The 114,139-nt window shown below is 63.9% G+C and carries 101 protein-coding genes (2 of these 101 running past the window's edge); 64 read left to right on the top strand and 37 right to left on the bottom strand.

The window, feature by feature from the left end:
* The 3 genes in view from E6B08_RS14260 to E6B08_RS14250 are tightly spaced (each overlapping or abutting the next) and all read right to left on the bottom strand, a layout consistent with a single transcriptional unit that may run on beyond the window.
* Positions 1-1,338, bottom strand: partial view of an intermembrane transport protein PqiB gene (locus E6B08_RS14260; RefSeq protein ID WP_136914614.1) — the 5' portion only. The gene continues 303 nt to the left of window position 1, outside the view; only the first 1,338 of its 1,641 coding nucleotides appear in the window; its start codon is at positions 1,336-1,338; its stop codon lies off the left edge, out of view.
* The gene (locus E6B08_RS14255; protein WP_136914613.1) at positions 1,322-1,966 is read right to left on the bottom strand and encodes a paraquat-inducible protein A; all 645 of its coding nucleotides are present in this window, start codon (positions 1,964-1,966) and stop codon (positions 1,322-1,324) included. The genes E6B08_RS14260 and E6B08_RS14255 overlap by 17 nt, the downstream gene beginning before the upstream one ends.
* Complete coding sequence (locus E6B08_RS14250; protein ID WP_136914612.1) at positions 1,963-2,559, bottom strand: paraquat-inducible protein A; 597 nt, start codon at positions 2,557-2,559, stop codon at positions 1,963-1,965. The genes E6B08_RS14255 and E6B08_RS14250 overlap by 4 nt, the downstream gene beginning before the upstream one ends.
* A 264-nt stretch (positions 2,560-2,823) precedes the next feature.
* On the opposite strand from E6B08_RS14250, the gene E6B08_RS14245 reads away from it, so the two are divergent.
* Positions 2,824-3,492 (top strand): DUF3313 domain-containing protein, encoded by a 669-nt coding sequence (locus E6B08_RS14245; RefSeq protein WP_136914611.1) that lies wholly within the window; start codon positions 2,824-2,826, stop codon positions 3,490-3,492.
* 163 nt (positions 3,493-3,655) lie between these two features.
* Here the strand turns inward: E6B08_RS14245 and E6B08_RS14240 are convergent, their stop codons facing one another.
* The 3 genes from E6B08_RS14240 to E6B08_RS14230 form a co-directional block, all read right to left on the bottom strand.
* Complete coding sequence (locus tag E6B08_RS14240; RefSeq protein WP_136914610.1) at positions 3,656-4,636, bottom strand: AraC family transcriptional regulator; 981 nt, start codon at positions 4,634-4,636, stop codon at positions 3,656-3,658.
* 1 nt (position 4,637) lies between these two features.
* The gene (locus E6B08_RS14235; RefSeq protein ID WP_136914609.1) at positions 4,638-5,666 is read right to left on the bottom strand and encodes an AraC family transcriptional regulator; all 1,029 of its coding nucleotides are present in this window, start codon (positions 5,664-5,666) and stop codon (positions 4,638-4,640) included.
* Positions 5,667-5,893: 227 nt separating this feature from the next.
* Entirely contained in the window at positions 5,894-7,144 is a 1,251-nt protein-coding gene (locus E6B08_RS14230) for an OprD family porin (RefSeq protein ID WP_136914608.1), read from the bottom strand.
* A 346-nt stretch (positions 7,145-7,490) separates the two neighbouring features.
* Here E6B08_RS14230 and antA point away from each other — a divergent pair, with 346 nt between their 5' ends.
* The 14 genes from antA to E6B08_RS14160 all read left to right on the top strand — a co-directional run bounded on the left by antA (position 7,491) and on the right by E6B08_RS14160 (position 20,956).
* Complete coding sequence (antA, locus tag E6B08_RS14225; RefSeq protein WP_136914607.1) at positions 7,491-8,894, top strand: anthranilate 1,2-dioxygenase large subunit; 1,404 nt, start codon at positions 7,491-7,493, stop codon at positions 8,892-8,894.
* A gap of 2 nt (positions 8,895-8,896) precedes the next feature.
* Complete coding sequence (gene antB, locus E6B08_RS14220; RefSeq protein ID WP_136914606.1) at positions 8,897-9,388, top strand: anthranilate 1,2-dioxygenase small subunit; 492 nt, start codon at positions 8,897-8,899, stop codon at positions 9,386-9,388.
* A gap of 18 nt (positions 9,389-9,406) precedes the next feature.
* Positions 9,407-10,429 carry an anthranilate 1,2-dioxygenase electron transfer component AntC gene (antC, locus tag E6B08_RS14215; protein ID WP_136914605.1) on the top strand — a complete coding sequence of 341 codons (1,023 nt, stop codon included), beginning with the start codon at positions 9,407-9,409 and terminating at the stop codon, positions 10,427-10,429.
* Between the two features lie 75 nt (positions 10,430-10,504).
* On the top strand, positions 10,505-11,665 hold the full coding sequence (locus tag E6B08_RS14210; protein WP_136914604.1) for an ABC transporter substrate-binding protein: 1,161 nt from the start codon (positions 10,505-10,507) through the stop codon (positions 11,663-11,665).
* Between the two features lie 61 nt (positions 11,666-11,726).
* Entirely contained in the window at positions 11,727-12,638 is a 912-nt protein-coding gene (locus tag E6B08_RS14205) for a branched-chain amino acid ABC transporter permease (RefSeq protein ID WP_136914603.1), read from the top strand.
* Between the two features lie 10 nt (positions 12,639-12,648).
* On the top strand, positions 12,649-13,665 hold the full coding sequence (locus E6B08_RS14200; protein WP_136914602.1) for a branched-chain amino acid ABC transporter permease: 1,017 nt from the start codon (positions 12,649-12,651) through the stop codon (positions 13,663-13,665).
* Positions 13,662-14,411 (top strand): ABC transporter ATP-binding protein, encoded by a 750-nt coding sequence (locus E6B08_RS14195; RefSeq protein ID WP_136914601.1) that lies wholly within the window; start codon positions 13,662-13,664, stop codon positions 14,409-14,411. Before E6B08_RS14200 ends, E6B08_RS14195 begins: the two co-directional genes overlap by 4 nt.
* Entirely contained in the window at positions 14,404-15,090 is a 687-nt protein-coding gene (locus E6B08_RS14190; protein WP_136914600.1) for an ABC transporter ATP-binding protein, read from the top strand. Before E6B08_RS14195 ends, E6B08_RS14190 begins: the two co-directional genes overlap by 8 nt.
* A 398-nt stretch (positions 15,091-15,488) precedes the next feature.
* The gene (locus E6B08_RS14185) at positions 15,489-16,433 is read left to right on the top strand and encodes a PDR/VanB family oxidoreductase (protein ID WP_136914599.1); all 945 of its coding nucleotides are present in this window, start codon (positions 15,489-15,491) and stop codon (positions 16,431-16,433) included.
* Between the two features lie 16 nt (positions 16,434-16,449).
* Positions 16,450-17,781: an aromatic ring-hydroxylating dioxygenase subunit alpha gene (locus E6B08_RS14180; RefSeq protein ID WP_136914598.1), complete on the top strand. Its 1,332-nt coding sequence runs from the start codon at positions 16,450-16,452 to the stop codon at positions 17,779-17,781.
* Positions 17,771-18,304 carry an aromatic-ring-hydroxylating dioxygenase subunit beta gene (locus E6B08_RS14175; protein ID WP_136914597.1) on the top strand — a complete coding sequence of 178 codons (534 nt, stop codon included), beginning with the start codon at positions 17,771-17,773 and terminating at the stop codon, positions 18,302-18,304. Before E6B08_RS14180 ends, E6B08_RS14175 begins: the two co-directional genes overlap by 11 nt.
* A complete protein-coding gene (locus E6B08_RS14170) occupies positions 18,304-18,903 on the top strand; it encodes a cysteine hydrolase (RefSeq protein ID WP_136914596.1) in 600 nt (199 codons plus the stop codon). The genes E6B08_RS14175 and E6B08_RS14170 overlap by 1 nt, the downstream gene beginning before the upstream one ends.
* Positions 18,900-19,694, top strand: a complete 795-nt coding sequence (locus tag E6B08_RS14165) for an SDR family oxidoreductase (protein ID WP_136914595.1) — start codon at positions 18,900-18,902, stop codon at positions 19,692-19,694. Before E6B08_RS14170 ends, E6B08_RS14165 begins: the two co-directional genes overlap by 4 nt.
* 26 nt (positions 19,695-19,720) lie before the next feature.
* Positions 19,721-20,956 (top strand): dienelactone hydrolase family protein, encoded by a 1,236-nt coding sequence (locus E6B08_RS14160; protein ID WP_136914594.1) that lies wholly within the window; start codon positions 19,721-19,723, stop codon positions 20,954-20,956.
* 34 nt (positions 20,957-20,990) lie between these two features.
* On the opposite strand, the gene E6B08_RS14155 is transcribed toward E6B08_RS14160, so the two are convergent.
* Positions 20,991-21,293 carry a ribbon-helix-helix domain-containing protein gene (locus tag E6B08_RS14155; RefSeq protein WP_136914593.1) on the bottom strand — a complete coding sequence of 101 codons (303 nt, stop codon included), beginning with the start codon at positions 21,291-21,293 and terminating at the stop codon, positions 20,991-20,993.
* Positions 21,294-21,478: 185 nt separating this feature from the next.
* Between E6B08_RS14155 and E6B08_RS14150 the strand changes: the two genes are divergently transcribed.
* From E6B08_RS14150 to E6B08_RS14130, 5 genes are all read left to right on the top strand, one after another.
* Positions 21,479-21,871 carry a VOC family protein gene (locus E6B08_RS14150; protein ID WP_136914592.1) on the top strand — a complete coding sequence of 131 codons (393 nt, stop codon included), beginning with the start codon at positions 21,479-21,481 and terminating at the stop codon, positions 21,869-21,871.
* A gap of 67 nt (positions 21,872-21,938) precedes the next feature.
* Entirely contained in the window at positions 21,939-22,499 is a 561-nt protein-coding gene (locus E6B08_RS14145) for a gluconate 2-dehydrogenase subunit 3 family protein (protein WP_136914591.1), read from the top strand.
* A gap of 10 nt (positions 22,500-22,509) precedes the next feature.
* Complete coding sequence (locus tag E6B08_RS14140) at positions 22,510-24,078, top strand: GMC family oxidoreductase (RefSeq protein ID WP_136914590.1); 1,569 nt, start codon at positions 22,510-22,512, stop codon at positions 24,076-24,078.
* Positions 24,079-24,428: 350 nt separating this feature from the next.
* On the top strand, positions 24,429-25,295 hold the full coding sequence (gene dapA / locus E6B08_RS14135) for a 4-hydroxy-tetrahydrodipicolinate synthase (RefSeq protein WP_136914589.1): 867 nt from the start codon (positions 24,429-24,431) through the stop codon (positions 25,293-25,295).
* Between the two features lie 73 nt (positions 25,296-25,368).
* Positions 25,369-25,914: a hypothetical protein gene (locus E6B08_RS14130; protein ID WP_136914588.1), complete on the top strand. Its 546-nt coding sequence runs from the start codon at positions 25,369-25,371 to the stop codon at positions 25,912-25,914.
* Positions 25,915-25,970: 56 nt separating this feature from the next.
* Here the strand turns inward: E6B08_RS14130 and E6B08_RS14125 are convergent, their stop codons facing one another.
* Both E6B08_RS14125 and E6B08_RS31150 read right to left on the bottom strand, forming a co-directional pair.
* Complete coding sequence (locus E6B08_RS14125; protein ID WP_136917402.1) at positions 25,971-26,606, bottom strand: hypothetical protein; 636 nt, start codon at positions 26,604-26,606, stop codon at positions 25,971-25,973.
* Between the two features lie 110 nt (positions 26,607-26,716).
* A complete protein-coding gene (locus tag E6B08_RS31150; RefSeq protein WP_136914587.1) occupies positions 26,717-27,049 on the bottom strand; it encodes a hypothetical protein in 333 nt (110 codons plus the stop codon).
* Positions 27,050-27,638: 589 nt separating this feature from the next.
* Here E6B08_RS31150 and E6B08_RS30850 point away from each other — a divergent pair.
* A complete protein-coding gene (locus E6B08_RS30850; RefSeq protein WP_192938665.1) occupies positions 27,639-27,812 on the top strand; it encodes a hypothetical protein in 174 nt (57 codons plus the stop codon).
* Between the two features lie 17 nt (positions 27,813-27,829).
* On the opposite strand, the gene E6B08_RS14115 is transcribed toward E6B08_RS30850, so the two are convergent.
* A complete protein-coding gene (locus tag E6B08_RS14115; protein WP_136914586.1) occupies positions 27,830-29,875 on the bottom strand; it encodes a hybrid sensor histidine kinase/response regulator in 2,046 nt (681 codons plus the stop codon).
* 52 nt (positions 29,876-29,927) lie between these two features.
* Positions 29,928-31,808, bottom strand: coding sequence for a sigma 54-interacting transcriptional regulator (locus E6B08_RS14110; RefSeq protein ID WP_136914585.1), 1,881 nt, complete (start codon positions 31,806-31,808; stop codon positions 29,928-29,930).
* A gap of 203 nt (positions 31,809-32,011) precedes the next feature.
* Here E6B08_RS14110 and cynS point away from each other — a divergent pair, with 203 nt between their 5' ends.
* The 8 genes from cynS to E6B08_RS14070 all read left to right on the top strand — a co-directional run bounded on the left by cynS (position 32,012) and on the right by E6B08_RS14070 (position 40,706).
* Positions 32,012-32,452, top strand: a complete 441-nt coding sequence (cynS, locus tag E6B08_RS14105) for a cyanase (protein WP_136914584.1) — start codon at positions 32,012-32,014, stop codon at positions 32,450-32,452.
* A 68-nt stretch (positions 32,453-32,520) separates the two neighbouring features.
* Positions 32,521-33,339 carry a formate/nitrite transporter family protein gene (locus tag E6B08_RS14100; RefSeq protein ID WP_136914583.1) on the top strand — a complete coding sequence of 273 codons (819 nt, stop codon included), beginning with the start codon at positions 32,521-32,523 and terminating at the stop codon, positions 33,337-33,339.
* A 302-nt stretch (positions 33,340-33,641) separates the two neighbouring features.
* Positions 33,642-34,865 carry an SfnB family sulfur acquisition oxidoreductase gene (locus E6B08_RS14095; RefSeq protein WP_136914582.1) on the top strand — a complete coding sequence of 408 codons (1,224 nt, stop codon included), beginning with the start codon at positions 33,642-33,644 and terminating at the stop codon, positions 34,863-34,865.
* A gap of 9 nt (positions 34,866-34,874) precedes the next feature.
* A complete protein-coding gene (locus E6B08_RS14090; RefSeq protein WP_136914581.1) occupies positions 34,875-36,248 on the top strand; it encodes an LLM class flavin-dependent oxidoreductase in 1,374 nt (457 codons plus the stop codon).
* Positions 36,245-36,910: a methionine ABC transporter permease gene (locus E6B08_RS14085; RefSeq protein WP_136914580.1), complete on the top strand. Its 666-nt coding sequence runs from the start codon at positions 36,245-36,247 to the stop codon at positions 36,908-36,910. Before E6B08_RS14090 ends, E6B08_RS14085 begins: the two co-directional genes overlap by 4 nt.
* Before the next feature lie 23 nt (positions 36,911-36,933).
* Positions 36,934-37,713: a MetQ/NlpA family ABC transporter substrate-binding protein gene (locus E6B08_RS14080; RefSeq protein ID WP_136914579.1), complete on the top strand. Its 780-nt coding sequence runs from the start codon at positions 36,934-36,936 to the stop codon at positions 37,711-37,713.
* A 2-nt stretch (positions 37,714-37,715) separates the two neighbouring features.
* Positions 37,716-38,735, top strand: a complete 1,020-nt coding sequence (locus tag E6B08_RS14075; RefSeq protein ID WP_136914578.1) for a methionine ABC transporter ATP-binding protein — start codon at positions 37,716-37,718, stop codon at positions 38,733-38,735.
* A 117-nt stretch (positions 38,736-38,852) separates the two neighbouring features.
* Positions 38,853-40,706: an ABC transporter ATP-binding protein gene (locus E6B08_RS14070; protein WP_136914577.1), complete on the top strand. Its 1,854-nt coding sequence runs from the start codon at positions 38,853-38,855 to the stop codon at positions 40,704-40,706.
* A gap of 57 nt (positions 40,707-40,763) precedes the next feature.
* On the opposite strand, the gene E6B08_RS14065 is transcribed toward E6B08_RS14070, so the two are convergent.
* Together E6B08_RS14065 and E6B08_RS14060 are read right to left on the bottom strand one after the other, a co-directional pair.
* Complete coding sequence (locus E6B08_RS14065; protein WP_136914576.1) at positions 40,764-42,065, bottom strand: cation:dicarboxylate symporter family transporter; 1,302 nt, start codon at positions 42,063-42,065, stop codon at positions 40,764-40,766.
* A 67-nt stretch (positions 42,066-42,132) separates the two neighbouring features.
* Positions 42,133-43,488, bottom strand: a complete 1,356-nt coding sequence (locus tag E6B08_RS14060) for a class-II fumarase/aspartase family protein (protein WP_136914575.1) — start codon at positions 43,486-43,488, stop codon at positions 42,133-42,135.
* A 119-nt stretch (positions 43,489-43,607) separates the two neighbouring features.
* Between E6B08_RS14060 and E6B08_RS14055 the strand changes: the two genes are divergently transcribed.
* Positions 43,608-44,345: a GntR family transcriptional regulator gene (locus tag E6B08_RS14055; protein WP_136914574.1), complete on the top strand. Its 738-nt coding sequence runs from the start codon at positions 43,608-43,610 to the stop codon at positions 44,343-44,345.
* A 50-nt stretch (positions 44,346-44,395) separates the two neighbouring features.
* Here the strand turns inward: E6B08_RS14055 and E6B08_RS14050 are convergent, their stop codons facing one another.
* Positions 44,396-47,884 carry an indolepyruvate ferredoxin oxidoreductase family protein gene (locus tag E6B08_RS14050; RefSeq protein ID WP_238349357.1) on the bottom strand — a complete coding sequence of 1,163 codons (3,489 nt, stop codon included), beginning with the start codon at positions 47,882-47,884 and terminating at the stop codon, positions 44,396-44,398.
* 186 nt (positions 47,885-48,070) lie between these two features.
* On the opposite strand from E6B08_RS14050, the gene E6B08_RS14045 reads away from it, so the two are divergent.
* Positions 48,071-48,982, top strand: coding sequence for a LysR substrate-binding domain-containing protein (locus E6B08_RS14045; protein ID WP_136914572.1), 912 nt, complete (start codon positions 48,071-48,073; stop codon positions 48,980-48,982).
* On the opposite strand, the gene E6B08_RS14040 is transcribed toward E6B08_RS14045, so the two are convergent.
* A complete protein-coding gene (locus E6B08_RS14040) occupies positions 48,977-49,894 on the bottom strand; it encodes a LysR substrate-binding domain-containing protein (RefSeq protein WP_136914571.1) in 918 nt (305 codons plus the stop codon). The two genes, E6B08_RS14045 and E6B08_RS14040, sit on opposite strands and share 6 nt — an antisense overlap.
* 95 nt (positions 49,895-49,989) lie before the next feature.
* Here E6B08_RS14040 and E6B08_RS14035 point away from each other — a divergent pair, with 95 nt between their 5' ends.
* The 3 genes from E6B08_RS14035 to E6B08_RS14025 all read left to right on the top strand — a co-directional run bounded on the left by E6B08_RS14035 (position 49,990) and on the right by E6B08_RS14025 (position 53,802).
* Complete coding sequence (locus tag E6B08_RS14035) at positions 49,990-51,954, top strand: aconitase family protein (protein ID WP_136914570.1); 1,965 nt, start codon at positions 49,990-49,992, stop codon at positions 51,952-51,954.
* Positions 51,951-52,421, top strand: a complete 471-nt coding sequence (rraA, locus tag E6B08_RS14030) for a ribonuclease E activity regulator RraA (RefSeq protein WP_136914569.1) — start codon at positions 51,951-51,953, stop codon at positions 52,419-52,421. Before E6B08_RS14035 ends, rraA begins: the two co-directional genes overlap by 4 nt.
* A 64-nt stretch (positions 52,422-52,485) precedes the next feature.
* Positions 52,486-53,802 (top strand): MFS transporter, encoded by a 1,317-nt coding sequence (locus E6B08_RS14025; RefSeq protein ID WP_136914568.1) that lies wholly within the window; start codon positions 52,486-52,488, stop codon positions 53,800-53,802.
* Positions 53,803-53,819: 17 nt separating this feature from the next.
* Here E6B08_RS14025 and E6B08_RS14020 read toward each other — a convergent pair whose 3' ends face one another.
* Positions 53,820-54,698 (bottom strand): LysR family transcriptional regulator, encoded by an 879-nt coding sequence (locus E6B08_RS14020; RefSeq protein ID WP_136914567.1) that lies wholly within the window; start codon positions 54,696-54,698, stop codon positions 53,820-53,822.
* A 131-nt stretch (positions 54,699-54,829) separates the two neighbouring features.
* Between E6B08_RS14020 and E6B08_RS14015 the strand changes: the two genes are divergently transcribed.
* Together E6B08_RS14015 and E6B08_RS14010 are read left to right on the top strand one after the other, a co-directional pair.
* Positions 54,830-55,567: an AzlC family ABC transporter permease gene (locus tag E6B08_RS14015; RefSeq protein WP_136914566.1), complete on the top strand. Its 738-nt coding sequence runs from the start codon at positions 54,830-54,832 to the stop codon at positions 55,565-55,567.
* Positions 55,564-55,890: an AzlD domain-containing protein gene (locus tag E6B08_RS14010; RefSeq protein WP_136914565.1), complete on the top strand. Its 327-nt coding sequence runs from the start codon at positions 55,564-55,566 to the stop codon at positions 55,888-55,890. The genes E6B08_RS14015 and E6B08_RS14010 overlap by 4 nt, the downstream gene beginning before the upstream one ends.
* A gap of 61 nt (positions 55,891-55,951) precedes the next feature.
* Here the strand turns inward: E6B08_RS14010 and E6B08_RS14005 are convergent, their stop codons facing one another.
* The 3 genes from E6B08_RS14005 to E6B08_RS13995 form a co-directional block, all read right to left on the bottom strand.
* On the bottom strand, positions 55,952-56,329 hold the full coding sequence (locus E6B08_RS14005) for a VOC family protein (RefSeq protein ID WP_136914564.1): 378 nt from the start codon (positions 56,327-56,329) through the stop codon (positions 55,952-55,954).
* 29 nt (positions 56,330-56,358) lie between these two features.
* Entirely contained in the window at positions 56,359-57,405 is a 1,047-nt protein-coding gene (locus E6B08_RS14000; RefSeq protein WP_238349334.1) for a DNA-binding protein, read from the bottom strand.
* 107 nt (positions 57,406-57,512) lie between these two features.
* Positions 57,513-57,911, bottom strand: coding sequence for a nuclear transport factor 2 family protein (locus tag E6B08_RS13995; protein WP_136914563.1), 399 nt, complete (start codon positions 57,909-57,911; stop codon positions 57,513-57,515).
* A 184-nt stretch (positions 57,912-58,095) separates the two neighbouring features.
* Between E6B08_RS13995 and E6B08_RS13990 the strand changes: the two genes are divergently transcribed.
* From E6B08_RS13990 to E6B08_RS13975, 4 genes are read left to right on the top strand one after another with little or no spacing between them, the layout of a single operon-like run.
* Positions 58,096-59,268: an ABC transporter substrate-binding protein gene (locus tag E6B08_RS13990; protein WP_136914562.1), complete on the top strand. Its 1,173-nt coding sequence runs from the start codon at positions 58,096-58,098 to the stop codon at positions 59,266-59,268.
* Between the two features lie 15 nt (positions 59,269-59,283).
* Entirely contained in the window at positions 59,284-60,153 is an 870-nt protein-coding gene (locus E6B08_RS13985) for a branched-chain amino acid ABC transporter permease (RefSeq protein ID WP_136914561.1), read from the top strand.
* Entirely contained in the window at positions 60,150-62,636 is a 2,487-nt protein-coding gene (locus E6B08_RS13980) for an ATP-binding cassette domain-containing protein (RefSeq protein WP_136914560.1), read from the top strand. Before E6B08_RS13985 ends, E6B08_RS13980 begins: the two co-directional genes overlap by 4 nt.
* Entirely contained in the window at positions 62,633-63,880 is a 1,248-nt protein-coding gene (locus E6B08_RS13975; RefSeq protein WP_136914559.1) for an amidohydrolase family protein, read from the top strand. Before E6B08_RS13980 ends, E6B08_RS13975 begins: the two co-directional genes overlap by 4 nt.
* Here the strand turns inward: E6B08_RS13975 and E6B08_RS13970 are convergent.
* A complete protein-coding gene (locus E6B08_RS13970) occupies positions 63,849-64,544 on the bottom strand; it encodes a GntR family transcriptional regulator (protein ID WP_136914558.1) in 696 nt (231 codons plus the stop codon). The two genes, E6B08_RS13975 and E6B08_RS13970, sit on opposite strands and share 32 nt — an antisense overlap.
* A 74-nt stretch (positions 64,545-64,618) precedes the next feature.
* On the bottom strand, positions 64,619-66,178 hold the full coding sequence (locus tag E6B08_RS13965; protein WP_238349333.1) for a gamma-glutamyltransferase family protein: 1,560 nt from the start codon (positions 66,176-66,178) through the stop codon (positions 64,619-64,621).
* Between the two features lie 208 nt (positions 66,179-66,386).
* On the opposite strand from E6B08_RS13965, the gene E6B08_RS13960 reads away from it, so the two are divergent.
* The 4 genes from E6B08_RS13960 to E6B08_RS13945 are packed head-to-tail and all read left to right on the top strand — an operon-like array spanning position 66,387 to position 71,113.
* Positions 66,387-67,778: an amino acid permease gene (locus E6B08_RS13960; protein WP_136914557.1), complete on the top strand. Its 1,392-nt coding sequence runs from the start codon at positions 66,387-66,389 to the stop codon at positions 67,776-67,778.
* Positions 67,779-67,829: 51 nt separating this feature from the next.
* Positions 67,830-69,212 carry an NAD(P)/FAD-dependent oxidoreductase gene (locus tag E6B08_RS13955; RefSeq protein WP_136914556.1) on the top strand — a complete coding sequence of 461 codons (1,383 nt, stop codon included), beginning with the start codon at positions 67,830-67,832 and terminating at the stop codon, positions 69,210-69,212.
* A gap of 14 nt (positions 69,213-69,226) precedes the next feature.
* Positions 69,227-69,577: a cupin domain-containing protein gene (locus E6B08_RS13950; protein WP_136914555.1), complete on the top strand. Its 351-nt coding sequence runs from the start codon at positions 69,227-69,229 to the stop codon at positions 69,575-69,577.
* A 24-nt stretch (positions 69,578-69,601) separates the two neighbouring features.
* Positions 69,602-71,113: a CoA-acylating methylmalonate-semialdehyde dehydrogenase gene (locus E6B08_RS13945; protein ID WP_136914554.1), complete on the top strand. Its 1,512-nt coding sequence runs from the start codon at positions 69,602-69,604 to the stop codon at positions 71,111-71,113.
* A gap of 484 nt (positions 71,114-71,597) precedes the next feature.
* On the opposite strand, the gene E6B08_RS13930 is transcribed toward E6B08_RS13945, so the two are convergent.
* Positions 71,598-73,040, bottom strand: coding sequence for a PucR family transcriptional regulator (locus tag E6B08_RS13930; RefSeq protein WP_136914553.1), 1,443 nt, complete (start codon positions 73,038-73,040; stop codon positions 71,598-71,600).
* A 123-nt stretch (positions 73,041-73,163) separates the two neighbouring features.
* Between E6B08_RS13930 and E6B08_RS13925 the strand changes: the two genes are divergently transcribed.
* The 3 genes from E6B08_RS13925 (at position 73,164) to E6B08_RS13915 (ending at position 76,242) form a co-directional block, all read left to right on the top strand.
* The gene (locus E6B08_RS13925) at positions 73,164-74,105 is read left to right on the top strand and encodes a site-specific integrase (protein ID WP_192938664.1); all 942 of its coding nucleotides are present in this window, start codon (positions 73,164-73,166) and stop codon (positions 74,103-74,105) included.
* 197 nt (positions 74,106-74,302) lie between these two features.
* Positions 74,303-75,490 (top strand): MFS transporter, encoded by a 1,188-nt coding sequence (locus tag E6B08_RS13920; RefSeq protein ID WP_192938663.1) that lies wholly within the window; start codon positions 74,303-74,305, stop codon positions 75,488-75,490.
* A gap of 182 nt (positions 75,491-75,672) precedes the next feature.
* Positions 75,673-76,242 (top strand): TetR/AcrR family transcriptional regulator, encoded by a 570-nt coding sequence (locus E6B08_RS13915; RefSeq protein WP_238349332.1) that lies wholly within the window; start codon positions 75,673-75,675, stop codon positions 76,240-76,242.
* Positions 76,243-76,272: 30 nt separating this feature from the next.
* Here the strand turns inward: E6B08_RS13915 and E6B08_RS13910 are convergent, their stop codons facing one another.
* Both E6B08_RS13910 and E6B08_RS13905 read right to left on the bottom strand, forming a co-directional pair.
* Positions 76,273-78,960, bottom strand: a complete 2,688-nt coding sequence (locus E6B08_RS13910; RefSeq protein ID WP_136914550.1) for a beta-glucosidase — start codon at positions 78,958-78,960, stop codon at positions 76,273-76,275.
* Positions 78,957-79,196 carry a hypothetical protein gene (locus tag E6B08_RS13905; RefSeq protein WP_136914549.1) on the bottom strand — a complete coding sequence of 80 codons (240 nt, stop codon included), beginning with the start codon at positions 79,194-79,196 and terminating at the stop codon, positions 78,957-78,959. Before E6B08_RS13905 ends, E6B08_RS13910 begins: the two co-directional genes overlap by 4 nt.
* 487 nt (positions 79,197-79,683) lie before the next feature.
* Here E6B08_RS13905 and gspE point away from each other — a divergent pair, with 487 nt between their 5' ends.
* The 11 genes from gspE to gspD are packed head-to-tail and all read left to right on the top strand — an operon-like array spanning position 79,684 to position 89,468.
* Positions 79,684-81,372, top strand: a complete 1,689-nt coding sequence (gene gspE / locus E6B08_RS13900; RefSeq protein WP_136914548.1) for a type II secretion system ATPase GspE — start codon at positions 79,684-79,686, stop codon at positions 81,370-81,372.
* A gap of 1 nt (position 81,373) precedes the next feature.
* On the top strand, positions 81,374-82,573 hold the full coding sequence (locus tag E6B08_RS13895; protein WP_136914547.1) for a type II secretion system F family protein: 1,200 nt from the start codon (positions 81,374-81,376) through the stop codon (positions 82,571-82,573).
* A 10-nt stretch (positions 82,574-82,583) separates the two neighbouring features.
* A complete protein-coding gene (gene gspG / locus E6B08_RS13890; RefSeq protein WP_136914546.1) occupies positions 82,584-83,006 on the top strand; it encodes a type II secretion system major pseudopilin GspG in 423 nt (140 codons plus the stop codon).
* 2 nt (positions 83,007-83,008) lie between these two features.
* The gene (locus E6B08_RS13885; RefSeq protein ID WP_136914545.1) at positions 83,009-83,443 is read left to right on the top strand and encodes a GspH/FimT family pseudopilin; all 435 of its coding nucleotides are present in this window, start codon (positions 83,009-83,011) and stop codon (positions 83,441-83,443) included.
* Positions 83,440-83,802, top strand: coding sequence for a type II secretion system protein (locus E6B08_RS13880; RefSeq protein WP_136914544.1), 363 nt, complete (start codon positions 83,440-83,442; stop codon positions 83,800-83,802). Before E6B08_RS13885 ends, E6B08_RS13880 begins: the two co-directional genes overlap by 4 nt.
* Positions 83,799-84,404, top strand: coding sequence for a prepilin-type N-terminal cleavage/methylation domain-containing protein (locus tag E6B08_RS13875; RefSeq protein ID WP_136914543.1), 606 nt, complete (start codon positions 83,799-83,801; stop codon positions 84,402-84,404). Before E6B08_RS13880 ends, E6B08_RS13875 begins: the two co-directional genes overlap by 4 nt.
* Positions 84,401-85,117, top strand: a complete 717-nt coding sequence (locus E6B08_RS13870) for a general secretion pathway protein GspK (protein ID WP_136914542.1) — start codon at positions 84,401-84,403, stop codon at positions 85,115-85,117. Before E6B08_RS13875 ends, E6B08_RS13870 begins: the two co-directional genes overlap by 4 nt.
* Entirely contained in the window at positions 85,114-86,154 is a 1,041-nt protein-coding gene (locus E6B08_RS13865) for a PilN domain-containing protein (RefSeq protein WP_136914541.1), read from the top strand. The genes E6B08_RS13870 and E6B08_RS13865 overlap by 4 nt, the downstream gene beginning before the upstream one ends.
* Positions 86,135-86,740: a type II secretion system protein GspM gene (gene gspM, locus E6B08_RS13860; protein WP_136914540.1), complete on the top strand. Its 606-nt coding sequence runs from the start codon at positions 86,135-86,137 to the stop codon at positions 86,738-86,740. Before E6B08_RS13865 ends, gspM begins: the two co-directional genes overlap by 20 nt.
* Positions 86,737-87,249: a general secretion pathway protein GspN gene (locus E6B08_RS13855; protein WP_136914539.1), complete on the top strand. Its 513-nt coding sequence runs from the start codon at positions 86,737-86,739 to the stop codon at positions 87,247-87,249. Before gspM ends, E6B08_RS13855 begins: the two co-directional genes overlap by 4 nt.
* Complete coding sequence (gspD, locus tag E6B08_RS13850; protein ID WP_136914538.1) at positions 87,246-89,468, top strand: type II secretion system secretin GspD; 2,223 nt, start codon at positions 87,246-87,248, stop codon at positions 89,466-89,468. Before E6B08_RS13855 ends, gspD begins: the two co-directional genes overlap by 4 nt.
* 25 nt (positions 89,469-89,493) lie before the next feature.
* Here gspD and E6B08_RS13845 read toward each other — a convergent pair whose 3' ends face one another.
* On the bottom strand, positions 89,494-90,222 hold the full coding sequence (locus tag E6B08_RS13845; protein ID WP_136914537.1) for an SDR family oxidoreductase: 729 nt from the start codon (positions 90,220-90,222) through the stop codon (positions 89,494-89,496).
* A gap of 141 nt (positions 90,223-90,363) precedes the next feature.
* Positions 90,364-91,362: a LacI family DNA-binding transcriptional regulator gene (locus tag E6B08_RS13840; RefSeq protein ID WP_136914536.1), complete on the bottom strand. Its 999-nt coding sequence runs from the start codon at positions 91,360-91,362 to the stop codon at positions 90,364-90,366.
* 267 nt (positions 91,363-91,629) lie between these two features.
* On the opposite strand from E6B08_RS13840, the gene E6B08_RS13835 reads away from it, so the two are divergent.
* The 3 genes from E6B08_RS13835 to E6B08_RS13825 all read left to right on the top strand — a co-directional run bounded on the left by E6B08_RS13835 (position 91,630) and on the right by E6B08_RS13825 (position 95,251).
* Positions 91,630-93,234 (top strand): FGGY-family carbohydrate kinase, encoded by a 1,605-nt coding sequence (locus E6B08_RS13835; RefSeq protein ID WP_136914535.1) that lies wholly within the window; start codon positions 91,630-91,632, stop codon positions 93,232-93,234.
* A gap of 70 nt (positions 93,235-93,304) precedes the next feature.
* The gene (locus E6B08_RS13830; protein WP_136914534.1) at positions 93,305-94,156 is read left to right on the top strand and encodes a LysR family transcriptional regulator; all 852 of its coding nucleotides are present in this window, start codon (positions 93,305-93,307) and stop codon (positions 94,154-94,156) included.
* A 99-nt stretch (positions 94,157-94,255) separates the two neighbouring features.
* Entirely contained in the window at positions 94,256-95,251 is a 996-nt protein-coding gene (locus tag E6B08_RS13825; protein WP_136914533.1) for an aldo/keto reductase, read from the top strand.
* 24 nt (positions 95,252-95,275) lie between these two features.
* On the opposite strand, the gene E6B08_RS13820 is transcribed toward E6B08_RS13825, so the two are convergent.
* The 4 genes from E6B08_RS13820 to E6B08_RS13805 are packed head-to-tail and all read right to left on the bottom strand — an operon-like array spanning position 95,276 to position 99,527.
* Positions 95,276-96,619 carry an MFS transporter gene (locus tag E6B08_RS13820; protein WP_136914532.1) on the bottom strand — a complete coding sequence of 448 codons (1,344 nt, stop codon included), beginning with the start codon at positions 96,617-96,619 and terminating at the stop codon, positions 95,276-95,278.
* A 36-nt stretch (positions 96,620-96,655) separates the two neighbouring features.
* Entirely contained in the window at positions 96,656-96,985 is a 330-nt protein-coding gene (locus tag E6B08_RS13815) for an NIPSNAP family protein (protein ID WP_136914531.1), read from the bottom strand.
* Positions 96,985-98,703 (bottom strand): FAD-dependent oxidoreductase, encoded by a 1,719-nt coding sequence (locus E6B08_RS13810; protein ID WP_136914530.1) that lies wholly within the window; start codon positions 98,701-98,703, stop codon positions 96,985-96,987. Before E6B08_RS13810 ends, E6B08_RS13815 begins: the two co-directional genes overlap by 1 nt.
* Complete coding sequence (locus E6B08_RS13805; protein WP_136914529.1) at positions 98,700-99,527, bottom strand: SDR family NAD(P)-dependent oxidoreductase; 828 nt, start codon at positions 99,525-99,527, stop codon at positions 98,700-98,702. The genes E6B08_RS13810 and E6B08_RS13805 overlap by 4 nt, the downstream gene beginning before the upstream one ends.
* A gap of 177 nt (positions 99,528-99,704) precedes the next feature.
* Here E6B08_RS13805 and E6B08_RS13800 point away from each other — a divergent pair, with 177 nt between their 5' ends.
* Positions 99,705-100,592 carry a helix-turn-helix domain-containing protein gene (locus E6B08_RS13800; protein WP_136914528.1) on the top strand — a complete coding sequence of 296 codons (888 nt, stop codon included), beginning with the start codon at positions 99,705-99,707 and terminating at the stop codon, positions 100,590-100,592.
* Positions 100,593-100,608: 16 nt separating this feature from the next.
* On the opposite strand, the gene E6B08_RS13795 is transcribed toward E6B08_RS13800, so the two are convergent.
* The 7 genes from E6B08_RS13795 to E6B08_RS13765 all read right to left on the bottom strand — a co-directional run bounded on the left by E6B08_RS13795 (position 100,609) and on the right by E6B08_RS13765 (position 109,822).
* The gene (locus tag E6B08_RS13795) at positions 100,609-101,667 is read right to left on the bottom strand and encodes a lipocalin-like domain-containing protein (protein WP_136914527.1); all 1,059 of its coding nucleotides are present in this window, start codon (positions 101,665-101,667) and stop codon (positions 100,609-100,611) included.
* Positions 101,657-104,116, bottom strand: coding sequence for an ABC transporter permease (locus tag E6B08_RS13790; RefSeq protein WP_136914526.1), 2,460 nt, complete (start codon positions 104,114-104,116; stop codon positions 101,657-101,659). The genes E6B08_RS13795 and E6B08_RS13790 overlap by 11 nt, the downstream gene beginning before the upstream one ends.
* Positions 104,116-104,772: an ABC transporter ATP-binding protein gene (locus tag E6B08_RS13785; protein WP_136914525.1), complete on the bottom strand. Its 657-nt coding sequence runs from the start codon at positions 104,770-104,772 to the stop codon at positions 104,116-104,118. Before E6B08_RS13785 ends, E6B08_RS13790 begins: the two co-directional genes overlap by 1 nt.
* Before the next feature lie 138 nt (positions 104,773-104,910).
* Positions 104,911-105,717 carry an IclR family transcriptional regulator gene (locus E6B08_RS13780; RefSeq protein ID WP_136914524.1) on the bottom strand — a complete coding sequence of 269 codons (807 nt, stop codon included), beginning with the start codon at positions 105,715-105,717 and terminating at the stop codon, positions 104,911-104,913.
* A 67-nt stretch (positions 105,718-105,784) separates the two neighbouring features.
* Positions 105,785-107,242 carry an amidase gene (locus E6B08_RS13775; RefSeq protein ID WP_136914523.1) on the bottom strand — a complete coding sequence of 486 codons (1,458 nt, stop codon included), beginning with the start codon at positions 107,240-107,242 and terminating at the stop codon, positions 105,785-105,787.
* Positions 107,239-108,549 (bottom strand): citrate-proton symporter, encoded by a 1,311-nt coding sequence (locus E6B08_RS13770; RefSeq protein ID WP_136914522.1) that lies wholly within the window; start codon positions 108,547-108,549, stop codon positions 107,239-107,241. Before E6B08_RS13770 ends, E6B08_RS13775 begins: the two co-directional genes overlap by 4 nt.
* Before the next feature lie 97 nt (positions 108,550-108,646).
* Positions 108,647-109,822, bottom strand: coding sequence for a M20 aminoacylase family protein (locus tag E6B08_RS13765; RefSeq protein WP_136914521.1), 1,176 nt, complete (start codon positions 109,820-109,822; stop codon positions 108,647-108,649).
* Positions 109,823-110,099: 277 nt separating this feature from the next.
* Here E6B08_RS13765 and uvrA point away from each other — a divergent pair, with 277 nt between their 5' ends.
* Both uvrA and E6B08_RS13755 read left to right on the top strand, forming a co-directional pair.
* Entirely contained in the window at positions 110,100-112,616 is a 2,517-nt protein-coding gene (gene uvrA / locus E6B08_RS13760; RefSeq protein ID WP_136914520.1) for an excinuclease ABC subunit UvrA, read from the top strand.
* A gap of 501 nt (positions 112,617-113,117) precedes the next feature.
* Positions 113,118-114,139: the 5' portion of an L-lactate permease gene (locus tag E6B08_RS13755; RefSeq protein ID WP_136914519.1), read on the top strand. It continues 736 nt past the right edge of the window; the window shows 1,022 of its 1,758 coding nt (coding positions 1-1,022); its start codon is at positions 113,118-113,120; its stop codon lies beyond the right edge, outside the window.

The raw sequence follows: 114,139 nt of genomic DNA, 5'->3' as shown, positions 1-114,139 counted from the left end.
CAGCGGCAGCTTGCCGATGCGTTCGACCACATGCTGCAGTTGTTCCTGCAGTTTCTCGAGGCTGCCCGGCAGCGTGGGGATCACGATGGGGTTGGCCGTGGCGTCGAACGCGACCTTGGGCGCGTCGGGATAGAAATCGAGCGAGACGAACATCTGTCCGGTGATCAGGTTGCCGCTGCGGGCCTGAGCCCGCAAGCCATGCTCGACGAAGGTGCCGATCAGCCGTCTGGCGCCTTCCATGTCGCCCTCTTTGTGCTTGAACACGCCCAGCATCTTCTGGTGCACCGGCCCCAGCCGTTGTGGGTAGATCACCGCATCGACCACCACCGGAAAGCTTTGCTTGACCGGATCGTAGTCCAGCTTGATCGACGTGACCCTGCCGAATTCCACGCCTTTGAACTCTACCGGCGCGCCTACCGACAAACCGCGCATGGCCTGGTCGAAGCGCAGTTGCAGGTATTGCGCCGGGCCACTGGGCGGAGCCAGGGCCGTCTCCCGGTCGCCAAACAGCTGGAACTGGGCGTTGTCGGCCGCGGCCTGGGCCTCGGGAGCGAAGTCCGGCGCACCGAACGCCAAGCGCCCCACGAGGATGGACGACAATGACTCGGTGTCGACCTTGAGGCCGTTGGCGCCGATCTGCATGTCGATGCCGCTGGCATTCCAGAAACGCGTGTCGGTGGTGACGAACGCGTCGAACGGCGCCTGCACGAAGATGCCGATATCCACGCCCGAACCATCTTTCTTGAGGGAAAACGACACCACCTCCCCGACTGGAATCTTGCGGTAGTAGATGGATGAGCCGATATCCAGCGAGCCCAGATCGGAAGCGCCGAGCACGAAATGCTTGCCCTTCTCACCATAGGTGATCGGCGGCGGCAACTCGAGGCCCTTGAAGTTCTTTTCCGGCGCCTTGGACTCGCCGGCATCGGCACCGATGAAACTGCCCGACAGCAACGTATCGACCCCGGAGATGCCGCCCGCTCCAATACGCGGGCGCACTACCCAGAAGCGCGCGCCCTTGGTGGCGAAGGAACGGGCGTCGTCGGAGAGCTGCACCTTGGCGACCACACCCGTGCGGTCGTCCGCCAGGTCCACCGAGGTGACCTCGCCGATCACCACGCTGCGGTACTTGACTTGGGTCTTGTGCGCCACCAGGCCTTCGCCGGAATTGAAGAAAATCGAGATGACCGGGCCTTCCTGCATCCAGTTGCGCACGACCAGCGATGCCCCCACCAGGATCGCCAGGATCGGCACGATCCACACCAATGACACGTTCCAGCGCCGGGTGCGCACCTGCGCCTGCCCCGCCAATGCGCGCTTCTCAGTCTCCTGCACCATCCGTGCGGCCCCCTTGGTTGTCGTGGCGATCCCAGATCAGGCGTGGGTCGAAGCTATTGGCCGAGAACATGGTCAGCACCACGACCATGCCGAAAAACAGGATGCCCTCGCGCGGCTCGATGGTGCCCAACCCGCGCAACTGCACCAGTGCGGCCACCAGGGCCACCACCATCACGTCGAGCATCGACCAGTAGCCGATCAGCTCGACGAAGCGAAACAGTTGTGAACGCTGCCGGCGTGCCCAGGCGGAGCGGCGCCCTGCGGTAAACAGCAACAGCCCGAGGGAAAAGAACTTGATGGCCGGCACGCCCATGCTGGCGATGAAGATGATCAGCGCGATATCCCAGGCTCCGGCCTCCCAGAACTCGATCACACCCCCGCCAATGGTGCTGTCGCTACCACTGCCGAGCATCTCGGTGTGCATCACCGGCAACAGGTTGGCTGGCACGTAGAACACCAGCGCAGCCAGCAAGAACGCCCAGCCGCGGCTGATGGCGTTGGCCTTGCGCCGGTGGATGGGCGCGCCGCAGCGTGTGCAGGTGTGCGCGTCGCTGTGCAGGTCGCAGGCTTGCCCGCAACCGTGGCACAGGCACAAGCCTGCTTCGTCGGCACGCACCGGCGTACTCATACCTGCTCCCACAAGTCACGGATGTCGCGACCGGCGATGTAGATGATCAACATGCTCAAGGCTGCCAATGCCAGCAGGCCGATACCGGGAATGACTTCGAGCAACCCCGCCAGCTTGATCACCGCGACCATCGCCCCCAACAGGCACACCTCGAGCATGCTCCAGGGACGCAGGGCTTCCAGGCCACGCATGCAGGTGGCGAAGCCAGGCGCGCGTTGCCCGGCAAGGGCAAAGCTGAGCAGCCAGCACAACAGGCCGATTTGCAGGAGGGGGGCAAGGATGATGGCCAGCGCCATGACCAGGGCAATGAAGGTGATGCTGCCGCTACTGAGGATCTGCACCGAGTCCCACAACGTTGCCGAGTTGGACAGCCCCTGCATGCTGATGGTCATGACGGGATAGAAGTTTGCGAATATCAGCAATACGCCACCGGTGACACTAAGTGCCAGTCGCTGCTGAATCGTTAAATTGCAATGGCGATACAAAACCCCGCCGCACTGCGGACAAAGTGCGCGCTGATGGCGGCCAAGTGAAGTGCGCTGGTAAAGCGTGTCGCAGTATTCGCAGATGATCAGGTCACTGGTTTGGCCCATGTGCTTTCCCCTTGGATAGCCATGCTCCAGCCGTACGCAAGCCGTCACGCCACCCGCTCGGGCTACGGATGCACAGTTCCGGCATTGCGGTTGCAATTTTGATGTTTGCGCCTAGCGTGATTACGAGCACAAGACTAGACGTAAAAACTGTATGGCGCTGTAGGTGTCCGCAATAGCCCAGCTTGTCAAATCGCCTGGTACGGGTGGCGGTGCTAGCTGTGTGTCTAAAACAGTGCAGTTGGATGTCCGAAGGAGAATCAGAACATGAAACTCAAGTCATTCGCTGTAACGCTGTGCGTTTCCTCCATGTTGCTCTCAGGGTGTGCGAGCAAGTACGTCGAGTCGGATCAATATTCCGGATTTCTCAAGAACTACAGCCTGCTGAAAGAGGAGAAATCTCCCAGCGGTGCGCCGGTGATGCGTTGGATCAAGCCTGGCATAGACGCCAACCGCTACACCAGCGTCTACATCGAGCCCAGCCAGCTCTATCCCAAGCCGCAGCCGACCGAGAAGATTCCGCAAAGTACCCTGACGGGCATCACCCAGTCTTATGACCAGGCGTTGAAGAACCAATTCTCCAAGGCATTGCCCCTGGCCAATGGCCCAGGCCCGAACGTGCTGATCGTGCGCCCGGCCATTACGGCGGTGAGTGCCGAGACCAAGGGCCTGAGGCCTTACGAGGTGATTCCCATCGCGCTGATTGCAGCCGGTGTGAGTACCGCCACGGGCATTCGTGACCAGGACACCAGTATCGCCACCGAGGCGGCCTTCCTCGATGGCGGCAACAACCAGGTGGTGGCGCAAGTGGTGCGCAAAGGTGCCGGCGCCGAGCTGGAAAACGCTTCCCAGGTGATGCAGGCCAAGGATGCCCGGGCTGTGCTCGATGGCTGGGCGCAGGATATGGTCAAGTCGTTCCAGGCGCTGAAGAAGTGACCTGATCACGCGACTTGAGGATGCGGGGGCTGCGCTGCAGCCCTTTCGCGACACAAGGCCGCTCCCACAATGTGGCCGGGATCGGCGCTATTGCTGTAGGCGCGGGCTTGTCCGGGCGCCGAACCGCCGCGAACACGGGCGCATCCCGTGCCAGACGCCTTGGCTAACCTATTCCGCGCGTCTGGCGCGGCAACTCGCCGAAACGCTGTCGGTAGTAGGCGGCGAATCGTCCGATATGGGCAAAGCCATATTCCAAGGCTACTTCTGTGACACTGGCAGCAGGGTTGCCAAGCAGATGATCCCGCGCCGCATCCAGACGCAGGCTGCGCAGGCGGTCCATCGGGCTTTGGGCATACTCGCGCTGACACAAGGTATTCAGACTGCGAATGCTCATACCCGCCTCGCTCGCCAGTTGCGGCAAGCTGATGCTCTGGTTCAGATAACCGCGCATGCACGCGTCGAGGCGCTCCAGGTTGCGCGCAGGCTGGCGTGTCTCACCACCGGCGTCGGGCTCGCTCGTGCAGTGGCTGAGGAGAAACAGCGGCAAACTTTGCTCCAGGTGCTGCAGCCAAGGCGACAGCGGCACCGCCTGCTCACCACGTGGCAAATGCTCCAGCAACTCGCTGACCAAGCGCAGCCAGCGCACGGCCAATGGCCGTTGTAGCCGGCTCAAGGCTGGCAACCCCGCTCCCGGGTCCATATGCGCCTGGCACGTCTCGACCAGCGCACGCGGCAGTTTGAGAATCAATTGCTCGCAACCCGCCTCCCACAGCACCCGCGCATCCTCGCGCGGAGCCAACACGGCCGCGTCGCCAGGGCTCACGCAATGGCTGATGCCGTCGCACTGCAATGTGGCATTGCCCTGCAAGGGCATCTGCACCAGGACGAAATCCTCGAAAGGTTGCGGACGAATCTCAACCTGGCCGCCATACCGCAGCGCATACAGCTCGCAACTGGCGACCTGGCCTCGGTGCAAGGTGACATCCACCCTGCCATCGGGCCAATCCAGTTCATGGTCGACCAGCGCTTCGCCCAAACGCTGCTGCACTGCCTGGGCGGAACAGCTGCTGAAACCCGGTTGGTTGAACAACGCCGAGAGATCGAGACCCAGGCGATTGGCGGTGTTGCCGTGCAGGCCGTTCATCTCACAACGACCGATTACGGCGGGCTTCGTTGCGCTGCAAGGTCGCGCTGGGCGCCTCGTTGAACAGCTTGCGGTATTCGCTGGCGAATCGCCCAAGGTGCGAGAACCCCCAGCCCATCGCAATCACCGAGATATTGCGCTGTGAGGCATCCTCGAGGATTTCCTGGCGCACGGCAGCGAGCCGGTATTTCTTCAGGTACGCCATGGGCGACAAACCGAAATACTTGCGAAAACCTTCGAACAGCTTGAACCGCGAGACCCCAGCGGCGTGTTCTATGTCTTCCAGGTGCATCTCTTCACGGGCGTTGGCCTCGATGTAATTCTTGGCCCGCACCAGGTAATACGGCAACTTGCTGCTCGTCTGCTCGCGTAGCTCGGTGCTGTAGTTGTTGGGCTGTGACAGAATCAGCCCCTTGATAAGGGCGGTCTCCACGTCGCGGCTGAACGCCACATGCTCGAACAGGCCATGCCCGCGCTCCAGTTCCTCGACGTAATAGCGCGCCATGCGCCACCACGAGGCCGAGGCGCCCTCCACGGCATCCATTACCGGATCGAATACCAGTGGCACGTCCAGTGGGCGCTGCAACATCGACTCCAGGGTCTGGCGCATGGCCATGCGGGTGATCACCACCGAGACCTTGTGGCAGTCACCGGTCATGCTCAGGGTCTGGGTTTCGTAGGGTGTGACGATCAGCCCCTGGTCGCGGTCGGACCGCAGGCGCTGGCCATTCTTGACCAGTTCCTGCTCGCCACGCAGTGGCAGGCTCAGGCTGTAGCAATTGAGGTGTTCGGCATCCTCGACACCGATGGTCACGTCGGTGCCGTATTCCATGCGCCCCAGGGTGGTGGACATGGATTTGAAGACGTTGGCGCTGTGGTGAAAATGAATGCGGTTCGGCTGGCGAGTCTGCAACTCGTGTGGCCCGCAAATACCGGCCATCCAGTCCCGCGCACCGGCGAGGTCGTAGCGATCTATTCGAATATCTCTGAACGTAACTATGTTCGGGTGGTTCGTGCTCGGTTGGTTCATGAAATGCACCCACGGCTAGGGATATCGGCGCGCTCTTCGGCGCGTTTGCTCATTAACCAAGCAAGGGCTATGCCCGGCACACCGAGCACTGGGCATATTCGGATTTTCTGGCTAGCAATGAACGATTAAGTGGATATCGGACGCGCCCATTGCCGGCGTATGGCCCTCGAACAACCCTGGCCCGCCTGATTGCAGCGCCAGGTGATGTTCGATTTCGGGGCAGAGCGTTACCAGAATTTCCAGGTGTACAGGGTGACCAGCCGGTTCTCGACCCAGTCGTTACCATGGCTGAACTTGGCCACCACATTACCCGCCTCGAATCCCAACCCTTGCAAAGGCCCACTTTGCACCACATAGGACAAGATCAGGTTGCGCTCGCTTTCGGCAGCTTCGCTCAAGGTGTCACCGCGATCGATCGAGGTGCCCTTGAGGTAACGGGTCATGAACTTCAGACCCGGAATACCCATGCCGGCAAAATCGTAGTCGTAGCGCGCCTGCCAGGACTTCTCGTTGGGCTTGATGAACGCCACGCGTGACCAGTTCACCAGGTAGGGTTGTGGCACGTAGCCGCCCAGGGTGGGGAAATTACTGTCGCCGAGCATGCGCTGGTAGCCCACGCCGAACGCGTGAGCGCCCTTCCTCAAGGTGGTCATGATGCCGTAGGAACGGTTGTCGATGTCGCCATACAGGGCATCGCCGTCCCCGTTGTTGTTGAAGTAGCGCAAATCGGTCTTGAGCCCATAGCCCGCGCCCAGGTCGGTCAGGTTGGTCACGCCCAGGTAGTGCTGCTGGTAGATGTCCTCGACTTGCGCGTAGTAGTAGCTGCCGGTCCAGGCCTTGTTGAAGACGTAGCTGCCGCCCGCAAGGTTCATCCCGTCGCTGCCGCGCACCACGCCGGAGCCAGTCTGCAGGTAGAGCTTCTCGTAGTTGGACGAGTTACGCGTGCCGAACTCGGTGAGGCGCCCGGCATGCAGGGTCAGGCCGTCGATTTCCCTGGACTCGAGCAAGCCGCCGCGATAGGTGGTGGTCAACTGACGGGAATCATCGATCACCACCACAGGCAGGATCGGCCGTAGTTCACCGATTTTCAGCTCGGTCTTGGAGTAGCGCATCTTGAAGGTCAGGCCACCTCGCCCATAGTCATCGGGCTGGGCCTGGCGGCTGACGCTATAGGGGATGATGGTGTCGTCACCGCGCCCGCCTCCGCCATCCAGGCGAATCGCATATTGCACGTTGGCATCCACGCCGAATTGCAGCGGGCCATCGCTATAGCCAGAGGCGAAACGCAAATCGAAACCCTGGGTCCAGCTACCGACCCGCGAACGCGCCGGGTTGTCGCCCTTGAAGTCGCGGTCGATGTAGAAGTTGCGCAGTCCCAGCGCCAAGTTGCTGTCATCGACGATATCGGCTTGCGCCAACAGCGGCGCACACAGGCCAATGGTTTGAACACCCCTCACCCACCAAGTTCGTTGCAACATGTCGTTCTTCCCCAGGCCGCACGCAACACGGCATTTTTATTTGGACGGCCGCAAGGCCGTTATGCAAAGGGCAGTCGTCGTTAGCGTTTGAAAAACACTCTGTCGGTGTCTGGGGACGAATTAAGCGGCAAGCGGGCCGGTAGCGGCTATCCCGTTAGTTGAAGACAAATAGCCAAATGCTCAGCCACGAACGGCAGGTATTTCCGGGTTTGCAGGGCTCGGCAAAACATCTGGAGAAATGTCGCCGATTTTCTGGATGCTATTCACTTATTAAGCGGATAGACCCTGCGCCAGGCGTGCTCATTTAATGGATGCATGAATTAGCCCGATGGCCGAGGACTGCACCATGAGTCAAACGAGAAGCGTTGAACAGTGGAAACAATTTGTTGAAAGTTGCCTGGACTTTCGGCCGCAGGACGGTGTTTACCGGATCGCCCGCGACATGTTCACCGAGCCGGACCTCTTTGACCTGGAAATGGAACTGATTTTCGAGAAGAACTGGATCTACGCCTGCCACGAGAGCGAAATCGCCAACAACCACGACTTCCTGACGATGCGCGCCGGACGTCAGCCGCTGATCATCACCCGAGATGGCGAAGGCAAGCTCAACGCCCTGATCAACGCCTGCCAGCACCGCGGTACCACCCTGACGCGTGTCGGCAAGGGCAACCAGTCCACCTTCACCTGCCCGTTCCACGCCTGGTGCTACAAGAGCGATGGCCGCCTGGTGAAGGTCAAGGCACCCGGCGAATACCCGGAAGGCTTCGACAAGGCCACCCGCGGGCTGAAGAAGGCCCGCATCGAAAGCTACAAGGGGTTCGTCTTCGTCAGCCTCGACGTGGGTGGCAGCGATACCCTGGAAGATTTCCTCGGCGATGCCAAGGTGTTCTTCGACATGATGGTGGCGCAATCCCCCACCGGCCAGCTCGAAGTACTGCCCGGCAAGAGCGCCTACACCTACGACGGTAACTGGAAGCTGCAGAACGAGAACGGACTGGACGGTTATCACGTCAGTACCGTGCATTACAACTACGTCGCCACCGTGCAGCATCGTCAGCAGGTCAATGCCGAAAAAGGCCTGGCCGCCAGCGACACCCTGGACTACAGCAAGCTCGGGGCCGGCGACAAGGAAACCGACGACGGCTGGTTCGCCTTCCACAACGGCCACAGCGTGCTGTTCAGCGACATGCCCAACCCGGCGGTCCGCCCCGGCTACGCCACCATCATGCCGCGTCTGGTCGAGGAACATGGCCAGGGCAAGGCCCAATGGATGATGCACCGCCTGCGCAACCTGAACATCTATCCGAGCATGTTCTTCCTCGACCAGATCAGCTCGCAGTTGCGGATCATTCGTCCGCTGGCCTGGAACAAGACCGAGATCAACAGCTTCTGCTTGGGGGTGGTCGGCGAATCGGACGCCGATCGTGAGAACCGCATCCGCCAGTTCGAAGACTTCTTCAACGTATCCGGGCTCGGCACGCCAGACGACCTGGTGGAGTTCCGCGAAGCCCAGCGCGGCTTCCAGGCGCGCCTGGAGCGCTGGAGCGATATTTCCCGCGGTGAAGGCAAGTGGGTCGAGGGCGCTACGCCCAATAGCGAGACCATCGGTATCCGCCCGGCCCTGACCGGCACCGAATTCACCCACGAAGGCCTCTACGTCAACCAGCACGCCAACTGGCAACGGTTCCTGCTCGAAGGCCTGGCCCGCAAGGCGAACGAGCAGCAATCGCTCAAGCTCAAGGAAGTGTGACCATGAATGCGCAACTGCAATACCGCGTCGAACAATTCCTCTACCGCAACGCCGAGGCCTGTGACAACCAGGATTGGGACACCTACCTCTCGATGTTCAGCGAGGACAGCGAGTTCCACCTGCCGCAGTGGGATTCCGAGCATGTGTACACCACCGATCCCAAGAAAGGCATGTCGTTGATCTACTACGCCAACCGCGGAGGCCTGGAAGACCGCGTGTTCCGCATCCGCACCGGCAAGGCCGCCTCGACCATTCCGATGCCGCGTACCGTGCATTTGCTGAACAACGTGCGCATCGCGCCACTGGCCAATGACGAGCTGGAGGTGCGGGTCAACTGGCACACGCTGTTCTACCGCATGCAGACCAGCGACCAGTTCTACGGCCTGGCCACCTACCGCCTGCGCCCGGACGGCGACAGCTGGAAGATCGCCCGCAAGCACGTGGTGCTGCTAAACGACCGGATCAACTCCGTGCTCGACTTCTACCACCTCTGATTCCTGCGGAACACGACCATGCCACACAAAGTCGCCTTCAGTTTTGCCGACGGCAAGACGCTGTTCTGCCAGGTGCAGAACAACGAGATCCTGCTCGACGCAGCCTTGCGCAGCGGCATCAAGATACCGCTGGACTGCCGCGAAGGCGTCTGCGCCACTTGCCAGGGCCGTTGCGAGTCGGGCCAATACACCCAGGACTACGTGGACGACGAAGCGCTGTCGGCGCAAGACCTGGCCGAGCGCAAGGTGCTGACCTGCCAGACCCGCGTGCAGTCGGACGCTGCCTTCTATTTCGACTTCGACTCCAGCCTCTGTGGCAGCGCCGGCCCGGCCAATTTGCAAGGCACGGTCAGCCAGGTACAGCAGGTGTCGCCGACCACCGCCATCCTCCACGTCGAGACTGGTGCGGTCGGCGCCGCGCTGGACTACCTGCCCGGCCAGTACGCACGCCTGAAGGTGCCGGGCACCGAGCACCGGCGCTCGTACTCCTTCGCCAGTGCACCCGGTAGCAGCCAGTTGCAGTTCCTCATCCGTTTGCTGCCCAGCGGCGTGATGAGCGACTACATGCGCCAGCGCTGCGAGGTGGGAGATGTCATCGAGCTGGAAGCACCGCTGGGTGCGTTCTACCTGCGCCATGTCGACCGGCCATTGCTGATGATCGCTGGCGGCACCGGGCTGTCGGCATTTCTCGGCATGCTCGACGAGATCGCCGAACAGGGCGGTTGCGGCCACCCCGTGCACCTGTACTACGGCGTGCGCAACGCCGCCGACCTGTGCGAACTGGCGCGTATCGAGGCCTATGCCCAGCGCGTACCTGGCTTTCGCTTTACCCCGGTGGTCAGCGAACCCGGCGGCGATTGGCCGGGCAAATCCGGCTACATCGCCGAGCACCTGGACGTCGCGGCGCTGCGCGATCAGCCCTTCGATGTGTACCTGTGCGGCCCACCACCGATGGTCGAGTCGATCAAGACCTGGCGCAGCGACAACGGCCTGGAACACAGCCGCCTGTACCTGGAGAAGTTCACCGAAAGCAACAGCTGAACCGATAACAACAACACTTCGGCCCGCCCGAGTACCGCAACGCTGCCCTCCTCGACCTACTGCAAAGGCCGCATCATGAAAAACCTGATATTGCGTGCATGTCTGGCAACTACCCTCTGCGCGGCTGCTGCCGCCCAGGCCGTGGAGCCTGTCCGGATCGGTTTCATCACTACCTTGTCCACGCCTGCCGGTTACCTGGGCGAAGATTCCCGCGATGGCTTTGAGCTGGCGATCGACCAGGAAGGCGGCAAACTGGGCGGCGTGCCGGTGCAACTGATCGTCGAGGACGACGGGCTGCAACCGGCCAAGGCCAAGCAGATCGCCGACCGGATGAGCCTGGACGGCGTTTCGCTGTACACCGGGGTGATTTTCTCCAACGTACTCGCGGCGGTGATCAATACCGCGACCAAGGACGGCTTCTACGTCAGCATCAACACCGCCCCTTCGACGCTGGCTGGCGAAAAATGCATGGCCAACTACTTCGTCGGCTCCTACCAGAACGACACCCCGCACGAGATGGCTGGCGTCGCCGCCAACGAGCTGGGCTACAAGAAGATGGTCATCCTCGCCCCCAACTACCAGGGCGGTCGTGATGCGTTGGCAGGCTTCAAGCGCACCTACAAGGGCGAGGTCACCGAGATCTACACCAAGCTCAACCAGCTGGATTTCTCGGTAGAGCTGGCACGGATCCGTTCGCTGGCACCTGACGCGATCTTCCAGTTCCACCCAGGTGGCGGTGGCATCAACTTCGCCAAGCAATACGGCAGTTCCGGGCTGTCGGCGACGATTCCGATGGTGGTACCGGTGTTCTCGATGGACGAGCGCATGCTCGCAGCCACCGGCGAAGTGGCCAAGGGCACCAATATCGTCACCCTGTGGAACCCGCAATCGAGCAATCCGGCCAACCAGGCCTTCGTCAAGGCATTCACCGAGAAATACAAGCGCCAACCCACGGTGTACGCGGCCCAGAGCTACGACACCGCGCGCCTCATAGGGGCGGCGCTGAACACCACCCAGGGCAACCTCAAGGATGTGCCGGCATTCCGCACGGCGATGCACAACGTCAAGTTCGACTCGATCCGCGGCAACTTCAGCTTCGCCCAGAACCAGCACCCGGTGATCGATTGGTACCTGTTGCAGGTACAGACCGGCGCCGACGGCACGTTGCAGGAAGTGCCGATCAAGACCTTGGCCAGTCACCACGTCGACAGCTACGCGGCGCTTTGCAAGCTCTGATCCGCTGCTGACGCTGCTCGCCCTGCAGCCCGCTGCAGGGCGCGCTCATGAGGAACGCCATATGTTATTGCTCGAACAGATTCTCAACGGGTTGCAGTACAGCGCGCTGCTGTTTCTGCTGGCCTCCGGGTTGACCCTGATTTTCGGCATCATGGGAGTGATCAATCTCGCCCACGGTGCTTTCTACATGGTCGGCGCCTTCTGCGCCGCGTACACCGCCATGAGCACCGGATCGTTCTGGCTCGGCGGCCTGGCAGCCGTGCTCGGCGCCGCCTGCTACGGAGCGCTGATCGAGACCTCGATCATGCGCAGGCTGTACAAGCGCGACCACCTGGATCAGGTGCTGGCGACCCTGGCGGTAGTGTTCTTCAGCAACGAACTGCTGACCGTGCTGTTCGGCCGCAGCCCGCCGGCGATGCCGACGCCGCAGTGGTATTCGAGCTTCGTCCAGGTGTTGCCTGGATTGATGTATCCGGTCAGCCGCCTGCTGTTCATCGCCGCCGGCATCGTCGTGGCCATCGGCATGTGGTGGCTGATCAGCCGTACCCGCCTCGGCATGCTGATACGCGCCGGCGCTGACGATCATGAAATGGTCGGTGCGCTGGGGGTGAACATCGCCCGGTTGTATACCTTGGTGTTCGTTTTCGGCTGCGTACTCTGCGGGCTCGCCGGGTTCATGGCGGCGCCGCTGCTGTCGGTGGAGATCGGCATGGGCGAGAAGATCCTGATCACTACCTTCGTGGTCATCGTGGTCGGCGGTGTCGGCTCGGTACGCGGTGCACTGGTCGGTGCCCTGCTGATCGGCATGGTCGACAGCCTGGGGCGCGCCTACATCCCCCCGTTGCTCGACCAGCTGCTGCCCAGCGAGAGCAGCGGCACCGTAAGCGCCGGCCTGGTGTCCGCCAGTGCCTACATCGTCATGGCCGTGGTGCTGCTGCTACGCCCGCGCGGCCTGCTGCCGGCCCGAGCCTGAGGAGAACCGCATGTCACCACGTCTTGTCATCGACCTGGCTTGCCTGGCGATCTTCGCCCTGGTGCCGTTACTGGCCAACTGGCTGAACGAGCCCTACCTGGTCAGCTTCTTCACCCGCCTGGCGATCTACGGCATGGCCGCGATCAGCCTCGACCTGTTGATCGGCTATGGCGCCATGGTCAGCTTCGGCCATGCCGCGTTCTTCGGCCTGGGCGGCTACATCGTCGGCATCGTCGCCTTCCACACCTCCCAGGCCATGCCGCTGTGGGGTTGGGCGGGGAGCAACGATGCGCTGGTGGTGTGGCCACTGGCGCTGCTGATCTGCGCCCTGTTCTCGCTGGTAGTGGGTTACCTGTCGCTGCGCACCACCGGCGTGCAGTTCATCATGATCACCCTGGCCTTTGGGCAGATGCTTTATTTCGTGCTCAGTTCGCTGTCGTTGTATGGCGGCGACGACGGCATCCTGCTCGGCGAGCGCAATACCCTGGGTGCCCTGAACCTGTCCGACGCCAACCATTTCTACTACCTGTGCAGTGCGTTGTTGCTGGGCTGGCTGCTAATGTGCCGACGCCTGGTGAACTCCCGCTTCGGCTTCGTGTTGCGCGGTCTCAAGCAGAGCGAGCGGCGTACCGTGAGCCTTGGCCTCAAACCATTGCGCTATCGCCTGACCGCATTCGTCATCGCCGGCACCGGTGGTGGCCTTGCGGGCATTCTCTGGGCCAACTATGCACTGTTCATCAGCCCGGACATGGGCGCCTGGCAAAAGTCCGGCGAGCTGATGGCCATGGTCATCCTGGGTGGTGTCGGCACCCTCCTCGGCCCTGTACTCGGCGCCGCGACCTACCTGGGCCTGGAACAGGTGCTCAGCCAATGGACCGAGCACTGGATGCTGATCTTCGGGCCACTGCTGTTGCTGGTGGTGCTGTTCGGCAAGCAAGGGGTATATGGCCTGCTGCTGGGGATGTTGCGGCGCAAGCGCAAGGCCAAGCCAGCGTTGGTGGTGGCGAGTGCGGAGGTTCAACCATGAGCGGACAACTGTCGATACGCCAGCTGCACAAGGCCTTCGGCGCTGTGAAGGCGACCAACGATGCCAGTCTGGAACTGGCCAGCGGTGAATTGCACGCGATCATTGGCCCCAACGGTGCAGGCAAATCCACCTTGATTGCGCAGATCGCCGGCGAAATCTTCCCTGACCAGGGTCAGATCCACCTGCAAGGCCGCGACATCACCCAGGTTCCGGCCTGGGAACGCCCACGGCTTGGGTTGGCCCGGGCCTTCCAGGTCAGCCAGCTGTACACCGAGTTCAGCCTGCTGGAGAACGTCGGCTTGGCCATCGCTGCGCGTGAAGGGCAAGCGTTTGGCATGTGGCAACCGCTGGCCCGTGATCGACGCCTGCTGGAGCCTGCGCTGCAATACCTGCGGCAGGTCGGCCTGCAGGACCGGGCGCAGGATCTGGTCAGCGAACTGTCGCACGGCGAGCGGCGCCAACTGGAGATTGCCCTGGCTTTGGCCCAGGAAGCATCGGTGCTGTTGCTCGACGAACCGATGGCCGGGATGGGGGCCGAGGAGTCGGCACGCATGACCGAGCTGCTGCACGGCCTAAAGGGTCGCTATTCGATCCTACTGGTGGAGCACGACATGGACGCGGTATTTGCCCTGGCCGACCGCATCACTGTGCTGGTGTACGGCCAGACGGTGCTGACCGGCACGGTCGAGCAGGTGCGCAACGATCCGCAGGTGCGGGCCGCCTATTTGGGAGAAGAACATGCTTGAAGTGCAGGGATTGGTGGCCGGCTACGGGTTGAGCCAGGTGCTGTTCGACATGCACCTGAGTATCGAGCAAGGCCAGGTGGTATCGCTGATCGGCCGCAACGGCATGGGCAAGACCACCACGGTCAAGTCGATCATGGGCCTGATCAAGCCCAGCGCCGGCAGTATTCGCATTCATGGCACCGAAATGCTCGGCGCCGCGCCCTATCGTATCGCCAAGGCGGGCCTGGGCCTGGTGCCGGAGGGGCGCCGCGCCTTTGGCAGCCTGAGCGTACGCGAAAACCTGCTGGCCACCGCCAGCAAGGGCAAATGGGACCTGCCGCGGGTGTACCAGCTGTTTCCGCGGTTGCAGGAGCGCCAGGATCAGCTGTCGCGCACGTTGTCCGGGGGCGAGCAGCAGATGCTGGTGGTGGGCCGTGCCCTGCTGACCAACCCCAATCTGCTGATTCTCGATGAAGCGACCGAGGGACTGGCGCCGATCATTCGTGAGCAGATCTGGCATTGCCTGGCGGCACTCAAGGCCGAAGGCGAGACGATCCTGGTGATCGACAAGAATCTGAAGGAAATGGCGCGGGTAGTGGATCGGCATCACATCATCGAGAAGGGGCGCCAGGTTTGGCAGGGGACGCCTGGGGAGTTGGCGGCGCGAGCGGATTTGTCACAGCGGTATTTGGGGGTTTGAGAGGGGTACGCTTGGGTTTTGCAGCGGCCTTGAGATCGAGCGCCGCCCGCGCGGCGCATCGCGACGCAAGGCCGCTCCCACATTTGTTTGTCTGTCAGGCCATGGTTGTTCGCCTTTGGCGGCAACACAGATATCGCGCCGGGCCCATCAGGCTGACAACCATGGCCTATCAGACATGATTGGCCCGAAACAGATGTGGGAGCGGCCTTGCGTCGCGATGCGCCGCGCGGGCGGCGCTCGATCTCATGGGCGCTGAAAACATCAGCGCCGAGCCCCTCGCAGCACCACTGCCCTCCTCAAACAATCTCGCCAATTCCGGCTACAACTTTGCCATTCGCGGCTATTTTCCCCCCACCCCCCGCTCATAAAGTGGCTACGTACTCACACAGGAACTACGTATGCCCAGGCTCTCTCTCAAGGTGCATCAGGTCGAGGCGCTGACCCCTAGAATCCGACGCCTGCTGCTGGTGAGCAACCAACCCCAATCCTTGCCAACCTTCACCGCCGGCGCCCACCTGGAACTGCACCTCCCCGGTGAACGCCCGCAGCGCCGCGCCTACTCGCTGGTCAATTTACCGAATAGCGAGCATTACGAGATCGCCGTGCAACTCGAAGAAACCAGCACCGGAGGTTCACGCTGGGTGCACTCACTCAAGCCCGGCGACTCGCTCACCGCCGAACTGCCGCTGAACCACTTCCCCTTGTGCGACAGCGCCGACCACGTGCTGTTGATCGCTGGCGGCATCGGCATCACCCCCATGCTCGGAATGGCCCGCGCCCTGCAAGCTGAAGGCAAGCCTTTCACCCTGCACTACGCCGGGCGCGATGCCGCGCACATGGCCTATCTCGAAGAAGCCCGCCGCTACCCCGACATGCATTGCTGGATCAGCGGCGGCGACCCACAGCGGCGCTTCCCCGCCGCCCAGGTGCTCGCCCACCCACGCCCGGGCCTGCACCTGTACATCTGCGGCCCGGCGGCGATGCTCAGCAGCGTGCTGGCGTGCGCCCGGGAATGTGGCTGGGCCGAAGACCACCTGCATTTCGAGCTGTTCAACGGTGCCCTGAAAGAAGCCGGCGACCACGCCTTCGAGGTGCGCCTGCAGGAGACCGGCGTGAGCCTGCAGGTCGCCGCCGGGCAAAGCGTACTCGACGCCATGCTCGCCGCCGGCCTCGACCCGATGTTCGATTGCCGCCGCGGTGACTGCGGCGTGTGCGTGGCCCAGGTGCTCGAAGGCGATGCCGACCACCGGGATATCTGCCTGTCCCCGCGCGATCGTGCCGCGGGCAGCTTCTGTACCTGCGTTTCTCGTGCCAGCGGCCCGCTGCTGGTGCTCGACCTGTAACCGCCGAGGAAAAACCGTGATCCCTACCAATGAGCAAATCGCTGCCTTGGTCCGCGAGGACAGCGTGCATAAAAGCGTCTACACCGACCCGGTCCTGTTCAAGCTGGAGATGGAGCGAATCTACGGCTATGCCTGGATCTACGTCGGCCACGAAAGCCAGGTCAAGCAGCCTGGCGACTACCACACCACGCGCATCGGCGACCAGGACGTGGTGATGGTTCGCGGTGCCGATCGCCAGGTCAACGTGCTCTACAACCGCTGCCCGCACAAAGGCGCCAAGCTGGTCGCCGACGGTGACGGCAGCGTCGGCAAGTTCTTCCGCTGCCCTTACCACGCCTGGACCTTCAAGCTCGACGGCCAGCACTTGTCGGCACCGCTGAAAAGCGGCTTCGAAGGCACCTGCTACGACCCCAAGCATGCCGACTTCTCGATGGTGAGCCTGGCGCGGGTCGAGAGCTACCGTGGTTTCGTGTTCGCCAGCCAAGCCGCGCATGGTCCGGATCTCAAGCGTTTCCTGGGTGGTGTGATCACCTCCATCGACAACCTCTGCGACCGTTCTCCGGTCGGCGAAGTGGAAGTGGCCGGCGGCATCTTCCGGGTCCAGCAGCGCTCCAACTGGAAGGTGTTCTACGAAAACCTGCACGACACCATGCATGCCCGCGTCACCCACGAATCGTCGGTCGATGCCGCCCGCGACGAAGCCCAGGCCATAGGCGAGATGCCGTTCGAGTTGCTGATCATGGACGGTAACGGCGAGCCCTATGATTTCTGGGAGAAGCTCGAGTTGCGTGCCTACCACAACGGCCACGGCTACATGGAGGCGATCTTCGACCCGGCGGCGGCCGAGCGGGACGAAGTGTCCCGTGCGCATTTCGATTGCCTCAGCCAGGCCTACGGCGAGGGTCGTGCTCGCGAAATCCTCGGCATGAACCGCCACAACACGGTGATCTACGGCAGCGGCTCGCCGCACACGGTGTTCATGCAGTTTCGCGTGATCCGTCCGCTGGCGGTGGACCAGACCCTGGTCGAGATCCAGACCTTCCGCTGCAAGGGCGCCCCGGACGCGGTGTTCGACCGTGCCCTGACCTACGCCAACGTGATCAACTCGCCATCCTCGAACGTGATGCCCGACGACGTCGAGGTCTATGCCCGTTGCCAGGAAGGCAACATGACCCGCGGCGGCGACTGGATCAGCATGCACCGCTACGTCGGCACCGACCTGGCCCTGGAGGACGGCGCCGTCTCTACCAACGGCACCAGCGAGCTGCCGATGCGCAACCAGTTCGCTGCCTGGAAGCACTTCATGACCGCCACCCTGATCGCCAAGGAGAGCACCCATGCTGCTTGACCGCCAGATCGACGTCGACACCCGCTCGCTCACCCCCGCTAACGTGCCCAGCGAAACCCTGCGCCAACTGGAGCAGTTCTTCTATCGCGAAGCACGCCTGCTCGATGAGCGGCGCTTCTGGGAGTGGGACCAGCTGTTCACCGAGACCGGCATGTACTGGGTGCCGCAAAAGCACGAGCAGGACAACCCGTTCGACCACATATCGCTGTTCTGGGAAAACCGCATGCTGCGCGAAGTGCGCATCCGCCGGGTGGAGAACGCACGCAACTGGTCGCAGCAACCGCAGACGCAAACTGCCCACCTGGTCGGCAACGTCATGGTCGAAGGCCTGGACGCCCAAGGCCTGCTGGTGGTCAGCGCAACGTTCCAGGTCAGCGAATGGCGCCTGCAACAGCGCCAGCTGGCCGGGCGCTACACCTACAAGCTGGCGGCCCAGGATAACGGCAGCTGGAAGATCCAGCTCAAACGGGTGGACCTGATCAACTGCAACGACGTGTTCGCCAACCTCGAGGTGTTCGTCTGATGCCTGCGCCCGTGGTCATTGCCCTGCATTACCAGAACGATGTGCTGCACCCGGACGGCAAGATCCGCGTCGGCCTGGGCGCCGAGGACAGCGCCCGCAGCAGCTTGCTGGACGCTGCCGGGCGGCTGCTCGGTGGTGCTCGGGCACGGCGCTGGCCGATCATCCATGTGCGGGTGGCGTTCCGCCCGGATTACGCCGACCTGCTGCAGAACGCACCGATCCTGCGCAACGTGGCGGCCATTGGCGCGGTGCAGGAAGGCAGCTGGGGCGCCGAGTTCTTCAGCGACCTGGCGCCGCTGGCCAACAGTGACGAATTGAGCGTCACCCACCAGCGCATCAATGCCTTCTACGGCTCGCCCCTGGAGCAGCTGGTACACAAGTTCCGCGCCCAGCGCCTGCTGATCGCCGGGGTTGCCACTCACTCGGTAGTGGAAAGCACGGTGCGCCATGCAGTGGACTGCGGCTTCGAGGTCACCGTGGCCGCCGATGCCTGCGCCTGCGCCGATGCCGCCGCCCACACCGCTTCGCTGGCCAGCATGGCGTTGATCGCACGTGTCTGCGACGTCGACCAGGCCTTGCAATGGGAGGATGCCGCATGATGCTCGAAGGCAAGGTGGCGATCGTCACCGGCAGTACCCAGGGGCTCGGCCTGGATATCGCGCACCAGCTGCTCGCGGCTGGCGCGCAGGTCATGCTGGTGGGACGCAACGCCGCCAATGGCCAGGCATTGGCCGACGCGATGGGCGAGCACTGTGCGTTCAGCGAATGCGACGTAGAGCGCGACGAGGACATCCAGCGCTGCATCGAAGCGACCCTGATGCGCTTCGGTCGTGTCGATATCCTGGTCAACAACGCCTGCCTGTACGCCGACCAGGGCCTGGCTTCGACCCGCGCGCAGTGGTTGCAGACGCTGAACGTGAACCTGGTGTCGGCAGCGATCTTCACCCAGCAGGTGGCGCCGCACTTGCCGGCCAACGGCGTGGTGGTCAACATCGGCAGCACTGGCGGCAAGTTTGGCGCCGCCGGACGCGCCCTGTACCCTGCGTCCAAGGCGGGCATCCTGCAGTTGACCAAGAACCTCGCGGTGGCCCTGGCGCCAAGCGGCATCCGCGTGCTCAGCGTGTCGCCGGCCTGGACCTGGTCGCCCAGCGTGGCAGCGTTCAGCGGCAACGATCCCGCCCTCGCCGACCGCGTCGGCGCGCCCTTCCACCCGTTGGGCCGGGTCGGCCGTGGCGAAGAGGTCGGCAGTGTGGTGGCCTTCCTGTGCTCGCCGGGGGCCAGTTGGATGACTGGCATCGACGTGCCGGTGGATGGCGGTTTCTCCATCCTCGGGCCCGACCGGGGCGTGTCTCCACGGGTGTGGTTCGAACAATACCGCGACAGCCAATAATTCTTACAATCGATGAGGTAGCAGCAATGGGCAGGACGATTCAGATACAGGCACCGGACAGCAGCGCAACCTTCAGCGGTTATCTCGCGGTGCCGGCCAGTGGCAAGGGCCCTGGCGTGGTGATCGGCCAGGAAATCTTCGGGGTCAATGCCAACATGCGCGCAGTGGCCGATTTCTACGCCGAGGAAGGCTACGTGGCACTGGTGCCCGACCTGTTCTGGCGCCTGCAAGCAGGCCTCGAACTCGGCTACACCGAGGCCGATTTCAAGGTTGCCATCGACCTGTTCCAGCGCCTGGACGTCGACCTCGCGGTGCAGGATATCGACGCAAGTTTCGCCGCCCTGCGTGCCCTGCCGGAAGTACAGGGCGAGCGCCAGGGCTATGTCGGCTTCTGCATGGGCGGCAAGCTCGCCTGGCTGACCGCCACCCGCACCCAGGCCGCCTGTTCGGTGGGCTATTACGGCATGGGCATCGAGCACTTGCTCCACGAGGCGGAAGATCTCAAGGGGCGTTTCGTGTTGCACATGGCCGAGAACGACGCCTACTGCGACGCCTCGGCGCGGGCTCAACTGACCGAGCACCTGGCCGGCAACGACAAGGTCGAGCTGTACCTCTACCCGGGCGCCGACCACGCCTTCGCCCGTGCTGGCAGCGAACACTTCGACAAGTCGGCCTCGCTGATGGCCCACGAACGCAGCATCGCCGCACTCAAGCGCGAAATCGGCCCGAACTTCAATCTATCGGCCCTGTGGGAAGAGCACATCAAGCACGAGTTCGACACCCGCGACGTGCCCGCGACCATGGCGACGATGGTCGCGCAACCCTACGTCAACCACATCCCGACCATGACCGGAGGCGTTGGCGCCGAAGAACTGAGCCGCTTCTACCAGCACCACTTCGTCCACGGCAACCCGCCGGACATGAAGCTGATCCCCATCTCACGCACCATCGGCGCGCTGCAGATCGTCGACGAGTTCATCCTGTGCTTCACCCATACCACCGAAATCGACTGGCTGCTGCCCAACGTCGCGCCAACCGGCAAGGCAGTGGAAATCCCGATGATCGGGGTGGTCAAGTTCCGCGGCGAAAAGCTCTACCACGAGCATATCTACTGGGACCAGGCGAGCGTGCTGGTTCAGATCGGCCTGCTCGACCCTGAAGGGCTGCCGGTAGCCGGTGTGGAGACGGCGCGCAAGCTGCTCGATGAAAGCCTGCCGTCCAATGGTTTGATGCAGCGCTGGAGCGAAAGCGCCGGTCACTGAGTCGAGACGCGACGAGGGTAGCCCCGCAGACGGGCTACCCCACTGCGATCGACAAAGGCACCACGCTGCTGGCGACGCGCTTCTGGCTTAGGTAGCGCGTACAGCTGACGCGCAGGAAGGAGGCGAAATTGACTACCTCCCCGCGGTAATCCATCACTTCCTCGTACAGCTTGGCAATCAACTGGTTGGTGCTCACGCCATCGCCAGCGGCGATCTCGGTAAGAATGTCCCAGAACTGGTTTTCCAGCCGTAGCGTGGTCACCACGCCGCGTATGCGCAACGAGCGCGAGCGGGACTCGTAGAGAATGGGGTCTGCCTTCACGTACAACTCACACATGACGCCTCCTTGATGTGCTGCCGCCGAGTCCGGTAGCCCGTTCGAGGCTAACCGGCGGGCGCCGATCACGGGTAACAGGCCGCTACTACATGCAGTACGGGCACGTAATAGCCACTTATTACCCTGCCCCGTTCGCTTGCTGCCATCCTGCATCCATAACAAGTCAAAGCAGGAGCTTCGTGACGATGCCCAAGTTTCTACACACCATGATCCGTGTAGGCAACCTAGATGCCTCCCTCCATTTCTACGCGCAAGCGTTCGACCTAAAGCCCTCCCACCGCCTCGACTTCGACGATTTCAGCCTGGTCTACCTGCGTGACCAGGAAAGCGGCGCAGAGATCGAGCTGACCTGGAACAAAGGCCGGGACAGTTACTCCCATGGTAGCGGCTATGGCCATGTGGCCTTCGCCGTGGATGACCTCGACGGCCAGCATGCCCGCCTTCTGGCCTTGGGGCTGTCGCCTGCCCCGATCAAGGAATTTACCCGCGACGGCGAGATGCTTGCGCGCTTTTTCTTCATCCAGGACCCGGACGGCTACAAGATCGAGGTGCTGCAACGCGCCGGGCACTACCAATAACCAACCTAGGCCACAACCTGCTCTACCCGTGATGTACAGCTCCTATAAGAACAAAAAGGAGATCCACATGAACGAGCCATCGGTCAATCGTCGTCGCTTCCTGCAAGGCAGCGGCGGCCTGCTGCTAGGCACCCTGCTGTTCTCTTCCGGCCCCATTGCACTGCTTGCGCCCAGCCATACCTGGGCACTGGAAACCCATTCCCTCAGTAGCGACCAGGCGGCGAAGCTGCTCACCGTGGTACGCCGTATCTATCCTCACGACAACATGGAGGACGCCGTCTACGCGCTGGTAGTGAAGGCGCTGGATGAACGGGCTGCCTCCGACCCATCGATTCGCCCCATGATCGAACAGGGGCTGGCAGCCCTGGACACGCAAGCAGGCGGGGTCTGGGCGAAACAGGACGAATCGCGCCAGGTGGCGGCACTGCAGGCCATTGCGCAGGCGCCCTTTTTCAACCTGGTTCGCTCGGTCTCGGTCACCGCGCTGTACAGCAACGAACTGGCCTATGCGCACTTCGGCTATGAAGGCGCATCCTTCCCCAAGGGTGGCTACCTGATGCGCGGTTTCAACGACCTCGACTGGCTGCAAGCGGCGCCTGCCGAAGCCAGCCCTCCTGCATTCTCCTGAGGTAGCGATCATGACCCAATACGATTTGGACGACGACTCCGTTGTGGTAATCATCGGCTCGGGCGCAGGCGGAGGCACGTTGGCCAACGAGCTTTGCCAGCAGGGTATTCCGGTAGTGCTGCTCGAGGCTGGCGAGCGCCAGTCCTCGGCGACCTTCATCAATGATGAATGGCCTTCGTTCCAGCAACTGTCCTGGGGCGACACACGCACCACCTCCGGCACTTGGCAGATCGCCAAGGACTTCCCCAATCTACCGGCCTGGATCTGCAAGACAGTCGGCGGCACCACCACGCACTGGGCCGGCGCCAGCCTGCGGCTGCAGGAACATGAATTCAGGGCCAGGCAGATCTACGGCGATATCGAGGGTGCCAACCTGCTCGACTGGCCGCTGACCCTGGCGGAGCTCGAGCCGTTCTATGCCAGGGCCGAGAACAAGATGGGCGTCACCCGTACCAACGATATCCCTGGCTTGCCGGGCAACAACAACTTCCAGGTGATGTACAACGGCGCACAGAAGCTTGGGTACAAGCATTGCAGCACCGGCCATATGGCGATCAACAGCCGCGCCCGTGCCGGCAGGGCCCAGTGCATGCAACTGGGGTTCTGCTTCCAGGGCTGCAAGATGGGGGCGAAGTGGTCGACCCTCTACACGGAAATTCCCGAGGCCGAAGCCACCGGCAAGCTCGAATTGCGCACCCAGGCCCAGGCGATCAACCTCGAGCACGATGCCAAAGGCCGTGTCAGCGCCGTGGTCTACGCCGACGCCCAGGGTCGCATGCAGCGCCAGAAGGCCCGCGTGGTCGCGGTCGCCGGCAACGCCATCGAGACGCCGCGCTTGCTGCTCAACTCCTCCAGCAGCCTGTTTCCTCATGGACTGGCCAACGGCTCGGGCATGGTCGGCAAGCACTACATGCGCCATACCACCGGCTCGGTGTTCGCCGAATTCAAGGATCCGGTGCATTTCTACCGAGGCACCATCATGGCGGGCATCATCAGTGACGAGGTGCATTTCAACCCTGACCGCGGGTTCGTCGGTGGCTACGAGATGGAAACCATTTCCCTGGGGCCGTCCTTCATGGCCGCATTCTTCCAGCCAGGCGCCTGGGGGCGGGACTTCGCCCGGGTGATGGACAATTACACCCACCTGGCGGGCATGTGGCTGGTCGGCGAGGACATGCCACGGGAAAGCAACCGCATCACCTTGAACGACACGGTCAAGGATCGCTTCGGCATGCCGGTGGCCAACGTGCATTACGATGACCATCCCAACGACATCGCCATGCGCGAACATGCCTACAAGCAAGGCGCCGCGGTTTACGAGGCGGTCGGCGCATTGAAAACCCATCGTGTGCCACCCTACCCCTCGACGCATAACCTGGGCACCTGTCGCATGAGCGCCAAAGAAGGCGATGGCGTGTGCAACAAGCATGGCCAGGCGCACGAGGTGGCGAACCTGTTCATTTCCGATGGCAGCCAGTTCACCACCAGCGCGGCGGAAAACCCCACCTTGACCATCGTCAGCCTGGCGATCCGGCAAGCCGAACACATAGCCAATGCCTTGAAAACCGGCGCGGTATGAGGGCTGCACGCTGACCGGTGAGACTGCCCCCGTACGCGGGGGCATGTTCGTTTGCAGTGTTTCAACGGGGTGTTGACGAAGCCCGTCGGTCCTGCGCATTATCCGGTTACAGATTTTTACAACGGATCAGCCATGATTCTCATCGCCAACGCCATGCTGACTGCCCCGGGCTTCCCTGCCCCGGCAAGCGCATGCGTGTCCGTTGCCAAGAAATCCAAGAAACAGCCGCTCATTTGACCGGGGCGCTGTCCCGTCAGATGAGCTGACAGGACAAGATAGCGCCAGGTTTCCCCGCTTGATTCCTTTCTCTCCTCTGACGTCGACCAATCGGTCTGCCTGAGGAGTCATGCATGTCTAATTTCCGCGGTATCTGGGTTGCACTGGCCACGCCATTTCGTTCGGGGCACGTCGATTTCCTTGCCCTCGAAGGCTTGGTGAAAAAGCTCCTGGGCGAAGGCGTGAGGGGCCTGGTCGTGTGCGGCACGACGGGCGAAGCCGCTGCAATGAACAAGGATGAACAACTCCAGGTGCTGGATGCCGTGCTCGCATGGGCGCGGCCGGATCAGGTGATCATGGGGGTGGCGGGCAACAACCTGGCCGAGCTGCTGGCGTTTCAGCAGAAGGTCCAGAGCCGCGACATTGCCGGGGTGCTCGTGCCTGCGCCCTATTACGTCCGGCCCTCGCAGGCAGGTCTCGAAGCATTCTTTGAGGCGGTGGCGAATGCATCGTCGGTACCGGTCGTGCTTTACGACATCCCGTATCGCACCGGCGTGCGCATCGAGCGGGAAACGCTCAGGCGGATCGTGCGCCACCCGAACATCGCCGCGGTCAAGGATTGCAGCGGGGATATCGAGACCACCCTCGCGCTGATCAATGATGGGTATGCCGAGGTGCTTACCGGAGAGGACATCAATATTCTCACCACCCTGGCCCTGGGCGGTGCTGGCGCGATCTCTGCCTCGGCGCATGTTCGCGCAGATCTCTACGTCCAGCTGATGACTGCGATGGATGCCGCAGACCTGGTGGCTGGCCGCGCCGCGTTCAACCGGTTGCTGCCATGGATTCAGGTGGCATTCGCAGAGCCCAATCCTGCTGTGGTGAAGGCTGCACTGGCGGAGATGGGATTGATGGCCGATGAACTGCGCGAGCCGATGCAGGTGTGTACGGCTTCGACACGGGAACGATTGCGACAGGTCTTGAAAGTCTTGGCGGTGTAGTCGTGATCGTGCTTGATGGCCTGGGGCTATCTGTCGATAATCTCGCTCCCTTTACCTCACGCAAGGATTCGCCGTGAAGACGTTTTACCTGGCCCTCCCGTTCTGCGCACTGCTGCTTCAAGGTTGTGGCGTGACCATGGCCCGCTATGAGCCGAGTTTCCAGAACGTCCAGCAACTCAAGCAGAGTGAGCCGATACAACCTGTGCGTGACGCCCAGGTAAACGCCGATCCAGGCCAAGGTTCGCTGATGGTGCGGTTGAACCCGATCTCCTCACCCGAGGGCAGTATCCCCCTGCACATCCAGGCCGCGATCAACGATGAACTGCGCCACGCAGGGTTACTCGACCCACGCGCTGACCGACAGTTGCAGATTCAGTTGGTGAAGAGCCAGCTCAATACCGGCGTGGTCAATGGGCATGGCGAGCTGGCGGCGCGCTTCACTTTGCGCAAGGGTGACCAGGTGGTTTATGACAGCACCAAGAACGTGGAGCGTGATTGGGATAGTAGTTTCTTCGGTCCGATCGCGATTCCTGCGGCGGCCAACAACTACAACCCCATGCTGCAAGCTCTGTTGAAGAGCCTCTACAGTGATCCGCAATTCGTTCAAGCGCTGAAATGAGCAAAAAAAGAGCCGCGATTGCGGCTCTTTTTTCAATGTCGATGTCCGCAAGACGTTCAACCCCGGGGAGCAAGTGTCTCGACAGCGGAGTACTTCATGCGATTGCTGTCCACCCAGTTCTTCAACAAGTCGTTGACCTGGCGAGTGAAGGTATCGGTAACAGCATCCTTCGGCGTGTTGCCCACCATTGGCAGGAACCAGATTCCCATCCAGGTATTGATCGCATCATGGTTGCTGGTCTTGCCCAACGACTGGCCGCGTTCATCTAGGGTCTCCAGACTCATGGTGTACTGATCGGTGGCAACTGACGGGATGATGGTCAAGGTCAGGCCGCTGATGAACGCTAGCGCCATCTGACCACCGCCTGGCGCGTGGTTGTAGACCTTCAGTCGAAGGCTGTAGTCGCCAGGTTGCCTGTCGAACTCATCGAAGGTCACGCGGCCGAAGAGGCCCGACTCGCTGAACGCACGCTTAAGCTCAGGCTTGAGCATCTCGCGAGCCTGGGGGACCTCGTTGGCAGAGGCATTGTCAGGATTGCCCTGGTAGAAGTCGAAGTCCACGTAGACATTCGGTTTGTTTTGGTAGTTCGCCATCGATGGCAGGTCTACCGGCGCTACTTCATCCTTGGTGAAGCTGGCGCATCCACCCAGACTCAAGGCCAAGAGCAGGCCTAAAGCTTTTCCCAATTGCATATCGACTTCCTTGCTAATCCTAGAAAACACTCCCTTGAGTGCGAGGCGCATTCTAGAGGCTTCCGTGGTTGAGCAAAAGGCTATCACCTGGCCTGGCATCTGCCGCTCGTTCAGTCTTGACCTCGAGGTGCCGCTCCCAGCGCTCTGAACCAAGCCGCGTAGGGCGTGTTCTCGACATCGTGACGATTGAGATCGGGGCTCGCGTCCTGCCACCAGACCGGGCCCCGTTCACCGAGCGCCACTTTGGCTTCATGCACTCGCCTACGGGCTTCTTTCAGGGCTTCGGTGTCGTCTCTCATCTTTGCTTGCTTCACAGCTCGACGCGCCGACATGAGCTGTTGCACCAGGTGCTGGCGTGCGTCCTCCGGGAGAGCCGGGTTGCTGCAGCGCCAGAGACGGCCGTTGACCACGAAGTATCTGCCATCGGGTGTTGTGGGGTACATGGATGCTTGCCTCAGGCGGGATCATTAAAACTGGGACAATTGAGACTGGGACAGATCCATTTGGGTAGCGGCGCTACTGGCCCTTTCCGCCTTTACGGCGGCGCAGCCACTGGCGTTATCTTCGAAGACAGATCGCGCTGGCCGCTCCACCACGAAGCGATAGGTAAACCGCGAGAGCGCAGCGATTCGCCTGCCGTTGCTCTGGCTGTTGATCTTGCTCTGGCTGTTGATCTTGATCTTGATCTACCCGCGACCTCAGGAGGCCGAGCGTAGGCGGCTGGAGGGCCAGGTGCGCAGCACCCTCCGGCGTAGCCGGAGGCGCGAGATGTAGACTTGCGGAGCAAGTCGTAGGCCGCGCGGGCCCGCAAGCCGCCGAAGCGAGGGAACCCCGAAGCGCAGCGTAGGGGCCGTATGTGGGAGCAAGCGGTTTTGCGTCCCTTTTTCCAAGAAAAAAGGGACCCGCCGTAAAGGCGGAAGGGGCCGGTAGCGCCGCTACACCCCTCGGATCAACCACCCAATCCCAAAGCCCAAAGCCCCCTAACCCAGGTATCATCCCCCACGCTTTTGTCTTTCGACCCAGGAAGTAGTAATGAACAAACTCTTGTTACCAGCCGCCATCTTCATCTGCGTCATGGCCGTCGGAACCGTGCTTGAGCACTTTGCCGTAGAAGGTAGCATGAAGGTAGGCCTGCTCTGCCTGGTGGCCGCCGTTACCCATATCGCGGTGACCCGGTTTCAACGGTGGCGCGACACCCAGGGCTGACCTGCGCTCAAGCTCCCCTACCCTGGCCTACGCAGCAAACCTTCCACATGGCGCGTCAACGCCTCCAGGGCAAATGGCTTGCCCATCACCGCAGTCAGTGGATCGGCCGGGGTATCGTCCAACACATGCGGCTGCGCATAGCCAGACATGAACAGCACCGGCAACCCAGGCCGCGTTTCACGGCCGGCCTGCGCCATTTGCCGGCCATCGATACCCCCTGGCAGGCCGATATCCGTCACCAACAGATCGATCCGGGTATCGGAACGCAACAATTGCAGGCCCGCGAGACTGTCCGCCGCCTCGATGACGACATAGCCATAATTGCCCAGCACCTCGCTCACGAACAATCTCACCGAAGGTTCGTCATCGACCACCAGCACCGTTTCACCCGCCGATGCCCATGGCGCTTCGGCGGTCGGGCGCACGGGATACGGTGCCTCAGCCTGGACAGCATGGCTGGGCAGTTGCAGGTAGACACGAGTCCCCTTGCCTTCATGGGATTCGATTCTCACCTGGCCGCCAGACTGCTTGGCGAAACCGTAGATCATCGACAACCCCAGGCCAGTGCCAGCGCCTACCGGCTTGGTGGTGAAGAACGGGTCGAACGCCTTGCCCAAGGTTTCGGCGTTCATGCCCACGCCGTCATCGGCTACGCAGATGGTCAGGTAGATGCCCGGCACCAATTCCGGGTCGAGCTGCGGGCCTCGCTGCAGCGCCTGATTATAGGTGCAGATGGCGATCTCGCCGCCGTTGGGCAAGGCGTCGCGGGCATTGATGCACAGGTTCAACAGCGCATTCTCGACCTGCGCGGGGTCGACCAGGCAAGTGCTCGCAGCCGCTTCGAGAACCACATTGAGGCAGATCGATGGGCCCACGGTTCGGTCGATCAGCTCTTGCATGTCGCGAATCAGGACATTCACGTCGGTAGGTACCGGAAGCAACGTCTGGCGTCTCGAAAAGGCCAGCAGCCGGTGAGTCAGCGATGCTGCGCGCTGCGCCGCACCGTGCGCCACCGACAGGTAGCGCTCGACATCGGCGATGCGGCCTTGGCCCAGGCGCAGCTTGATCAGGTCCAGGCTGCCCGTGATACCCGCCAGCAAATTGTTGAAGTCGTGGGCGATGCCCCCAGTCAATTGGCCGACTGCCTCCATCTTCTGCGATTGGCGCAACGCAGCCTGGGCGGCCTCGCGCTCGGCCACCGCTTCGCTGACTCGGGCCTCCAGGGTGCGATTCAGTTCCAGCAACTGGGCTTCAGCCTCCTTGCGAGCCGTGACATCGATCGACGAGCCAATCAAGCCGGTGACCACGCCAGCGTCGTTCAGCAATGGCGCCTTGATAGACAGCCAGTAGGTGGCAGAGCCATCGGGCATATCGACGCGCTCTTCGATCTGCACCGCCTTGCCGCCGTGCATGATCCGTTGGTCAGTGTCCATCAGCTGGCGCGCCTGCTCCTTGTCCTCCAGGAACTCCAGGTCGGTCTTGCCCAGGTAGAACGAAGGCTCCTTGCCGATCACCCGAGTGGCGCCGTGGTTGGCGACCAGCATCCGACCATCCAGGTCCTTGGCATAGACCACACCCGGCACGGCGGCAGTGAATGTGCGCAGCAATGTCGTCATGCGGTCGCGTTCGGCCTCGGCGGCCCGGCGCGACTCGATATCCATGAGCACCCCCGGGAAGCGCACCCCAAGCCCTTTGGCATTCAGTTCGACACGGCCGTTGGCCTCGACCCAACGGTAACTGCCGTCCTGTTGGCGAACGCGATACTCGCACCGGTAGGCGCCCCCTCGGCCCACGGCGTCCTGGATACCGACCGACACCCGCTCGCGATCATCAGGGTGGATCGAGGCGAAAGCCTCCTCGATGGGGATGCCGGCCATGCACTTGTCGGCAGGCAGGTCGAAGGAACGCGAGAAGCGTTCGTCGGCTGTCACGCGATTGTTGGGAATGTCCCAGACCCAGGTACCGATGATCGCACCAGCGTCGAGTGCAAGCTGCAAGCGTTCGGCGGCAGTGGCTGGAAACGCCTGGTGCGGGTCGGTATTGTCCGGGAAGTCGCGATGCATGTTCGGTGTATTCCTTGGGTTCGCGGCGATGTTCGCATATCTGGGGTGAGGGTTACTTCGACTTGTAGTGCCTGGGGTCGATGCCCCACTTTTTCAGCCGCGATGCCAGCGTGGTCGGTTTCAGGCCCAGTAGCTGGGCAGCGCCCCCCTCCCCGGAAACCTTGCCCGCCGTGCGCGTGAGCACTCCAATCACATTGCGCTTCATCTGCCGCTGCCAGTCTTCATCCGCGGTCGGCTCGGCCTCCGGCAACACCGACATGCTACTGGTGCGCTGGGCCTGGCCGGCCGCTGCCAGTACCTCTTCGAAACTGATGCGCCCTTCCCGGGCAACGATGGTCTGACGCTCGATGACGTTCTGCAGTTCACGAATATTGCCTGGCCAGGCGTACTGCTTGAGCAACTCGACCTGGGCCAGCGGCATGCGCACGTCCGGCTTGTTGAACGCCTGGCTGGCGCGCTTGAGGAAGTGGCTGGCCAACAGCGGAATGTCGTCGATCCGCTCGCGCAGCGGCACCGAGCGAATGGGGAACACGTTCAGGCGAAAATACAGGTCTTCGCGGAAGGTGCCCTGCTCCACCATGGCCCGCAGGTCACGGTTGGTGGCGGCGATCACACGAACGTCGACCGCCTTGGTACGGTTGTCGCCCACCGCCTCGAACTGGCGGTCCTGCAATACCCGCAGCAGCTTGCTTTGCAACTCCAATGGGATCTCGCCCACCTCGTCGAGAAACAACGTACCGCCGTCCGCCAGCTCGAAACGCCCCACGCGATTGCTGACGGCTCCGGTGAACGCGCCTTTGAGATGCCCGAAGAATTCACTTTCGAACAACTCGCGCGGCACGGCGGCACAGTTCACCCGGATCAGCGGCCGATCGGCACGTCGGCTGCTGGCATGGATGGCGCGGGCTATCAGCTCCTTGCCGGTACCGGACTCGCCCGTGACCAGCACGTTGGCATCGGTGGCGGCCACCAGCTCGATCTGCTGGATCAGGTGATTCACCACCGGGCTCTTGCCGACGATCTCGTGGTGGTTGGCGTGGGCATTGAGCTCTTCTTGCAGGTACTGGTTCTCCATCTCCAGCCGCCGCTGCAGCTGCTCCACCTCGCTCAGCGCCTCGCGCAGCCGCGCCTCGGTGCGCTGGCGCTCGCGGATGTCACGAAACAGCACCACGGCACCGACCAGCCGGCCCATCTCGAAGATCGGCGTGCTGGTGTACTCCACCGCGATCGGCTCGCCATTCTTGTGCCAAAACACTTCCTGGTCGACGCGGTGCACCTGGCCATCGGTGAACGAGGCATGAATCGGGCACTGGTTGACTTCGAAGGCGCTACCGTCGCTGTGGCTGTGATGAAACAGCTGGTGGGCATCCTGGCCGATCATGTCGGCGGCGCTCCAGCCCAGGATGCGTTCGGCGGCGGGATTGATGAAGGTGGTCTGGCCACGGGTGTCGAGGCCATAGATGCCTTCGCCGACCGCCCCGAGGATCAGGCGGTTCTGTTGCTGGATGCGCTCGAACACCTGGCCGATACGCTCCCAGCCTACGTGCCCAAGGCGGTGCTGACGCCGAGCCTCGGCGCGATTGCGACGCTGCTCCAGCAGATCGCGGCGCTGGATCATCATCAGGATGCATTGGCCACGGGTGGCGCGAGCGATGATCTCGACGGCGTGCTGGCGGTTGTGCAGATCGACCAAGGCCAGGTCGTCCGACCAGGCCTGGCCCTGGGTCAGCACCTCGTCGCTGAAGCTCACCCAGAGCGAGATGGCGCTGCGTACGAAGCGGCTGAAAGTGAGGTCATCGGCTGCGTAGGGTAGGCAGCCAAGCAACTCCAGGGCGGCCGGGTTGGCTTGCACGATACGGTCCTGCACCGGATCGACCAGCAACATGGCGAAAGGGGCATCGGCGCAAACATCTTGGGCCAAGGGTGCTGGCATGGGCGATATCCGAACAGTGGAATTAACGAAAAATCGCAAAAGGCCCTCCGATATTTCGTGATTCGCGAAATATCGTCAATCCCGCAATTAGTGACTCCTAAAATTATCCTTATTAATCAGTGAGTTAGATTTTCACCAAGTTTGGCACATCTCTCGCTATAGAGGATTCACACCCCATCCCAACTCCTTGAGAGATAAAGAAAATGACCAAAGCCGAAATGCATCACCTGATCATGGCCGCCAAGGCGCGCAAAGGTCTGTCATGGGACGATCTCAGCGAAGCCGTGGGCAAGGCGCCGGTGTGGCTGGCCTCGGTCTGCTACGGCATGAACAGCGCCCCGCAGGACGTCGCCGCGCACTTGTGCGAAGTACTGGAACTGGACGATGCCGTCGCCCAGGCGCTGACCGTGTTCCCGGTCAAAGGGTGGGACCAGGCCATCCCACAGGACCCGCTGATCTACCGCCTGTACGAGGTGGTGGGCGTCTATGGCCCGACCCTCAAGGACGTAATCCAGGAGAAGTTCGGCGACGGCATCATGAGCGCGATCGATTTCTCCATGCACGTCGAGAAGATCGAGGACCCCAAGGGCGACCGCGTCCAGCTCACGCTCAACGGCAAGTTCCTGCCCTACCGCTCCTGGTAATCGTACTCGACAACCCGGCATCGCCTTTGGGGGATGCCAACCACCGCTTCGTGCCAAGGAATACTCCCATGTCCTACCTGTTACCCAGCGAGTTCGTGACCAAGATGGTCGATGCCGGCGCATCGAAAGTGCACATGTCCACGCGTGACACCCTCATCCGTGGCTACATGGCGGGCGCCATCCTGGCCTTGGCAGCGGCCTTCGCCGTCACCATCGCCGTACAGACCGGCTCGCCGTTGCTTGGCGCGGTGCTGTTCCCAGTAGGCTTCTCCATGCTGTACCTGATGGGCTTCGACCTGCTCACCGGGGTGTTCATGCTCACCCCGCTGGCGCTGCTCGACAAACGCCCGGGCGTGACGGCGCGCGGTATCCTGCGAAACTGGGGCCTGGTGTTCGTCGGTAACTTCGCCGGCGCATTGACCGTTGCGCTGATGATGGCCTTCGTCTTCACCTACGGCTTCAACGCCTCACCCGGCGCGGTCGGCGAAAAGATCGCCAGCATCGGTGAAGCGCGTACTCTGGGCTACGAGCAATACGGCCTGGCCGGATGGATGACCATCTTCCTGCGCGGCGTGCTGTGCAACTGGATGGTGTCGATGGGCGTGGTCGGCGCGATGATCTCGACATCGGTAAGCGGCAAGGTCATCGCCATGTGGATGCCGATCATGCTGTTCTTCTTCATGGGCTTCGAGCACTCGGTGGTGAACATGTTCCTGTTCCCGTCGGCGATGATCATGGGGGGCGGCTTCTCGATCATGGATTACCTAGTGTGGAACGAGATTCCGACCGTGCTCGGTAACCTGGTCGGTGGCCTGGCGTTCACCGGGTTGACCTTGTATGGCACCCACGTCCGCACCGAGCGGGCCAAGGAGGCCGTTCGGGTCTGAGCAGGATGGCGGCGGATGGCACGGGCGTTGCCCGTGATCGCCGGCAAGCCGGCTCCTACAGGGCTCACTACCGTATCTGTAGGAGCCGGCTTGCCGGCGATGAGGCCAGTATGAACACCCTCGCCCGAATAGGCACTGTTGAACACGCCACTGTTCATTACCCAACACCTTCTCAACACTTGATGCTGCCCGGCAACACGATCAAGTCGAGAAATATGCCGCAACCACCTGAATTCATTGTCTTTTAGCATTGGCACGCCAGCTGCAACGTGTGGCTATCCGTCTTACACGCGAGCAGCCTGATGACCACTGAAACCCAATCCGCCCATTACGACATACGTCGCCCCAACGCCCATATCATCCGCGACGACGCCGAAGCGATCACCATCGCCCACGAGGTCGCCAGCCTGCTGCGCGAGGGCGCCGCCGAGCGCGACCGCCAACGCCAGGTGCCGGCGGATATCGTCGATGCCTTCTCCAACAGCGGCCTGTGGGGCATCACCGTGCCAAGGGAGCATGGCGGCGCCGAAGTCTCTTTCGCCACCCTTGCAAAGGTCATCGCCATCGTCTCGGCTGCCGACCCGTCGCTGGGCCAGATCCCGCAGAATCACTACTGCCTGCTCGAGGACATCCGGCTGCAAGGCACTCCAGAACAGAAGCGTCATTTCTTCGACCTGGTCCTGCAAGGCCACCGTTTCGCCAATGCCTTGTCCGAAACCGGTGGCAAGACCGTGCAGGACATCCGCACCCGCCTGGTCGCCGAGGGTGACGGCTATCGCATCGATGGTCGTAAAGGCTACTGCACCGGCTCGCTCTACGCCCACTGGATCGGTGTGCTGGCCCTGGATGACCAGGACCGCGCGCAACTGGCCTTCGTCCCGCGTGACACCCCGGGCCTGGTCATCGTCGACGACTGGAACAGCATGGGCCAGCGCACCACCTCCAGCGGCACCGTGTTGCTGGAAGGCCTGCACGTGCCCGCTTTCAACCTGTTCCCGTCGTACCGCTCCTACGAACACCCGACCCTGGCCGGCCCGTTCGCCCAGCTGACCACCGCCGCCATCGATGCCGGCATCGGCCGTGCGGCGCTTGACGACACCATCGCTTTCGTCCGCGAGCATGCCCGGCCATGGATCGATGCCAACGTCGAGAAGGCCAGCGACGACCCGCTGACCATCATCCAGATAGGCTCCCTGGAAATTCGCCAGGAAGCCGCCGACGCCCTGCTCGAGCGCGCAGGCTGGGCCTTGGACGCCGCCAAGCCGGCACCCGACGAAACCAACGTGGCAGCCGCATCGGTCGCGGTGGCCAAGGCCAAGGTGTTCACCACCGAGGTGGCCATCGAAGCCAGCAACCGCCTGTTCGAGCTCGGCGGCACGCGCTCCTCGTTGCTCAAGCACAACTACGACCGGCATTGGCGCAACGCTCGCGTGCATACCCTTCACGATCCGGTGCGCTGGAAATACCACCTGGTCGGCAATTGGGCCTTGAACGGCATCAAGCCGGCCCGTCACGACTGGAATTGAGGCCGCACCATGACCAAGCAGATCCGCCTCAATGCCTTCGCCATGAATACCGTGGGCCACCTCGCACCGGGCCTGTGGCGCCATCCACGCGACCAGGCGACGCGCTACACCGACATCCACTACTGGGTCGAGCTGGCCAAGACCCTGGAACGCGGTTGCATCGACGGACTTTTCATCGCCGACGTGCTCGGCGTCTACGATGTCTATGGCGCCAGCGCCGATGCGGCCTTGGCCAGTGCTGCCCAGGTGCCGGTCAACGACCCGCTGCAACTGGTGCCGGCCATGGCCGCCGCAACCCGTCACCTGGGCTTTGGCGTGACCGCCTCGGTGTCGTTCGAGCACCCCTTCCCGTTTGCCCGGCGCATGAGCACCCTCGACCACCTGACCCAAGGCCGTGCCGGCTGGAACGTGGTCACGTCCTACCTCGCCAGTGGCGCGCGCAACCTCGGCCAGCGTGATCAGTTGAGCCACGACCAGCGTTACGCCCTGGCCGAGGAATACCTGCAGGTCTGCTACAAACTGTGGGAAACCAGTTGGGAAGACGACGCCGTGCGCGCCGACCGCGACAGCGGCGTGTATGCCGACCCGCGCAAGGTCCACGGCATCGCTCATGAGGGTACCTACTTCAAGGTGCCAGGGTTCCACCTCAGCGAACCGTCGCCACAGCGAACGCCGGTGATCTACCAAGCCGGGGCCTCCAGCCGGGGCCGGGCTTTCGCCGCCGGTAATGCCGAATGCGTGTTCGTCGCGGCGCCAAGCAAGACCGTGCTGAAAAAGCAGGTGTCCGAAATGCGCGCCGCAGCGGTTGCCGCCGGACGCTCGGCCTCCGACATTCTCATCTTCGAACAACTGACCGTCATCGTTGCCGAAACCGATGCTGCCGCCCTGGCGTTGTTGCGCGAGTATCGCCAATACGCCAGTACCACGGGGGCGCTGACCCTGATGTCCGGCTGGACCGGCATCGACTTCGCCGAATACGCACCGGACCAGATCCTGCGCGAGGTGCCGAGCGAAGCGATCCAGTCCGCAGTCGAAGCCTTCACCCGCGCCGATCCGACCCGTACCTGGACTACCGCCGAGATTGCCGAGTATTGCGCTATCGGTGGCGATGGTCCGGTGCTGGTCGGCTCTGCCCAGACAGTAGCCGACCAGTTGCAAGCCTGGGTCGAGGAGACCGATGTGGACGGTTTCAACCTGGCCAGCGTCGTCGCCCCGGAAACCTTCGTCGCTGTGGTCGACCTGCTGGTACCCGAGCTCCGTTCACGGGGCATGTTCAAGCACGAATACACATCAGGAACATTGCGTAACAAGCTGTTTGGTAAAGGAAACCGTTTACAGGAACCGCATCCAGTCGCTGCCTTGCGTCGCGAGGCCCAGCGATGAACGGACTGCTCGCCAACCTCGATTGGGTGGAAATCGCCCAGGCCTGTATCGATACCTTGAGCATGCTTGGCGCGGCGCTGGGTTTCACCGTGCTGTTCGGTTTGCCACTCGGTGTGCTGCTGTACCTGACCGGTCAACGCCAGTTGCTCGCCAACGGCCCGCTCTATCGCAGCTTGTCGGTCGTGGTGAACGTGCTGCGCTCGTTGCCGTTCATCATCCTCCTGATCGTGCTGATTCCGCTCACCACCCTGATCACCGGCACCTCCCTGGGCGTGCGCGGCACCATTCCGCCGCTGGTGGTTGGCTGCACACCGTTTTTCGCAAGGCTGGTGGAAACCGCGCTGCGCGAAGTCGACCGGGGCCTGGTCGAGGCCAGCCAGGCCATGGGCGGCAGCATCGGCCAGATCATCTGGTACACCCTGCTGCCCGAGGCGCGTACCGGGCTGATCGCCGCTGTCACCGTCACCGCCATCGTGCTGGTGGACTACACCGCCATGGCCGGGGTGATCGGTGGCGGCGGCCTGGGCGACCTGGCCATTCGCTTTGGCTACCAACGTTTCCAGACCGACGTGATGGTGGTCACCGTGCTGCTGCTGATCCTGCTGGTGCAGGCGCTGCAGATGAGCGGCGACCGCCTGGTCAAGCATTTCACCCGACGCTGATTTCAACTTCCCAGGTATCGATCATGAAAAAGACCCTGACTGCCCTCGCCGCGTTCCTCGCCTTCAACATCCATGCAGCCCAAGCTGCCGAGCACCTGGTGGTCGGCGCCACGCCGGTGCCCCACGCCGAGATCCTCGAATTCGTCAAGCCGACCCTGGCCAAGGAAGGCGTGGACCTCGACATCAAGGTGTTCAACGACTTCATCCAGCCCAACCTGCAACTGGCGCAGAAACACCTGGATGCCAACTACTACCAGTACCGTCCCTTCCTGGATGACTTCAACAAGACCCGGCACACCGACCTGGTGCCCGTGGTTGGCGTGCACATCGAACCCTTCGGCGCCTACTCGGCCAAGTACAAGAACCTTGCCGAGCTGCCCGACGGCGCCAGCGTCGCCATCCCCAACGACCCGGTGAATACTGGCCGTGCGCTGGTGCTGCTGGCTGAAGCCGGGCTGATCCAACTGAAGGATCCCACCAACCCTCAGTCGACCCAGCGCGACATCACCGCCAACCCACGCCACCTGAAGATCCGGGAACTCGAAGGCGCCATGCTGGCCCGCTCGGTCAAGCAGGTGGACCTGGCCTTCGTCTTCGCCAACTATGCCCTGGAGGCCGGCATCGACACCAACAGCGCGCTGATCGTCGAAAAAGGCAAGGACCTGTACGTCGAATTCCTGGTCGCCCGCCCGGACAACCTGCAGGACCCTGGCATCCAGAAACTGGCCAAGGCCCTGAACTCGCCGGAGGTGCGCAACTTCATCCTGACCCGCTACAAGGGCCAGATCGCCCCGGGGTTCTGAGCATGAGCCGCTTCGAGCAGGAAATCCGCACCGACACGTTCCAGTTGCAATTGCGTGGGGTGCACAAGCGCTATGGCAGCGTGGCCGCGCTGGAACACGTGGACCTTCATGTGCGCCGGGGTGAGGTGTTCGGCATCATCGGGCGCAGCGGCGCCGGCAAGTCATCGCTGCTGCGCCTGCTGAATCGCCTGGAGACCCCCAGCGATGGCCAGGTACTGGTCGACGACCAGGACATCGCGGCGCTGGACGCCACGCAGCTGCGTGGATTCAGGCGCAAGGTGGCGATGATCTTCCAGCATTTCAACCTGCTCTCCAGCGCCACGGTGGCCGAGAACATCGAGTTGCCGATGCGCATGGCCGGCGTGGCGAAGGCCCAGCGCCGGCAGCGGGTGGAGGAATTGCTCAAGCTGGTGGGCTTGGCCGACCGGGCGGATGCCTACCCCGCGCAGTTGTCAGGTGGGCAGAAGCAGCGTGTCGGTATCGCCCGGGCGCTGGTGCTGCAGCCGCAGGTCCTGCTGTGCGATGAAGCAACCTCGGCGCTCGACCCGCAAAGCACCCAGGCGATCCTCTCGCTGCTGCGCGATATCAACCGCCGCTTGGGCCTGACCATCGTGCTGATCACCCATGAAATGGAGGTAATCCGCGATCTGTGCGACCGGGTGGCGGTGCTCGAGCATGGACGTATCGTCGAAACCGGGGCTGTCTGGGAGGTGTTCGGTGCTCCGCGACACGAGGTCAGCCGGTTACTGCTCGCCCCCTCCCTGCATTCGGAGGCGCCGGCAAGCAGCGCCGACCGTTACCTGGACTTGCACTACACCGGCGCCAAGGGGCTGGAACCGGACCTGGCGGCCATTTCACAAGCCCTGGGTACCCAGGTTCGCCTGCACCAGGGGACGCTCGAGCGTATCCAGGGTCGCTCCTTGGGCAGATTGACCCTGGCCATACCTGCGGATGCTTCACTGGAGGAGCTGATGGTACGAGCGCAGCCATTGGCAGACCAGGCGTTCATCAGGGAGAGGTAGCATCGGTCGAAAAACGGACCTCTGTGCTTAGGACGTTGTTCAGTGCTTACTATCCTTTACGCTTTACTCAACGGATAGATGGCAGAATCCCCTGAACTGCCCCTTTTGGAGACCCTCATGCTGCGTGTGTTCGAACGCCGGCTAGACCCCTTTCCACCCGATGAGTTGCCGCCGCCCCCGGTTGGCCTGCTGCGTTTTCTCTGGGCCTGCACGCGAGGTGCCCGTGGCTACGTACTCGCCCTGGCCATCCTCAGCGCCGCGGTATCGATCTATGAAGCCTGGCTGTTTTCGTTCCTGGGCCAGATCGTCGACCTGCTCTCGGCCTGGAAAACCGGTAGCGTCACCGACACCCAGGTAGAGAGCATGCTGTGGGGTATCGGCCTGGTCCTGGTGGCCAGTATCGGGTTGGTAGCGCTACGGACCCTGGTCCAGCATCAGGTATTGGCGATCAATCTGCCGCTGCGGTTGCGCTGGGACTTCCATCGCCTGATGTTGCGACAAAGCCTATCGTTCTTCTCCGACGAGTTCTCTGGCCGGGTCACCACCAAGGTGATGCAGACAGCGCTCGCGGTGCGTGAAGTGCTGTTCACCATGATCGAGATCGTCCCTGGGATCGGCGTCTACTTCATCGCCATCGTCGCCCTGGCAGGCGCATTCGCCTTGAAGCTGATGCTGCCTTTCATTGCCTGGGTCGCATTGTTCGGCCTCGCCATGGCCTACTTCGTCCCGCGCCTTGGCAAGGTCGGCCAGGAGCAGGCACACGCGCGCTCCTCGATGACCGGCCGTGTCTCGGATGCCTACACCAACATCACTACCGTCAAGCTGTTCTCCCATTCCAAGCGCGAGGCGCACTTTGCCCGTGCAGCGATGGAAGACTTCAAGCAGACCGGCTTTCGCCAGATGCGCCTGGTCAGCCAGTTCGAGATCGTCAATCAGATATTGCTGGTCGCACTGATCCTCGGCTCGGGCGGCTATGCCCTATGGCTGTGGCAACAGGGCGAGGTCGGCACCGGTGCGGTGGCGGCGGTCAGTGCCATGGCCTTGCGTATCAATGGCATGTCGCATTGGATCATGTGGCAGATGACCTCGCTGTTCGAGAACATCGGCACCGTGCAGGACGGCATGGCCACCCTCACCCGCGGCCCCAAGGTGCAGGACGCGCCGAACGCCGGCACCCTGGTGACCAAGGGTGGCGCGGTGACCTTCGACGATGTGAGTTTCAACTACAACGGCGAGCGCCAGGTGCTCGACGGCCTGAGCCTGAACATCCGCGCAGGCGAAAAGGTCGGCCTGGTGGGCCGGTCAGGTGCCGGCAAGTCCACGCTGATCAATCTGCTGCTGCGCTTCTACGATGTGGACAACGGCGTGATTCGCATTGACGGGCAGGACATTGCCAAGGTCACCCAGGACAGCCTGCGCAGTGCCATCGGCATGGTGACCCAGGACACCTCGCTGCTGCACCGGTCCATTCGCGACAATATCGCCTATGGCCGCCCCGAGGCGACCGAAGCGCAGATCCGCAGCGCGGCAATGAAAGCCCAGGCCGATGGATTCATCAGCCAGTTGAGCGACCGCCAAGGCCATAGCGGCTACGATACCCTGGTCGGCGAGCGTGGCATCAAGCTATCCGGTGGTCAGCGCCAACGCGTCGCAATCGCCCGGGTAATGCTCAAGAACGCGCCGATCCTGCTGCTCGACGAGGCCACCAGCGCCCTCGACTCGGAAGTCGAGGTCGCCATCCAGGAAAGCCTCGATGAAATGATGCAGGATAAGACGGTCATTGCCATCGCCCACCGGCTATCGACCATCGCCGCCATGGACCGGCTGATCGTCATGGACGAGGGCCGGATCATCGAGCAAGGCACCCATGCCGAACTGCTCGCCAAAAACGGCACCTATGCCCGGCTCTGGCAGCACCAGAGCGGTGGTTTCCTGGGCGAGGACCAGGGGCTGGCGGAAGCCGTCGAGTAGTCGCCTGACGAAAAAGCCCTACCGCAAGCGGTAGGGCTTTGGACGCCGCGCCCTCCCTTACAACACGCTACCAGGTGCGCGGCCCAAGGTTTGTGAATAAGCTTCGCGGGCCTTCTCTTCGGTGAACTCCCCCGCCCATTTGGCCACCACCACGGTCGCCACGCTGTTGCCGATGGTGTTGCAGGTCGCCACCGCCATGGACATGAAGCGGTACACACCGAACAGCAGTGCCAGGCCTTCCACCGGCAACACGCCAATGGCTGTCACGGTGGCCGCGAACACCACGAAGCTGCCGCCGGAAACCGCCGCCGCACCTTTGGATGTCACCAGCATGATCGCCAGGATGCCCAGCTGCTGCTCCCAGCCCAACGGCACGCCATAGGCATTGGCGATGAACAGCACGCACATCGACATGTAGATCGAGGTGCCATCGAGGTTGAAGGCGTAGCCGGTCGGCAGCACCAGGCCCACGCTCTGCTTCGAGCAGCCGAACCGCTCCAGCTTCTGCAAAAGGCGTGGCAGCGCGCTTTCCGACGACGCAGTGCCGAGCACGATGAAGATCTCGTCCTTGATGTAGGCCAGGAAGCGCCACAAGCTGAACCCTGCCAGCCGGCACACCGCACCCAGCACCACGAACAGGAAGAACGCCACGGCCAGGTAGAACATCAGCACCAGGTTGGCCAGCGACATCAGCACTGCCGCGCCATTGCTGCCCACGGCATAGGCTACCGAGCCGAAAGCCCCGAGCGGCGCGAACTTCATGATCAGGTTGATGAACTCGAAGAAGCACTCCGAGACGCGATTCAAGCCCTCCTCGATCACCGCCCGGCGCTCGTGCTTGAGGGCCAGCAGGGCAAAGCCGAACAGTACCGCGATCACCAGTACCTGCAACAGCTGGCCACCGGCGAAGGCGCCGACGAAGTTGTCGGGGAAGATGTTGTAGATGAAGTCCAGGGTCGAAGTTGGCGCGTGCCCCTTGGCGACCGCGGCGCTGGCTGCTGCCGAGGCAGCGCTGCTGGCGTGGGCGCCGTGCATGCCCGAACCGATACCGATCAGGTTGCCCCACAGCAGGCCCAAGGCCAGGGCCAGGGTGGATAACAGCTCGAAATACACCAGTGCGCGCCAGCCGACCTTGCCGACGCGCTTGATATCACCGGCCGAGGCGATGCCATGGACCACGGTGAAGAACACCAACGGCGCGACGGCGGTCTTGATCAGCTTGAGAAAGATATCCCCGAGGATCTTGAATTTGGCAGCGAGCTCGGGAGCGATGAATCCGAAGGCAATGCCCAGCAACATCGCCGCCAGCACCTGGAATGTCAGGTCCTTGTACAGCGGCTTTTTGGTAGTGGAAGCCATGGTAGCGTTCTCATTGTTCTTGTCGAAAGCGAAGACCGGGGCCCAGCAATGCCAGGCCCCGGGCGTATCAACGGGCGACGGCGCCCTGCCGGGCCAGGGCCTGGTCGACCATCTGCGGCGCGAGGCCCAGGTAGTTGGCCGGGTCGCAAAGCTGCTCCAGAGTCGCCAGGTCCAGCTGCGCGGCGGCTTCACCTTGGGCCTGCAACGCTTCGAACAAGCTGATGCCCTGGTCGTTGGCCCTGCGGCAGGCGGCATAGACCACATCGTGAGCCACCTGGCGACCGAGCGCCGGGGCCAGCCCCATCATCACTGCCTCGGCGACGATCAGGCCTTGGGTCATGTCGAGGTTCCTGCGCATGCGCTCGGTGCGCACATCCAGGCCAGCCAGCATGAAACGCGCCTGGCCCAGCGAGGCGCCGGTCAGGGCGAAGGCTTCGGGGATGGCGATCCACTCGGCCTGCCACGGGCCGGTGGAGCGCTCGAAGTCCTGGATCATCGCATCGAGCATCAATCCGGCCTGCTGGCGCACGCCCTTGGCGGCGGCGTACATCAGCTCGCAGGAAATCGGGTTGCGCTTCTGCGGCATGGTGCTGCTGGCACCGCGGCCCTTGACGAACGGCTCGTAGGCTTCGCCGAGCTCGCTGGTCATCATCATCATGATGTCCAGTGCCACCTTGCCCAGCGAGGCGGTGACCAGGCCCAGGAAGTTCAGGGTTTCGGCCAGGCCGTCACGGGCGACGTGCCAGGTGGCTTGCGGTACGCCAAGGCCTAGCTCCTGCATCAGTGCGGCCTGTACCTCCAGGCCCTTGTCTCCCAACGAAGCCAGGGTACCGGCAGCACCGGCGAACTGGCCGACCTCCACCCGTGGGCGCAGCTCCACCAGCCGTTCGGCGTGGCGATCGAACATGCTCAACCACACCACGCACTTGTAGCCGAAGGTGATCGGCAAGGCGTGCTGCAGGTGGGTGCGCCCGGCCATCGGCGTGTCGCGGTAGCGCTGCGCCAAATCCGCGAGCAAGCCGCGCACGGCCTGGATGTCGCGCTCGACCAGGGCCAGGGCGGCACGCACCTGCAGGACGACGGCAGTGTCCATGATGTCCTGGGTGGTCGCCCCCCAATGCACATAGCGGCCTGCTTCACCGCAGAGCTTCGAAAGCTGCTCCACCAGCGGCAGGATCGGGTAGCCGACGATTTCGGTTTCATGCTGCATCAGCGCCAGGTCCAGGGACTCGTAGCGCGACAGTTCGGCTATCTGCGCGGCGGCTTCACGGGGGATGACACCACAACGTGCCTCGGCCTTGGCCAGGGCCACTTCCACTTCGATGTAGCGCTCGATGAGCGCCTTGTCGGAAAACACCGCACGCATCTCGGCGGTGCCGAACATGTCGCGGAACAGGGTGGAATCGAAAACGGTGGTAGACATGGGCAGGAGGTCCTGAAAATGTTGTTTTTGGACGTACATATTTTTTATGTCCGTACATAATTCTTGCCCTGTCGCTGATACACTGTCAACCGATGCAATTGACGGGACTGACCGAAGGTATGAACGAAACGCGCTACGCTGCGGTGGCCAAGGACCTGATGGAAGGCATAGCCAGTGGCCGTTACCCGGTCGGCAGCCTGCTACCTACCGAGTTCGAGCTGTGCGACCTATACGAAGTGAGCCGGCACACGGTGCGGGCGGCGATCAACCAGTTGCTCAACCAGGGGCTGGTATCGCGGCGCAAGCGGGTCGGTACCCGGGTGGAAGCCAGCAGCCCGCGTGGCGGTTACTCGCAATCGTTGGCGACGGTCGCCGACCTTGCGCATCTGGCCGAAACCCAGCAGCGAGAGATTCAGGAGGTCCGGCATTTCGTCGCCGACCTGAGCGAGGCGGCACGCCTCGGGCTGGTTCCGGGTGAGCACTATTTCTGTGTGTCGAGCATCCGCGTCGATCGCCAGCACGGTGCAGCGCCGCTGTGCTGGACCGATGTCTATGCCCAGCGTGACTATGCCGAGGTCATCGACCTGGCCCGCGAACATCCCGACCAGTTGATTGCCAGTCTGATCGAGCAGCGTTTCGGCCGCGCGATCGACGTGGTCGACCAACAGGTGCGTGCGGTATTGATAGCACCTGAGATGGCGCGACTGCTCAAGGCTGAAGCGGGGGCGCCGGGGTTGAAGATCCTGCGCCACTACCGGGATGACCAAGGCGCGCTGATGGCGGTCTCCGAGACGGTGCACCCGGATGATCGTTTTACCTTGGTGACGCAGATGCGCAGGGAGCGCGCGGTGGGGTGAGCACCGCGTGCGCTATGGTTTTCTAGGGGGGCCAATATCGTGCGCACACCTCAAAGCTCCACAGCCTCAATCCGCCGCCCACTCCCCCCGACCTCGCCCCACTGCACCTCGCCATTTCGCCAAGCCTGCAGCAGTGGCCCCAGCGCGCGCCTGGCACCAGCGAGGTACCGGTCCTTGACCGCGCCATACCCGCGTACGCCATCGGCAATCGACGCAATGCGCACGGCCAGATCGCGGTTTTCGGCATTCAGCCCTCGCAACAACTCATCAAGCAGCGCCTCGTACTCGGCCAGCCAGGCGAGTTCCACTTTGCGCTCGGCCGTACGCCCGAACGGATCGAGCCAGGTATTGCGCAAGCGCTTCATCCGCGCCAGGTATTTGAAGCCCAGTTGCATCCACGGGCCATAGCTGGATTTGCGTGGTTTCACACCGGCGCGCTTGAGCAGCGGCGGCGCCAAGTGGAAGTGGACCTTGTAGTCGCCCTCGAACTGGCTGGCGACCTGGGCCAGGAACGTGCCATCGCTGTAGAGCCTGGCCACTTCGTACTCGTCCTTGATCGCCAGGGCCTTGTAATAGTGCCGGGCAACCGCTTCGCTCAGCGCCCCCGGCTGGCCATACAGGCGGGCTTCGGCCTGGGCGAAGGCATCCACACGCCTTTGGTAACCCTGGGCGTATGCGGCATCATGGTAGCGGGTCAACTGATCCACGCGGTGGCGTACCACTTCTTCCAGCCCCTGGCAGCGCCGCTCCATTTGGGTGCCTCGGACCAGCTTGGCCTCCACCCGTGCCAGATCCACTGCGGTGCGTCGGCCCCAGAGGAAAGCGGATTTGTTGAAAGCGACCGCCGTGCCGTTAAGTTCGATGGCCTGCAACAACGAAGCCTCGCTCACCGGCAGCAAGCCCTGCTGACAGGCGTAGCCGAGCATGAAGGTATTGGTGGCGATCGAGTCGCCCATCAGCGCGGTGGCCAGCTTCGAGCCTTCCAGGAACACCGCCCTCTGCTCACCCACGGCATCGCTGATCAGCGCGGTCATTTCATCGGTTCGAAAACGCGGGTCGGGGTGTTGGCCGATATCGCCGCTCTCGGCCTGGGCGGCGAACTGGCGCACGAATGCGCCGGTCAGGCTTTCCTCGCAATTGACCAACGCGTGGGTCACGCCTTGGCGCAACTTGGCCAGGGTCTCGGGGTTGGCACTCACCACCAGGTCGCAACCCAGCAACAGATCGGCTTCACCTTCGGCAATGCGCGGGGCATGCAGGTCTTGCTGGTGAGCGGCGATGCGCACATGCGACCACACCGCGCCGCCTTTCTGTGCCATGCCGGCCATGTCCAGGTTCAGCGTGCCCTTGCCTTCGAGGAAAGCGGCCATGCCCAGCAAGGCGCCGACGGTCACCACGCCCGTGCCGCCGACGCCAGTGACGAGGATGCTGTAGGGCTGATCCAGCGGTGCCACCACAGGCGTCGGCAGCACCCATTGCTCAGTGCCATCATCGCCGAGGGCCCCAGGCTTCTTCAACGCACCTCCCTCGATCGTGACGAAACTGGGGCAGAAACCCTCCAGGCAGGTGAAGTCCTTGTTGCAGGACGACTGGTCGATCCGGCGCTTGCTACCAAGTTCGGTTTCGACGCTGGTCACCGACATGCAGTTGGACTGGCTGCTGCAATCGCCGCAGCCCTCGCACACCGCCTCGTTGATCAGCACTCGCCGGGCCGGGTCGGCGAACTTGCCGCGCTTGCGCCGGCGACGCTTCTCGGCAGCGCAGGTCTGGTCGTAGATGATCGCCGATACGCCGTCGAATTCGCGTAGCGTGCGTTGCACCTCGTCCATCCTGTCGCGGTGTAGCACCGGCACGCCGGGCGCGAGATCGCTGATGTTGGTATAGCGCTCGGGATCGTCGCTCACCACCACGACCTTGGCCACCCCCTCGGCCGCCAGCTGGCGGGAAATCTGCGGCACCGTCAACGTGCCATCGACTGGCTGCCCACCGGTCATCGCCACGGCATCGTTGTAGAGGATCTTGTAGGTGATCGGCACCTTGGCCGCGACCGAGGCGCGGATGGCCAGCAATCCGGAATGGAAGTACGTGCCATCGCCGAGATTGGCGAACACATGCGCGGTCGTGGTGAACGGCGCCTGGCCGATCCATGCCACCCCTTCCCCGCCCATCTGGCTGAAGGTCTGGGTTTGCGGGTAGATCCACGCGGCCATGTAATGGCAACCGATGCCTGCCAAGGCGCGACTACCGTGCGGCACCTTGGTCGAACTGTTGTGCGGGCAACCGGAGCAGTAGTGCGGCGCACGCTCCATCAGCGTGTCGAATCCGTGCTGGGCCTGGCATTGCGCCTCCAGCACCGCCAGGGCTACCTGCAACTCACCCATGGGCTTGTAGCGCAGGATCCGCTTGGCGATGGCGCGGGCGATCTGCGCTGGCGTGAGGTCGCTGGTGGCGGGCAGCAGCCAGTCGGTATGCGGCCTGGTCCACTCGCCCTTGTCGTCGAACTTGCCGACGATACGCGGGCGTACATTTTCGCGCCAGTTGTACAATTCCTCCTTGAGCTGGTACTCGAGCATGTGGCGTTTTTCTTCGACCACGATGATCTCGTCGAGGCCCTCGGCGAACTGCCGCACGCCTTCGGCATCCAGCGGCCAGACCATGCCGACCTTGTACACGCGCAGGCCGATCTGCGCCGCACGCACCTCGTCGATGCCAAGTATCTTCAATGCCTGACACACATCCAGGTACGATTTGCCCGAGGTAACGATGCCGATACGCGCGTCCTTGGTATCCATCACCACGCGGTCCAGGCCATTGGCGCGGGCGTAAGCGGCCGCTGCGTAAAGCTTGTGCTCCAGCAGGCGTTTTTCCTGGGCCAGGGGCGGGTCTGGCCAGCGGATGTTGAGGCCGCCCGGCGGCAGCGGAAAGTCCGGAATGATCGGGTTGACCCGATGCAGATCGAGGTCCACCACCGCACCGCTCTCCACCGTATCGGCCACGGCCTTCATGGCCACCCAGCATCCGCAGTAGCGTGACATGGCGAACCCATGCAGGCCGTAGTCGAGATACTCCTGCACGCCAGCCGGCGCCAGGACCGGCATCATCACGGCCTTGAAGATATGCTCGGTCTGGTGCGGCAAGGACGACGAGCGCGCCCCGTGATCGTCACCGGCGATGGCCAACACCCCGCCAAATCGCGAGGTGCCTGCGGCATTGGCATGGCGGAACACGTCACCGCAGCGGTCCACACCCGGGCCCTTGCCGTACCAGATGCCAAATACCCCGTCGTAACTCGCCCCCTCGAACAGGTTGACCTGCTGCGTACCCCACACCGAGGTGGCCGCCAGGTCTTCGTTGAGGCCAGGGTGGAACTTGATGTTCTGCGCCTTGAGGTGGTCGCGGGCTTTCCACAGCGCCTGGTCGAAACCACCCAGTGGCGAGCCACGGTAGCCGGTGACGAAGCCGGCAGTATCAAGGCCCGCGGCCTTGTCCTTCAGACGCTGCATCATCGGCAGGCGAACCAGCGCCTGGATGCCGGTCATCAGGGCCTTGCCAGTGTCCTGGGTGTACTTGTCGTCCAGCGAGGGGGTCGGTTGGCTCACGGAAAAACCTCCAGTCTTGTTGTGCGGGCAGCGTCGAGGCGCGGCTGTCCGGTTTTGTCTGGAGTCTATGAACCGGGTCCGGTATCGTAAATTTATAAAAACAAGGAACAGGTATCTGAAAAACCAATGTCACCTCGCATCGATATATCCATGCGCCAGTTGCGCTATTTCGTGGCCGCAGCCGAACAGGGGCAGTTTTCGCAGGCAGCGCTCAAGGTGCATGTGTCGCAGTCGGCGATCACCACGGCGGTGGGCCAGCTCGAGGGTCTGCTCGGGGTCCAGTTGTTCGAACGCCAGCCCCACGGGGTGCGCCTGACCGCCGAGGGTCACAAATTCCACCAGCATGCCCGGCACATTCTCGACACGCTCCAGGATGCGGTCGCCCAGCCATCGTTCCTCAGCCATGCGCTGCACGGCACCGTGCGCATCGGCGCGTCGTACACGGTGCTGGGCTACTACCTGCCGACCCTGCTCGCTCGCTTCAAACGCAGTTACCCGCAGGTCGAAATAGACCTGCTGGACATGGACCGACAGGCCATCGAACACGGGGTAGCGCAAGGCTCGCTCGACCTGGGCCTGACCATCGTTTCGAACGCCGACCTCGCCCAGCACTTCGAGCGGCATGTACTGATGCGTTCGCGGCGCCAGTTGTGGCTGGCCAGCGAACACCCTTTGATCGGCGCCCAGGCTATTTCCCTGGCCGATATCGCAGAACACGCCTACATCCTGGCCACTGTCGACGAAGGCGAGACCTCGGCGCTGCGCTATTGGCGCAGCGCCGGGCTGGAGCCGCGGGTCGCCTTCCGCACTTCGTCGATGGAGGCGCTGCGCGGGCTGGTCGCGCACGGTTTTGGCGTGACCATCCTGTCGGACATGCTCTATCGACCCTGGTCGCTGGAAGGGCGCAAGATCGAGGCGCGCCCCATCCTCGATGCGATCCCGCCGATGGAACTCGGCCTGATCTGGTCGGCCGACGAGCCGTTGAGTGCGGTGGCGAATGCCTTCCAGCAATTCGCCATGTCGGCAGGCGAGCTATAGCGCCCGCTGGTCATTGGCCTTGAGGAAGGCCAGGAAACTCTTGGCGGTGGCACTGAGCATCGAGGCTGGCTGCGCAACCACCTGGAACTGCCTGCTGGCCCACGCATCCTGCAGTGGCACCGTCACCAACGCTGGCCCGTCCGGCGAGCCGCAGATTGCCTGGTCGGGGATGACGGCAATGCCAAGCCCCCCCTGGATCATCCTGCACACGGCATCGAAGCTCTGCAGATGCACGCCATAGTCGATCGACGCCTGGGCCGCTCGCGCAGCCTTGTCGAGGGTCTGGTACAGGGGGCTGTCGCGGTGCAAGGCGATGTGCCTGTAGGCCAGGCTCTCGGCGAAACCGATGCGAGTGCGCGTCGCCAGTGGATGGTCTTCCCTGACCACCAGGGCCAGGCGATCCAGGCGATAGTCCTGCACGGTCAGCCCCAGCTGCGCCGCCCCGTCCAAGCCCGCGCCGATGCCCAGGTCGCAAAGGTTGGCCTGCACGTTTTCCACCACCTGCTCGCTGGTACGCTCCTCGAGGTCGACGTCCACCTGCGGGTGCGCGGCAAGAAAGCTGTTCAGGTCATCGGGGAGAAACTGAATGATGCTCGAGCGGTTGGCATGGATGCGCACATGGCCGCGTTCGCCACGGCTGAACTGCGAAAGGTCAGCGCTCATCTTCAACAGTTCGGTGAGCAGGCGCTGGGCATGTTCGAGCAGGCAGTGGCCGGCCGGGGTAGGCCGTACGCCCTTGTTATAGCGGTACAACAGCGGCGCGCCGACCGCTTCTTCGAGCTCTGCGATGCGCTTGCTCACTGCCGAGGCGCCCATGTTTTCGCGCTCTGCGGCTTTGGCGAAGCTGCCCTCCTCGCAGGTGGCGATGAACAGGCGGAGGGTGGTGGGGTCGTAACGCCAGGTGGTGTGCATAGGTAACCGGAATTTTTATCGTGGCAGGCCAGAAGAATGATCGCGGCAAGCCTGCGGCGTAGCTCCCTATCATGGTCCCCGTTGAGGAGATGATCATGACAAGAAAAATACGCTTTGCTGGCCGCTTCCTGTTTTTATCCTGCGACAGCGACGCAGTGCAACGCCAGATCGCAGGCCAGGACCTGGCCTTGCCGGCAGCACTGCCACTGCGCGACAACATTTCCACCGATGAAATCACCCCGGTCGTCATCATGATGACCTACGACGAACGCCTGGGCACCTACCCCTACGTCGGTTTCAAGACCGAAGGCAAACTGCCGATTGGCAACGACGCGATCAAGCATGGCGGCTTCGAGATCACCGTTGCCGGCAAGCGCTACGGCAAGGGTTCCTCGCGCGAGTCCAGCCCATTGGCGGAAAAGTCCGCGGGCATCCGCCTGATCATTGCCGAGAGTTTCGAGCGGATCTACCGGCAGAACTGCGACAACATCGGCATCTACACCTCCACCGATTTTTCCTTGATCGAGCGCATCCGCGCCGGCGAGGCCATCGACCTCGACGAATTCCTGGTCGGCCGCGACGCGATCACCCAGCAAGTCATCCGCGCCGGTGGTCTGCTGCCCTACAGCCAGCAGCACCTGCCCAAGCAACCGGCCAAGGTGTTCAATTCGCTCGTCGATCTGCGCCGGCCGATGACCCTGGTGGAGAAAATCATCGAGCGCCGCTGCGTTGCTCCGCAGGGCGATCTGCACCCAGGCGACGGCGTGTTCCTCTCTGCCGACTGGCGCTTCAGCCATGACTACTTCACCGGCATGTGCGCGCACCTGATGCACGGCGCGTTCGGCGAGGATCTCGAACTGGCCCGGCCAGAGCAGATCATCGCCTTCCAGGACCACCTGATCCTCGCCGACCAGAGCTACCCCCACGTACGTGACAACCTGCTGGCGGCAGTCGGTGGCCTGGCCTCGGCCCATGACGCCTTCGTCCGCCGCTACCCGGTGCTGGCCCATGGCGCGCTGGCCGGCCAAAGCGGCTCGGAAGGCATCTGCCACGCCCTGTTGACCGAGAAGTACGCCCTGCCCGGCCAGGTGGTGGTCGGCACCGATTCGCACACCCCGCACTCCGGCGCGTTGGGCTGCCTGGCCTTCGGCGCCGGTGCCACCGACATCGCCAACAGCTGGGCGACTGGCTTCATCCGCTGCCGCATGCCGGAAGTGATCAAGGTCGAGCTCAAGGGCCGCTTGCGCCCCGGCGTGACCGCCAAGGACATCGTCCTCGAACTGCTGCGCAGCGAGCCAATCCGACAGGGTCAGGCGATTGGTGCAGTGTTCGAGTACACAGGCGAAGCAGTGTCGGCATTGTCGATCGACGAGCGCGCCACGCTGACCAACATGGTCGCCGAACTGGGCGGTTTCACCGGCATCGTCATCCCCGACCAGAGGGCCGTGGCATTCATCCGTGAGCGCCGGGGTATCGAGATCGAACTGGAAGACTGGTTGTTCAGCGATCCGGACGCGCATTACAAGGAGCGCATCGTCATCGACTGTGCGGCACTGTCCGCGCTGGTGGCAGCGCCAGGCGACCCCGGCAACGGCATCGCCCTCGATGACCTCGAGCAGCCGGTGCCTGTCGATATCGCCTACGGCGGCTCCTGTACCGCAGGCAAGCGTGAAGATTTCGACTACTACCACGAAGTGCTGGCCTGGGGCCTGGCCCGCGGCTTGCGGATCGCCGAACACACCCGGTTGTACCTGCAATTCGGCACCCTCGCCGTGCGGGATTACTGCCAGCAGCGCGGTTACCTGGACACCTTCGAGCAGGCCGGTGTCGAGTTGATCATGCCCGGTTGTGGTGCCTGCGCGAACTGTGGCCCCGGTTCGTCGACCCATGCCGAGCAAGTCACCGTCAGCGCCATCAACCGCAACTTCCCGGGCCGCTCGGGGCCTGGGCAGGTTTGGCTGGCGAGTCCGTACACCGTGGTGGCCAGTGCATTGCTGGGGCGGCTGGCGAGCTTCGAGGCGCTGCAGGCTGACTTCGCCGCTGAAGCAGAGCTGGCATGACGGGCATTGCCGACCTATGCGACCTGCACCCTGCAGAGGTCCGCATCCTGCGCGGAGCCTGGCGCTGGTTCGGCCAGGTACGTTACCTTGCCGGACCGATTGCTACGCTTGAGGCCAGAGGTTGCAACGCTGAGTTGCGTGAACTGCTGGCCCAGCCAGGTCGGTCGCGGGTACTGGTGATCGATGGCGGTGGCGATCCGGCCGCCTTGCTGGGCGACAACCTGGCCAAAAAAGCCCTGGCCAGTGGCTGGGCCGGCATTTTCATCAACGGCAACGTCAGGGACTGCCAGGCCCTGGCTGCTCTGCCATTACCAGTGCTCGCTGCCGGTGCCTGGCCGCAGCGATCGAAAAACCAACAAGGCGGATGCAGCGCTGTACCGCTGAGCATTGGCGACACCGTCCTGCATCCCGGTGATTGGCTATACGCCGACGAGGACGGCGTGCTGCTCAGCAAGCGTCAACTGTAAAACAGCGGCTGGTGGCACCACCAGCCAACCCCATCTCCGACAAATACAATTATGGAGAACGCGTATGGCTACCTTGACCCAAGGGGCGACGCACGTCGCTTCGGATGTACAGGAGCTGTTGCTTTACCGGCGCATTGCCTGGCGCATCCTGCCGTTGACGATCGTCTGCTTTTTGTTCTCGTACTTCGACCGCATCAACATCAGTTTCGCCAAGACCCAGATGCAGGCCGAGCTTGGCCTGAGCGATGCCGCCTATGGCTTCGCCGCCAGCATTTTCTTTTTCGGTTACGTGATGTTCGAAGTACCGAGCAGCTATGGCCTGAAGAAATACGGAGCGCCAAGCTGGATCTGCCGGATCATGGTCAGTTGGGGCATCGCCACCGCCTGCCTGGTGTTCGCCTACAACGAGTACACCCTGTACTTCCTGCGTTTCCTGATCGGTGTGATGGAAGCCGGTTTTGGCCCCGCGCTGCTGTTCTACCTCGCCTGCTGGTTCCCGAAGAAGAACCTCGCCAGCATGAACGGCCTGTGGTTCCTGTCCATTCCCCTGTCGGGCGTGCTCGGGGCGCCGGTGTCAGGCGTCATCCTCGAGTACATGAACGGCTTCCTGGGGCTTGCCGGTTGGCACTGGTTGTTCGTGCTCTCCGGGCTGCCTTGCGCAGTGCTCGGCGTGGTGGTGCTGTTCAAGCTCGACCGCGACATCCAGTCGGCGAAATGGCTCACCCAGCCGGAAAAAGACCTGCTGCAACGCAACCTCGACAACGACAAGCAGGACGCCAAGCCGATCCAGGCTTCGTTGCTCAAGGTCATTCTCACGCGCGAAGTGGCGATCCTCTCGGCCATCTACTTCATGATCAAACTCACCGGCTACGGGCTCAATTTCTGGATGCCGCACCTGATCGGTTCAGCCGGCGTGCATAACCAGATGGCCGTCGGCCTGCTCACGGCATTGCCGTATCTGGTCGCGGCGCTGGGCATGGTGGTGGTCACCCGCCGCTCCGATGCCACCGGCGAGCGTAAGCGTTACCTCTGGCAATGCATGCTGGTGGGCGGCGTGGGCTATTTCGCCGCTTGCTTCTTCAATGGCAACCACTACCTGCTGACCGCATTCCTGGTGCTGGCCACCGCCGGGGTATTCATCGCCATTCCGATTTTCTGGACCATCCCGCAAAAAGCCTTCGCCGGACTGGCGATTGCCGGAGGCATCGCTGCCATCAACACGGTCGGCCAGCTCAGTGGCATGGTCGCCCCGCTGCTGGTCGGCTACATCAACGACGTTACCGGTAATACCTACCTAGGCATGCTGGCCCTGGCGCCCTTCTGCCTGATCTGTGTCGGCGTGATCCTCTGGGGCATCCCCGACGATCGCAAGATCGCGTGATCCAGTCAGGCAGCGCCTCAAGCCAACTGCCTCAACGCCTGCTCCACGGCGGCGACACTCTGGTTACCCGCCGCCCCGGACAGGCGCCAGGCGGCGATACTGACGCCCAGCGGCACAGCCTGGAGCAGCGGGGCCAGCAGTTCCCCGCTGTCGAGATGGGGTTGCACCAAGCTCCTGCGTCCCATCAGCACGCCTGCCCCGAGCAGCGCCTGCTGCACCGCTATCGCGTACAACGAAAACCCAGGGCCCTGGGCGACGAAGCCAGCGTCGGGCATGGTCACGGCCGACCAGGCGTCCCAGTCGTCCCAACCAACCGACTTGATGCAGCGTACGTTGGCCAGGTCGTGCAGCGTGGCGATCCGCTCGGCCAAGGCCGGCACGCACACCGGCAAGACCTCTTCCTCGGCCAGCAGGCGCTGGCCTCGCTCCAGACGCTCGGTGTAGAACACGCACAAATCGAACGGACTGCGCTTGAGGTTGGGCGCCTCGTCGACCGCGGTTACCGAAATCTCGATCGGCGCGAGCATTTCAGTGAGGCGCGGCAAGCGCGGGCCGATCCACAGTTGCGCCAGCGCAGGCGAGGTGACGATGTGTACCCGCTGCGGCGCGGCCAGCCGGCGTAGCGTGCGGGCCGCTTCTTCCACCGCATCGAATGCTGCGGTGAACTGCCCTTTCACGCTCTCGCCCAGGGCCGTCAGCCGTACACCCTTGGCGTGTCGCTCGAACAGCGCCGCGCCGTATTGGCTTTCCAGGGTCTTGATCAACGCAGCGATAGCGCCAGGCGTGACCTTCAGCTCATGGGCCGCACGGGCAAAGCCGCCCAGGCGCGCAGAAGCCTCGAAAGCACGCAGCGCGTTGAGTTGAAGGGTATGACGGGTAGGTGCATCGAGCGACATGGATTCAGGCCTATTTTTTTTAGGCCTAATATTCCAGAAAACTCTGTTGTTACCAATAGGTGGCGCTCTTACCTTGATCTGGCCAGCAGGCGGCGCCCGCCGCCTCAGCTTTCAACTGCCAAGGAATCCACATGCATTATCGAAGTGGGAAGCACGCGTTCGTCCAGGGCGTGCACAGCTGTCTCCCATTGACCACCGGCGTCGTGCCGTTTGGCCTGATCACGGGCGTGACTGCGATCGAGATGGGCATGTCGCCCTTCGACGCCCTGGGCATGACCTTCCTGTTCTATTCGGGCTCCGCGCAAATGGTGGTGATGCAGCTGATGCAGAACGGCGCCCTGCCTTTGACCATGGTGGTGACCGCACTGGTCATCAACCTGCGTTTCCTGATGTACAGCGCAGCCCTCGCACCGGGCTTGAGCGCCCAGCCGCGCCGGCGCACCTGGCCCATGGCCTATCTGCTGTCGGACCAGTCGTTCGCCTTGTGCAGCCTGAAAATGAGTTCGGGCGAACTGGGGCAGCATGCCGTCCCCTACTATGCGGGCACGGCGATCACCCTGTGGCTAGGCTGGAACCTCTCCGTGCTGGCCGGGGTGTTCCTCGGCACGGGCATCCCCGACTCCTGGTCTCTGGGCTTTGCCATACCCCTGTCGTTTTTGGCGCTGCTCGTACCCAGCATCCGCAGCCCGGCCACGCTCGGCGCTGCCGTGGTCGGCGGCGTGCTGGCGGTATTGGCCATCGACCTGCCGTACAACCTCGGTCTGTTGGTGGCTTCGTTGGGCGGAGTGCTCTGCGGGTTGGCCCTGGAGCGCCTGGGCAAGGGCACGCAGGTCACCCCACGCGATGACGTCGAAGCGGAGGCACCATGAGCGACATGACCCAATGGATCACCTTTGCATTGATCGGCCTGGGTACCTTTGTCCTGCGCCTGTCGTTCATCGAGTTTCATGCTGTCTTGCGCATGCCGCCGTGGTTCCGCCGGGCGTTGGCCTACGTGCCGGCCAGCGTGCTGGCAGCGCTGGTGCTGCCAGCGGTGATGTACGAACACCGGGACGCCGGGTTGGACTGGAGCAATCCGCAGATCCCGGCGGCGATCGTCGCGGCGCTGGTGGCATGGCGCACGCGTAGCACGCTGCTGACCCTGGCCGTGGGGATGGGTGTGTTGCTGGCGCTACAAAACATGACTCATTGATTTAGCCTGGCTCTGTAGGAGCCGGCTTGCCGGCGAAGGGCCGGTGCAGATACACCGCCAATCAAAGCCGTTCGGAAATCTCGATCAGATTCAAATCCGGATCCCGCACGTACACCGAACGGATCGGCCCAGTGGCACCGGTACGCTGGACCGGTCCTTCGACGATTGGCCATTGCTGCGCTTGCAAATGAGCGATGACCTGCTCCAGCTCCATGCTGGCGATGAAACACAGATCCAGCGCGCCCGGCACCGGCAGATGAGCCTTGGGCTCAAACTCCCGCCCCCGCTCATGGATGTTGATTTTCTGGTTGCCAAAACGAAAGGCCAGGCGCCCGGCGCCAAAGGTTTCCAGCTGCATGCCCATCACCCGCACGTAGAAGTCCTTGCAGGCGTGAAGATCGGTGGTGGTCAGTACAAGGTGGTCCAGATGGTCGATCATTCGGCGCTCTCCGCTCACGCATTTCTACATTAAGAAGCTTCGACCGTTCTCGCGGCTTCAAGGGCCTGCAGTTCGGCCACAAGACGCGCCTCCCGTGCCTGGCCGGCAGCGTGCGCAGCACGGATCTCACCCGCCTCGGCGGTGAGCGTTTGCAATTGCTGCTGCAACAACTCCTTTGCTCCCTCGGCGCGGGCGGTGGCGGCGCTGGCAACCCCGACATCGCCACGCAAGCGCTCGACCACGTCGCGCTGCTGAGCCGCCTCCCTGGCCTGCTGGCGATTTTCGCCGAGCAGGCGCTCGTTGTCGCGGATCAAGCGGGTTATTTCATCCTGCTTCACGATCAGCGTTTGCTGCAGGATCGTCTGCTCCTGCTGTAGTTGCTGCAACTGCGTTTCGTGACGGCGCAGATCCTGGTCGCGTTGCTCCTTGGCCGAAGCGCGGTAATGCTCCAGGGCATCACGGGCATGCTGATGTTTGTCCTCCAGCGAGCGAATCTGCTCGTCTTTTTCCTGCACGCGAACTTCAAGGTCGCTGCAACTCTGGCTAATGCGGGCGTTGCGGGTGATTTCCGCTTGCAGACTGGATTGCGTGGTCTTGAGCTCCTCGACCTGCGCCTGCAAGGCCGACTGCAGGCGAGCAACTTCCAACTGTGAAGCACCCAGCTTGGCTTCGAGCGCGGCAGTAGCCTCCTCCAGTGCTTCGCGCTCCTGGGCAAAGGCTGCACGTTCGTGAATCAACGCCTCGTTGCCTTCTTCCAACAGACGCTCGAGCAGCTTGCCGACCAAGGCGCTCAGTTCGTCGCTCAAGCGAGAAGGCGACGCCACCGGGCGCGGATCGAACGAGCCGATCTCTTTCAGATAACGCTGGATGGTGGTTTTCGAACCGGTATTCCCCAACTCGATACGAATGGCATCGATACTGGGATTTTGGCCACGCGCCAACAGCGCTTCACGCGCGTTGCGCACCAAAGCCAGGTTTATACCGCCTCTTGCCATGATCGCTCCTACTATTTCGTACTGTGTTACGGCATATGTAATTACGTGCCATCTTAGCGTGAAACAGGTCTTTGAATCCATGAGTTTATGACAAGCAATAATCGAGCATTATCGCTTGTCATGCTGGCAGAGACGCCCTTGAGCACACCGTTGCGTGTAATGGCGCGCCTCACGGCGCGCCCTGTTCTTCACGCCTTGCTGATCTGCGGCATCAGCATCCACTCGGCGCTGTCGTTCCAGACGTCCATGCGCACGATCTTGCCCGCCTTCACCTCGAAGCGATCCAGATAGCGGTTGCCGGAGAAGCTGCGGCCATCCGGCCACTGCCCATAGAGCGTACCGTTGGAATACACCACGGTATGGTCCTCGCGTTCGCACCAATCGAACTGCCCCAGCGCCTTCTTCACCCAGGTGTACCGGGCGCCGTTGAACGCGGTGATGTCGGTGGGCGTCGGCATTGGCCGCCCGCCGGTGAAAGTGATGCGCACGTCGTCGCTCATGAAGGTGGCGGCACGTACCGGGTCAGGCGCCATGGAAGCGGCGAGGAAGTCGCGGACGATCTGTACGGCAGTGTTGCTGTCGGTCATGGAAAAGTCTCCGGGGTTGTCCAGAACGGGGCATTGGCCCCGCCCATTGCCTTGATCCAGTGCAAGCAAGGGCGCTGCTCCTTGCTAAAGGGGCCCGAATCACGGGGTATCGAGAGTATTTTCCAAGTGGCACCTGTTTTGCTAGCACATTCTTACAAATTGCTAGCAATCAGGAGTTCGCCCCATGTCCACCCGTTCCCTGCTGCGTCGCTGGCTGCCTTGCGCAGCGCTCTCCCTGGCATGTGTCAGCGGCCTGGCGCAAGCCGTCGAGCCGATCAAGGTCGGCCTGGTGGCCGCCTTGTCCGGCCAGTCGGCCAAGTCCGGCGAAGCCTTGACCCGAGGCCTGACCCTGGCCATCGATGAAATCAACGCCAAGGGCGGCCTGCTCGGGCGGCCGGTGGAACTGGTGCGCCGTGACGACGAAAGCAACCCGGCCAAGGGCATGCTCGCAGCGCGCGAGTTGATCCAGCGAGAAAAAGTCAGCGTGCTGTTCGGTGGCCTCGACACGCCGGTGTCGCTCGCCATCGTGCCGCTGGCCAACCAGATGAAGACGCCATTCATGGGAATCTGGGCCGCAGGCACGAAAATCACCGAGAACGGCGCCAAGGACAATTACGTGTTCCGCGTCTCGGCGGTCGACGAGCAGGTCGACGAAGCCCTGGTTGCGTACGGCTTGCGCCAGGGCATGAAGCAACCGGGACTGATCCTGGCCAACAACCCCTGGGGTGAGTCGAACCTGGCTGGCCTCAACGCGGCCATCGCCCGCCGCGATATGTCCAAGGCACCTGCCGAGCGCTTCGAAGACAGTGACCTGGACATGGTCCCGCAGCTCACACGATTGAAAAATGCCGGTGTCGACACCCTGCTGCTGGTAGGCAACGTCGGCCCCTCCGCCCAGGTGGTCAAATCGCTCGACCAGATGGGCTGGAAAGTCCCGATGGTGTCGCACTGGGGGCCGGCCGGTGGCCGCTTCGGCGAACTGGCCGGCCCTGATGCCGGGCGCGTGCATTTCATCCAGACCTTCGTCTTCAGCGAGCACAACAGCGCCCGAGGCGATGCCTTGCTGGCCGCCCTCAAGCAACGTTATCCGCAGATCAAGAGCCTGGCCGACGTGACCCCTGCGGTGGGTATCGCCAACGCCTATGACGCCATGCACCTGGTCGGCCTGGCGATCGACAAGGCGCAGGACACCACTGGCGGCAAGATCCGCGAAGGGTTCTACGCGATCAGCGACTACCCAGGGCTGATCAAGCACTACCAGCAGCCCTTCACCCCCGAGCGCCACGATGCCCTGGGCCCCGATGACTACGTGTTCAGCCGCTTCGACGGCGACACCATCGTCCCCGTAGCGCCCTGAGCGGAGGCCTTCGACATGATCACCACCGCCCTGCTCAGCGGGCTCGGCCTGGGCAGCATGTACGCGCTGCTGGCCCTGGGTTTTCACCTGACCTACGCCGTGTCACGCACGGTCAACTTTGCCCAAGGCAGCGCCATGATGGTCGGCGCCGTACTCGGCTACAGCCTGACCGTGACCTGGGGCTGGCCGCTGTGGCTGGCGCTGCCGGTCACCCTCGCCCTATGCGCGGTGCTGGGCCTGGCGATCGAACGCTTCCTGGTGCGCCCCTTCCACGCCCGCGGCTCGGATGCCTGGTTGATGGCCACTGTTGCCGGCGGCCTGCTGCTGGACAACCTGGCGATGTTCACCTTCGGCAAGGAGCCGCGGCAATTCGGCAGCGCCCTGACCCAGCTGCGCCTGGACCTGGGCGACAGCAGCGTGAATGCCGTGCAACTGGCCATTCCGCTGGCCGGCGCGGCCGTGGCGGCGGCGTTGTTCTGGGTGCGCCGACGCACCTCGCTGGGCCTGCGCCTGGAAGCTTGCGTGCAGAACCCGCGGGCAGCGCGGCTGATGGGCATCGAGGTGAACCGGGTAGTGGCGGCGGCATTCGCGCTGTCGACGGTGTTCGCCGGCATCGCCGGGCTGTTGATCGCACCGCTGTACAGCGTGCATGCCGACATGGGCACCCTGTTCGGCCTGAAAGCCTTCGCCGTGGCCATCCTGGGCGGCATCGCCAGTGCCGGCGGGGTGTTCGCCGCCGGCCTGCTGTTCGGCCTGACCGAGGCGCTGGTGACCTTGTATTTCGGCTCCGCGTTCACTCAATTGCTGTGTTTCGCACTGGTGATCGTAGTGCTCGCAATACGACCTGACGGCCTGTTCGGCCGCAAACTCTGGGTGAAGGTATGACGATTCGCACACTGCTCGCTCCCCTGGGCCTGGCATTGCTCGGCATCGCCGGTGCTGGCCTGGCGTTGAACCTCGACAGCTACTGGCTGCTGATCCTGACACTGTATGCCCTGGCGGTGAGCGTCGGGGTCGGCTTGAACATCCTGATCGGCTTGTCTGGGCAGATGTCCTTCGGCCACATTGCCTTCTATGCCATCGGCGCTTATCTGTCGGCGCTGTTGACCCTGGCCGGGTTGCCACTGTCCGCAGCCCTGCCCTTGGCCAGCCTCGGCTGCGCACTGCTCGGCGGCCTGCTGGCGATCCCGGCGCTAAGGGTCAGCGGGCCTTACCTGGCGATGATCACCATCGCCTTTGCCCTGGTGGTGCACAACGGCCTGATCGAGTGGCGCGGCGTAACCGGCGGTGCCAATGGCCTGATGGGCATCCCATTGCCGAGCCTTGGCGAAATCGACCCCGGGTTGTTGCTGGCGTTCGCCGCGCTGGGCCTGATGCTGGCGGCGCTGCTGTTCTACTGGAGCCTGCAGCGCAGTGGCTGGGGGCTGGCGATGCGCGCGGTGAAAGCCTCGGAAATCGCCGCCCGCTCGCTGGGCATCAATCCGGTCCAGACCCGCACCCTGGCCTTTGCCCTCTCGGCAGGCCTGGCAGGCACGGCCGGCGCGCTGGTGGCGCCGGTGCTGATGTTCATCAACCCGGCGGCGTTCCCGTTCTCGCAGTCGATCCTGTTCGTGCTGGCAGTGATCGTCGGCGGCGCCGGCACACTGTTCGGGCCGGTGCTCGGCGCGCTGGTGATCGTGGTGCTGCCGGAGCTGCTGGCGGACTTCGCCGAGTTTCGCCTGCTGGCCTTCTCGGTGCTGTTGCTCGCCGTGCTGTGGGCAGCGCCACGGGGTGTACTGGGCAGCCTCGCCCGACGCTTCTGGCGCCCGCCCCACGAGCCCGTCAATGCCAACGTCGACACGACGATACTCAAGGCGTTCTTTGCCGGCGGCGGCCAGGCAGCGTTGAAGGTCGAGGATATCGGTATCCGCTTCGGTGGCGTGCAAGCGGCGCAACATGTCAGCCTGCAGGCCAACCCTGGCAGCATCACCAGCCTGATCGGCCCCAACGGCGCGGGCAAGTCCACGATGCTCAACCTCATCAGCGGCTTCTACCGCGCCGACAGCGGCTCGATCGAACTGGGCCGTGAACTCGCAGGCCTACCAGCCTGGCGCATCGCCCGGGCCGGTATTGCCCGCACGTACCAGACCACCCAGCTGTTCGGCGAACTGAGCGTGCTGGAGAACCTCCTGGTGGCCTTCCAGCAAGGCGCGCTGGAACGCCCCTGGGGCAGGCAGCGAACGGCGCGCAAGGCGCTGGCGGTGCAGTTGCTGGCGTTGGTGGGTTATCGCGGCAGCCTGCACGTCGCCGCCGACGATCTGCCCCACGTCGACCGCCGCTTGGTGGAAATTGCCCGGGCGCTGGCCACCCGCCCCAACGTGTTGTTGCTCGACGAACCCGCCGCCGGTCTCGGCCGCCAGGACACCGACCATCTGGCCGACCTGCTGCGGCGCCTGGCCGGTTTCGACCTGGCGATCATCCTGGTCGAGCATGACATGCCGCTGGTGATGGCGGTGTCCGAGCGCTTGCTGGTGCTGGACGCCGGCAAGCCCATCGCCTGGGGCACGCCCGAGCAGGTGCGCAGCAACCCACGGGTGATCGCCGCCTACCTGGGTGGCACCGCGTACCAGGCACAACCGCGCGCCCAGGCCTGGAAGGGTTCGCGCGATGCCGTGCTGCATGTGCGCGACCTGACCATCGACTATGGTGCCGCTGCCGTAGTCGAGGCTGTCGACCTGGTGGTCAACCCTGGCGAACTGATCGCCATCCTCGGCGCCAACGGTGCCGGCAAGTCCAGCATCCTGCAGGCGCTGGCCGGCCTGCACCGGCCGAGCCGAGGCAGCATCGTGCTGGACGATCGCAGCATCGAGCGCCTCGATGCCAGCCAGGTCGCCCGACTGGGCCTGGCCCTGGTCCCTGAAGGCCGGCAACTGTTTGGCCAACTGAGCGTGCGCGAAAACCTGCTGCTGGGGGCCAGCGTGCGCCAGGACGAGGTGCACGCCGGGCCGGAGATCGAGGCGATCCTGGCCCGCTTCCCACGCCTGCGCGAGCGCATCGACAGCCCGGCCGGGCTGCTTTCGGGCGGTGAACAGCAGATGGTGGCGATCGGCCGAGGGCTGATGGCCAAGCCGCGCATCCTGTTGCTCGACGAGCCATCCCTGGGCCTCTCCCCAGCCATGATCGGCGAACTGTACGACGCCCTGGCCGCCTTGCGCGACGAAGGCGTGACGTTGCTGCTGGTCGACCAGATGGCCAACCTGGCGCTGCAGGTGGCCGATCGCGCCTACGTGCTGGAAACCGGACGCATCGTCAAACATGGCAGCGCCGAGGCGCTGCGTGGCGACCCCCAACTGGAAGCCGCCTACCTAGGCACGGGAGCTGCAGCATGAACGACCTGCAACTGATCAATGTACGGGTCGGCGAAGACCCGACCCCGACCCGATTGCTGATCGAGGACGGCCACTTCGTCGAGCGCCTGCGTCAACCAGCGCCGACCCTCGACCTGGGCGGCCGGCTGGTACTGCCAGGGCTGGTCGAAACCCATATTCACCTGGACAAGGCCTGTATCCTCTCGCGCTGCCACCTGCACCAAGGCACCCTGGCCGAAGCGATCGCCCAGACCCGCCTGGCAAAGGCCGACTTCACCGAGGCCGATGTCTATACCCGCGGCGCGGCGGTGCTGGAGCAAGCGATCATCCAGGGCACCACGCACATGCGCACACATGTGGAGATCGATCCAGGTATCGGGCTCACCGGCCTGCGCGCCGTGCGCCGGCTACAGGCCGATTATGCGTGGGCGGTCACCCTGGAAATCTGCGTGTTCCCGCAAGAAGGCATGCTCGACAACCCAGGCACCGAGGCCTTGCTGTGCCAGGCCCTGGACGAAGGCGCCGAGGTGCTCGGGGGATGCCCATACACCGACAGTGACCCACAGGCGCAGATCCGTCGGCTGTTCGAGCTGGCGGTGGCCTATGACCGCGACCTCGACCTGCACCTGGACTTCGACCTGCAGGTCGCCGGCATGACCCTCGGCGAGGTGATCCGTTGCACCCACCAGCATGGCTGGCAGGGCCGGGTCACCGTGGGCCACGTCACCAAGCTGTCGGCATTGCCGAAGCCCGAACTGCTGGCCATGGGCCGGGCACTGGCAGAGGCCGGTGTGCAGGTGACCTGCCTGCCGGCCACCGACCTGTTCCTGACCGGACGCGATCGCTTCCATGACAAGCCCAGAGGCGTGGCGCCACTGGCCCAACTGCACCAATGCGGAGTGACCTGCTCGCTGTCGAGCAACAACATCGGCAATCCGTTCACGCCCTACGGCGATGCCTCCCTGGTGCGCCAGGCCAACCTGTACGCCAATGTCGCCCAGCTAGGCACGCCGCAGGAGTTGCTGCTTTGCCTGGGCTGGATCTCACGGACCTCGGCTCGCTTGCTGCGCCTTGAGCGCTATGGCCTGGAGCCAGGTTGCCGAGCGGACTTCGTGGTGTTCGACGTACCCTCGCCGGCCGAGGTGATCGGACGCATCGCCCCGCCGCTGATGGGCTTCAAGCATGGCCGGCAGACGTTCGTCCGCCCGGCCGCAGAACTGCTGCGCCGCACACCTACAGCCCTGCCAGTGCCTGACGCAGGTTGACTTCCGGCGCCGCCACTTCCTCGAGGGCCAGCTGGCCCTCGAGTTCGTCCAGGTGCTCGATCATTTCGCGTACCGCCGCTTCGCGGTCACCCACGCGCAGCGCGTCGATCACCGCCTGGTGCTCGTCCGAGGCGCACGGCGGGCTGTCGCCGCGCTGGTAGAGCGCGACGATCAGCGAGCTGCGCACCATTAGGTTGGCGAGGATATCGGCCAGCACCTGGTTGCCGCACACCTCGCCCAGCAACAGATGGAACTCACTGAGCAAACGAACGATGGCGCGCCGGTCGGTGCTGGCGGTAGCTTCGCGCTCGTCGCGCATGTGCTGGTCGATGCGCGCCTGGTGCTCGGTGATGTGCGCCGGCGTGATCGCCTCGACGATCGCCCGCTCCACTGCCCGGCGCGCAGCGAAGATCTCGCGAGCCTCACGGGCACTGGGCTGGGCAACGGTGGCGCCACGGTTGGGCTCGATGTCGACGATGCGCTGCATGGCCAGGCGCTGCAACGCCGCCTGCACGTGGTTGCGGTTGGCTTGCAGGGTCTCGACGATCTGCGCCTCGATCAGCCGGGCACCGGGCCGCAGCCGGTGCTGGGCGATGGCCTTTGCGAGCATGTCGGCGATGCGCTGGACTTCCTGTTGCTTGCTGCTGACCGCTTTGCCTTTCATCGAAACCTCGAAACCCTCGAACGCGTTGGGCCGGCATTATCCGCCGGGCCCGGTTGCGCGGCAATTGGCGTGTATCAATCGTCCTGAGCGAGGGCGCTGCCCTGGCTGCGCGGGTCATAGGCGGCGGTGCGCTGGCCGTTGGGCTCGATGGCGATCACCCCGGCCAGGCCCATCAACGGGCTCAACGCCGGCGTCGTCTCCAACGCATGCCCACGCTGGGCCAGCCCTTGCAGCACCGTGGCGCCGATATCGGCCTCCAGCTTGAGGTTGTCGGTGCTGTCGAAAAAACTGCGCCCCAGCAAGAAGCGCGGCGCCCGCAGCGCCGCTTCGGCGGATTGCTGGTAATCGATCAACTGACTGGCGACGACCATCTGGGTCTGCGGTTGGCCATCGCCGCCCTGTGTGCCGAAGAACCAACGGCGGCCATCATCGGCCAGGTAGGCAGAGGGGTTGAGGGTGTGAGCCGGGCGCTTGCCAGGCGCCCAGGCATTGGGATGGCTCGGCTGCGGATTGAACCCGGCCGCACGGTTGTGCCACAGAATACCGGTATCACCGAGGATGCAGCCGGAGCCGAAATCATGGAACAGGCTCTGAATCAGGCAGGCGCTGCGCCCGGAGCGGTCGCAGGCGGCCATCCAGACGGTGTCGGCAGGTTGCCCTGGCTCCGCCCAGGGAGCGGCGTGCTCGGCGTCCAGTGTGGCGCGTGGTTGATCGAGAGCGTGCTTGAAGTCCCAGCCGCTGGCCAAAGGGTCGTGCAGTTCCCGGTTGCGCTGCAGCAGACCTTGTTTGATCGCCTCGACCAGCAAGTGGTAATAACGTGGCGAGCCGTTCTCACCCAGGTCCATGCCATCGAGCGCCGCCATGGCGCGCAAGGTGTAGAGTCCCTGGGTGGGCGGTGCGACGTTGTACAAGCGGCCCTCGCGATAGCGCACGGAAATCGGCGCCGCCCAACGGGCCTGGGTCGCCCGCAGGTCATCCAGCGTCAGGCCGCAGTCCAGCGCGGCGAAAGCAACGCCGAAAGCCTCTGCCAGCTCGCCGTGATAGAAGTCATCCGGGCCGCGACGCGCAAGGTGCTCCAGGCTATTGGCCAGTGCCGGCTGACGCAGACGGTCGCCCGCTTGCAGCCAGCGTCCCTCGCTTTTACACAACGGATGCAGACCCGGCAGGCTTTCGATCAGGCTGGCGCGCTGGCCCTGCCAGAACAGCTGCGACGCCGAAACCTCGACGCCATTGCGGGCCAGCCCTACAGCACCGCTCAGCAGATCGCTCCAGGCCATCCGCGAGCCCCAGCGCTCGCTCAACGCCTTGGCCTCTACCCAGCTGGCCATGGCCCCGGCCGTGGTCGCGACCGATGCCGGCCCGCGCAGGGCGATCGCGCCTGTCGACGGCAACTGCGCGCCGGCCTGGCCGATCCCGATAATGGTGCGTACCTGGTCATCATGGAGCAACCACAGTGCATCACCGCCCAGCCCGGTCATGTGCGGATAGACCGCCGCCAGGACCGCGCTCGCAGCCAACATCGCATCGATGGCGGTACCACCGCCGTCCAGTACCTCCAGGCCTGCAGCGCTCGCCAGAGGGTGTGGGGTGCAGAGCACGCCGCCGCGTGAATGGGCGACCAGGGACTCGTTCATTGCTAGCTCCTTCTTGTGGATTGCTAGCAATCAGCAAAGATCGTTCCTGAAGCCACGAATGCCGGCCGCAGATCACCCAAACCGACGTCATACATTTGTACGAACCACCCCTTGGCCACCTGAACTTTTAGCGATACCCGCCCGTGGGCCCGCTGCATAACCTCCCCTCCAGGCAGCGTTGATCACTAAAAATAAAAGGAGCCGGCCCATGCCTATTCAGTCCGAACACGATCCCCGCCTCAAACGTGCATTGAAAACCCGCCACATCAGCATGCTCGCCCTCGGTGGCGTGATCGGCGCGGGGCTGTTCGTCGGCTCCAGTGCGGTCATCGCGTCGACCGGCCCTGGCGCTTTCATCACCTACGCCATCACCGGCCTGATCGTCGCCCTGGTGATGCGCATGCTTGGCGAGATGGCCGCGGCCCACCCCACGAAAGGTTCCTTCGTCGACTATGCACGACTCGCCTTCGGGCGCCCGGCCGGTTACATGACCGGCTGGTTGTATTGGTATTTCTGGGTGATCGTGGTCGGATTCGAAGCGGTGGTCGGCGGGCAGATCATCAATGCCTGGGTCCCCGACCTTCCAGTGTGGGTCATCGCCCTCGGGCTGATGCTCGGCATGACCCTGCTCAACCTGATGTCGGTACATGCCTTCGGCGAGGCCGAATACTGGTTCGCCGGGGTCAAGGTGGCGGCCATCGTGGTGTTCCTGCTGGTAGCCGGCGCCTATGTGTTCCATCTCTGGCCCGGCTCGGATGCAAGCTTCAGCCATCTCACCCAGCACGGCGGCTTCCTGCCCCATGGCATCGGCTCGTTGTTCACCGGCGTGGTGGTGGTGATCTTTTCCATGACCGGGGTCGAGGTCGCCACCCTGGCCGCTGCCGAAACCGAAGACCCATCGCGCAATATCCGCAAGGCCGTGAACACGGTGATGGTGCGCATCCTGGTGTTCTTCGTGCTGGCCACCTTCTTCATCGTCGTCGCCCAGCCCTGGACCAGCCTCACGCCCGGCAAGTCGCCGTTCGTGACCACCCTCGAGCACATCGGTATCCCCGGTGCCGGAGACATGCTCACGGTGATCATCCTGGTAGCGGTCCTGTCGGTGCTCAACGCCGGGCTCTACACCTCCTCGCGCCTGTTGTTCGTGTTGGCCTCCCACGATGAGGCGCCGCGCTGGATGGCCACGGTCAATCGCAAGGGCGTACCGGTGCGTGGCGTGCTGGCCTCGACCCTGGTCGGCTACGGCTGCGTGGTGATCGCTGCGCTGTGGCCAGACACGGTGTTCCAGTTCCTGATCAATTCCTCCGGCACGGTGTTCCTGTTCGTCTACCTGGTCATCTGCCTGTCGCAACTCAAGCTGCGCCGCAGATGGCTTGCCGAGGGCTCGCTGAAATTCGCCATGTGGGGCCACCCATGGCTGCCGCTGCTGGTCACTGCCGCCATCGTCGCCGTGCTGGTGAGCATGGCCTTCGATCCGTCGATGCAGGTCAGCCTGCTGCAGTGCCTGATCGCCATTCTCGTCATCGCCGCCTCGTACCTGGTGTCACGCAGCCCTCGGCGTGCCGGCCAGGCTGGCACGGTGGAAAGCGCTCGGCCCTGAGCGCCGCATCAGACTCAACCCAAGTTCCGGGCAGCCATTGGAAGCCACAACATGTCAGCGAAAATCGCTTTGCCGCAGTTACCCAACAAACCGCTCTGGTTCGCCCCCAGTCAGCCGCGTGAGCGCCTGGAGCACGACATCGACGCCGATGTGGTGATCGTCGGCGCCGGCTACACCGGGCTGTGGACCGCCTATTACCTGCTCAAGGCCGACCCCGCATTGCGCGTGGTGCTGCTGGAAAAGCACCAGGTCGGCTTCGGCGCCTCGGGGCGCAACGGTGGCTGGGCCTCGGCGATCTTCCCGATTTCCCTGCACCGGGTCGAACAACTCTACTCGCACCAGGCGGCGCTGCACTTGCAAGGCGCAATGAACGAAACGGTCGATGAAATAGGTCGGGTACTGGCCCTGGAAAGCGTCGACGCAGACTATGCCAAGCAGGGTTTTTTGTCCCTGGCCCGCAGCGCGCCGCAGATGGCTCGGGCGCGGGCAGCGGTGGAGAGTGCGGCGCGGTTTGGCCTGCCGGACCAATGGCGCGTGCTGGAGGCTGGCCAGGCGCAGTCTTGCCTCAACGCCGAGGGCACGTTGGGCGGCCTGTACACCGAGCATTGTGCGCTGATCCACCCTGGCAAGCTGGTACGGGGGCTCGCGCAACTGGTCGAGCGCCTGGGTGCGAAAATCTACGAGCAGTCGGCGGTGACACAGATGGCACCCGGTGTGGTGCACACCGCGTGCGGATCGGTGCGTGGCGAAGTGACCGTGCGCGCGACCGAGGCTTTCACCTCGCAGCAGCCAGGCAAGTCGCGCTTCGTCATCCCGTTGTATTCGCTGGTACTGGCCACCGAGCCACTGTCGCCCGAGCTACTTGCCCGGCTCAAGCTCGACCACCGCATGGCCTTCAACGACATGCGCCACCTGCGTGTCTACGGCCAGGTCACGGCAGAAGGTCGCCTGGTATTCGGGGGCCGTGGCGCGCCCTACAACTGGGGATCGCGCATGTCCGAGCAAGCCGACCTGGTGGACAGTACCCACGCCAGGATCTACCAGACCCTGCTCGAGTTCTTCCCTGCCCTGGCCGATGCCCGCATCACCCATCGCTGGGGCGGCGCCCTGGGCGTATCGCGCGACTGGTGCCCGACCGTGAGCATCGACCGCAAGCAGCGCCTGGCCTGGGCCGGCAACTATGTCGGCGATGGCGTGGCCACCAGCAACCTTGCCGGGCGGATCCTGCGCAATCTGATTCTCGAGCGCGACGAACCGATCAACACCCTGCCCCTGGTCAACCACCACTCGCCGTCCTGGGAGCCAGAGCCGCTGCGCTGGTTCGGCGTCAATGGCGGACTCGCCGCGGCTTCGCTCAGCGACCTCGAGGAACGCTACACCCACAAACCTTCACGTACCGCGATGCTGCTGGAAAAGCTGACCGGCGCCCATTGATAAGGAGAAAGACCATGCCTTCGTTCACCATCCTCAAGCACGCCGACCTAAAGGCCCTACCGCTCCAACCTGCCGGCCAGCGCGCAGGCGCCGACCAGGGCGACCCGCAGATCGCCATCCAGACGCTGGCCCCGCAAGCGGTCGGCAACCTCGGCGTATGGGAGTGCCAACCCGGTGGCTGGCCCGTCATCGAACGCCCCGATACCGAGTTCACCTACATCATTTTCGGCAAGGCACTGCTCACCGATAGCAGCACCGATGAAGTGGTGGAAGTGAGCGGCGGCGACCTGATCATCCTGCCCCCGGGCTGGACCGGGCGTTGGGACGTGCTGGAAACCGTGCGCAAGGTCTACGCCATCTACTGATTCCCCTGCCAAGCGAGAAAGACTATGACCCAAACCATCATGAACTGGATTTCCGGCACCCAGGCCGAGGCCACCAGCGGCCAGCAACTGCCGGTCTACAACCCGGCCACCGGTGCCGTCACCGGCCAGGTGCAACTGTCCGCGCAACGTGACGTGGACGCCGCCGTGGCCTCGGCCAAGGCCGCCTTCCCGGCCTGGAGCAACCTGTCGCCGCTGCGCCGCTCACGGGTGCTGAACAGGTTCCTGGCACTGCTCAACGAGCACCGCGATGAATTGGCGCGAATGATCACTGCCGAACATGGCAAGGTCTTCACCGACGCCCAGGGCGAAGTGATGCGCGGCATCGAGATCGTCGAGTTCGCCTGTGGCGCACCACAGTTGCTGAAAACCGACTTCACTGATCAGGTCAGCACCAACATCGACAACTGGACCCTGCGCCAGCCGCTGGGTGTAGTCACCGGTATCACCCCTTTCAACTTCCCGGTAATGGTACCGATGTGGATGTTTCCGGTCGCCCTGGCCACCGGCAATACCTTCGTGCTCAAGCCGAGCCCGCTGGACCCGAGTCCAAGCCTGTTCATCGCCGAACTGCTCAAGCAGGCCGGTTTGCCGGACGGCGTGTTCAACGTGGTGCAAGGGGACAAGGACGCGGTCAATGCGCTGATCCAACACCCCGATGTGCAGGCGGTGTCGTTCGTCGGCTCCACCCCGATCGCCAACCACATCTATGAAACCGGCGCCCGCCACGGCAAGCGCGTACAGGCCCTGGGCGGCGCGAAGAACCACCTGGTGGTGATGCCCGACGCGGACATCGACCAGGTGGTCGATGCGCTGATCGGTGCAGCCTATGGCTCGGCCGGCGAGCGCTGCATGGCCATCAGCGTGGCGGTGTTCGTCGGTGAAGGTACCGCCGAAAAGGTCATGCCCAAGCTGATCGAACGCACCCGCGAGCTCAAGGTGCTAAATGGCACCCATCTCCAAGCGGAAATGGGCCCGATCGTTACCCGTGCGGCGCTGGAGCGTATCACTGGCTACATCGACCAGGGCGTGAAGGAAGGCGCCAAGCTGCTGGTGGACGGGCGCAACTTCAATGGTCAGGCAGCTGGCGAGGGTTGTGGCGACGGTTTCTGGCTGGGCGGTACGCTGTTCGACAACGTCACCCCGGACATGCGCATCTACAAGGAAGAGATCTTCGGCCCGGTGCTGGCCTGCCTGCGGGTGAAGGACTTCGCCGCGGCGGTGGACCTGATCAATGCCCACGAATTCGGCAATGGCGTGAGCCTGTACACCCGCGATGGCCATATCGCCCGTGAGTTCGGCCGGCGCATCCAGGTGGGCATGGTCGGCATCAACGTGCCGATTCCGGTGCCAATGGCCTGGCATGGCTTTGGTGGCTGGAAAAAGAGCCTGTTCGGCGACATGCATGCCTATGGCGAAGAAGGCGTGCGCTTCTACACCAAGCAGAAAAGCATCATGCAACGTTGGCCGCAGGCGATTGCCAAGGGGGCTGAATTCGCGATGCCGACCAGTCATTGAGACAAAGGAGAGTCGAGAGGATGACACGGGCCACGCCCGTGACTACCGACACGCCGGCTCCCAGAGAACCAAAGATTACTCATTGATGTCATGGCCTGCGCCGTACCTGTGGGAGCGGGCTTGCCCGCGAACACCGGCGAAGCCGGTGCCACACACCGCGGCGTCTGCTTCGCGGGCAAGCCCGCTCCTACAGGATCTTCACAACTGCCAAGGCCTGCGCCGTACCTGTGGGAGCGGGTTTACCCGCGAACACCGGCGAAGCCGGTGCCATGCACCGCGGCGTCTGCTTCGCGGGTAAACCCGCTCCTACAGGATCTTCACAACTGCCAAGGCCTGCGCCGCACCTGTGGGAGCGGGCTTGCCCGCGAACACCGGCGAAGCCGGTGCCATGCACCGCGGCGTCTGCTTCGCGGGCAGGCCCGCTCCTACAGGGTCTTCACCGTTGCCAAAATCGCAGTTGTACCTGTGGGAGCTGGCTTTGGCGTCAATTCTGGTCGAACAGGTCGTTGTGCCTGCCGGCCTCGATGGCAATCCAGAACCGCGCAATGCCCTGGGTGGTCGTCGGCTTGATGCCGGTCAGTTGCTCCACCAGCTTCAACCGATAGACCAGGGTCTGACGATGGATGCCCAGGTCGAACGCGGTCATCTTCCAGTTCCCGTCATTGTTCAAAAAGGCCATCAGCGTTGCCAGCAGCGCGGCCCCTTGCACGCGATCGTGCTCGATCAGGGGGCCGAGATAGCGCCCGACCAATGCCCGCGCCTCGGCCAGCGACTTGGGCGCCATGATCAATCCGACCTCGGCCTCGCCATAGCGCAGTATCGATCTGCCCAGCTCATGGGCCTGTGTCAGGGCCATGCGCGCCTGGCGGAAACTCTCGCGCATACCGGCCGCGGCGCCGATCGCCCCGCTGATACCGATGACCGTGCCCGCTCCGAGATTGTGCACAAGCGCGTCGATGATGCCGGGGTCGTCGCAGCTGATCGCCAACAACAAACCCTTTTCCTCGGACAGCAACGGGCACACGCCATGGAATGGCGGTGCATGATGCACCTCTTGCGCCGTCCAGGGGCCATCCGGCCCTGGTTGAATCACCAGGCTCACCAAGGTCCCGGCAAGGCCCCGACGTTCGAGCATCGGCAGCGCCAGCGCAAGCTCCGTGGTATCCAGCAACGTGCGTAGCAAGGCCGCGCCCTCTTCACGTTGCTGGTCACGGTTGATCATCAATCGCTCGAACTCCACGGCCAGCAGGCCGATCAACGAGCGCACCAGGATCGAGTCGTCCTGAGTGCGCCTGGCGCCGCGCCCCAACAGCAAGTTAACCCGCGATCGGCCGCCGATCGGGATACGCTCCGGCGCCTGGGTGGTCGGCTCCGTAACCTGTTGCCCTGGCACGATAACCACGCCCCCTACCGCATCCTCGATGGCCAGGTCCATGTCCAGGGTTTCGGCCAGTATGGCCAGGCGGCCCGCCATGTCCGGCGTTTTGCGCAAGGCTTCGGCGTAGGTCTGGAACAGCCGCTCGCTGGCATTGAAGCGGTCGCGCTGGGCCTGCAGCACGCTCTCGATCACACAGTGCGAAAGCTTGACGAACTCCAGCTCGAAGCTGGCCCGCAGCACCGGGAACAGCAACTGATCGGCGGCCTCCAGCATGGCCTGGGAGAGCAGCGGTGCATCAGCGCGCGGGGCGATCACCAATGCGCTGGGGTTGCTCTGCACCAGTTGCTGCAGCCACTGTACTTGCGCCTGCGCATCCTCTGGCAGGCCGACACCCGTGGTCATCACCAGGTCGCCCGGCGACACCCAGCGCCAGGGATCGGGCAGGTCCACGGTATGCGCCCAGTTGATGACCCGGCCAATCCCGCCCATGCCGGCGGCAACTTCCAGTTTCAGCTGGTCGATGGCAACCAGGCTCTTCACGCTCAGCATGTGTTTTCTCTCGTTTCAACGCACGGGCATGATCGCAGATCTGCAGGCCCTGGGGCTCTAGCCAAGACAGAAAAAGGTACACTGCTGGCTGGAATTGGCGTGGCGATAGGCGAGGCAGGTTGGATGGACAAGGCAGACAAGTACCTTGCGGCGAGTGTTCGACAGAACACCACCAAAAGCTACGCAGCGGCCCTTCATCATTTCGAGGTGGTGTGGGGCGGATTCCTGCCCGCGACCAGCGAAGCCGTGGTCCGCTATATCGCCGAGTACGCCGACCAACTCGCCATCAGCACGCTCAAGCAGCGCCTCGCCGCGCTGGCCAACTGGCACCAGAGCCATGGCTTCCCCGACCCGACCAAGGTGCCCAGGGTCAGGCAGTTGCTCAAGGGCATCCGTGTGCTGCACCCGGTGCAGCAGAAACAGGCCGCTCCCCTGCCCTTGCTGCAGCTGGAGAAGGCAGTTGGGCATTTGCAGGCCGAAGCCAAGCAAGCGCGCAGCATCGGCGACCTTCACGGACGGCTCAAGGCGGCCCGGGACATCGCCCTGCTGACCATTGGCTTCTGGCGTGGATTTCGGGGTGACGAACTGGCGCGGTTGACCGTTGAGAACACCCATGCCGAGCGCGGCGTGGGCATTCGCTTCTACCTGGCGCACAGCAAGGGTGATCGCCAGCATGTTGGGCGTGAGTACCGCACGCCGTCGCTCACCAAGCTCTGCCCGGTGGAGGCCTACCTGGACTGGATCGAAGTGGCGGGTATCGCCCACGGCCCGGTGTTTCGGGCCATCGACCGGTGGGGCAATGTCAGCGAGCGGGCGCTGGCGGCACACAGCTTGATTCCCTTGTTGCGCGGCACCCTCGAGCGCTGCGGTCTGCCTTCGCGACTCTACAGCGCGCACTCGATGCGTCGCGGGTTCGCCACCTGGGCGGCGAGCTCGGGGTGGGACATCAAGACGTTGATGGAATATGTGGGCTGGCAGGATTTGAAGTCGGCATTGCGCTACGTGGAACCGGCCCAGCAGTTTGGCGGGCTGGCCAGGAGCCTGGATGGGCAGCGGCTGACTTAAGCACTGGCGGTGCCTAGGACTTTCACCGATGCCCGGACCGGTGCCGCACCTGTAGGAGCGGGTTTATCGGGGCGCCGAACCGCCGCGAATGCCGGCCAAGCCGGTGCCATCCGCCTGCCATCCCTTCTCGACGAGCCAGACGCCAAGCGTCTAGAATCCCTGCTTTATTGTTTCAGCGTATTTCGATAAGGATCCAGATGTCAGTTCATGAAGCGCCACCGCTCGCCCCGTCCAAGAGCACGGTGGTCAAGATGGAAGCCGCCATGGCCCTGGGGAGCTTCGCCATCGGCACCGGTGAGTTCTCCATCATGGGCTTGATGCCCGATATCGCGCACAACCTCAACCTGAGCGAACCCCAGGTCGGCCATGCCATCAGCGCCTACGCCCTGGGCGTGATGGTCGGTGCGCCGGCGCTGGCCATCCTCGGAGCCAAACTGCTGCGCAAGCACTTGCTGCTTCTGCTGATGGCGCTGTATGCCATCGGCAACCTGGCCACGGCGCTGGCCCCTTCGTACTTTGGCCTGGTCGCCTTCCGCTTCATCAGCGGCCTGCCCCACGGCGCCTACTTTGGCATTGCTGCAGTGGTGGCGTCGAGCATGGTGCCCAGCCACCAGCGGGCCGGCGCGGTTGCGCGGGTGATGATGGGCCTGACCCTGGCCATGCTGCTGGGCAACCCGATCGCCACCTTCCTCGGTCAGTTCTTCGGCTGGCGCTCGGCATTCGTCCTGGTGGGCCTTATCGCCGTCTGCACCATCGCCTCGGTCTGGCGTTTCGTGCCGCAACGCCATGACGAAGTGCGCAGCGACCCACGCAAGGAACTCCAGGCCTTCCGCTTGCCGCAGGTGTGGATGGCGTTGTCCATCGCCGCCATCGGTTTTGCCGGGATGTTCTGCGTATTCAGCTACCTGGCGCCGACCATGCTGGAAGTCACCAAGGTCTCGCCACAGTGGATCCCGGTCGGGCTGGCAGCCTTCGGCCTCGGCGGTATCGTTGGCAACATCGCTGGCGGCAAGCTGTTCGACACCCTGCAGTTCCGTGCCGTGGGCCTGGTGCTGGTGTGGTCTACCGCAGTGCTGCTGTTCTTCACCTTCGCCGCCAGCGCGCTATGGTCGCTGCTGCTGGGCATCGCCCTGGTCGGCACCATGATCGCCCTCGCCGCGCCGCTGCAGATCCGCCTGATGGACATTGCCCACGAAGCGCCAAGCCTTGCCGCCGCATCCAACCACGCCGCCTTCAACCTGGCCAACGCACTGGGGCCGTGGTTCGGTGGCATGGCCATCAGCGCCGGTATGGGCTGGACCAGCACCGGCTATATCGGAGCCGCCACGGCATTGGCGGGCCTGGCCCTATACCTGGTGGCACGGCGGATGAAAGGCGGCGCCTGACCTGCGCCCCCGTGCAGCGCCTGCGCACGCGTCGGCAATCTTTGTCATAATCCCTGACCTCGCCGCCGTCACTGGCGGCGGCCCCTTACACGACGCTCCGAAGAGGGTTTATGTCAGGTCAGGATCCCCTTGAGGCGATCGCAACCACGCCAACCAAACGTCGCCGCGCGCCAAAAGGCGAGATGCGCCGCGCCGCACTGCTCGATGCAGCGACCACGGTATTCGCCAAGGACGGCTACGCCGCGGCCTCCATGCGGGACGTTGCGGAAATCGCCGGCATCACCACGGTTGGCCTGCTGCATCACTTCCCCAACAAGGTCTCACTGCTCAAGGCGCTGATCGACCGACGTGATCAGCGCGTTACCGAAAAATTCGCCGAGCTGGAACTGTCCCCCACGCTGGACAGCTTCCTGGCATTCGCCCGCACCAGCATGGCCTTCAGCGTGCAAAGCCAGGCCGAGTGCCAGGCGTCGATGATGATCAATGTCGAGAGCCTGTCCGAAGCACACCCCGCCTTCCCCTGGTACACGGAAAAGTTCGCGATGGCCCACGGCCACGCCCAGGCGCACCTGCAGTTGCTCGCAGAACATGGGCAATTGCGCCCGGGCCTGGACCTCAAGGCGCTGGCCACCGAGCTGTTCGCGGTCATGGACGGCCTGCAGATCCAATGGCTGCGCGCCCCCGAACAGATCGACGTCGAAGCGACCTTCGACGCCTACCTGCAACGTCTGGCGAGCAGCATTCGCCCCTGAAGTCCGGCGCCTCCGTGCGCCGGGGATGCATCAATACGCCTGCGACTCGCTGACCTGCACTGCCGCTTGTAGCGGTGCCGGCAACGGGTTGCTGTCGCGCGTGGTGAGGTGCTGCGGCATCAGCGTGAGCAAGGTGCGCTGCAATGTCAGGTGCGCCGAGTCCGGCCCTACCCAGATCTTGAATTTGCCGGCGTCGACGTCCCAGCTGTCGGTGTTCTGCACGAAGTAGGCCAGCGACCGCGAGTCGATCGGCAAGCTCACGGTCTTGCTCTCACCCGGCTCGAGATAGACCTTGGTGAAGCCCTTGAGCTCCTTCTTCGGCCGCTCGGCCTGGGGATCGATCGGCTGCACATACAGCTGCGCCACTTCGAAGCCCGCTTTGTCCCCGGTGTTGGTCAGGGTGAACTTGACGTCCACGGTGTTGCCCGGCGTCAGCACGTTGCTCGACAGGGCCAGGTCCGAGTAGCCGAACGTGGTGTACGACAAGCCAAAGCCGAACGGGTACAGCGGCTTCGCATGCTGCTTGTCATACCCGCGGTAGCCAAGGTAGAGACCTTCGCTGTAGGTCATTTCGGTCAATGGATCGTCGCCACGATAGGCTGCCGGGTCCGGGTACGACGCATAGCTGGGGTTGTCCTCGATCCGCTTGTCGATGGTCACCGGCAACTTGCCCGAAGGATTGACCTTGCCATACAGGATCTCAGCCAACGCCTGACCACCCTGCTGCCCTGGGAACCACGCCTGCAAGCTGGCGCCGACCTTCTTCGCCCACGGCTGCATATTGGCGATGCCACCGCCATGCATGACCACGATGGTGTTCGGGTTGGCCTTGGTCACCTGGCTGATCAGCTCGGCCTGTTGGTCCGGCAGGTCGTAGCCATGGTCGGCGCCCTCGCCTTCGTTTTCATAATTGCTGCCGGTGGCGATGACCACGGCGTCGTAGCTGGCAATGTCCTTAGGTGGACGCAGCGCCGCCCAGCTCATCTGTACCCCGGCCAGCCCGCCCAGCGCTGGCGTGAAGTTGCCTTGCACGCGGCGGTACTCGAGCTTCACGGCGTACGATTTGCCCGCCGCCAGCGCGGCGGTCTTGCCGGAAGTGGTAAGGGCATTGACCACATCGGAGGAGTACGGCACGCCGTCGCTCTCCAGTACCAGCTTGTCGTCTACCCAAAGCTTGTAAGGGCCATCGGCGCGCACCTTGAACACCTGGGCACCGGACACCGTCGGCTTGATCGTCGCGCTGAAGCGGGCGGAGAACGCACCCGCCGTCGGGCTGAAGCCGGACACCACGGTCGAGCCGGTGTTGGTCTCGTTGGTACTGGTGGTCCAGTTCAGGTTGACCCCCGGCTCTACCCGGGTCAGGGTCGGCGACCCACTCAGCGTGCTGTTGCTGAAGTACTGCGCCTTGACCCCGGCGTTGCTCACCGCGCTCTTGTCCGAAGCAGGCTGGTACCAGACCGAGGTCTTCGGGTTCAGGCTCAGCGCGGACAGATAGGTGACGTTGCTGCTGCTCGATGCCAGTTGCTGCAGGCCGCTGAGTTCCGTGACATAGCTGTTTGGCGGCGAGTTGGCGGTGCCGAACGGCGATGCCGGTGGCTGGCTGGCCCAGTCACCGATCACCGCGACCTTGGCACTGCGCGCCAGTGGCAGCAGCGGCTTGCCAGCGGCGGTGTCGCTGTTGCGCAGCAACACGATGGACTCACGCGCCAGGTTCAACGCCGCCCGCTGGCCATACTCGGTGTGCTCCAGGGTCTGCGCGATGTTCTGATGCTCCTGGAAGTCGTAGCTGACCACTGCACGCAGGTTGCGCTTGACCTTGTCGTCGATCACGTTCTGGGTGAGCTGACCGCTCCACAAGTACGGCAGCAGGTTGGCCTCGGTGAATTGCAGGCCAGACGGCATGTCGATGTCGGTCCCGGCCCAGGCGCCCTTGAACGCGTCGTGGATAGCGTTGAAGTCGCTGATCACCATGCCCTGGTAACCCCATTCACCCTTGAGAATCTCGGTGATCAGGTGATGGTTCTCACAGGCGTAGTCACCGTTGACCTTGTTGAAGCCGCACATGATCGAAGCCACGTTGGCGTTCTTTACCATCGACTCGAAGCCAGGCAGATACAGTTCTCGCAGGGTGCGCTCATCGGCGATGACGTTCACCGCCTGGCGGTTGGCTTCCTGTTCGTTGGCCAGGTAGTGCTTGCCGCTGGCCTGGATGCCCTGGGCCTGGATGCCGTTGACCACGGCCGGTGCAAGCACGGCGCCGAGGAAGGGATCCTCACCGCTCATGTATTCGGCGGAACGCCCATTGTAGGGGGTGCGATACAGGTTCACCCCAGGCGAAAGCATCTGCTGCCCGCCCGATATTCGCGTCCCATAGCCGATGGCCAAGCCGAACTCCTTGGCCCGGTTGATGCTCCACGCGGCCGCCAGCGCCGACTGTGAAGGGTACTGCGCTCCGAACGTGGCGTTGTTGACGTGCACGCCCATCGACGAGTCATAGGCGACGGTACCCTGGATACCCCACTTGCTCAGCGAGGGGATCATGTGCCCATCGTTGACCCGGGTGAAATTGATTTTCTCCGAGGTGTTCATGTTGTCCAGGATGGAGCTGACGCGTGCCTCCACTTCGTTGCCGCTGCGCGGCGCGGCTGCCAGCGTCGCCGAGGCATGCATGGCACCCAGCGCCACCAGGCCCAACCCCAGGGTGTGCTTGAGCGTCATGGCCGGCTCTCCTGTTTCGGCGTGTCTTGGGTATCGACCGGGGTGTCGATCCAGTCGTTCGCCGTACTGCGGGCGTGCCCCACCTGGTCTGCCCCGGTCAAGCGGTCACGTTGAGCCTCAAGCTGGGCTCTTGGATTATCAGCCTGTTGGGCCGCGTCATCCAAAGAGCCAGCACTGACACTCAAATGAGTGGCAATGAGCGCCGCGCCGGCGAATGACAGCAATCGTCTATTCATCGAATAGTTCTCGAGTGAAGAAATATGAAATAGGTGATCGGCCCTGGGCCCAGGTCTGATCGGGGGCTAAGTCTGAGTGCTCGTCAAAAAAGTTCAAGTCCAACGGAGAATTGTCAGAGAGCACGGTCGAAATATTGGGAAAATACGAGTAAAAACAATTGCTAAACGAATATTTTGAAGATGAACAAAATCAAACTAACCCAGTAATTGTTGAATTAAATCCTTATAAACCATTTGTGAATGCGATTTTCTTGCTTTTTTTCATTGTTCATAGCAATTTCCAACCATCCACTAAACCTAGTTGCGACTAGGTTTAGTAATCTGCTAAGCTCTGGCAGCCCCGTAAAATACCCACAAAGAATTAGCCGATTTACCCTCTAAAACACTCTGTTGCACTAGAAAAGACAACGACGTATTCTCCAGCAACTCTTTACTTCAACAATGGCAGTGCGCCGCCAAATAGCCACTAATTGCAATAAGCCACCACATGAATATACAACTCCCCAGTGCTGACGATATATGTGAGTGGCTGTTGAAGGCGGGTGCGTTACAACCTGCAGACATACTAAGAGCCACTCGTTTGGGGGTGGCCCAGGGCATGGCGGATAACGAAAAACTTCGCACGCTTCTGCGTCTCGGTGCCGTAAAGGATGAGCAAATGGCAACCGCGTATTCACAGCTGCTGGCCACTCCACGGCTCACCGACGAGCCGGTGCAGCCGAGCGCGAGCACACCCGAACGGTTTGCCCGTCACTATGGCGTCATCGCATTGGGCGAGCAGGCTGGGCAATTGCGTGTGGCAGCCGCGGTGCCGCTGTCCGGTTATGCACTCGACGCCCTCGCCTATCAGGCGGGCAAGTCGCTGCAGGTGGTAGTGGCCACCGCCGAACAGGTTTCCACACTGATCGAACAGGCTCATGGCGATGGCCGTACGGCAATGGGCGCGCTGATCGAGGCGCTGGATGACGACACCGTTGCCGAAGGGGACATCGAGCATCTCAAGGACCTCGCTTCGGAGGCTCCGGTCATCCGGTTGGTCAACCTGATGCTGCAAAGGGCGGTAGCGCTGCGTGCGTCGGACATCCACGTCGAACCGTTCGAGAGCCAGTTGAAGGTGCGCTACCGCGTCGACGGCGTATTGATCGAAGGCGAGGCGCCACCCAGCGGATACGCGGCAGCGGTCATCTCGCGACTGAAGATCATGGCTCGCCTGGATATTGCCGAGCGGCGCCTCCCCCAGGACGGTCGGATCATGCTGCGTATCCAGGGGCATGAGCTGGACTTGCGGGTGTCCACGGTTCCGACCAGTTTCGGTGAGTCCGTGGTGATGCGGCTGCTCGACCGACAGAACGTCAGTTTCGATTTCGCCACCCTCGGTATCGACGGCCCGACCCTGCACGGAATACGCCAGCTGCTGGCGCGCCCCCATGGCATTTTCCTGGTCACCGGCCCGACCGGCTCGGGCAAGACAACCACCCTGTATACCGCACTGGCGGGCTTGAACACCGCGGAACGCAAGATCATCACGGTCGAAGATCCGGTCGAGTACCAGCTCACCGGCATCAACCAGATTCAGGTGAAGCCATCGATTGGCTTGGGTTTCGCCACGGCGTTGCGCTCGATCGTACGGCAGGATCCGGACGTGATCATGATCGGCGAGATGCGCGACCTGGAAACCTGCCGCATCGCCATCCAGTCGTCGCTCACCGGTCACCTGGTACTGTCCTCGCTGCACACCAACAGCGCCGCCGCCAGCATCACCCGGCTGCTGGACATGGGGGTCGAAGGCTACCTGCTGGCTTCGACCTTGCAAGGCGTGTTGGCCCAGCGACTGGTGCGGCGCCTCGACCCGGCCACACGGATCGCCTTCGAGGCACCCGCCGAACTCGTGCGGCGCCACCAACTGGCGCGGTTTACCGAGCAGCGTCCGATCATGCTCTATCGGGCCGACGAGCATGCCATCGGGGGCGGCTACCACGGACGCAGCGCAATCACCGAACTGCTGGTGATGGATGACGACCTGCGCAGCCTGCTGATGCGCCACGCGGACGCCACCAGCCTGGAAGCTGCGGCCCGCGCCAAGGGCCTGATCACCTTGCGCGAGGAGGGACTGCGCCAGGCGCTGGCCGGTATCACCTCATTGGAAGAAGTGCTACGCGTTACAGGGAGTGACTGATTTGCCGATCTTTACCTACCGTGCCCTGGACATCGAGCGGCGCGAGCAGCGCGGCGAGCTGGAAGCCGCCGACCGAGGTGGCGCTGCGCACCTGCTGCAGCAGCGCGGCTTGCTGGTGTTGCAGATCAAGCGCGGACGGCCCCTGCTACGCTGGAGCCGCGGGCATGGGCAGTTCACCCCTGTCGAGCTGATTACCTTTACCCAACAGCTGACCACGCTGGTCGGTGCCGGGCAGCCACTGGACAAGGCCCTGGCCACCCTGCTCAAGCATGTCCGCAGGCCGGCGGCGAAGGCGCTGCTCGAGCGTGTGCGCGACGATGTCAAAAGCGGCCAGTCGTTATCCCGCGCGCTGGAGCAGCACCCCGGCAGTTTTCCGGCGTTCTTCACCAGCCTGGTCCGCGCCGGCGAAGCTGCCGGGGTGCTCGAAGAGACCTTGACGCAACTGGCGGGCTATCTCGAGCGCAGCCACACGTTGCGCGGCGAAGTGATCAACGCGCTGATCTATCCCGGGTTCCTGGTCGCGGGCGTGATTGGATCGCTGGGCCTGTTGCTCGGCTATGTCGTGCCCCAGTTCGTGCCCATCTTCCAGGACCTGGGCGTGCCGATCCCGTGGGTGACCCGAGCGGTGCTGGGCCTGGGTGCGTTCACCGCCAACTGGGGCCTGGCCTGCCTGGCCGTACTGGTCGGCGGGCCATGCTTGTCGCTCGCCGCGCGCCGCCAGCCGCAGCGACGTATCGCCCAGGACTTGCGCCTGTGGCGTAGCCGCGTGGCAGGCCCCCTGCTCCAGCGCCTCGAAACCGCCCGCTTGGCACGCACCTTGGGCATCCTGCTGAGCAACAGCGTCACCCTGCTTGCGGCCCTGACCATCAGCCGCGACGTCAGTGCCAACCACGCACTGCGCAGGCATGTCGAGCGCGTCACCCAACAGGTCAAGCAAGGCGCCAGCCTCGCCCACGCCCTGGCGGACGAACCGATGCTGCCGGCGCTGGCCATTCAGATGATCGAGGTGGGCGAACACTCCGCCCGCCTCGGGCCAATGCTGCTCAAGGTCGCCGACATGTTCGACCTCGAAGCCAAACGCCTGATCGAGCGCCTGCTCGCCGCCCTGGTACCGACCCTGACCATCGTCATGGCGGTACTGGTCGCGGCGATCATGCTGGCGATCATGCTGCCGCTCATGAGCCTCACAAGTACCCTCTAGGAAACCTCCCATGCGTTCGCACCCTACCTCTCACGCCCGCCAAGCGGGTTTCACCCTGCTCGAAATGCTTGCAGTCATCGTACTGCTGGGGATAGTCGCGACCATTGTCGTGCGGCAGGTCGGCGGTAACGTCGACAAGGGCAAGTACGGCGCGGGCAAAGCGCAATTGGCCAGCCTCAGCATGAAAGTCGACAGCTACGCGCTGGATGTCGGCGCCCCACCTGCCAGCCTCGAACAGCTGCTGCACAAGCCGGCGGCGGCAGGCGCCTGGGCAGGCCCCTATGCCAAGCCATCCGACCTGCTCGACCCGTTCGGCCACCCCTTCGAATACCAGGCGCCCGGTAAGCACGGCTCCTTCGACCTGGTGTTTCTGGGCCAGGACGGCCGGCCCGGCGGCGAGGGCTACAACGCCGACGTGGGTAGCTGGCAGTAACCATGGCCCCTGCACGCGAGCGCGGCTTCACCTTGTTCGAACTGCTGGTGGTCATTGCCCTCCTGGCGGTGGCCCTGCCGCTGCTGGCGGTCGGCATTGGCCGTGGTTTGCAAGGCGCAAGCGAGCGCAGCGCGTTGAACGAGATGGTCGCCACCCTGCGCAGTGCCCGGGTCCAGGCCATTGCCAGCGGCGAGCCGGTACGCGCCACGTTCGACCTGGCGCAACGCCGTGCGATGATGCCGGGCCGTAAAGCCGTGCAATGGCCAGACGCCTTCACCGTCCGCCTGAACACCGCCCAGACGCTGGGCGCAGCATTCGAGTTCTACCCCGATGGCGCGGCCAGCGGTGGCAATATCCAGATCAGCCGTGATACGGCGCACTGGCGCATCGACGTCAACTGGCTCACAGGCAATGTCACCCTGAAGGCGCAGCCATGAACACGCAGCGTGGCTTCACCCTGCTGGAAATGCTCGCTGCCATCACCTTGATGGTGGTGGCCGCGTCGATCCTGCTGGGGGCGTTCGCCCAGAGCAGCCAGAGTCTGCGCCAGGTCGAGCGCAACGACCGGCACGCAACGGTGGCCCGCTCGCTGATGGACGACTTCGACCTCGCTACCCTGCAGCCAGGGCATACCAGCGGTAACTGGCAGGGCCTTGAGTGGCACCTCGATGTCTCACTGGACCAGGCCGTGCCTGGCCAGGTCGCGCTCTACCGACTGGACCTGACGCTGAACGAAGGGCGGCAGACCTCGCACTACAGCACCTTGCGTGCACGCACCGAGAGCAATGGCCCATGAGGCGCCAGGCTGGCTTTACCCTGCTCGAAGTACTGCTGGTGATCAGCTTGCTGGGGTTGCTGCTGGGACTGGTCGGTACCGCCTTGGTAGGTGCCAACCGCGTGGTGGCCAAGGCTGAGCGCTACAGCGGTACATTGGACCAGCGACGGGCCACGCAACGCTTCCTGCGCCAGGCGGTAGGCCAGATGTTGCCCCTGAGCGGCAGAAGCGCAAGCGGCGAACACACCGTCACCTTCGAGGGCCATGCCGACGCCATGACCTTCTATGCCCCGCTGCCCAGCTCGGTAGGGGGCGGCCTGCATCGCCAGCGCCTGCGACTGCGCGGCGAGCACCTCGAACTGCAATTGGCCGAGTTGAACGCCCAGCGCGTAGAGCCCTGGGGCACGCCACAGCGCTTGCTCGACGGCGTGCGCAGCCTGCGCCTGCACTATCGCGGCTACTCACCGCTGGGCAAGGCCACCGGCTGGCTGAGCGAATGGCCTTGGCCGGAGCGCCTGCCGCGTTCGGTACGCATCGATCTCGAGCAGGTCGGCGCCACGCCCTGGCCCACGTTGCAGGTCAACCTGCTACTGGACCTCAGCGGCGATGGTGGCCGGCCATGAAGCGGCTCCAGCGTGGCGCAGCTTTATTGCTGGTGCTGTGGGTGATCGGCCTGCTCAGCGTACTGCTGGGAGGCCTGGCGATGTCGGTGCAACTGCAGCAGCGCCAGGCAATCTGGCGCAGCAATCAGACCGACGCGGTGCTGACAGCCCAGGCGGGGCTGGAGCTGGCCGTGGTCAACCTATTGCGTGCCGGCCCATCAGGCTGGCTCGCCGATGGCCGCGAGCATGCCGTGCAGTTCAACCACAGCACGCTGCAGGTGAGTGTGATCAGCGAGCGCGGCAAGCTGGACCTCAATGCAGGATCCCTGCACCACCTCGAGAAACTGCTGCGCGCAGGCGGCGCTAGCAGCGAAGACGCGAAACGCGTAACCCAGGCTTTAAGGACGAGGCGTAACAAGGTACCTCTGCGAATGCTCGAAGAATATCGCCAGTTGCCCGGCATGACCTACGCCGTGTACCAGCGCACCCTGCCCTGGGTCACGATCTGGTCAGGCAACGCCGAACCGGACCCTGGCCTCGCTCCGCCCAGCCTGGCCCAAGTGCTCGGCCTGCCCAGACGGGCCGGGCCCGGCGCCGACGCTGGCAAGCTGGTCACCATCACCAGCATCGCCAGGCGGACCAATGGGTTGGGCGCCGAGCTCCAGGCCACCGTGGTCTTGCTACCGGGCTATGCCGGTGGCAAGCCCTATCGCGTACTCAGGTGGCGCGAATGAACGCCCTGTTCAAGCGCTGCGTCGTCGCCCTCGCCCGGCATCGCCTGTACTGGCGTGCACAGTGGCGCCGCAGCACGGCCCGACGTTGGTTGCATGCCTGGCTCGAAGAGTTGCTCGCCATGCTCCCTGCGACACTGGCTGGGCGACTGACCCGTCGCGATGCCAGCCAGTTGCTCGGCTGGCCATTACCCGATCACTGCCAGGCCTCCCGACCGGTGGTGCTGGTCCTGGCGGAGCACCAGGTGATGCGACAGCACCTGAGCCTGCCCCTCGCGGCAACACGCAACCTCGATGAGGTGCTGGCTTACGAAATCGACAAGTACACGCCCTACCCTGCAGACCAGGTGCACTTCGTTGCCCGAGTGGTGCACCGGCACGCGCCCCACGCCGACATCGAACTGGTGGCTGTCGCCCGCGCCGCTCTGGCCTCCATGCTGCAGGCCTGCCGCGCGCGGGGCCTGCAGCTGATCGCCATCGACGTGACCACGCGTGAGGACAAACGCCTGGGTATCGACCTGCTGCCTCAAGGCAGCGAAACCTGGCACCCCTCCCCTGGACGACTCGACCGCTGGCTTTGGCTTGGCTGCGTACTCAGCCTGGTGGCGCTGGCCGCTGCCTGCCTGGACCGGCGCCAAGCCACCGTCGCGGCCATGCAGCAAACGGTCAACGAGCAACGGCAAGCCGTGCGAGCGGTGCAACAGTTGCGCCAGACCCTGGACACCACAGTCGGCGCAACGCATTACCTGGCTGGGCTCAAGATCCAGCGTCCGACGCTGACCGCGCTGCTGGCCGACATCAGCGCTTGCCTGGGCAACGACACCTGGGTCGAGCGCCTGCAACTGGAAGACGGCGTGCACGTGACGCTGGCGGGCCAGAGTAGCCATGCCAGCGAACTGCTCAATGCCATGAAGGATTGCCACACCCTCGAACACGCCCGCTTCCAGGGTGTGATCCTGGCCGACAAGGCCACCGGTCACGATCGCTTTGTCATTTCCGCGCAACTGAAGGAGGCCGCGCATGCGCCCGCTCAACCTTAGAGAGCGTCGTATCGTGGCACTGGGCGTGCTGGGTCTGGTGCTGTGGGCCGCCTGGTACTTGCTGGTCGAAAGCCTGTTGCTCGCCCCCTTGCGCGAACTCGACGACCAAGCCGCTACCCTGCGCGAGCAGCAGCGTCACTACGCCAGCCTGATCGAGCAAGCGCCCCAACTCCAGGCCCAGCTCGAACGTAGCAAGGCCAGCGCCGCCAAGGGCAATAGCCTGCTGCCGGGCGACGACGCCAACGCAGCGGCCGCCGACCTGATGCAGTACGCCACCCGGCAGGTCGCCCGCCAGGCCGCGCTCGGCCCAGGCTGCGAGGTGACCCAACGCATGCCCGTGGCGCCGGGCGAACCAGGGGCAGCGCAGCCCGAGCCGTACCGCCAGGTGAAGGTGAGCCTCACGCTCAATTGCGCCATCGAGCCCTTGGCCGCCCTGCTGCACGCCCTGGAATACAGCCAACCGGCGCTGTTCGTCGACCAGTTGAGCGTGCGCCGCAGCGCGTCGGCGCCTGCCCATGGCAGTGCCGGGCGCCTGGACGTGCAGCTACTGATTCGCGGCTACATGCGTGGGCGAGGTGCCGAATGAAATTGACCGCCTCCAGCAAGCCACTCCTGGTGTGCAACATCGCCGCGCTCGCAGCCCTGGCCTGGGTCGCCTGGAGCCCCCTCGAGCCACACTGGCTGACGCATGCCGAGGCGCCTCGGTCCATTGACCTGGCGGCACCTGCGGTGATGCCCGAGCTAACGCAGGCGCTGCGCGCCGGCACCTGGACCCACCCGCTGTTCAGCCCCGACCGCCAGCCCGATCCACAGCGCCTCGGGGCCAAGGTGCCTGCGCTTTCCAACCTGACCCTGGTCGGGGTGATGATGGGCAGCGGCGTGCATTACATCTACCTGCACGAAGCCGGCAAGCCGGTCAGCAAGCTCGCCCTGGGCCAGACGCTGGACAACGGCTGGACCCTGACCCACCTCGACGGCACCAGCGCCACCTTCGCCCGCGACGGCAAGGTCCAGACCCTCGACCTGCCCCGGCTGCGCCTGGCACCGCCATCCAAGGTCCCCGCCCTCATTCTTCCGCGTACGACGACTCCATGACCAAGCACGTTCTTTTTCACGCCTCTCTCTTGCCGTTGCGCGCCCCCTTGCTGGGCCTGGGTGTTGCCATCAGCCTCGCTGGCTGCGCCCTCTCCGAGCAGCCCCTGCAGACCGACCCCAGCCTGATGCAGGAAGCCTTGGCGGGCGCGGACGCTCCCCCGCCGCTCACAGGCCTCAGCTCACCCGGCATGGCCACGAGCGAGCCGCCGTCGGCAAGCGTGCACACGGCGCCGACACGCTCTATCCGCCAGGGTAACCAGCATTTCGTACGCCCTACCCGCGCCCGCACGCCCGCGCAGGACACCGAACAAGGCGACATCGTCTTCAACTTCACCGACCAGCCTATCGAAGCGGTGATCAACAGCGTGATGGGCGACCTGCTGCACGAGAACTACAGCATCAGCGAGGGTGTGAAAGGCAGCGTCAGCTTCTCGACCTCCAAGCCCGTCAACAAGCAGCAAGCCCTGTCGATCCTGGAAACGCTGTTGTCCTGGACCGACAACGCGATGATCCGCCAGGGCGAGCGTTACGTCATTCTGCCCGCCAGCCAAGCCGTCGCCGGCAAGCTGGTGCCCGACACTGCGGTGCAACAGCCGCCTTCGGGCCTGTCGGCCAGGTTGTTCCCGCTGCGCTACATCGGCGCGAACGAAATGCGCAAGCTGTTGCAACCGTTCGTGCGCGAGAACGCCTTCCTGCTGGTCGACCCGGCCCGCAACGTAATCAGCCTGGCCGGTACGCCGCAGGAGCTCACCAACTATCAGGACACGATCGACACCTTCGATGTCGATTGGCTCAAGGGCATGTCGATTGGCGTCTACGGGCTGCAGCGGGCATCGGTGGCCGAGCTGATGCCGCAGCTGCAGAAGCTGTTCGGCCCCGACAGCGGCATGCCGTTGGCCGATATGGTCAGGTTCATGCCCAATGAGCGCACCAATTCGATCGTGGCGATCTCGGCGCAACCGGAGTACCTGCAGGAAGTGGGCGACTGGATCCGCACCATCGACGAAGGCGGTGGCAACGAGCCACAGCTCTACGTGTACGACGTGCGCAACATGAAGGCCGCCGACCTGGCCCGCTACCTGCGGCAGATCTATGGCTCGGGCAAGGTCGCGGATGACACCCCGGCCAAGGTCGCCCCTGGCTTGAAGACCACCAGCCTGACCTCGCTCAATGGCACCGGCAGTCAGTCCCTGACCACTGTCGGCAACCAGGAGCAGCACAGCGAGGCGTTCGACGAGCCATCCAGCGATGATCAAACGCAGGGTGCCACGGATGATACCGAAGGCAGCGCGGGCCAGAGCCTGGAAGCGACCGTGCGCATCACCGCGCAGAAAGGCAGCAACCAGTTGCTGGTACGCGCCAGACCAGCTCAATGGAAGGAGATCGAATCGGCGGTCAAGCGCCTGGACACGCCTCCGTTGCAGGTGCAGATCGAAACCCGCATCCTGGAGGTGAAGCTTACCGGTGACCTCGACCTTGGCGTGCAGTGGTACCTGGGCCGCCTGGCGGGCAACTCGACCAGCGATACCGTCGCCAACGAAAGTGGCAGCCAAGGCGCACTCGGCGCGGGCGGAGTCGCACTGGGCAGCAGCTCGCTGTTCTATTCGTTCGTCAGCAACAACCTGCAGGTGGCGCTACGCGCCCTGGAAACCCGCGGCCTGACCCAGGTGCTCTCGGCACCCTCGCTGGTGGTGCTGAACAACCAGCAGGCGCAGATCCAGGTCGGTGACAACGTGCCGATCAACCAGACCACGGTGAACACCAGCACCTCCGATACCACGCTGAGCAGTGTCGAGTACGTGCAGACGGGTGTCATTCTCGACGTGGTGCCGCGAATCAACCCAGGTGGCCTGGTGTACATGGATATCCAGCAACAGGTCAGCGATGCCGATGACAGTGCCGTCACCGACACCCAGCCCAATCCGCGAATCTCCAGTCGGGCGGTGTCGACCCAGGTGGCAGTGCAGAGTGGCCAGACGGTGTTGCTGGGCGGCTTGATCAAGCAGGACAACAGCAGTTCGCAAACCCGAGTGCCCTGGCTGTCGAGCATTCCAGGGCTGGGTTGGTTGTTCGGCAGCGACTCGAAGGGCCGCGACCGTACCGAACTGATCGTGCTGATCACCCCCAAGGTGGTGAACAACCCTGAGCAGGCGCGGCAGGTTACGGCGGAGTATCGCCAGCAGATGCAGTTGTTGAAGGCCCAGGAGGCCGGTGGCTAGTGCATCGCCCCCGGGCACTGCATCGTTACATGTCGAAAGCCGAAGGCAACACGACCATGTCGCGAATGGTCACATTGCGCGGGCGGGTCAACATGTACATCACTGCATCCGCCACTACCTCGGGTTCGATCAGGGTGCCATTGGCCTTCGCCTTGGCCAGGTTCTCCGCTGGCCAGTCCGCCAGCAAGGGGCTCACCACTGGGCCGGGCGACACGGCCCCGACTCGCACACCCTTGGTGTTCACCTGCCGCCGAAGCGTCTGCACGAAGCAATTGATTGCCCATTTCGACGCTGAATACACCGGCTCCCAGGACACGGGGAAATGTCCCGCCACCGACCCTGTCACCACAATGTCGCCGGTGCCTCGGTCGAGCATGTGCGGCAATACGTTGTGCACGTTCTTGATCACCGCGTTGACATTGAGGTTGAGCATGCGGTCGATGGCAGCCGGATCGGCGTCTACCACCTCGCCGCCGAGGTAGCAGCCGGCGTTGGCATAGAGAATGTCGAGCTTGCCCGCCCGCTCCAGAACCCCAGACAGCAATGTCGCGCAGCTGTCTGGATCGAGCAGGTCGATGTGCAACGGCACCGCTGCCTCGCCGAGGCGATCGCACGCCCGCGCCAGGGCAGCTTCGTCGCGGTCGACCAGCACCACGCAGGCGCCGGCGGCGAGCATCGCCTCGGTCGTCGCGAGGCCAATGCCGGATGCTGCGCCGGTTACCGCAGCTACTTTGCCAGCCAGTTCGTTAGCCATTCGATGTCTCCTCGGCCCGCCATGCGGGACGTTGATCTTGTTTTATGTGGAATGTTGACGTTTACATTTTGCGGGCGACCCTGCCCGAGCGAAAGCGACTTTATGGCCGCTTCGCTGTCAATGTCAACGTCAACATTTCCCTCAGGATTCGAGCCTGCCCTGCAGCACTCGGTCGGCGAGCAGCGCATCCGGATCGTCGATCTGGCGCCACAGCAGGTTGATCGCCTCCACCCCAAGCTGGGCGCTGCTGTGGCTCACGCAGGGAATAGGGTCACCGTAGATGCTGGCGTAATGGACATGGTCGATGCTGAACAGCGCGATGTCCGCCCGGCCCAGCCCCTGCTCACGCATCGCTTGCAGCGCGCCCAGGGTGATCAGCGCATTGAGCCCGAAAATCACATCGGGACGCTTGCACTGGCGCAAGTACTCGCCGACCGCGTCACAGGCCGGGGCCTGAGTGTAATCGCCATACAATACCTCCAGGGAAACCGGCTCGTTGCACGTCTGCAGTGCACGTCGAATGCCCTGCAGACGGCTCAGGGTGATGTGCGAATGCTCAGGGCCCGCCACCACCAGCAGGTGCCGATGCCCCTGCTCCAGCACAGCCAGGGCGCCTTGATAGCCGCTTTGCTCGTTGTCCAGGTAAACGCCGGCGAACGGCGCCCCGGCGAGCTTGCGGTCGATCTGTACCACCGGTATACCGGCCATTTCCAGTTTGCCGAGGTAATCGGGCTGATACCGCTCATCGTCCGAGACCGCCGATAGGAGGATGCCCGCCACCTGGTAGCTGAGCAGCGTGTCCACGGCCCGCGCTTCGAGCTCCGCCGAGCCATCGGTATCGAACAGCATCAAGGTGTAGTTGCGCTTCTTCGCCTCACGGGTGATGGCCTTGATGATCTCGCCGTAGAACGGGTTGTCCAGGCTCGCCGTCACCAGGCCGAGCAAGCGACTCTCGCGATTCTTCAGGTTGCGGGCGAAGGCATTGGGCACATAGTTCAGTTCGCGGGCCACCTTGAGAATCAGCGCCAGTGTCTCCTTCTTCACCTTCTCCGGCTGGTTGAGGGCACGGGAGACCGTGACCGTGGTCATGTTGACGCGTCGGGCGATGTCAGTGATGGTGGCTTTGCCTGCTGGCTTCATGGCGGCTCCTTCTCGCGCTGGCCTGGTCTTGCCTCGATTTTGCTGGCGTCGAAGGCCTAAAGCATGGTCGAAGATGGCATATTGTAATGGTAAAAGCGCTGTGCTAGCTTGCCGGAATGTTGACGTTGACAGCTGCCCGCTACTCGCCTGCAAGTGCCGCCCACTAGGCCACAGGCGTTTTTTTGAACCACAAAATGTTAACGTCTACATTCCTCCCGCCAACCGGGATTTCTACAACAACAACCAAGGCATGAGTGAGGAACCCCCATGACCTACGTGATCGGCGTCGATATCGGAACGCAAAGCACAAAAGCCCTGCTGACCTCGACCAAGGGCGCCATCCTGGCCCAGGCGTCGGTTGCCTATCAGGTCGAACAACCCTATCCACTCTGGGCCGAACAATGGCCTGATGTCTGGCTCGACGCCGTTCAGGCGACCATCGCCGAAGTGGTCGCGCAGAGTCATGTGCCGGCCAACGAGATCAAAGCCATCTGTGTCAGCAGCCTGTACGGCGGCTCGGGGATCCCGGTGGACGCCGACATCCGCCCGCTGCACCCTTGCCTGATCTGGATGGACCGCCGCGCCACTGCAGAAACCGAGTGGGTACGCCAGCACCTCGACCTGGAACAGCTGCAAGCCATCAGTGGCAACGGCGTCGACAGCTACCACGGCTTCACCAAGATGCTCTGGATCAAGCGCAACCAGCCCGAAGTCTGGGCCCGCACGCGCTACCTGCTGCCGCCCAACAGCTATGTGCACTATCACCTCACCGGTGAACTGGCCGTAGACCACAGCTCGGCCGGCAACATCGGCGGGGTCTACGACATTCATGCCCGTAGCTGGTCTATCCCGCTGATGGACGCACTGGGTATCGACCCGTCGCTGATGCCGCAACGGCTGGTCGACTCCAGCGAAATCGTGGGAGGTCTCACTGCCGAAGCCGCCACTCGCCTGGGCTTGGCCCCCGGCACCGCGGTGGTGGCGGGTGGGGTCGATGCCGCGATGGCAACCCTGGCTGCCGGCGTCATCGAGCCTGGCAACCATGTCGCGATGATGGGTACCAGCATGTGCTGGGGTTTCATCAACCACCAGACCGATGCCAAGCTCGGCCTGGTCAGCATGCCCTACGTGCACAAGCCTGCCGAAAACATCTACCTGTTCGGCGGTGCCATCGCCACGGGTGCGTCGGTGAGCTGGTTCCGTGACCAGTTCTGCGCCCAGGAGAAGCAGACCGCCGCACTGTCCCCCGGTGTCGAAGTGCATCAGCTGATGGAGCGCGAAGCCGCCAATACCCCAGCAGGCGCAGATGGCCTGGTGTTTCTCCCGTACCTGATGGGGGAGCGCAGCCCAGTGTGGGACGCCCAGGCATCCGGCGCCTATGTCGGGCTGTCGCTGTTCCACACCAAAGCCCACCTGTATCGCGCGGTACTCGAAGGCCTGGCATTCGCTTTGCGCCACAATATGGAACGTGGCCAACAGGCCGCGGTACATCTTGATTCCGAGTTGATCGTGGTCGGCGGCGCGGCAGCCTCGGACTTGTGGATGCAAATCATCGCGGACATCACTGGCTACCCGGTCATGACCATCGAGCAAGCGGTCGAAGCGCCACTGGGCGGTGCAATGCTGGCGGCTCTGGCCATCGGCGAAATCACCAGCCTGGCGCAAGTGCGGGACTGGCGCACCCTGTGCCCACGGGCCCAACCCAACCCAGCCAACAGGCACACCTACGATCGACTGTTCGAAATCTACTGCAATCTCTACCCAGCGCTGAAACCGAGCATGCATGGCCTGGCACAACTGCGCCAGGCACCGCCCCCCTCCACCGCCCCATCCTGCGCACCTGCCAAGGCCCCTTCCGCGATCGGCGCGTGATCCACGCCATGTCCGGCTGGCCGCCCGAGGTACCAACCAGTACCATGCCTGCGCATATCAGGGGCCAGCCATGTTCGATTGGGAAGATCTTCGTCACTTCAGCGCATTCACCCGCAGCGGTTCACTTTCGGCAGCCGCCAAGTTGCTGGGCGTGGACCATGCCACCGTCGCCCGGCGCATCGCCGCATTGGAAGCGGCGCTCAACCTCAAGTTGGTCGATCGCCGCCCCAGGGCCTATGAGTTGACCGAGCAAGGGCGCCGGGTAGCCGAACTTGCCGAGCAGATGACCCAAGGCTCCTTCGCCGTCGAGCATTTCGCCAGCGCAGGTCAACAAACAGTCGAAGGCGAGGTGGTGCTGTCGGCACCGCCGGCCCTGCTCGGCAGCATCATCGCCCGTCGCCTGGGCGACCTGTATCGGCGTTATCCGCAACTGCGCCTGCAGCTGGTGGGCAGCAAGTCGCGCGCTTCGCTGGCACGGCGCGAGGCGGACATCAGCGTGGCCTTGGCCAGGCCCAGCGAACCCACGCTGGTGGCCAGCCTGCTCGGACACCTCGACTACCGCCTTTACGCAGCCCCCGAGTACCTGCGTTGCGCCTGCACTCCACGCTACATCGGCTACGACGCCTCGCAGGCGAAATCACCGCAGCAGCAATGGTTGCTCGAGCAGATCGGCCACGCCCCGTTCGCCCTGCAAAGCAACGACCTGCGTATCCAGGCCCAGGCTGCCGCAGGCGGTATCGGCATCGCCTGCCTGCCGGCCTTCATGGCCCAGGAGCATGGCCTTGAAAGCATCGGCCCCGACGAGCAGTCGATGAGCATCGAGATCTGGCTGGCAGTGCACGAAGATGTGCGCAGCACGCCGCGCATCAAAGCTGTCACCGACTTTCTTACCCTGCAGGTAAAGCCGCTGCTGCGCTTGTGAATTTTTGCAGGTCATCCCTGCGCCAATACGGAATTTTCGCACCAAGTCCAGGCAGCTACGCTGTATCGATCGCTGAAACAGTCACTGAAGGAGACACCGATGCAATACGTCAAGCTGGGCAACACCGGCCTGGACATCTCGAAACTGTGCCTGGGCTGCATGACATTCGGTGAGCCGGACGCCGGCACCCACCCCTGGACCCTCGGCGAAGCGGACAGCCGACCGATCATCCGCCACGCGGTCGAGCAGGGCATCAATTTTTTCGACACCGCCAACAGCTACTCGGCCGGGACCTCGGAAATCATCCTCGGCAAATTGCTCAGGGAGTTCACCCGCCGTGACGAAACGGTGATCGCCACCAAGGTGTTCTACCCGGCCAACATGTGGGAAGGGAGCAACCGCCCCAACGAACAGGGGCTGTCGCGCAAGGCGATCATGACCGCCATCGACGCCAGCCTCACCCGCCTTGGCACCGACTATGTCGACCTGTACCAGATTCACCGCTGGGACTACCACACCCCCATCGAAGAGACCATGGAAGCCCTGCACGATGTGGTCAGGGCCGGCAAGGCCCGTTACATCGGGGCCTCGTCGATGTATGCCTGGCAATTCGCCAAGGCCCAGCAGATCGCCAGCAGCCATGGCTGGAGCCGCTTCGTATCGATGCAGAACTACCTCAACCTGCTCTACCGCGAGGAGGAACGCGAGATGATCCCGTTGTGCCTCGACCAGGGTGTCGGCCTGATGCCATGGAGCCCCATGGCCCGTGGCCGGCTGACCCGCCCGCACGGCCAGCAAACCGAGCGCACCCGTACCGACATCTCCGGCCGCTCGTTCTATGAAAAAACCGAAACCGAGGATGGCCGGGTGATCGATGTCGTCGAGCAGTTGGCCAAGGAGCGCGGCGTGCCGATGGCGCAGGTGGCACTGGCCTGGGTATTGGCCAAACGCGGCGTCTCTGCACCCATCGTCGGCGCCTCCAAGGCTGCCCAGCTTGACGATGCGATCGCCGCACTGGACCTGCAGTTGAGTGTCGAGGACATCGCCCGCCTCGAGGCCCCTTACGTGCCGCACGGCGTGACGGGTTTCAAGTGAAACCTGCCACCGCGTAGCGCCACCTCAAACCGTTTGCGCGGCGCTGCGCCGCGCAGCCTGGGCATGCCACCCCTGCAACAGCACCGCCAGGGCAGCCAGGCCGGCCGGGACCAACAAGGCGGCGAAAACCTGGTCGAAACGCCAACCCATCGCCAGCATCTGCGCCCCGGCAAAGGCGCTGAGAATCGCCCCGAAGCGACCGATCCCGCTCATCCAACTGGCCCCTGTGGCCCGGGCCTCAGTCGGATAGAACGCCGCCGCCAGGGCGTTCATGCCCACGCTGCCACCGTTCAGGCCAAAGCCCACCGCCCAGGCGATGGCGCACAGCCAGGCAAAATCACCCGCCACCTGGCCGATGGCGAACACCACTGCGCCGCTGAACAGGAAGGTCAGCATCAACACCCGTTGCGGATGCCAGCGATCCATCGCCCACCCCACCGCAATTGCCCCAACCGGCCCGCCGATCTGGAAGCAGGCGGTGACGATGGCCGCCTCGGAGACCGTGAAGCCACCGCCCTCCTTCACCAGCGTCGGCAACCAGCCACTGAACAGATACACCAGGAACAGCGCCAGCACGTAGCCGCTCCACAGCATCAACGTGCCGAAGCGATAGCGCGGCGACAGGATTGTGCCGATCGCACTGCCCTGGCTCGGCGCGCCGGCCGCCAGCACGAAGCGCGTGGCCGGTGTGCAAGCTCCGGGCGAAAGGCGTTCGACGATGGCGCGGATGCGCTGCGGCTCGGCGCCCTTGCTGACCAGGAACGTCACCGACTCTGGCAGGCGCCAGTACAGCAGCGGCAGCACCAGCAACGGCAACACCCCACCCAACGCCAATACGCTGCGCCAACCGAGGTTGGGGATCATCCAGGCGCTGACGAAACCTCCCGCAGCCGCACCCAGGGAAAACCCACAGAACGCCAAGGTGATCAATAACGAACGGCTACGCGCCGGAGCGTACTCACTGACCAGTGTGCTGGCATTGGGCATGGCGGCGCCGAGCCCGAGTCCGGTCAGGAAGCGCAACGCGACCAAGGTTTCCAGGTTGGGCGAAAACGCCGAGGCCAAGGTCCACAGGCCGAACAGCGCGACGCTGCCCAGCAACACTGCCTTGCGTCCATGGCGGTCGGCCAGAGGGCCAGCGATCAGCGCGCCCAGGGCCAGGCCGATCAACGCAGCGCTCAGTACCGGCCCCAGGCTTTGTGGGCCCAGGCCCCAGTCGCTTTTCAGTTGGGGCGCGATGAAGCCGATGATGGCCACGTCCAGCCCGTCCAGGGCAATGATAAGAAAGCCGAGGAAAACGACCCATTTCTGATAATGGCCGATCGGCTGCTGGTCGATCAGCTGACGCACGTCGAGGGTGTGGTTCATTGCCTGAGTCTCTTGTTGTTTTTATTGAGAACGCTGTCAGTGCTGGTCGAGGCTGCGCAGGTGCACCGGCTTGATGATCCGGGTTTCCTGGGCCACCACCAGGTCACGGGTGGCATGCAGGTAGGCGGCGAAGTCCGGGTCGGTATCGCGAGCGGCACTGCGGCGCTCGAAATCGTCCAGGCTGTCGTAGCCCCATAGATGCACCACTTGGTTGAGCGGGCCAATGCTGCTGACGTAGAACGCCAGCGGCGGGCCCAAATGACGCAGCAGGATCGGCATCGCCAGCTGGTCGAACGCTTCCAGGAAGGCCGCCATGCAGCGCGGGCGAATGGTATACACCCGGTGATCGACGATAGGCTTGTGCATCACGCCACCTCCCTTGCCTGGGCCGCGCTGTCCAGGCCCTGGTCGACGCCGGCCAGGTGGCGGCCGGTGATATAACCGAAGGTCATGATCGGCCCCAGGGTGATACCGGCGCCCGGGTAGTTGCCGCCCATGATGCTGGCCCGGTCGTTACCTACCGCGTACAGCCCATCGATGGCTTGCTGGTTGGCATCGAGCACTTCGCCGACCACGCTGGTGCGCAGGCCATCGAAGGTGCCCAGGTCGCCCATCACCACCTTGACCGCGTAGTAAGGCCCTTCGCCTATCGGTGCCACGCAGGGGTTCGGCTGCTGCGCAGGGTCGGCTAGATAGCGGTTGAAACGGGTCGAGCCACGGCCAAACTGCAGATCCTGGCCTTGGCGAGCGCCGAGGTTGTAGTCACGCACAGTCTGCTCGAGGCCCTGGGCATCGATGCCGGCATTGCGTGCCAGTTCCGCCAGGGTATCGCCCTTGAGCAGGTAACCATTGCGCAGCAGCGGCGACAACGGCATCGGCGCCGGCTTGGCATAGCCGAGCCCGTACTTGGCCAGGGTGCGGCGGTCGCAGACCAGCCACATGGCAGTTTCCTTGCTGTCGGCACAGGCCTCGATCATTGCGGCACCGACGTCGTGATAGGACTCGGACTCGTTGGTAAAACGCCGGCCTGAGCGCAGGACGCCGATGACGCCAGGCTTGTAGCGATCGAGCAGGTGCGGGAACGCCACCTCGCGTCCACCGCCCATTGGCACCTTGGACACCGGCATCCATGCGGCTGCGGCCTGCAGGCGGATATCGACCTTGGCGCCCAGCGCCTCGGCCATGCGCGCACCATCGCCGGTGTTGCTCGACGGCACGGGTGAAAAGTGCTCGCCGCCGCGGCGCAGATGCGGGTAAGCCTGTCGGATGCGTTGAAGGTCATGGGAAAACCCGCCACAGGCCAACACCACGCCCCGCCGTGCCTCGATGCGCAACTCCTGGCCGCCGTGACTGGCCAGCGCACCGCGCACACGGCCTTTGTCTTCCAGCAACTGTTTGGCCGGGGTACCGGTAAGCATCGGGATACCCAGGTCCTGCGCCGACTTGACCAACCGCGCCGCCAGGGCATTGCCGCTGGTGACCTGGGTGCCACGCCGATACAGCGCCAGCTCCTTGAGGTGGGTCAGCAGGCGTTTGGCCACGTAAACGAACGACGTCAGCGAGCGGGTGACGTTGAAGAAGTGCTTGAGGTCGGCGTTCGACGAGTTGAACATCATGCCGATGAAGGTGATGGTTTTCAGCGGCGGGCGCAGCCGCGCCATATCGGCGCCCAAGGCGCGGATGTCGAAGGGCGCGGCGAGGATCGAGCGCCCCCCATCGACGCCGCCCTCGACCTGCGGATGGTAATCGGGGTACAGGGTGGGCACGAAGCTTACGGCGGTCTCGCGCTGGAAGAACTCCACCATCTGCGGCCCATAGCGCAGGAATGCCTCGACACCGGCGTCGTCGTAGCAAGCCCCGGTTTCGTTGCGCAAATAGGTGCGTGCCGCCTCGGTCGTGTCGCCATTGCCCAGGGGGTTGCCTGGCACCCACAGCACACCGCCGGAAAACGCGGTGGTGCCGCCGAAGCAGTCGTCCTTCTCGATGACGATCACGTCCAGGCCGTGCTTTTTCGCCGTGATTGCGGTGGACAGCCCTCCGGCACCTGCGCCGATCACCAATACATCGCAAGTTCGCGTAGTCATGGGCGTACTCCCTCGAAGCCTGGACGGGGGATCAGCGCCATGGGCATGCTTTCCAAGCCGCCATCGACGGTGAGTTCGGCACCATTGATGTAGTCGGCGCGCGGGCTGGCCAGGAACAACACGGCCTCGGCGATATCCTGCGGCTCGCCGATGCGTCCATTGGCGGTCATGGCGCTGCGTTGGCGCTCGATGTTCGGGTCGGCATAGAACGCTGCCGAAAGCGGTGTACGAATCAGACCCGGGCATACCGTATTGCTGCGAATCCCACGTGGCCCCCACTCGACCGCAAGCTGGCGCGACAGCATGCTGACCCCGGCCTTGGCCGCGCTGTAGGCACCACTGTTCGGTTGGGGGTAGTGCGCGGCGATGGAGGCGACATGCACGACACGGCCCTGGCCGCGTTCGAGCATGCCACGGCCAAACGCCTGGGCGCACAGCAAGTAACCGCTGAGGTTAACCGCCAGCACCTGGTTCCACTGTTCCAGGCCGATGCTGTCGAGCGAACCAGGACGCAGCACGCTGGCATTATTCACCAGCACATCGCAGCGACCGTAGAGGGCCTGCACCTGTGCGGCGGCCTGCTCGACGCTGGCCGGATCGGCGATGTCGCAGGCCAACGCGCTGACCTCGCCGACGCTGTGCTCGGCCAAGGTAGCTGCCAGCTCCCGGCATTTGTCGATATCACGATCGAGCAACACCACATGGGCCTGCTGCTCGACCAAGGCGCGGGCCAGTGCCGCGCCGATGCCACCCGCGGCGCCGGTGACCACGCAGACAGCTGAATCCAGACCCAGCCAATGGGAGTTACTGTTGTTGTTATGCATACCGATCTCCAGAGTGTCGCTTCATCTGGCGAACAGCCTATGGCCACCGGCACGCCCGGCAGAATGGACAAAACCTGCAAGCGCGGCCACATTCTCGACAATTTCGCCCCTGCCCGCTGAAGCTCGTGCCCGCCTGTGGCAGAGTGGGCAACAAGCGTCCAGAACAATTACAACGATATGAACAAGATCCCCAACTACGCCCTGTACGGTGAGACCGCGCAGCCGGTGTGGCACGAATCGCTGCATGTGGAGCAGATTTCCAAACGCTCCGGCGCGCATAACTGGGAAATCGCCGCGCACCGCCACGACGGCCTGCTGCAATGGCTCTATCTGCAAAGTGGTGCCGGTGAAGTGCTGTTCGACAGCGAACGCTTGCAGGTACGTGCGCCGTGCGTGGTCTACGTGCCTGCACAGGTGGTGCATGGCTTCAACTGGGCCGGCCAGGTCGAAGGGCAGGTCGTCACCGCGGCACAACCGCCGCTGGAGAGCATCGCCCAGGTACTGGCCCCGAGCCTGCTGGCGCAGATCCGCAAGCCCCAGGTCATCGCCCTGCCCCATTGGCCCGCCGAAGAAGACCCGCTGCTGCCCCTGTGTCGTGCCTTGCGCGAGGAATACCACAACCGCGCCCGCGAACACGTGGCCTGCAGCATGTCGCTGCTCCTGGCCCTGCTGATCCAGTCAATGCGTCACGAGCAACCGGCACCCGGCGAAGCGCCCCGCCATCCGTCCCGGCGTAGCCAGCAATTGACTGGTTTTCGCGAATTGGTGGATCGGCATTACCGCGAGCACCTGCCGCTGGGGTTCTATGCCAATGAACTGGGCATGACGCTGGCCACCTTGGGGCGGCTGTGCCAGGAGCATTTGGGCATGACCCCGATGAACGTGATCAATGCCCGGCTGGTGCTGGAGGCCAAGCGGACCCTGGGGCATTCGACCTCCAGCGTGAAAGAGATCGCCCATGAGCTGGGGTTTGTCGACGTGGGTTATTTCAGCCGGTTCTTTCGCAAGCAGTGCGGGGTGAGTCCGAGTGTGTTTCGGGAGGGATGCACGTCGGGAGATGTATAGTGCCGCCAGCGTTCTCTCAATACCCCGTCATCTCCAGGTATCCCTGTCCACCGCCGCTCACCCGCACCGGCCCTTCCCAATATGGAAATCGCGTCCCCATCCAAGCCTTGGCCTCAATGGCATCAACCTGCACATCCAACCGCACCGAAGGCACCTGCACCCGCCAGCGGGTAGGCACCTGCTTGCCATTGTCCTGCCGGGTCCAGGTCAAGGGGGTGAGTTCGACCTCGCTGCCTTGCAATGCCCTCGCCTGCCCCTGCGGCTCGACCCAGGTACCGGCCCGGTATGGCGCGCCCTTGTCCTCACGCACCTGGAACAGCATCAGTTTGGCGCCGCTGGCCAAATGCAGCGAAAACCAGTCCCAACCGCTCTGCCCAGCCGCCAGCGGCTGACTGCTCCACTCCCGGTCAAGCCATGCCTGCCCGGTCACGGGAATACGCAGCCCTTCGCGCTGCACTTCGCCATTCACCCTGTAGAACGGCTGGCTGTAGTAATACGAAGCCTGCCCCTTGCCGGACTTCTCGCTATAGCCCCGGTCGCCATGCAGCACCAGGGGCCGATCGCTGGCCAGGGCCAGGTCATAGCTGAAACCCGGGCCATTGGCGCGCATGCGCACCTGGTCGATACCCGGCTGGCCCTGCAGCGACCAATCGTTGATCCAGGCGTGGAACGGCTGGGCCTCGGCCCCGGCCTGACCGATGCCGCCCCTGGCCAGGGTCTCGCCGACCTGATGGCCGCCAGGGCCAGTCAGCGCCGCATGGCCCATCCACAGGTTCGGGCTGTTCCACCCCGTGGTTTCCGGGCCGGTGCGCAGGGCCGAGCGGAACAGCGTCCATTGCACGCCCCAGTCTCGACCCTGGGCATCCTTGAGGTTGGCGGTGACGTACCACCATTCGATGCGAAAGCCATCATGGGCACCGTGATCGCGAGGGAACACCAGCGGCACATTGGCCGTTACCGCCTTGAACGCCGACGCCTCGGCGCCGAGGCCGGCATAGCCCTTCGGCGCAGGCGCGGGCGGGTCGCAGGCGGCCAACAGCACGCATGCCAACAGTGCCCAGGCGTTAACTTTCATCACTGAACTGCCGCAACAAATCGCTTGGCTGACGCCGTGCCAACTGCCACAACGGCCAGGCACTGGCGAGCAAGCTGGTCAACAGACCCAGCGCGGCCAGTTGCACTAGCTGGCCGGGAAACACATGCCAGGGCAAGCGCCAGCCGAAGGCCTGCACATTGACCACCGCTACAAGGCACCAGGCCAGCAGCATGCCCAGGGGAATCGCCAGCAACACGGTAAAGCCGCTGAGCAACAGCATTTGGCCCAGGCTCAGCCAGGCCAGCCAACGGCGTGGCACACCCAATGCCCACAGCGGTGCCAACTGGCCCAAGCGGCGTTGGCCCAAGGTCAGTTGGCTGATGAACAACGCCACGCCGGCCACGCCGAGGGTCAGGCTGTTCAGTGCAGCCGTCACGGCGAAGGTGCGGCTGAATATTTGGTTCGACCAGGCTTTCAGGCTTGCCTGCTCTACCAGTTGGTTGTCGTCCAGGGCGAAACGTTGCTGCAAGTCGCGCTTGAGTGACTCGACTTCACCGGGGTGAACCAGCACGCTCAGCCCGGTCAAGCTAGCGGCAGGCGCATGGCCACGCAGCCAGTTGGCATTGACCAGAACATGCCCTTTGGGATTGCCATAATCGGCATAGATGCCGACCACGGTCAGCGCCCGAGGCGGCTCGCTCGGCAAGGCAACACTGTCCCCGAGCCAGACCCCAAGGCGGCGCGCCAGTTGTTCGCTGAGCATGGCTCCGCGGCCCGATGCCAGTTGCTCCCAGGCCAATGGCGCACGTTCCAGCAGCGGCCAATGCTCGCGGTAGAACGCATCGTCGACCACGCCCTGCACCTGCACTGGCCAGTGTTCAATACGCCATTCCACCCGCCAATTGGGCAGCACGGTGCGCACGGCAGGGTCTAATGCCAGTTGCGCCTGTATTTCCCCGCCCTGGGTGCCGTCGCGTGGGCTGACGTACAGGTCGGCGGCCAGGCGCTGGTCCAGCCAGCCGATGAACGTGCGCCGGAAACCTTCGGTCATGCCCCCCACCCCAACACTGGCCGCCAATGCCAGCAACAACGCCATCAACGCCAGGCTCAGCGCGGGCAATTGCTGCCGGCTGTCCGCGACGAACCACTGCGCCAACGGGCGCCGGCAATGGCGGGCCAAGCCACCGAGCAGTGCTGCGAGCACGCCGGGCAGGAGCAAAGCCGCGGCCAGCAACAGTGCCGCGAGCATGGCGAAGGCGCTGGGCAAGCCGTTACCCAGGTAACCACAGGCCAAGGCGACAGTCAGCAGCGCAGTGCCGGCGAAGGCCTGGCGTTTCAACCAAGGCACTTGGGCCAAACGCCACGCCTGCGGCTGCGCCAGGGCGAGCAGTGGTAAGCGTGCGGCACGCAATAGACTATCGCAGCCGGCGAGCACGGCGCCGAGCATGGCCACGCCGAGGCCACCCAGCCACCACCATAGCGGTAGCTGCAACTGCCCTGCCACCCGCGCGCCATATAGGCCTTGCAGGCTCGAGGCGACGTCCGGCAGCAACAGGGCTGCCAATAGATAACCCGTCAGCACCCCCGCCAAGCCACCCGCCAGGGCGAACAGGCCAAGCTCCAGGGCCAACGCAGCCAGAAGCGTACGCATGCTGACGCCACAAGCACGCAACGTGCGGATCACCCCCCGGCGCTGCTCCAGGGCCAGGCCTATGGCCGCGTGGGCGATGAACAAACCGACCACGAACGCCAGCAGGCCCAAGGCGGTGAGGTTCAGGTGAAAGCTTGCGGTCAACCGCTCCAGGTCGCCATCGTCGCTGGCAGGCAGCACCTTCAACCTGGCAGCGATATCCTCCGGCAATGGCAGGTCGGCACCGCCAATCAACCCAGACAGCTGCCCGGGGGCATCGAGCAAAGCCTGAGCCTGGCCGATATCGACCACGATCACCCCGGGGGCCAACTGTGCACTGAGCGTCAGCGGCGGCACGGTCTGCCCATCGGCTGTCTGCGGCTGGTCGCCAGCCTTCCGATCCAATTGGCGCAGGGTGTCCGGCCCAATCCAGGCCTGCCCCGGGGAACCGATGAACGCTTGCAGATCGAACCCCTGCGTGTCGGCTCCTGCAACCGACATGCCCGGCAGCAGGCTCAGCGGCTCGATGCCGATCAGCCGTAGCGTGACCTGCGGCTGGCCGGTCAGGCGCAAACGCCCTTCCAGCACCGGCGTCACCTGCCAACCGAGTTTGCGCAACTGGACGTACAGCGCCTGGTCGAAGCGCTGTCCGTCACGCGCTACCCACTGTGGTCGCTCAGGCCCGGCCAGGACCGCCCGGGCCTGGGCATAGTCGCTGCGCGCCTGGCTATTGAGTGCCTGGACGCCGGTCCACAATGCAGTGGCCAGCCACAGACCGGTAAAGATGCCGAGGCATTGCAGGCGATGGCGCCACCAGTGGCTGCTCAAGGCCTGCAAGGTCATGCGCAAGGTGCTCATCAGCCCTGCACCCGTCCTTTGTGCAACACACAGCGATGCTCCAGCCGGGCCGCCAGGCGCTGACTGTGGGTCACCATCAACAGGCTGCTGCCGGCTTCGTCGACCAACTGCAGCAGCAGGGCCAATACCACATCACTGCTGGCTTCGTCGAGGCTGCCTGTGGGTTCGTCAGCCAACAGCAGCGCGGGTTTGCTTGCCAGGGCACGGCCAATAGCGACGCGCTGCTGTTGGCCGCCTGACAGTTGCTCCGGATAGCGTTGCAGCAGGGCTGCCAAGCCCAGGCGCTGGGCCAGGTGATTCACCCATGCAGGGTCGTGGCGCCCGGCCAGGCGTGCCTGGAACGCAAGGTTGGCCGCCACGTCCAGGCTACTGATCAGGTTGTACTGCTGGAACACCAGGCCGATACCCTCGCGGCGCCAACGGGCCAGGGCGGGTTCGGCGTGGCTGTCGAGGGGCTGGCCGTCGATCAGGATCTGGCCGCTGTCAGGGCGGTCGAGACCGCCCAGCAGGTGCAACAAGGTGCTCTTGCCACTGCCCGACTCGCCCATCAGCGCCAGGCTAGTGCCTGCAGCCAGGGTCAGGTTTACCCCGCGCAGGACCTCCAGCGGGCCTTGGGCAGTGGGGAACGACTTGTGCAGGTGTTCGACGACCAGCATTGGGGCGGCCTTTTTGTCGGGACTAAACAGTAGGGATAGCGGGTGATGCCGCTTGGATGCAAGTGGGTTGTGGTCTGTTCGGACCTTCGCGGGCTTGCCGGAGCGCCGAACCGCCGCGAAAGGGCCGGTACAGGCACCCTAGCTGACCAGGGCATGCTGCACCTGCCCCACCGTCGCCTCCAAGCTACCCAGGTGCAGGCCCAATACCCGCTCTACGGGCGCCTGGTCCAGCGGCCAGTGCAAGGCGATGCTCCCGGCCAACCGCCCTTGCACCCGCACCGGCAAGGCAATCGCGCGGATAAGGAACGGCAAGCGCACCGGATATTCCCAGTGCCCCTCGGTGCGCTGCCCGAAGCCCTTGTGGCCGTCCTCCTCGATGTCACGCAGTATCGATTCGCCGGCCTGGCGCTCCTGCACGGCGAGGCGCTGTACCTCGTCCACGGCCAACTCCTTCAGGCAGGCACGACCCATGGCCGAATGGAACAGGCTGGCATGATGCCCGACGATCTGGCAGTTGCTCGGGTAGCGCTTGCGCAGCACTTGGGGAATCGAACTTTCCATCACCTCGAGCCGCTCGCCGTCGAAGCACGACAAGTCGACCACCAACCCAGTGTGCTCGCTAAGCTCCAGCAGCCATGGCGCCGCACGCTCGACGAACTGACGCTTGAAGCGCTGCTGGCTATCGCCGAACAGGCGCCTTGCGCACAAGCGGTAGCGCCGGTCGCTCAAGCCGCGGTAGACCCAGCCCTGCTCCTGCAAGGTAGCGAGCATGCGCGACACCGTCGCCTTGGGCAGGGTCGTGAGGTAATGCAGTTCCTCCAACCCCAGCGCCTGATGCTCGCCGAGTAGCTCGACGATAGCCAGCGCCCGCTCCACCGAACGAACACCGCCGCTTTGCCCAGCCGTTACCCTACTGCCAGCCGTTACCCTGCTGGTAGTGCCCATATGTTGACCTCCCTGGCATGCGTGGATGGTCATCATGCCCAGCAAGATACGGGCCTGGCCAGGGCAATCAACGCGATTGCAGGCTCGCTGGCGGACAACGCTCGACCCAGCGGGTGAGTTGTTCATGGGCATGGGCCAACTGCAGCACAGCATGGTCGGCCTGCGCCGGGCCAATGATCTGCAGCCCCATCGGCAGCCCCTCGGCGTTGAAACCGACCGGCACGCTCATGCTCGGCAAACCGGCGAGGGTCGGACCAATGACCACTTCCATCCAGCGGTGATAGGTGTCCATCGCCTGGCCACCGACCGCCTTCGGCCATGGCTCGGCTGCGTCGAAAGGGAACACCTGGGCCGACGGCAACAGCAGGAAATCGTAACGTTCGAACAGCCGACTCAGCGACTGGTACCACGCGCTGCGGTCCAGCGAAGCCTGATAGAGGTCTGCCGCACTCAAGTGCAAACCGCCTTCCACTTCCCACTGCGCCTGCGGCTTGAGCAGCGCCCGCTTACCGGGATCGGCATAGGCCGCAGCCAGGTTGCCGTGCACCAGGAAGTGGCGATGGGTGAGCCAGCATTGCCACAAGCGGGCCAGGTCGTAACCGGGCTGGCAAGCCTCGACGCTGCAGCCAAGCTCGGCAAAGTCCGCCAGGGCGGCTTCGCACAGGCCCATCACCCCCTCGTCCATCGGCAGGTAGCCGTCGTAGTCGCCCAGCCAGCCGATTCGCACCCCTTTGAAGTCGCGCGCCAGATCAGCGGCGAAATCCCTCGGCCCGTGGCCTTGCGACAGTGGCGCGCGTGCGTCGAAACCCGCTTGCACCGTCAACAGCCGCGCCACGTCCTGGACGCTGCGCCCCATCGGCCCTTCAGTGGCCAACTGCTGGACGAACAGTTCCGCTGTCGGGCCATACGGCACGCGCCCCTGCGAGGGGCGCAGGCCGAAGACGTTGTTGAACGCCGCCGGGTTGCGCAGCGATCCCATCATGTCGCTGCCATCGGCCACCGGTAGCAGGCGCATGGCCAGGGCTGCCGCCGCGCCGCCACTGCTGCCTCCGGCCACTCGGCTGGCATCGTAGGCGTTGGTGGTGGTGCCGAACAGCGTGTTGTAGCTCTGCGAGCCCAGGCCGAACTCCGGCACGTTGCTCTTGCCGACGATGATCGCGCCACTGGCCCGAACCCGCGCCACGCTGATCGCATCCACCGTCGGCACGTGTTCGGCGAACAGCGGAGATCCGAGCGTGGTGCGCAGCCCTGCGGTGGCAGCCAGATCCTTGATGGCCTGGGGCATGCCATGCATCCAGCCCCGCGAACGCCCGGCCGCCAACTCCCGGTCGCAGGCGTCGGCCTCGGCCAGCAGCGCCTCGCCGTCACGCAGCGACACCAGTGCATTGACCTGCGGGTTGTAGCGCTCGATGTGACCCAGGTAGGCCTGCATCACCTCCCGGCACGAAACCTGCCGGGCATGGATTGCCAGGGACAGGGCCTCGGCATCGAGGGCGACGATGGGGTCGATGGCTAACGCTTTCACGGTTTCACTCCAAGGTTGAAGGCAACGGCCTTGCCCGCACGCGGTGCTTCTTTCAGGCAGTAGGTGCCGAGCAGCGTCAGCAGGCAAGCGAACAATACGTAGAACGACGGTGCGACGGGGGTTTCGAGGACCTTGCTCAGCCAAGTGACGATCAGCGGGGCGAAGCCGCCGAAGACCATCACTGCCACGTTATAGGCCACCGATACGCCGGTCGAGCGCACCTCCACCGGAAACTGCTCGGCCAGGGCGGTCGGCGCCGGGCCGAAGAATCCGCCGATGGCGGTGCACAGCAGCAGTTGCATCACCAGCAGGCGCTCGATCGACGGCGCCGAGGCCACCCACACATAGAGCGGGTAGACCATGACGAAGAACGCCAGGGTGAACGCCATCAGCACGGGCCGCCGGCCAAGTCGGTCGGACAGTGCACCAGCCAGGGGAATGATCACGGTCATCAGCCCGACGGCGAGCATCTGCACCAGCAGCACCTGGTCCAGCGGCAGGCCTAGGTTGTTGTGGGCGAAGGTCGGCATGTTCACCAGCACCACGTAGAACGACACCGTCGCCCCGCAGGCCAGCCCCATCGACACCAACAGGCTGCGCCGATGCTCGCGCAGCACCTGCAGCAACCCCGGCGCCTTGCCCTTGGCCTGCTGGCGCGCTTCGAGGAATTCCTCGGGCTCTTCCATGTACTTGCGGATCCACAGCCCCACCGGGCCGATCAGCAGGCCGAGCACGAACGGCACGCGCCAACCCCAGCTGGCCAGCGCCTCCGGGCTGCACAAATGGGTCACCAGTGCGACCATCGCCGCGCCGCTGAACACTGCCAGGCACTGGCCCACCAGCTGCCACGAGCCATACAGGCCCTTGCGGTGCGCCGGGGCGCTTTCCACCAGAAAGGCCGTGGCGCTGGCATATTCACCGCCGGTGGCGAAGCCTTGGAGCATGCGCGCCACCACGATCAGCAGGGGCGCCCCCATGCCGATCGCCAGGTAGCTGGGCGCGAAGGCGATCATGGCGATCGACAGCGTCATCAAGCGGATGATCAACTGCATCGCCGCCTTGCGTCCCTTGCGATCTGAGTACATGCCCAGCAGCACCCCGCCCACCGGGCGCATGAAGAAGCCAACGCCGAACGTGGCCAGGGCCATCAGCAGCGAGGCGTAGGCGTCGTCCGAAGGAAAGAACTGGCGGGCGATGATGCTCGCCAGGAAGCCGTACACGATGAAGTCATACCACTCCAGCGCGTTACCGATGACCGCCGCGACCACTTGCCGGGTACGCGACGCGCCTGTATTGGAAATCTGCATGCGGAACACTCCATCCATCTGTTGGCCAGAAACGTTCAAGTGATCGCCCAGGCGCGATTGCGCCCAGGTTTCCAGCGGCAGTCGTCAATGCAGGGAATCAGGCCGGCTCGAGCCAGCTCTCGGTCAACGCGCCCCAATAAGCGGCGCCGGTGAGCAGGATGTCGTCGTTGAAGTCGTAGGCGGGGTTGTGCACCATCGGCCGCTGCACGCCATTGCCGATGAACAGATAGGCGCCCGGGCAACGCTGGAGCATCCAGGCGAAGTCCTCGCTGCCCATCAGCTTGCGGGTGTTGCCATCCACTGCGTCCGGCCCAAGCAACGCCAGGCCGACCTTGTGGGCGAAGGCGTTTTCTGCGGCGTGGTTGACCAGCACCGGATAGGCTGGGCGATGCTCGATACTGGCGGTGCAGCCGAAGCTCTCGGCCTGGGCCGTGATGATCGCCCGTACCCGTTCCAGGGTCTGCGCCCGGACCTGGGCGTCCAGTGCCCGCAAGCTCAGGCGCAGCAGCGCCTGCTGTGGGATGACGTTGGCCGCCTCCCCTGCCTGCAAGGCGCCAACGGTCACCACCGCCGCTTCCTGGGCATCGATGTTGCGCGCCACCACGGTTTGCAACGCCATGACCACACTGGCCGCGGCCACCAGCGGATCGACCGTCAGGTGCGGCATCGAACCATGGCCACCGACGCCGTCGAGGGTCACGGTGAGCAGGTCCTGGGACGCCATCATCGGCCCTTCACGAAAGCCAAGATGGCCCGCAGGCAGCCCCGGCATGTTGTGCATGCCGAACAGCGCATCGCAGGGGAAGCGCTCCAGCAGCCCATCGGCAAGCATCGCCTCGGCGCCGCCCTGGCCCTCCTCGGCCGGTTGGAAGATCAACGTCAGGGTGCCGTCGAACTGCCGGGTGGCGGCCAGGTAACGCGCCGCGCCGAGCAGCATGGTGGTGTGGCCGTCATGGCCGCAGGCGTGCATGCAGCCGTGGTGCTGGCTGCTGTAGGCGGCGCCGGTGGCTTCATGGATGGGCAGCGCGTCCATGTCGGCACGCAGCCCCAGTTTGCGCGTGCTGCTGCCATTGCGCAGCACGCCGACCACGCCGGTCTTGCCGATACCGGTATGGACTTCATAGCCCCACTCCTCGAGCAGGCGAGCGACCAGGGCCGAGGTGCGGCTTTCCTCGAAGCCGAGTTCGGGGTGGGCGTGGATATCGTGGCGGATGGCGTGCAGGTCGCTGGCCACATCGTTCAGCCAGGCCAGGATGTGCTGATGTCGCAACATGGGGAATCTCCTCGCGCGGGTGGGTCCCGTTCTTGTTGTTCGCTTGAGATCACGACGGTCAAGGCAGGTCGTGCTTGGACACAGATAAGCGCGAGTGGACAGGCAGCACAATCGGATGTGGTTCCGTACCGTGGAACAAGCGCTGCTTCAGTTCGCGGCGCCGTACCGGAAAACGGTGGAGAACCTGTGGGAGCGGGCTTGCCCGCGAAGAGGCCCGCACAGACACCACGAATCCTGCTAACTTGGGCCCGATCCCACCACCGCCAAGGACTGCCCCATGCCGCCACGCTCCACCGCTTCCTCCGGATTCATTCGCGTGCGTGGCGCCCGCGAACACAACCTGAAGAACATCGACGTCGACATCCCCCGCGAAGCGCTGGTGGTGTTCACCGGCGTGTCGGGCTCGGGCAAGTCTTCGCTGGCCTTCTCCACCCTCTACGCCGAAGCCCAGCGCCGTTACTTCGAATCGGTGGCGCCTTATGCTCGGCGCCTGATCGACCAGGTCGGCGTACCGGACGTCGACGCCATCGAAGGCCTGCCGCCCGCCGTGGCCCTGCAACAGCAGCGCGGCACGCCCAGCGCGCGCTCGTCGGTGGGCAGCGTGACCACGCTTTCCAGCTCCATCCGCATGCTCTACTCCCGCGCCGGCAGCTACCCGGCAGGCCAGCCGATGCTGTACGCCGAGGACTTTTCGGCCAATACCCCCCAGGGCGCCTGCCCCGAATGCCATGGTCTGGGCCGGGTCTACGAAGTGACCGAGACGACCATGGTGCCCGACCCGTCGCTGACCATCCGCGAGCGCGCCGTGGCCGCCTGGCCCATGGCCTGGCAGGGGCAGAACCTGCGCGACATCCTGGTCACCCTGGGCTACGACGTCGACACGCCCTGGCGCGACCTGCCCCAGGAGCAGCGCGATTGGATCCTCTATACCGAAGAAACCCCGACCGTGCCGGTCTATGCCGGCCTGACCCCGGCGCAGACCCGCGCCGCACTCAAGCGCAAGCTCGAGCCCAGCTACCAGGGCACTTTCAGCGGCGCCCGGCGCTACGTGCTGCACACTTTCATGCATTCGCAGAGCGCGCAGATGCGCAAGCGCGTGTCCCAGTTCATGCGCCCCAGCCCGTGCCCGCTGTGCCAGGGCAAACGGCTCAAGCGCGAGGCACTGGCGGTGACCTTCGCCGGCCGCGACATCGGCGAACTGTCGCGCCTGCCGTTGCAGGCCCTGGCCGAGGTGTTCCGCGCAGTGGCGGCGCCCGGCTACCTGGAGCAGCACGACGACACCCTCACCCTGGAAAAGCGCCTGGCCGCCCAGCGCATCGCTGTCGAGTTGCTCGAACGCATCGACACCCTGATCGACCTCGGCCTGGGCTATCTGGCCCTGGAGCGCAGCACGCCAACGCTGTCGTCGGGTGAACTGCAACGCCTGCGCCTGGCCACCCAGCTCAATTCCCAGCTGTTCGGCGTGATCTACGTGCTCGACGAGCCGTCGGCCGGCCTGCACCCGGCCGACAGCGAAGCGCTATTCGATGCCTTGCAGCGGCTCAAGCAGGCCGGCAACTCGGTCTACGTGGTAGAGCACGACCTGGACACCATGCGCCGTGCCGACTGGCTGGTGGATGTCGGCCCTGCAGCCGGCGAGCACGGCGGGCAGATACTCTACAGCGGCGCGCCTGATGGCCTGGCCAGGGTCGAGGCGTCACGCACCCGCGCCTACCTGTTCGCCGAACCGGTAGCCAGCACCCGGAGCCCCCGGCAAGCCGACGACTGGCTGCACCTCGAAGGCATCACCCGCAACAACCTGAACGACTTGAGTGCGCGCTTTCCGCTGGGCTGCTTCACCTCGGTCACGGGTATTTCCGGCTCGGGCAAGTCGAGCCTGGTCAGCCAGACCCTGCTGGAGCTGGTCGGCGCCCACCTGGGCCACACCGGACAACGGGCCGAGCCCGACGAGCAGAGCCTCGAGGACGAGCCAGAGCAGGTCGGTAGCGGCCGGATCACGGCGGGCCTGTCCGGCATCAAGCGCCTGGTCCAGGTCGACCAGAAACCCATTGGCCGAACCCCGCGCTCCAACCTGGCCACCTACACCGGCCTGTTCGACCACGTGCGCAAATTGTTCGCGGCTACCGAGCAGGCCAAGGCCAGTGGCTTCGACGCCGGGCGCTTTTCCTTCAATGTGGCCAAGGGCCGCTGCGAAAACTGCGAGGGCGAGGGCTTCGTCAGCGTCGAGCTGCTGTTCATGCCCAGTGTCTATGCGCCCTGCCCGACCTGCCACGGCGCCCGCTACAACCCCGAGACCCTGGCAGTGACCTGGCAAGGCATGAACATCGCCCAGGTGTTGCAACTGACCGTGGAGCAGGCGCTCGCGGTGTTTGCCGAGCAACCGCCAGCGCGGCGTTGCCTGCAAGTGCTGCAGGACATCGGCCTGGGCTATTTGCGCCTGGGCCAGCCGGCGACCGAACTGTCCGGCGGCGAAGCGCAGCGCATAAAACTGGCCACCGAGCTGCAACGCACCGCTCGCGGGGCGACGTTGTACGTGCTGGATGAACCCACCAACGGCCTGCACCCGCAGGACATCGACCGCCTGTTGCTGCAGCTCAACCGCCTGGTCGACAACGGACATAGCGTGGTCGTGGTCGAACACGACATGCGCGTGGTGGCGCAGAGCGATTGGGTCATCGACATTGGCCCGGGGGCCGGGGATGCCGGGGGCACTGTGGTGGTCAGTGGCACGCCAGGGGACGTGGCGCGTTGTGAGCGGAGCCGGACGGCGGCATTCCTGGCCCGGGCCTTGTAAGGGGCTCGTCTGTGGATTGGTAGCGCCGCATAAATCGAGCGCCGCCCGCGCGGCGCATCGCGACGCAAGGCCGCTCCCACATTTGTTTCGGGCCAATTTTGTCTGGTAGGCCATGGTGGTCAGCCTGGCGGGCCCGGTGCGATATCTGTGTTGGCGCAGGGCGCACCCCGATATTCCGTGGTGCCCCCAAAGGCGAACAACCATGGCCTGACAGACAGTGGCACGTTGCAACAAATGTGGGAGCGGCCTTGCGTCGCGATGCGCCGCGCGGGCGGCGCTCGATATATGCGGCACCACACCTCTCCAGCGCACACTTCGCGATGCGCCGCGCGGGCGGCGCTCGATTTACGCGCCACCACCTCCCTCCCGCCAACCCCCAATGCCCACCCACTCCCTCCTGAGAACCCAAACAGAAATCCTTTCTATACTCCCCCCTGGCATCCCTTCATGCCGTCTGCCCAAAAATCGCGATACCTCAAATAACAACAACCGAGGTGGCAAATGGTCTGGCAGCAAATCTACGATCCCTTCGCAAGTCCCTGGCTCTCTACGCTCATGGCCGCCGTCCCGGTGGTGGTCATGCTCGCGGCGTTGGCCTTCTTCCACATCAAAGCCCATATCGCCGCGTTGCTCGCCCTGGGCTCGGCGTTGTTGATCTCGATCCTGGCCTTCGACATGCCTGCCAACATGGCAGGTTCGGCGGCACTGTACGGTGCGGCCAACGGCTTGCTGCCGATCGGCTGGATCGTCCTCAACATCATTTTCCTGCACCGCCTCACCACCGAGAACGGCTCGTTCAAGGTGCTGCAAGACTCCCTGGCGCGCATTACCGACGACCGCCGCCTGCAACTGCTGCTGATCGCCTTCTGCTTCGGTGCCTTCTTCGAGGGCGCGGCGGGGTTCGGCACGCCGGTGGCGGTGACCGGGGCGATCCTGATCGGCCTTGGCTTCTCGCCCCTGGCCGCCTCTGGGCTGGCGCTGATCGCCAATACCGCGCCCGTGGCCTTCGGCGCGCTGGGCACGCCGATCATCACCCTGGCCAAGGTCACTGGCCTGGACGAGATGGCGCTGTCGGCGATGGTCGGCAGGCAGTTGCCGTTCTTCTCGGTGATCGTGCCGTTCTGGCTGATCTGGGCCTTCGCCGGATGGCGCAAGATGCTCGAAGTGTGGCCAGCGATCCTGGTCGCCGGCGTCAGCTTTGCGGTACCGCAGTTCCTGGTGTCCAACTTCCACGGGCCAATGCTGGTCGACGTCATCGCGGCGCTGATTTCAATGGCCTGCCTGACGGGCTTCCTGCGGGTATGGAAGCCGGCCAACGTGCACACCTCGGCGGCGTTGACCGGGCGTGTCGACAACTCCAAGGTAGAGGCCGACGACAGCCCCTCAGGCGCCACGACCTTCACCGCCAGCGACCAGCGCAGCGTGCTCAAGGCCTGGATGCCGTGGATCATCCTGACGGTATTCGTCTTCGCCTGGGGCACGGCCAGCTTCAAGAATCTGTTCGATACCCGTGCGGTACTCGA

The sequence above is a fragment of the Pseudomonas putida genome, assembly GCF_005080685.1.
In the GTDB taxonomy this organism is placed as follows: domain Bacteria; phylum Pseudomonadota; class Gammaproteobacteria; order Pseudomonadales; family Pseudomonadaceae; genus Aquipseudomonas; species Aquipseudomonas putida_V.
Note: the sequence above shows the minus strand (reverse complement) of the source record. Positions and strands in the feature narration are given on the sequence as shown.

Coding starts and splice junctions, on each gene's coding strand:
- E6B08_RS14060 (WP_136914575.1), bottom strand. CDS start 43,488: ATGTCTACCACCGTTTTCGATTCCACCCTGTTCCGCGACATGTTCGGC.
- E6B08_RS13950 (WP_136914555.1), top strand. CDS start 69,227: ATGCCTTCGTTCACCATCCTCAAGCACGCCGACCTAAAGGCCCTACCG.
- E6B08_RS14240 (WP_136914610.1), bottom strand. CDS start 4,636: ATGAACGGCCTGCACGGCAACACCGCCAATCGCCTGGGTCTCGATCTC.
- E6B08_RS14090 (WP_136914581.1), top strand. CDS start 34,875: ATGACCAAGCAGATCCGCCTCAATGCCTTCGCCATGAATACCGTGGGC.
- E6B08_RS14085 (WP_136914580.1), top strand. CDS start 36,245: ATGAACGGACTGCTCGCCAACCTCGATTGGGTGGAAATCGCCCAGGCC.
- E6B08_RS13965 (WP_238349333.1), bottom strand. CDS start 66,178: ATGAACGAGTCCCTGGTCGCCCATTCACGCGGCGGCGTGCTCTGCACC.
- E6B08_RS14020 (WP_136914567.1), bottom strand. CDS start 54,698: ATGTCGCTCGATGCACCTACCCGTCATACCCTTCAACTCAACGCGCTG.
- E6B08_RS13795 (WP_136914527.1), bottom strand. CDS start 101,667: ATGAAAGTTAACGCCTGGGCACTGTTGGCATGCGTGCTGTTGGCCGCC.
- E6B08_RS14255 (WP_136914613.1), bottom strand. CDS start 1,966: ATGAGTACGCCGGTGCGTGCCGACGAAGCAGGCTTGTGCCTGTGCCAC.
- E6B08_RS13915 (WP_238349332.1), top strand. CDS start 75,673: ATGCGCCGCGCCGCACTGCTCGATGCAGCGACCACGGTATTCGCCAAG.
- E6B08_RS14035 (WP_136914570.1), top strand. CDS start 49,990: ATGACAAGAAAAATACGCTTTGCTGGCCGCTTCCTGTTTTTATCCTGC.
- E6B08_RS13835 (WP_136914535.1), top strand. CDS start 91,630: ATGACCTACGTGATCGGCGTCGATATCGGAACGCAAAGCACAAAAGCC.
- E6B08_RS13815 (WP_136914531.1), bottom strand. CDS start 96,985: ATGCACAAGCCTATCGTCGATCACCGGGTGTATACCATTCGCCCGCGC.
- E6B08_RS14235 (WP_136914609.1), bottom strand. CDS start 5,666: ATGAACCAACCGAGCACGAACCACCCGAACATAGTTACGTTCAGAGAT.
- E6B08_RS13790 (WP_136914526.1), bottom strand. CDS start 104,116: ATGAGCACCTTGCGCATGACCTTGCAGGCCTTGAGCAGCCACTGGTGG.
- E6B08_RS13905 (WP_136914549.1), bottom strand. CDS start 79,196: ATGAATAGACGATTGCTGTCATTCGCCGGCGCGGCGCTCATTGCCACT.
- E6B08_RS14190 (WP_136914600.1), top strand. CDS start 14,404: ATGCTTGAAGTGCAGGGATTGGTGGCCGGCTACGGGTTGAGCCAGGTG.
- E6B08_RS14110 (WP_136914585.1), bottom strand. CDS start 31,808: ATGCCAGCACCCTTGGCCCAAGATGTTTGCGCCGATGCCCCTTTCGCC.
- E6B08_RS13845 (WP_136914537.1), bottom strand. CDS start 90,222: ATGGCTAACGAACTGGCTGGCAAAGTAGCTGCGGTAACCGGCGCAGCA.
- E6B08_RS14140 (WP_136914590.1), top strand. CDS start 22,510: ATGACCCAATACGATTTGGACGACGACTCCGTTGTGGTAATCATCGGC.
- E6B08_RS14230 (WP_136914608.1), bottom strand. CDS start 7,144: ATGTTGCAACGAACTTGGTGGGTGAGGGGTGTTCAAACCATTGGCCTG.
- E6B08_RS14050 (WP_238349357.1), bottom strand. CDS start 47,884: ATGACCGGCATCCAGGCGCTGGTTCGCCTGCCGATGATGCAGCGTCTG.
- E6B08_RS14155 (WP_136914593.1), bottom strand. CDS start 21,293: ATGTGTGAGTTGTACGTGAAGGCAGACCCCATTCTCTACGAGTCCCGC.
- E6B08_RS14210 (WP_136914604.1), top strand. CDS start 10,505: ATGAAAAACCTGATATTGCGTGCATGTCTGGCAACTACCCTCTGCGCG.
- E6B08_RS13855 (WP_136914539.1), top strand. CDS start 86,737: ATGAAATTGACCGCCTCCAGCAAGCCACTCCTGGTGTGCAACATCGCC.
- E6B08_RS13865 (WP_136914541.1), top strand. CDS start 85,114: ATGAACGCCCTGTTCAAGCGCTGCGTCGTCGCCCTCGCCCGGCATCGC.
- E6B08_RS13810 (WP_136914530.1), bottom strand. CDS start 98,703: ATGACTACGCGAACTTGCGATGTATTGGTGATCGGCGCAGGTGCCGGA.
- rraA (WP_136914569.1), top strand. CDS start 51,951: ATGACGGGCATTGCCGACCTATGCGACCTGCACCCTGCAGAGGTCCGC.
- E6B08_RS14065 (WP_136914576.1), bottom strand. CDS start 42,065: ATGGCTTCCACTACCAAAAAGCCGCTGTACAAGGACCTGACATTCCAG.
- gspE (WP_136914548.1), top strand. CDS start 79,684: ATGAATATACAACTCCCCAGTGCTGACGATATATGTGAGTGGCTGTTG.
- E6B08_RS14250 (WP_136914612.1), bottom strand. CDS start 2,559: ATGGGCCAAACCAGTGACCTGATCATCTGCGAATACTGCGACACGCTT.
- E6B08_RS13885 (WP_136914545.1), top strand. CDS start 83,009: ATGGCCCCTGCACGCGAGCGCGGCTTCACCTTGTTCGAACTGCTGGTG.
- E6B08_RS14245 (WP_136914611.1), top strand. CDS start 2,824: ATGAAACTCAAGTCATTCGCTGTAACGCTGTGCGTTTCCTCCATGTTG.
- uvrA (WP_136914520.1), top strand. CDS start 110,100: ATGCCGCCACGCTCCACCGCTTCCTCCGGATTCATTCGCGTGCGTGGC.
- E6B08_RS13770 (WP_136914522.1), bottom strand. CDS start 108,549: ATGCAGATTTCCAATACAGGCGCGTCGCGTACCCGGCAAGTGGTCGCG.
- dapA (WP_136914589.1), top strand. CDS start 24,429: ATGTCTAATTTCCGCGGTATCTGGGTTGCACTGGCCACGCCATTTCGT.
- E6B08_RS13805 (WP_136914529.1), bottom strand. CDS start 99,527: ATGCATAACAACAACAGTAACTCCCATTGGCTGGGTCTGGATTCAGCT.
- E6B08_RS14150 (WP_136914592.1), top strand. CDS start 21,479: ATGCCCAAGTTTCTACACACCATGATCCGTGTAGGCAACCTAGATGCC.
- antB (WP_136914606.1), top strand. CDS start 8,897: ATGAATGCGCAACTGCAATACCGCGTCGAACAATTCCTCTACCGCAAC.
- E6B08_RS13765 (WP_136914521.1), bottom strand. CDS start 109,822: ATGTTGCGACATCAGCACATCCTGGCCTGGCTGAACGATGTGGCCAGC.
- E6B08_RS14055 (WP_136914574.1), top strand. CDS start 43,608: ATGAACGAAACGCGCTACGCTGCGGTGGCCAAGGACCTGATGGAAGGC.
- E6B08_RS13880 (WP_136914544.1), top strand. CDS start 83,440: ATGAACACGCAGCGTGGCTTCACCCTGCTGGAAATGCTCGCTGCCATC.
- E6B08_RS14015 (WP_136914566.1), top strand. CDS start 54,830: ATGCATTATCGAAGTGGGAAGCACGCGTTCGTCCAGGGCGTGCACAGC.
- E6B08_RS13945 (WP_136914554.1), top strand. CDS start 69,602: ATGACCCAAACCATCATGAACTGGATTTCCGGCACCCAGGCCGAGGCC.
- gspM (WP_136914540.1), top strand. CDS start 86,135: ATGCGCCCGCTCAACCTTAGAGAGCGTCGTATCGTGGCACTGGGCGTG.
- E6B08_RS14000 (WP_238349334.1), bottom strand. CDS start 57,405: ATGGATTCAAAGACCTGTTTCACGCTAAGATGGCACGTAATTACATAT.
- E6B08_RS14010 (WP_136914565.1), top strand. CDS start 55,564: ATGAGCGACATGACCCAATGGATCACCTTTGCATTGATCGGCCTGGGT.
- E6B08_RS14075 (WP_136914578.1), top strand. CDS start 37,716: ATGAGCCGCTTCGAGCAGGAAATCCGCACCGACACGTTCCAGTTGCAA.
- E6B08_RS14100 (WP_136914583.1), top strand. CDS start 32,521: ATGTCCTACCTGTTACCCAGCGAGTTCGTGACCAAGATGGTCGATGCC.
- antC (WP_136914605.1), top strand. CDS start 9,407: ATGCCACACAAAGTCGCCTTCAGTTTTGCCGACGGCAAGACGCTGTTC.
- E6B08_RS13970 (WP_136914558.1), bottom strand. CDS start 64,544: ATGAAAGGCAAAGCGGTCAGCAGCAAGCAACAGGAAGTCCAGCGCATC.
- E6B08_RS13825 (WP_136914533.1), top strand. CDS start 94,256: ATGCAATACGTCAAGCTGGGCAACACCGGCCTGGACATCTCGAAACTG.
- E6B08_RS13920 (WP_192938663.1), top strand. CDS start 74,303: ATGTCAGTTCATGAAGCGCCACCGCTCGCCCCGTCCAAGAGCACGGTG.
- E6B08_RS13780 (WP_136914524.1), bottom strand. CDS start 105,717: ATGGGCACTACCAGCAGGGTAACGGCTGGCAGTAGGGTAACGGCTGGG.
- E6B08_RS13830 (WP_136914534.1), top strand. CDS start 93,305: ATGTTCGATTGGGAAGATCTTCGTCACTTCAGCGCATTCACCCGCAGC.
- E6B08_RS14040 (WP_136914571.1), bottom strand. CDS start 49,894: ATGCACACCACCTGGCGTTACGACCCCACCACCCTCCGCCTGTTCATC.
- E6B08_RS13955 (WP_136914556.1), top strand. CDS start 67,830: ATGTCAGCGAAAATCGCTTTGCCGCAGTTACCCAACAAACCGCTCTGG.
- E6B08_RS14070 (WP_136914577.1), top strand. CDS start 38,853: ATGCTGCGTGTGTTCGAACGCCGGCTAGACCCCTTTCCACCCGATGAG.
- E6B08_RS14145 (WP_136914591.1), top strand. CDS start 21,939: ATGAACGAGCCATCGGTCAATCGTCGTCGCTTCCTGCAAGGCAGCGGC.
- E6B08_RS14175 (WP_136914597.1), top strand. CDS start 17,771: ATGCTGCTTGACCGCCAGATCGACGTCGACACCCGCTCGCTCACCCCC.
- E6B08_RS14200 (WP_136914602.1), top strand. CDS start 12,649: ATGTCACCACGTCTTGTCATCGACCTGGCTTGCCTGGCGATCTTCGCC.
- E6B08_RS14080 (WP_136914579.1), top strand. CDS start 36,934: ATGAAAAAGACCCTGACTGCCCTCGCCGCGTTCCTCGCCTTCAACATC.
- E6B08_RS13800 (WP_136914528.1), top strand. CDS start 99,705: ATGAACAAGATCCCCAACTACGCCCTGTACGGTGAGACCGCGCAGCCG.
- E6B08_RS14115 (WP_136914586.1), bottom strand. CDS start 29,875: ATGCATCGCGACTTCCCGGACAATACCGACCCGCACCAGGCGTTTCCA.
- E6B08_RS13910 (WP_136914550.1), bottom strand. CDS start 78,960: ATGACGCTCAAGCACACCCTGGGGTTGGGCCTGGTGGCGCTGGGTGCC.
- E6B08_RS13785 (WP_136914525.1), bottom strand. CDS start 104,772: ATGCTGGTCGTCGAACACCTGCACAAGTCGTTCCCCACTGCCCAAGGC.
- E6B08_RS14170 (WP_136914596.1), top strand. CDS start 18,304: ATGCCTGCGCCCGTGGTCATTGCCCTGCATTACCAGAACGATGTGCTG.
- E6B08_RS14095 (WP_136914582.1), top strand. CDS start 33,642: ATGACCACTGAAACCCAATCCGCCCATTACGACATACGTCGCCCCAAC.
- E6B08_RS14025 (WP_136914568.1), top strand. CDS start 52,486: ATGGCTACCTTGACCCAAGGGGCGACGCACGTCGCTTCGGATGTACAG.
- E6B08_RS30850 (WP_192938665.1), top strand. CDS start 27,639: ATGAACAAACTCTTGTTACCAGCCGCCATCTTCATCTGCGTCATGGCC.
- gspD (WP_136914538.1), top strand. CDS start 87,246: ATGACCAAGCACGTTCTTTTTCACGCCTCTCTCTTGCCGTTGCGCGCC.
- E6B08_RS13960 (WP_136914557.1), top strand. CDS start 66,387: ATGCCTATTCAGTCCGAACACGATCCCCGCCTCAAACGTGCATTGAAA.
- E6B08_RS13980 (WP_136914560.1), top strand. CDS start 60,150: ATGACGATTCGCACACTGCTCGCTCCCCTGGGCCTGGCATTGCTCGGC.
- E6B08_RS14045 (WP_136914572.1), top strand. CDS start 48,071: ATGTCACCTCGCATCGATATATCCATGCGCCAGTTGCGCTATTTCGTG.
- E6B08_RS31150 (WP_136914587.1), bottom strand. CDS start 27,049: ATGTACCCCACAACACCCGATGGCAGATACTTCGTGGTCAACGGCCGT.
- E6B08_RS13840 (WP_136914536.1), bottom strand. CDS start 91,362: ATGAAGCCAGCAGGCAAAGCCACCATCACTGACATCGCCCGACGCGTC.
- E6B08_RS13870 (WP_136914542.1), top strand. CDS start 84,401: ATGAAGCGGCTCCAGCGTGGCGCAGCTTTATTGCTGGTGCTGTGGGTG.
- E6B08_RS14160 (WP_136914594.1), top strand. CDS start 19,721: ATGGGCAGGACGATTCAGATACAGGCACCGGACAGCAGCGCAACCTTC.
- E6B08_RS14005 (WP_136914564.1), bottom strand. CDS start 56,329: ATGATCGACCATCTGGACCACCTTGTACTGACCACCACCGATCTTCAC.
- E6B08_RS13985 (WP_136914561.1), top strand. CDS start 59,284: ATGATCACCACCGCCCTGCTCAGCGGGCTCGGCCTGGGCAGCATGTAC.
- E6B08_RS13995 (WP_136914563.1), bottom strand. CDS start 57,911: ATGACCGACAGCAACACTGCCGTACAGATCGTCCGCGACTTCCTCGCC.
- E6B08_RS13975 (WP_136914559.1), top strand. CDS start 62,633: ATGAACGACCTGCAACTGATCAATGTACGGGTCGGCGAAGACCCGACC.
- E6B08_RS14205 (WP_136914603.1), top strand. CDS start 11,727: ATGTTATTGCTCGAACAGATTCTCAACGGGTTGCAGTACAGCGCGCTG.
- gspG (WP_136914546.1), top strand. CDS start 82,584: ATGCGTTCGCACCCTACCTCTCACGCCCGCCAAGCGGGTTTCACCCTG.
- E6B08_RS13820 (WP_136914532.1), bottom strand. CDS start 96,619: ATGAACCACACCCTCGACGTGCGTCAGCTGATCGACCAGCAGCCGATC.
- E6B08_RS14165 (WP_136914595.1), top strand. CDS start 18,900: ATGATGCTCGAAGGCAAGGTGGCGATCGTCACCGGCAGTACCCAGGGG.
- E6B08_RS13930 (WP_136914553.1), bottom strand. CDS start 73,040: ATGCTGAGCGTGAAGAGCCTGGTTGCCATCGACCAGCTGAAACTGGAA.
- E6B08_RS14195 (WP_136914601.1), top strand. CDS start 13,662: ATGAGCGGACAACTGTCGATACGCCAGCTGCACAAGGCCTTCGGCGCT.
- E6B08_RS14185 (WP_136914599.1), top strand. CDS start 15,489: ATGCCCAGGCTCTCTCTCAAGGTGCATCAGGTCGAGGCGCTGACCCCT.
- E6B08_RS14125 (WP_136917402.1), bottom strand. CDS start 26,606: ATGCAATTGGGAAAAGCTTTAGGCCTGCTCTTGGCCTTGAGTCTGGGT.
- E6B08_RS13925 (WP_192938664.1), top strand. CDS start 73,164: ATGGACAAGGCAGACAAGTACCTTGCGGCGAGTGTTCGACAGAACACC.
- cynS (WP_136914584.1), top strand. CDS start 32,012: ATGACCAAAGCCGAAATGCATCACCTGATCATGGCCGCCAAGGCGCGC.
- E6B08_RS13875 (WP_136914543.1), top strand. CDS start 83,799: ATGAGGCGCCAGGCTGGCTTTACCCTGCTCGAAGTACTGCTGGTGATC.
- antA (WP_136914607.1), top strand. CDS start 7,491: ATGAGTCAAACGAGAAGCGTTGAACAGTGGAAACAATTTGTTGAAAGT.
- E6B08_RS13990 (WP_136914562.1), top strand. CDS start 58,096: ATGTCCACCCGTTCCCTGCTGCGTCGCTGGCTGCCTTGCGCAGCGCTC.